95 protein-coding genes and 1 pseudogene (1 of these 96 running past the window's edge) are annotated in these 115,343 nt (G+C 66.9%); 46 read left to right on the top strand and 50 right to left on the bottom strand.

All coding sequences use genetic code 11. From position 1 onward, the window contains the following. From cas8c to moaA, 14 genes and pseudogenes are all read right to left on the bottom strand, one after another. Positions 1-1,727: the 5' portion of a type I-C CRISPR-associated protein Cas8c/Csd1 gene (cas8c, locus tag EV672_RS08950; protein ID WP_243738599.1), read on the bottom strand. The gene continues 28 nt to the left of window position 1, outside the view; only the first 1,727 of its 1,755 coding nucleotides appear in the window; the start codon lies at positions 1,725-1,727; its stop codon lies off the left edge, out of view. 14 nt (positions 1,728-1,741) lie between these two features. Beyond that, positions 1,742-2,428 carry a type I-C CRISPR-associated protein Cas5c gene (gene cas5c, locus EV672_RS08945; RefSeq protein ID WP_133608422.1) on the bottom strand — a complete coding sequence of 229 codons (687 nt, stop codon included), beginning with the start codon at positions 2,426-2,428 and terminating at the stop codon, positions 1,742-1,744. Positions 2,429-2,483: 55 nt separating this feature from the next. Next, positions 2,484-4,865 (bottom strand): CRISPR-associated endonuclease Cas3'', encoded by a 2,382-nt coding sequence (locus EV672_RS08940; protein WP_133608420.1) that lies wholly within the window; start codon positions 4,863-4,865, stop codon positions 2,484-2,486. A 43-nt stretch (positions 4,866-4,908) separates the two neighbouring features. Further along, on the bottom strand, positions 4,909-5,904 hold the full coding sequence (locus EV672_RS08935) for a helix-turn-helix transcriptional regulator (protein WP_133608418.1): 996 nt from the start codon (positions 5,902-5,904) through the stop codon (positions 4,909-4,911). A gap of 371 nt (positions 5,905-6,275) precedes the next feature. Beyond that, positions 6,276-6,749 (bottom strand): hypothetical protein, encoded by a 474-nt coding sequence (locus tag EV672_RS08930; RefSeq protein WP_133608416.1) that lies wholly within the window; start codon positions 6,747-6,749, stop codon positions 6,276-6,278. Positions 6,750-6,875: 126 nt separating this feature from the next. Further along, the gene (gene clpB / locus EV672_RS08925) at positions 6,876-9,479 is read right to left on the bottom strand and encodes an ATP-dependent chaperone ClpB (protein WP_133608414.1); all 2,604 of its coding nucleotides are present in this window, start codon (positions 9,477-9,479) and stop codon (positions 6,876-6,878) included. A gap of 180 nt (positions 9,480-9,659) precedes the next feature. Next, on the bottom strand, positions 9,660-10,853 hold the full coding sequence (locus tag EV672_RS08920; protein WP_133608412.1) for a GGDEF domain-containing protein: 1,194 nt from the start codon (positions 10,851-10,853) through the stop codon (positions 9,660-9,662). Between the two features lie 91 nt (positions 10,854-10,944). Further along, positions 10,945-11,325, bottom strand: a complete 381-nt coding sequence (crcB, locus tag EV672_RS08915) for a fluoride efflux transporter CrcB (RefSeq protein WP_133608410.1) — start codon at positions 11,323-11,325, stop codon at positions 10,945-10,947. Continuing rightward, complete coding sequence (locus EV672_RS08910) at positions 11,322-11,879, bottom strand: molybdenum cofactor biosynthesis protein MoaE (protein WP_133608408.1); 558 nt, start codon at positions 11,877-11,879, stop codon at positions 11,322-11,324. The genes crcB and EV672_RS08910 overlap by 4 nt, the downstream gene beginning before the upstream one ends. 3 nt (positions 11,880-11,882) lie before the next feature. Further along, entirely contained in the window at positions 11,883-12,140 is a 258-nt protein-coding gene (gene moaD / locus EV672_RS08905) for a molybdopterin converting factor subunit 1 (protein WP_133608406.1), read from the bottom strand. 26 nt (positions 12,141-12,166) lie between these two features. Next, positions 12,167-13,465 (bottom strand): molybdopterin molybdotransferase MoeA, encoded by a 1,299-nt coding sequence (locus tag EV672_RS08900; RefSeq protein WP_133608404.1) that lies wholly within the window; start codon positions 13,463-13,465, stop codon positions 12,167-12,169. Positions 13,466-13,479: 14 nt separating this feature from the next. Further along, positions 13,480-14,610, bottom strand: coding sequence for a sensor histidine kinase (locus EV672_RS19310; protein WP_341770466.1), 1,131 nt, complete (start codon positions 14,608-14,610; stop codon positions 13,480-13,482). Between the two features lie 196 nt (positions 14,611-14,806). Continuing rightward, positions 14,807-15,295, bottom strand: a pseudogene (locus EV672_RS19305) (type IV pili methyl-accepting chemotaxis transducer N-terminal domain-containing protein); the annotation flags it as partial. 249 nt (positions 15,296-15,544) lie between these two features. After that, positions 15,545-16,555, bottom strand: a complete 1,011-nt coding sequence (gene moaA, locus EV672_RS08890; protein ID WP_133608402.1) for a GTP 3',8-cyclase MoaA — start codon at positions 16,553-16,555, stop codon at positions 15,545-15,547. A gap of 111 nt (positions 16,556-16,666) precedes the next feature. Between moaA and EV672_RS08885 the strand changes: the two genes are divergently transcribed. After that, entirely contained in the window at positions 16,667-17,230 is a 564-nt protein-coding gene (locus tag EV672_RS08885; RefSeq protein WP_133608400.1) for a hemerythrin domain-containing protein, read from the top strand. Positions 17,231-17,232: 2 nt separating this feature from the next. Here the strand turns inward: EV672_RS08885 and EV672_RS08880 are convergent, their stop codons facing one another. Continuing rightward, entirely contained in the window at positions 17,233-18,453 is a 1,221-nt protein-coding gene (locus EV672_RS08880; protein ID WP_133608398.1) for an NAD(P)H-dependent flavin oxidoreductase, read from the bottom strand. 115 nt (positions 18,454-18,568) lie between these two features. Between EV672_RS08880 and EV672_RS08875 the strand changes: the two genes are divergently transcribed. From EV672_RS08875 to EV672_RS08835, 9 genes are all read left to right on the top strand, one after another. After that, positions 18,569-19,270: a response regulator gene (locus EV672_RS08875; RefSeq protein ID WP_133608396.1), complete on the top strand. Its 702-nt coding sequence runs from the start codon at positions 18,569-18,571 to the stop codon at positions 19,268-19,270. Positions 19,271-19,387: 117 nt separating this feature from the next. Further along, positions 19,388-20,671: an MFS transporter gene (locus EV672_RS08870; protein WP_133608394.1), complete on the top strand. Its 1,284-nt coding sequence runs from the start codon at positions 19,388-19,390 to the stop codon at positions 20,669-20,671. 36 nt (positions 20,672-20,707) lie between these two features. Next, positions 20,708-22,150 (top strand): NarK family nitrate/nitrite MFS transporter, encoded by a 1,443-nt coding sequence (locus EV672_RS08865; RefSeq protein WP_133608392.1) that lies wholly within the window; start codon positions 20,708-20,710, stop codon positions 22,148-22,150. A 27-nt stretch (positions 22,151-22,177) separates the two neighbouring features. Beyond that, positions 22,178-25,996 carry a nitrate reductase subunit alpha gene (locus EV672_RS08860; RefSeq protein ID WP_133608390.1) on the top strand — a complete coding sequence of 1,273 codons (3,819 nt, stop codon included), beginning with the start codon at positions 22,178-22,180 and terminating at the stop codon, positions 25,994-25,996. Positions 25,997-26,026: 30 nt separating this feature from the next. Next, positions 26,027-27,550, top strand: coding sequence for a nitrate reductase subunit beta (gene narH / locus EV672_RS08855; protein WP_133608388.1), 1,524 nt, complete (start codon positions 26,027-26,029; stop codon positions 27,548-27,550). 2 nt (positions 27,551-27,552) lie between these two features. After that, positions 27,553-28,281: a nitrate reductase molybdenum cofactor assembly chaperone gene (narJ, locus tag EV672_RS08850; RefSeq protein ID WP_133608386.1), complete on the top strand. Its 729-nt coding sequence runs from the start codon at positions 27,553-27,555 to the stop codon at positions 28,279-28,281. A 1-nt stretch (position 28,282) separates the two neighbouring features. Then, complete coding sequence (gene narI / locus EV672_RS08845) at positions 28,283-28,984, top strand: respiratory nitrate reductase subunit gamma (protein ID WP_133608384.1); 702 nt, start codon at positions 28,283-28,285, stop codon at positions 28,982-28,984. Positions 28,985-29,017: 33 nt separating this feature from the next. Further along, a complete protein-coding gene (locus EV672_RS08840; RefSeq protein WP_133608382.1) occupies positions 29,018-29,842 on the top strand; it encodes a peptidylprolyl isomerase in 825 nt (274 codons plus the stop codon). A gap of 16 nt (positions 29,843-29,858) precedes the next feature. Further along, complete coding sequence (locus tag EV672_RS08835; RefSeq protein ID WP_133608380.1) at positions 29,859-30,566, top strand: carbonic anhydrase; 708 nt, start codon at positions 29,859-29,861, stop codon at positions 30,564-30,566. A gap of 14 nt (positions 30,567-30,580) precedes the next feature. Here EV672_RS08835 and EV672_RS08830 read toward each other — a convergent pair whose 3' ends face one another. From EV672_RS08830 to norR, 4 genes are all read right to left on the bottom strand, one after another. Then, the gene (locus EV672_RS08830) at positions 30,581-31,291 is read right to left on the bottom strand and encodes an anaerobic ribonucleoside-triphosphate reductase activating protein (RefSeq protein ID WP_424923138.1); all 711 of its coding nucleotides are present in this window, start codon (positions 31,289-31,291) and stop codon (positions 30,581-30,583) included. After that, the gene (gene nrdD, locus EV672_RS08825) at positions 31,287-31,517 is read right to left on the bottom strand and encodes an anaerobic ribonucleoside-triphosphate reductase (protein ID WP_133608376.1); all 231 of its coding nucleotides are present in this window, start codon (positions 31,515-31,517) and stop codon (positions 31,287-31,289) included. Before nrdD ends, EV672_RS08830 begins: the two co-directional genes overlap by 5 nt. Positions 31,518-31,557: 40 nt before the next feature. Further along, positions 31,558-33,615: a ribonucleoside triphosphate reductase gene (locus EV672_RS08820; RefSeq protein WP_133608374.1), complete on the bottom strand. Its 2,058-nt coding sequence runs from the start codon at positions 33,613-33,615 to the stop codon at positions 31,558-31,560. 119 nt (positions 33,616-33,734) lie between these two features. Next, positions 33,735-35,297, bottom strand: coding sequence for a nitric oxide reductase transcriptional regulator NorR (gene norR / locus EV672_RS08815; RefSeq protein ID WP_133608372.1), 1,563 nt, complete (start codon positions 35,295-35,297; stop codon positions 33,735-33,737). Between the two features lie 141 nt (positions 35,298-35,438). On the opposite strand from norR, the gene ytfE reads away from it, so the two are divergent. Then, the gene (ytfE, locus tag EV672_RS08810; RefSeq protein WP_133608370.1) at positions 35,439-36,092 is read left to right on the top strand and encodes an iron-sulfur cluster repair protein YtfE; all 654 of its coding nucleotides are present in this window, start codon (positions 35,439-35,441) and stop codon (positions 36,090-36,092) included. 75 nt (positions 36,093-36,167) lie between these two features. Here the strand turns inward: ytfE and thrC are convergent, their stop codons facing one another. The 3 genes from thrC to EV672_RS08795 all read right to left on the bottom strand — a co-directional run bounded on the left by thrC (position 36,168) and on the right by EV672_RS08795 (position 40,218). Beyond that, complete coding sequence (gene thrC, locus EV672_RS08805) at positions 36,168-37,589, bottom strand: threonine synthase (RefSeq protein ID WP_133608368.1); 1,422 nt, start codon at positions 37,587-37,589, stop codon at positions 36,168-36,170. Further along, on the bottom strand, positions 37,586-38,908 hold the full coding sequence (locus EV672_RS08800) for a homoserine dehydrogenase (RefSeq protein ID WP_133608672.1): 1,323 nt from the start codon (positions 38,906-38,908) through the stop codon (positions 37,586-37,588). Before EV672_RS08800 ends, thrC begins: the two co-directional genes overlap by 4 nt. Before the next feature lie 86 nt (positions 38,909-38,994). After that, entirely contained in the window at positions 38,995-40,218 is a 1,224-nt protein-coding gene (locus tag EV672_RS08795) for a pyridoxal phosphate-dependent aminotransferase (protein WP_133608366.1), read from the bottom strand. 104 nt (positions 40,219-40,322) lie between these two features. Here EV672_RS08795 and EV672_RS08790 point away from each other — a divergent pair, with 104 nt between their 5' ends. From EV672_RS08790 to EV672_RS08775, 4 genes are all read left to right on the top strand, one after another. Then, on the top strand, positions 40,323-40,697 hold the full coding sequence (locus tag EV672_RS08790) for an Mth938-like domain-containing protein (RefSeq protein WP_133608364.1): 375 nt from the start codon (positions 40,323-40,325) through the stop codon (positions 40,695-40,697). A gap of 143 nt (positions 40,698-40,840) precedes the next feature. Next, positions 40,841-41,320: a peroxiredoxin gene (locus tag EV672_RS08785; protein WP_133608362.1), complete on the top strand. Its 480-nt coding sequence runs from the start codon at positions 40,841-40,843 to the stop codon at positions 41,318-41,320. Positions 41,321-41,660: 340 nt separating this feature from the next. After that, complete coding sequence (locus tag EV672_RS08780) at positions 41,661-43,448, top strand: PhoH family protein (RefSeq protein WP_133608360.1); 1,788 nt, start codon at positions 41,661-41,663, stop codon at positions 43,446-43,448. Between the two features lie 216 nt (positions 43,449-43,664). After that, positions 43,665-44,918 (top strand): diguanylate cyclase, encoded by a 1,254-nt coding sequence (locus tag EV672_RS08775; RefSeq protein WP_133608358.1) that lies wholly within the window; start codon positions 43,665-43,667, stop codon positions 44,916-44,918. Positions 44,919-44,966: 48 nt separating this feature from the next. Here the strand turns inward: EV672_RS08775 and rlmD are convergent, their stop codons facing one another. The 4 genes from rlmD to surE are packed head-to-tail and all read right to left on the bottom strand — an operon-like array spanning position 44,967 to position 49,124. Then, positions 44,967-46,433 (bottom strand): 23S rRNA (uracil(1939)-C(5))-methyltransferase RlmD, encoded by a 1,467-nt coding sequence (gene rlmD, locus EV672_RS08770; protein WP_133608356.1) that lies wholly within the window; start codon positions 46,431-46,433, stop codon positions 44,967-44,969. A gap of 51 nt (positions 46,434-46,484) precedes the next feature. Then, positions 46,485-47,414, bottom strand: a complete 930-nt coding sequence (locus EV672_RS08765) for a peptidoglycan DD-metalloendopeptidase family protein (protein ID WP_243738596.1) — start codon at positions 47,412-47,414, stop codon at positions 46,485-46,487. 52 nt (positions 47,415-47,466) lie between these two features. Further along, the gene (locus EV672_RS08760; protein WP_133608352.1) at positions 47,467-48,357 is read right to left on the bottom strand and encodes a protein-L-isoaspartate O-methyltransferase family protein; all 891 of its coding nucleotides are present in this window, start codon (positions 48,355-48,357) and stop codon (positions 47,467-47,469) included. Then, positions 48,354-49,124 (bottom strand): 5'/3'-nucleotidase SurE, encoded by a 771-nt coding sequence (gene surE, locus EV672_RS08755; RefSeq protein WP_133608350.1) that lies wholly within the window; start codon positions 49,122-49,124, stop codon positions 48,354-48,356. Before surE ends, EV672_RS08760 begins: the two co-directional genes overlap by 4 nt. Before the next feature lie 213 nt (positions 49,125-49,337). On the opposite strand from surE, the gene EV672_RS08750 reads away from it, so the two are divergent. Both EV672_RS08750 and EV672_RS08745 read left to right on the top strand, forming a co-directional pair. Next, on the top strand, positions 49,338-50,057 hold the full coding sequence (locus tag EV672_RS08750) for a LuxR C-terminal-related transcriptional regulator (RefSeq protein ID WP_133608349.1): 720 nt from the start codon (positions 49,338-49,340) through the stop codon (positions 50,055-50,057). A 58-nt stretch (positions 50,058-50,115) separates the two neighbouring features. Continuing rightward, the gene (locus tag EV672_RS08745; protein WP_133608347.1) at positions 50,116-52,482 is read left to right on the top strand and encodes a sensor histidine kinase; all 2,367 of its coding nucleotides are present in this window, start codon (positions 50,116-50,118) and stop codon (positions 52,480-52,482) included. Here the strand turns inward: EV672_RS08745 and tfpB are convergent. Then, the gene (gene tfpB, locus EV672_RS08740; protein ID WP_133608345.1) at positions 52,467-54,302 is read right to left on the bottom strand and encodes a type IV pilus assembly ATPase TfpB; all 1,836 of its coding nucleotides are present in this window, start codon (positions 54,300-54,302) and stop codon (positions 52,467-52,469) included. The two genes, EV672_RS08745 and tfpB, sit on opposite strands and share 16 nt — an antisense overlap. Then, positions 54,299-55,213, bottom strand: coding sequence for a spermine/spermidine synthase domain-containing protein (locus EV672_RS08735; protein ID WP_424923133.1), 915 nt, complete (start codon positions 55,211-55,213; stop codon positions 54,299-54,301). Before EV672_RS08735 ends, tfpB begins: the two co-directional genes overlap by 4 nt. A 36-nt stretch (positions 55,214-55,249) precedes the next feature. On the opposite strand from EV672_RS08735, the gene EV672_RS08730 reads away from it, so the two are divergent. The 3 genes from EV672_RS08730 to EV672_RS08720 are packed head-to-tail and all read left to right on the top strand — an operon-like array spanning position 55,250 to position 56,945. Further along, a complete protein-coding gene (locus EV672_RS08730) occupies positions 55,250-55,810 on the top strand; it encodes a DNA-deoxyinosine glycosylase (protein WP_133608343.1) in 561 nt (186 codons plus the stop codon). Beyond that, complete coding sequence (locus EV672_RS08725; protein ID WP_133608341.1) at positions 55,807-56,547, top strand: phosphatase PAP2 family protein; 741 nt, start codon at positions 55,807-55,809, stop codon at positions 56,545-56,547. Before EV672_RS08730 ends, EV672_RS08725 begins: the two co-directional genes overlap by 4 nt. Continuing rightward, a complete protein-coding gene (locus EV672_RS08720) occupies positions 56,544-56,945 on the top strand; it encodes a diacylglycerol kinase (protein WP_133608339.1) in 402 nt (133 codons plus the stop codon). Before EV672_RS08725 ends, EV672_RS08720 begins: the two co-directional genes overlap by 4 nt. Here the strand turns inward: EV672_RS08720 and EV672_RS08715 are convergent. Genes EV672_RS08715 through EV672_RS08695 form a run of 5 tightly spaced genes read right to left on the bottom strand, consistent with a single transcriptional unit; the run spans position 56,937 to position 60,776 of the window. Beyond that, positions 56,937-57,791, bottom strand: coding sequence for a TatD family hydrolase (locus EV672_RS08715; RefSeq protein ID WP_133608337.1), 855 nt, complete (start codon positions 57,789-57,791; stop codon positions 56,937-56,939). The two genes, EV672_RS08720 and EV672_RS08715, sit on opposite strands and share 9 nt — an antisense overlap. A gap of 12 nt (positions 57,792-57,803) precedes the next feature. Continuing rightward, entirely contained in the window at positions 57,804-58,505 is a 702-nt protein-coding gene (locus EV672_RS08710) for an ABC transporter ATP-binding protein (RefSeq protein ID WP_133608335.1), read from the bottom strand. A gap of 7 nt (positions 58,506-58,512) precedes the next feature. Further along, positions 58,513-58,722: a DUF2788 domain-containing protein gene (locus EV672_RS08705; protein ID WP_133608333.1), complete on the bottom strand. Its 210-nt coding sequence runs from the start codon at positions 58,720-58,722 to the stop codon at positions 58,513-58,515. Position 58,723: 1 nt separating this feature from the next. Continuing rightward, positions 58,724-59,518: a DUF2189 domain-containing protein gene (locus EV672_RS08700; protein ID WP_133608331.1), complete on the bottom strand. Its 795-nt coding sequence runs from the start codon at positions 59,516-59,518 to the stop codon at positions 58,724-58,726. Further along, positions 59,511-60,776 (bottom strand): lipoprotein-releasing ABC transporter permease subunit, encoded by a 1,266-nt coding sequence (locus tag EV672_RS08695; RefSeq protein WP_133608329.1) that lies wholly within the window; start codon positions 60,774-60,776, stop codon positions 59,511-59,513. Before EV672_RS08695 ends, EV672_RS08700 begins: the two co-directional genes overlap by 8 nt. Positions 60,777-60,827: 51 nt before the next feature. Between EV672_RS08695 and EV672_RS08690 the strand changes: the two genes are divergently transcribed. Both EV672_RS08690 and recJ read left to right on the top strand, forming a co-directional pair. After that, positions 60,828-61,925 carry a hypothetical protein gene (locus EV672_RS08690; RefSeq protein ID WP_133608327.1) on the top strand — a complete coding sequence of 366 codons (1,098 nt, stop codon included), beginning with the start codon at positions 60,828-60,830 and terminating at the stop codon, positions 61,923-61,925. Positions 61,926-61,967: 42 nt separating this feature from the next. Continuing rightward, positions 61,968-63,686, top strand: coding sequence for a single-stranded-DNA-specific exonuclease RecJ (gene recJ / locus EV672_RS08685; protein WP_133608325.1), 1,719 nt, complete (start codon positions 61,968-61,970; stop codon positions 63,684-63,686). A gap of 373 nt (positions 63,687-64,059) precedes the next feature. Here the strand turns inward: recJ and EV672_RS08680 are convergent, their stop codons facing one another. From EV672_RS08680 to flgA, 3 genes are all read right to left on the bottom strand, one after another. Then, positions 64,060-64,455, bottom strand: coding sequence for a hypothetical protein (locus EV672_RS08680; protein WP_133608323.1), 396 nt, complete (start codon positions 64,453-64,455; stop codon positions 64,060-64,062). A gap of 38 nt (positions 64,456-64,493) precedes the next feature. Next, complete coding sequence (gene flgM / locus EV672_RS08675) at positions 64,494-64,793, bottom strand: flagellar biosynthesis anti-sigma factor FlgM (protein WP_133608321.1); 300 nt, start codon at positions 64,791-64,793, stop codon at positions 64,494-64,496. Between the two features lie 130 nt (positions 64,794-64,923). Next, the gene (gene flgA / locus EV672_RS08670; RefSeq protein WP_243738595.1) at positions 64,924-65,664 is read right to left on the bottom strand and encodes a flagellar basal body P-ring formation chaperone FlgA; all 741 of its coding nucleotides are present in this window, start codon (positions 65,662-65,664) and stop codon (positions 64,924-64,926) included. A 195-nt stretch (positions 65,665-65,859) separates the two neighbouring features. On the opposite strand from flgA, the gene flgB reads away from it, so the two are divergent. Genes flgB through EV672_RS08605 form a run of 13 tightly spaced genes read left to right on the top strand, consistent with a single transcriptional unit; the run spans position 65,860 to position 78,601 of the window. Continuing rightward, positions 65,860-66,306, top strand: coding sequence for a flagellar basal body rod protein FlgB (gene flgB / locus EV672_RS08665; RefSeq protein ID WP_133608319.1), 447 nt, complete (start codon positions 65,860-65,862; stop codon positions 66,304-66,306). A 23-nt stretch (positions 66,307-66,329) separates the two neighbouring features. Next, on the top strand, positions 66,330-66,740 hold the full coding sequence (gene flgC / locus EV672_RS08660) for a flagellar basal body rod protein FlgC (protein ID WP_133608317.1): 411 nt from the start codon (positions 66,330-66,332) through the stop codon (positions 66,738-66,740). A 43-nt stretch (positions 66,741-66,783) separates the two neighbouring features. After that, entirely contained in the window at positions 66,784-67,440 is a 657-nt protein-coding gene (locus tag EV672_RS08655; RefSeq protein ID WP_133608315.1) for a flagellar hook assembly protein FlgD, read from the top strand. Between the two features lie 37 nt (positions 67,441-67,477). Continuing rightward, positions 67,478-68,773, top strand: coding sequence for a flagellar hook protein FlgE (flgE, locus tag EV672_RS08650; protein WP_133608313.1), 1,296 nt, complete (start codon positions 67,478-67,480; stop codon positions 68,771-68,773). A gap of 19 nt (positions 68,774-68,792) precedes the next feature. Further along, entirely contained in the window at positions 68,793-69,524 is a 732-nt protein-coding gene (gene flgF, locus EV672_RS08645) for a flagellar basal-body rod protein FlgF (protein WP_133608311.1), read from the top strand. A gap of 58 nt (positions 69,525-69,582) precedes the next feature. Next, positions 69,583-70,368, top strand: a complete 786-nt coding sequence (gene flgG, locus EV672_RS08640) for a flagellar basal-body rod protein FlgG (protein WP_133608309.1) — start codon at positions 69,583-69,585, stop codon at positions 70,366-70,368. Positions 70,369-70,373: 5 nt separating this feature from the next. Next, positions 70,374-71,057, top strand: coding sequence for a flagellar basal body L-ring protein FlgH (locus tag EV672_RS08635; RefSeq protein ID WP_133608307.1), 684 nt, complete (start codon positions 70,374-70,376; stop codon positions 71,055-71,057). A gap of 42 nt (positions 71,058-71,099) precedes the next feature. Continuing rightward, positions 71,100-72,230 carry a flagellar basal body P-ring protein FlgI gene (locus EV672_RS08630; RefSeq protein WP_133608305.1) on the top strand — a complete coding sequence of 377 codons (1,131 nt, stop codon included), beginning with the start codon at positions 71,100-71,102 and terminating at the stop codon, positions 72,228-72,230. Next, entirely contained in the window at positions 72,230-73,174 is a 945-nt protein-coding gene (gene flgJ, locus EV672_RS08625; protein WP_133608303.1) for a flagellar assembly peptidoglycan hydrolase FlgJ, read from the top strand. The genes EV672_RS08630 and flgJ overlap by 1 nt, the downstream gene beginning before the upstream one ends. A 23-nt stretch (positions 73,175-73,197) precedes the next feature. After that, positions 73,198-74,973 (top strand): flagellar hook-associated protein FlgK, encoded by a 1,776-nt coding sequence (gene flgK / locus EV672_RS08620; protein ID WP_133608301.1) that lies wholly within the window; start codon positions 73,198-73,200, stop codon positions 74,971-74,973. A gap of 11 nt (positions 74,974-74,984) precedes the next feature. Further along, complete coding sequence (gene flgL / locus EV672_RS08615) at positions 74,985-76,241, top strand: flagellar hook-associated protein FlgL (RefSeq protein WP_133608298.1); 1,257 nt, start codon at positions 74,985-74,987, stop codon at positions 76,239-76,241. Between the two features lie 33 nt (positions 76,242-76,274). After that, positions 76,275-77,507 (top strand): EAL and HDOD domain-containing protein, encoded by a 1,233-nt coding sequence (locus EV672_RS08610; protein WP_133608297.1) that lies wholly within the window; start codon positions 76,275-76,277, stop codon positions 77,505-77,507. A 50-nt stretch (positions 77,508-77,557) separates the two neighbouring features. Then, positions 77,558-78,601 (top strand): serine/threonine protein kinase, encoded by a 1,044-nt coding sequence (locus EV672_RS08605; protein ID WP_133608295.1) that lies wholly within the window; start codon positions 77,558-77,560, stop codon positions 78,599-78,601. Between the two features lie 51 nt (positions 78,602-78,652). Here EV672_RS08605 and EV672_RS08600 read toward each other — a convergent pair whose 3' ends face one another. Continuing rightward, the gene (locus EV672_RS08600; RefSeq protein ID WP_133608293.1) at positions 78,653-79,669 is read right to left on the bottom strand and encodes a catalase family peroxidase; all 1,017 of its coding nucleotides are present in this window, start codon (positions 79,667-79,669) and stop codon (positions 78,653-78,655) included. Between the two features lie 238 nt (positions 79,670-79,907). Between EV672_RS08600 and EV672_RS08595 the strand changes: the two genes are divergently transcribed. Continuing rightward, positions 79,908-82,742, top strand: a complete 2,835-nt coding sequence (locus EV672_RS08595) for an IPTL-CTERM sorting domain-containing protein (protein WP_133608291.1) — start codon at positions 79,908-79,910, stop codon at positions 82,740-82,742. A 10-nt stretch (positions 82,743-82,752) separates the two neighbouring features. Here EV672_RS08595 and EV672_RS08590 read toward each other — a convergent pair whose 3' ends face one another. Together EV672_RS08590 and EV672_RS08585 are read right to left on the bottom strand one after the other, a co-directional pair. After that, on the bottom strand, positions 82,753-83,394 hold the full coding sequence (locus tag EV672_RS08590; RefSeq protein ID WP_133608289.1) for a hypothetical protein: 642 nt from the start codon (positions 83,392-83,394) through the stop codon (positions 82,753-82,755). Continuing rightward, positions 83,384-83,953 (bottom strand): exosortase/archaeosortase family protein, encoded by a 570-nt coding sequence (locus EV672_RS08585; protein WP_133608287.1) that lies wholly within the window; start codon positions 83,951-83,953, stop codon positions 83,384-83,386. Before EV672_RS08585 ends, EV672_RS08590 begins: the two co-directional genes overlap by 11 nt. A gap of 131 nt (positions 83,954-84,084) precedes the next feature. On the opposite strand from EV672_RS08585, the gene EV672_RS08580 reads away from it, so the two are divergent. Together EV672_RS08580 and EV672_RS08575 are read left to right on the top strand one after the other, a co-directional pair. Next, the gene (locus EV672_RS08580) at positions 84,085-84,717 is read left to right on the top strand and encodes a glutathione S-transferase family protein (protein WP_133608285.1); all 633 of its coding nucleotides are present in this window, start codon (positions 84,085-84,087) and stop codon (positions 84,715-84,717) included. Positions 84,718-84,757: 40 nt separating this feature from the next. Continuing rightward, positions 84,758-85,450: a glutathione S-transferase family protein gene (locus EV672_RS08575; RefSeq protein ID WP_133608283.1), complete on the top strand. Its 693-nt coding sequence runs from the start codon at positions 84,758-84,760 to the stop codon at positions 85,448-85,450. Between the two features lie 2 nt (positions 85,451-85,452). Here EV672_RS08575 and EV672_RS08570 read toward each other — a convergent pair whose 3' ends face one another. Further along, positions 85,453-87,666: a putative bifunctional diguanylate cyclase/phosphodiesterase gene (locus EV672_RS08570; protein WP_133608282.1), complete on the bottom strand. Its 2,214-nt coding sequence runs from the start codon at positions 87,664-87,666 to the stop codon at positions 85,453-85,455. 227 nt (positions 87,667-87,893) lie between these two features. On the opposite strand from EV672_RS08570, the gene EV672_RS08565 reads away from it, so the two are divergent. Next, entirely contained in the window at positions 87,894-88,724 is an 831-nt protein-coding gene (locus EV672_RS08565; protein ID WP_133608280.1) for a M90 family metallopeptidase, read from the top strand. Between the two features lie 16 nt (positions 88,725-88,740). Here EV672_RS08565 and EV672_RS08560 read toward each other — a convergent pair whose 3' ends face one another. The 4 genes from EV672_RS08560 to EV672_RS08545 all read right to left on the bottom strand — a co-directional run bounded on the left by EV672_RS08560 (position 88,741) and on the right by EV672_RS08545 (position 94,427). Beyond that, entirely contained in the window at positions 88,741-90,288 is a 1,548-nt protein-coding gene (locus EV672_RS08560; RefSeq protein ID WP_133608278.1) for a methyl-accepting chemotaxis protein, read from the bottom strand. Between the two features lie 223 nt (positions 90,289-90,511). Further along, a complete protein-coding gene (locus EV672_RS08555) occupies positions 90,512-91,528 on the bottom strand; it encodes an XdhC family protein (protein WP_133608276.1) in 1,017 nt (338 codons plus the stop codon). Positions 91,529-91,546: 18 nt separating this feature from the next. Next, complete coding sequence (locus tag EV672_RS08550) at positions 91,547-92,005, bottom strand: (2Fe-2S)-binding protein (protein ID WP_133608274.1); 459 nt, start codon at positions 92,003-92,005, stop codon at positions 91,547-91,549. Positions 92,006-92,018: 13 nt separating this feature from the next. Next, complete coding sequence (locus EV672_RS08545; protein ID WP_243738594.1) at positions 92,019-94,427, bottom strand: molybdopterin cofactor-binding domain-containing protein; 2,409 nt, start codon at positions 94,425-94,427, stop codon at positions 92,019-92,021. An 848-nt stretch (positions 94,428-95,275) separates the two neighbouring features. Between EV672_RS08545 and EV672_RS08535 the strand changes: the two genes are divergently transcribed. From EV672_RS08535 to EV672_RS08525, 3 genes are read left to right on the top strand one after another with little or no spacing between them, the layout of a single operon-like run. Beyond that, positions 95,276-98,755, top strand: coding sequence for a TM0106 family RecB-like putative nuclease (locus EV672_RS08535; protein ID WP_133608272.1), 3,480 nt, complete (start codon positions 95,276-95,278; stop codon positions 98,753-98,755). A gap of 20 nt (positions 98,756-98,775) precedes the next feature. After that, a complete protein-coding gene (locus tag EV672_RS08530; RefSeq protein ID WP_133608271.1) occupies positions 98,776-99,759 on the top strand; it encodes a helix-turn-helix transcriptional regulator in 984 nt (327 codons plus the stop codon). A gap of 9 nt (positions 99,760-99,768) precedes the next feature. Further along, entirely contained in the window at positions 99,769-101,409 is a 1,641-nt protein-coding gene (locus EV672_RS08525; protein WP_133608269.1) for a nuclease-related domain-containing DEAD/DEAH box helicase, read from the top strand. 12 nt (positions 101,410-101,421) lie between these two features. Here EV672_RS08525 and EV672_RS08520 read toward each other — a convergent pair whose 3' ends face one another. The 4 genes from EV672_RS08520 to EV672_RS08505 all read right to left on the bottom strand — a co-directional run bounded on the left by EV672_RS08520 (position 101,422) and on the right by EV672_RS08505 (position 108,161). Beyond that, a complete protein-coding gene (locus tag EV672_RS08520) occupies positions 101,422-102,621 on the bottom strand; it encodes an ATP-binding protein (RefSeq protein WP_208110738.1) in 1,200 nt (399 codons plus the stop codon). Positions 102,622-102,869: 248 nt separating this feature from the next. After that, positions 102,870-105,602: an AAA family ATPase gene (locus tag EV672_RS08515; RefSeq protein WP_133608267.1), complete on the bottom strand. Its 2,733-nt coding sequence runs from the start codon at positions 105,600-105,602 to the stop codon at positions 102,870-102,872. Continuing rightward, entirely contained in the window at positions 105,599-106,732 is a 1,134-nt protein-coding gene (locus EV672_RS08510) for a metallophosphoesterase family protein (protein WP_133608265.1), read from the bottom strand. Before EV672_RS08510 ends, EV672_RS08515 begins: the two co-directional genes overlap by 4 nt. Before the next feature lie 124 nt (positions 106,733-106,856). After that, positions 106,857-108,161, bottom strand: coding sequence for a vWA domain-containing protein (locus EV672_RS08505; protein ID WP_166643512.1), 1,305 nt, complete (start codon positions 108,159-108,161; stop codon positions 106,857-106,859). Between the two features lie 467 nt (positions 108,162-108,628). On the opposite strand from EV672_RS08505, the gene EV672_RS08500 reads away from it, so the two are divergent. The 3 genes from EV672_RS08500 to EV672_RS08490 are packed head-to-tail and all read left to right on the top strand — an operon-like array spanning position 108,629 to position 113,087. Continuing rightward, positions 108,629-109,186, top strand: a complete 558-nt coding sequence (locus EV672_RS08500) for a hypothetical protein (RefSeq protein ID WP_133608261.1) — start codon at positions 108,629-108,631, stop codon at positions 109,184-109,186. Then, a complete protein-coding gene (locus tag EV672_RS08495; RefSeq protein WP_133608259.1) occupies positions 109,183-111,768 on the top strand; it encodes a DUF8426 domain-containing protein in 2,586 nt (861 codons plus the stop codon). The genes EV672_RS08500 and EV672_RS08495 overlap by 4 nt, the downstream gene beginning before the upstream one ends. Continuing rightward, the gene (locus EV672_RS08490; protein ID WP_133608257.1) at positions 111,765-113,087 is read left to right on the top strand and encodes an McrC family protein; all 1,323 of its coding nucleotides are present in this window, start codon (positions 111,765-111,767) and stop codon (positions 113,085-113,087) included. The genes EV672_RS08495 and EV672_RS08490 overlap by 4 nt, the downstream gene beginning before the upstream one ends. A gap of 134 nt (positions 113,088-113,221) precedes the next feature. On the opposite strand, the gene EV672_RS08485 is transcribed toward EV672_RS08490, so the two are convergent. Together EV672_RS08485 and EV672_RS08480 are read right to left on the bottom strand one after the other, a co-directional pair. Further along, positions 113,222-113,866 carry a hypothetical protein gene (locus EV672_RS08485; RefSeq protein WP_133608255.1) on the bottom strand — a complete coding sequence of 215 codons (645 nt, stop codon included), beginning with the start codon at positions 113,864-113,866 and terminating at the stop codon, positions 113,222-113,224. 48 nt (positions 113,867-113,914) lie between these two features. Further along, positions 113,915-114,268, bottom strand: a complete 354-nt coding sequence (locus tag EV672_RS08480; RefSeq protein ID WP_133608253.1) for a hypothetical protein — start codon at positions 114,266-114,268, stop codon at positions 113,915-113,917. A 428-nt stretch (positions 114,269-114,696) separates the two neighbouring features. On the opposite strand from EV672_RS08480, the gene EV672_RS08475 reads away from it, so the two are divergent. Continuing rightward, positions 114,697-115,343: IS5 family transposase (locus tag EV672_RS08475; protein ID WP_133608251.1), on the top strand; the 647-nt coding region annotated here is incomplete at its 3' end.

The raw sequence follows: 115,343 nt of genomic DNA, 5'->3' as shown, positions 1-115,343 counted from the left end.
GGATCGTTCTTGGTGAAAAAGGCTTGGCGCTGGTGGTAGTAGCCCAGGGCGAAGCGCCCTTGTTCTTGCAGCGGCATGTGGGGAGGGAAGTCGCCGATGCCATCCACGATCTCGCCCATCAGCTTCTCCAGATTCACCGCCCGCCCCTTGTTGCCGATCTTGGCGAGGTGGTGGTTCTTCAGCCGCAGCAGCGTGGTGAACACCGCCACCGGTGTGCTGGACGCTGCACCGTAGTAGCGGTCGCGGATGGTTGCGTTGAGCCCAGGACTGGCCTCTTCTTGTGTCCGCTCAAGCGCGGCAAACAGGCGGCCCAGCCTATAGCCAACGGACGGGTTGCTGGTGTCTAGCACTTCGGTGATCTCCTTCTCTGGGTTTGTCGATGTGCGGTTGGCATGGCGAATGGAACGGTTGATGCAGGCTTTCAGCACAGCCGCACGCAGGTAGGTGACGCGCTGCTCGGCGCGGCAACGCTGGACTGCGGCGAAAAAAAATGCCGTGGGGAGAGCACTGCCAGTCAGGGCAGCCCTCATCACGTCACCAACAAGGGCTGGTGGCAACTTATCTATATCGCCGTTGGGGCGCTCCTTCGTCGCAAGGCACACCGAGCCAAGAAGCGCCTTCAACGACGGGAACTCTCTGTCTTTTGGGCTGCGGTCAATTCTCAGATCGTCAAACCATTGGCTGGTTTGTTGCGCGATGTCAGCCAAAGTGGACACATGCCAAAACCGGATCGCGATACGGGCCGCATTGGGCGCCAGGCCCAGCACGAAAAACTTGTTCTCTCCGCGGGCGCCGTCGAAGCGCCCGGCCTTGATAGACTCGAACAAGGCCCGCACCTTCTCAGTGCGTGCATCTGGATCGTCGGCTTCACCGAACAAGTCGGTGAACCACGGCTCCACGTCGGCGTCTTCCTGCCTCTGCGCCCAGAACACCGCTGTCTCGTCTCCAACACGGATACGCTGCCTTGAGTTAGGTCGCAACAGATGGTTCAAAGCCGTTGAATAGCGAAACACAGCCGACTGCCCCACAGGGAAATTTTGTCCCTGATGCTTGCCAAACGACGAGAAGGCTGGATTCGATTGGTCATTGATAGCCGACAGCGGTGCAGGCTTTTCGCAAACCCCACCAATCGGAAAATGCAGCTGCTGAATTGGTTGGCTATCGCCAGATACCAAACACACGCCGACATGAGCATCGCCAGCAACAACACCCGAAGACGAAGCAAGTGACGTCAGTGTTGGGTCCTGCAGGACCAGATCAATCTCGCCTGCCAGTCGAAACGTCAGGTTGCAACCTGCGATCTTTATGCAATCTGGCCAGTTTGGATCCTGCAAAACTCGGCTGTATTCACCGCGCTCGTAAAACTGATTGATCGCGGCCAGGCCAACTGATGCTGGGTGCTGCAATGTCATGCTCTTCACTCTGGTCGTGAATGCCTCGAACTGCTTTCTTGCCGTTTCAATGTCCTTGTGCTCGTCGGTCTTCGCATGACCAAGCACAAATCCAAAGTGATCCCACAAAGCGTTTGGATGTTCATGAGCGCGAGTCCCGGATCGGATTTCAGCCTTTGGCACCAAAGACGCCGTCACGTCGGATGACTTCTTGCCCGTGCGCTGCGATGACAACTGGACAAAGCTGCCGTCTCTTTTGATCTCAACGATGTATGGAATACGTTTCCACTCCCAACCGTCAGGAGCCATTTCATCTGACCGGTCGTAGTAGTCCACAAGTGCTTGAAGAATCATCCCCGCACCTCCACGCCAGCCAGGTCCATGACGCCACGCTCAACGCGGGCCCGGAAAAACTGGGGCTTCGGGTCGGCGCGGTCGGCGTAGTCCAGGTCGTAGAGCATCCAACCCAGGTCGGCGCTCATTTCTTGCAAGGCAGCGGGCTCGGTGTCTGCCACGCCATAGGCACCGCGACCTGTTTCAAGCACCGGAACAGGCCGGAAGCTGGCCGCGAACTCGCGGCAACCCAAATAGGGTTGGTTCACACACTGCCCTGCGGCAGCACGGCGGGTGAACATGGCCGTGTACTTGGCCGGGTTACCGCGCGATTCGTCGGTCAGGAACTCCATCTCGGCATACAGCCGATAGGCCACGTCGCGCAAGAACAGGCCGGCGCGCTGCTGTCGGTCTTCTTCGATGTAGAGCGCCAGCTGCCCATGGCCTTCGTTCATGGCGGCAAGGGCATTGCGGTTGGACACCACCGACGACACCTCGTTGCGCCTGACGCTGATCCAGCGCACGGGCTTCAAGACTTCGATCTTGCGGATGCGCCACCGGATGGCAGGCTTCCACAAGATGGCGTCAAACACCGCGCGCGCGGCCGACGGGGTGATGAGGTCGTAGGACACCCGCTCCACCTTCATCTCTGGGCGGGTGAAGCAGGCGTAGTCGCCGGTGACCTCAAGGCAAAAGCGTCGCATGTTGGTCCTTCCTGACTGTTGATTTCGGTGTGTTGGTCAATTCATCGCTCCATGCTCACTCAGACACGACATACGAGGCCGGATCCCCCGGCGCCCCATCCACATTCGCGCCAAGCTGGGGGTGGTAAAACGCATCCCAGTCCTCAATCTGCACATACAAGCCCGGGCACATCGGCACCTCCCGGATGTCGCCCGCCTTGACCAGCTTGTCCAGCTGGTAGCGGTAAACCGTGACGCCGTAGCGCTGCAACTTGCGCATCAGCCACCGGCTCGGGCCGTCGCGTTCCAACATGCCGATCAAGGCGTTGATGTCTTCCTTGGCGCCTGGGCTGCGGTAGCGAACCAGCACAGTCGCGCCATCGGCGTCGTCAATCAGACGGAAGTTGTTGGATGCGTCTTTGAACCGCACGGCCAAGGCCCGCTCACGCTGATCAGCCTCCAACTGCACGGCCTCGCAGATGCCCTTGGCGTCCAGATCGGCATCGTGATAGAGCTTCTGGAAGTAACGCTCGAACAAGGGCAAGGCAAAGGGGTTGTCAGTGCCCTCGCTCCACAAGGTCTTACAAGTTTCACGGGCCTGGCGAAGCAATCCTGGCGGCGCCTTGGTGGGCGGCACAAACACATGCACTTCGCCCAGGCCGGGCAGCTTGCCCTCGCGGTTGCACCGGCCTGCAGCCTGCGCGATGGAGTCAAGGCCTGCCAATGCGCGATACACCACCGGGAAGTCCAGGTCCACACCCGCCTCCACCAGCTGCGTGCTGACCACCCTCACGGGCGAGGCATCCTGCCCAGCGCTCAATGCCGCGCGCCGCTGTACCAAGGCCGCTTTGATTTCGGCGATCACATCGCTGCGGTGCTGGGCGCACATCAAGGCTGACAGGTGCCAGCACCCATCCGGGTCGTTCTGGCGAACCAGATTGAACAGCAACTGGGCATCGGCACGCCGGCTAACGATGGTCAGCACCGCTTCGTGGCCGGCGATCTCGTCGGCCAACTCTGGCCAAGCACGAGCTTCGTTCAGGTCAGTCGGCACGTGCACGCGCACGCGCTCCAGCGCCGCATAGAGGCCTGGCACATCGTCGATGATTTCCGTGACCGCTGAGGCCTCGAAGCCCCGCTTGAGTCCACGGCGCGGGTCCTGGCTGACGCTGGCCGTGAGCACAGGTTGCGTGGCCGTGCACAGGACCAAGGTCACGCCAAAGTCACGCACCAGCATGCGCAGCACATCGACGATGGGCTGCAGAAACTCCACAGGCAACAACTGGGCTTCGTCCAGCACGATCACGCTGTGGGCCAGGTTGTGCAGCTTGCGGCAGCGCGAAGTGCGGCGGGCGAAGAGGCTCTCGAACAGCTGCACATTGGTGGTCACCACCAGGGGCGCATCCCAGTTCTCGCAGGCCAAGCGCGATCGACTGGTTTCCCGCTCTGGCTCCGCCTCGGCATTGCTGTGGTGCTCGATCACGGCGTCCTCGCCCAGATCAGTGAACACCTTGCGGAAGATGTCGGCCGTCTGCTCGATGATGCTGGTGTACGGAATGGCGTACACCACGCGGCTCTTGCCGCGCAAAGCCGCGTGATCCAGGGCAAAGGCCAGACTGGAGAGCGTCTTGCCACCGCCGGTTGGTACGGTGAGCGTGAACACACCGGCATCCCTCAACGCCTTGTTGCGGCATTGGGCAAGGATGCTTTGGCGCACGCGGTTGACAGGCGTGTCGGCGGCCGAGCTGGCCAACGATGTCAGGTGGTTGTTGAGCGCCGATTGCAACGCCTGGATGCTGGGCGCACCACGGCGCGCTACGCCCTTGCCCGCGTCCATGAAAGCCTCGGTGTCCAGGAAGTCTGCGTCCACCAATGCGGAGAACAGCATGCGCAACCAGAGAGCGAACCGGCCAGGGGTGTCGCCTTTTTCCTGGCCGCGCGGCAAGTCCTTCAATGACAAACCAGCCAAGTCGGGCCGCAACACGCTCAGCGGCGGATCGGCCGCAAGCGCGTCGGCCAATTCACGCTGGGCATCGTCAGATGCCAGACGGGCCGCCAAGCCATCGTCCCAGTTGTCCAACCCCGCGTGGTGCCCTGCGATCACATACTGAAGCACCCTCGCCATCATCTGGCCCCGAGGGCCAAACTCATCAGCGAGCAACTTCTCCGCCCACAACGCCCCTGCCGCAGAGTGCGTCTTGTCGCTGTCTTTCACCCGACCTTCGATGTGCGCATCCAGGCCATTGGCTTGACGGATGTAGCGCTGAAAGCCGGAGCGGTGTTTGCCCAAGTCATGGAGCAGTCCGGCCAGCCGGGCCCAGTCCTCACCAAAACCGGAGGCAAAGCGCGCCGCCAAGCCAGCCACTTTGCCCAGGTGATCCACCAGCAAATGCGGCACCACCTCCCCCGTCACTGCATCCACCCGGATGTGCGCCCAGTTGTCGCTGCCCACCTTCATCCCCTTGATTTGCTTCAGGCGTACATGTTGGCAAACCGCAAGCTCATGGCGTGAGCCCGCCCACAATCTTTGCGCACCCAGCCCGCAGCCTTTGCGCCACCGCATCCTGCAGGTCTGGCGGCCCGAGCACGTCCACATCCGGCACGTGCCGCATGACGTCCATCACCAGCTCGCGCGGGTCTGCGTAGGGCAGGTCCAGCAGGTAGCTGCCATTGGCGTCGAAGCGCCCTTTTTGCTGGGGATGCCATGTCTCTGCGGCCACCCAGCGCGCACGCTCGGACGAAAAGCGCAGGCTGGCCCACTGCACTTGCCGCCCCGCAAAGATGCCGTAGCCCGCCCCCAGCACCGCGTCCAGCTCAGCCTCTGGCACGTCGATGGCGCTTCGGGCTTCCACCTGCACATGGCCGATGGCATCGACGCTGAAACTGCGCAGGCCTTGCCGCAAGTGGCACCAGGCGTCGAGGTACCAGTTGTCGCGGTAATGGATCAGTCGCTGGGGCGACACCTCTCGCTCGCTGGCCTGGTCCGTGGTGCGGGCGTGGTAGCTGATGCGCAGGCGGTGGCGCCGCAACAGCGCCGAGCCGACCGCCTGGAAGTGCGGCAGGTGCACGGGCCGTGCGCCCACCGTCTGTACCTTGATGCGTTGGGACAGTTCGACGCTGGAATGCTTGCCGGCGTCCATGACCTTGCCCAAGCGCTTCATCAACGGCGCGATGTGGGGGCCGAGCAGGCCCCCCGCATCCAGGTTGGCCAGCAGGTGCTGCATGGTCAGCAAGGCATGGATTTCCTCGGCGCTGAACCACAGCCCCGGCAGTTCGTACTGGGTGCCCAGCGCCTGCTGGGACGGGTCCAGGCGGTAGCCGCCCTCCTGACGGTCAAACACCACCGGGGCGTTCATCCGGTCACGCAGGTGGTCGATGTCGCGTTTGAGGGTGGCAAATGAGACGCCACCCAGCGCCTCCATCAACTGCGCTTTGCCGAGGCAACGGCCCGAGTCGAGCAAATGCTTGAGCCTGTACAGACGCTCTGTTTGAGACACGGCTTTCCCTGAATGTTTGTCATGCCAACCGTGACGCTTGCTCACAGTCGGATACAAACAGCATAAAACAGCCACAAGACAGATTTGCTGCAAACCAGGTTGCCTGGCGCATGCAGCCCCCTGTCCGGCTCGCCGAGCTCCGAACCTCACCCACGCACCTCTGCGCTGCATGCACCGAGCTCTGAGCTCGGCGTGCGGAGCTCGGAGCTCGGCTCACGCACCTAATAGGTGCACGCACGGAGCAAAAAGCTCGGCGCGTGCAGCTGTGCAGCTCGGTGCGCCGAGCTCCAAGCTCGGGCCGCGCAGCAAAAAGGTGCGTGTACCGAGCTTTTGGCTCGGGCCGCCGAGCTCGGAACTGCGCTCACGCACCATCAAGCTGCGTCGGTGGGGCTTTTCGCTCGGGAGGCGCGGCGGCCGAAGCGGGCGCCGATGTCCTGGCGCAGGGTTTCGAGGCCGGAACCCTTGCCCATGAGCTTCAACAGGGCGTAGCCCTCCAGCGCTGCCCGCATGACGTCGCTGCCCAGTGCGATCTCCGAGTCTTCCGCTCGGCCGACCAGCTGGCGCAGGCGGTTGGTGCGGCTGCGCAGCACGTCCAGGTGGGCCAGGTCACGGCGCGCCTCGTCCAGACCCAGGCCGGGCGGCACGAGCTGGGGGTTCTGCGCGAGCAGGTTGAGGGTCTGGCGGCAAAACGCCTCGGACTTGTCGCCCATCTTGGGCAAGGAGCGGCGCTGCTCCGCGTCGAGGTCGATCAGCCCGCCGAGCTGGTCCTCCAGCGTGCTCAAGGCCGCGTCGATGGCGGCGAGTTCGGCCTCGTTCAGGTCGAGTGAAATCAGGTTCTGGCCCATGGTGTTCCCTGTTGAGTGGTGGTTGGAGCCAGCACCATAGACAAGCGCCCCCCGTGCGGCCATCCCCCTGAAGGGTGGACCACACGGGGGGCGCCGTGGGGAATGGCAACTGGGCGTGTCAGCGCCTCAGTGCACCGTCCGCCCGAACTGGAAGTGGCCTTCCGCGTCCACCTGCACCGGCACCACGTCCTTCGGGCCGAACTTGCCCTGCAGGATGAGCTTGGCCACCGGGTTCTCGATGCGCTGCTGGATGGCACGCTTCAAAGGTCGGGCACCGAAGACCGGGTCGAAGCCGACCTTGGCCAGCTCGGCCAGCGCCTCCGGGCTCACGTCAAGCTTCATGTCCATCTGGGCCAGGCGCCCTTCCAGGCCCTTGAGCTGGATCTTCGCGATGGCGGCGATGTTGGCCTGGTCGAGCGCATGGAAGACCACCACCTCGTCGATGCGGTTGAGGAACTCAGGGCGGAAGTGCTGCTTGACGTCCACCCAGACGGCGTCCTTGATGTCCTCGTAGGGCTCACCGGCCATCTGCATGATGTTGTGGGAGCCGAGGTTGGAGGTCATCACGATGACGGTGTTCTTGAAGTCCACGGTGCGGCCCTGGCCGTCGGTCAGGCGGCCATCGTCGAGCACCTGCAGCAGCACGTTGAACACATCGGGGTGGGCCTTTTCGACCTCGTCGAGCAGCACGACGCTGTAGGGCTTGCGGCGCACGGCCTCGGTCAGCGCCCCACCCTCCTCGTAGCCCACATAGCCCGGGGGCGCGCCGATCATGCGGCTGACCGAGTGCTTCTCCATGAACTCGCTCATGTCGATGCGGATGAGGTGGTCTTCGCTGTCGAACAGGAAGCCGGCCAGGGCCTTGCACAGCTCGGTCTTGCCCACGCCGGTGGGGCCCAGGAAGAGGAAGGAGCCATACGGCCGGTTCGGGTCGGACAGCCCAGCGCGCGAGCGGCGGATGGCGTCCGACACGGCCACGATGGCCTCTTGCTGGCCGACCACGCGCTCGTGCAGCTTGTCTTCCATGGCCAGCAGCTTGTCGCGCTCGCCCTGCATCAGCTTGGACACGGGGATGCCGGTGGCACGCGCCACGACTTCTGCGATTTCCTCGGCGCCAACTTGCGTGCGCAGCAGCGTCGGGCGGCCCTCGGCCTGGCCCTTGGCGTTGCGGGCGTTTTCCTTGTCTTGCGCGGCCTTGAGCTTCTTTTCCAGCTCGGGCAGCTTGCCGTACTGCAGCTCGGCCACCTTGTTGAAGTCGCCCTTGCGCTTGAGTTCCTCGATCTGGAAGCGCATCTTGTCGATCTCTTCCTTCACCGTGGCCGAGCCCTGGGCCTGGGCCTTCTCGGCCTTCCAGATTTCTTCCAGGTCGGCGTATTCCTTGGCCAGCTTGGCGATTTCCTCTTCGATCAGCTCGAAGCGCTTTTGCGAGGCCTCGTCGCGCTCGCGGCGCACGGCCTCGCGCTCGATCTTGAGCTGGATGAGGCGGCGGTCCAAGCGGTCCAGGGCCTCGGGCTTGGAGTCGATCTCGATCTTGACCTTGGCCGCGGCCTCGTCGATCAGGTCGATGGCCTTGTCCGGCAGGAAGCGGTCGGTGATGTAGCGGTTGGAGAGCTCGGCCGCGGCCACGATGGCCGGGTCGGTGATCTCGACGCCATGGTGAACCTCGTACTTCTCCTGCAGGCCGCGCAGGATGGCGATGGTGGCCTCCACGGTGGGCTCGCCCACGAGGATTTTCTGGAAGCGGCGCTCCAGGGCGGCGTCTTTTTCAATGTACTTGCGGTACTCGTCCAGCGTGGTCGCGCCGATGCAATGCAGCTCGCCACGGGCCAGCGCGGGCTTGAGCATGTTGCCGGCGTCCATGGCGCCATCGGCCTTGCCCGCACCGACCATGGTGTGGATCTCGTCGATGAACATGATGGTCTGGCCTTCGTCCTTGGCCACTTCCTTGAGCACGTTCTTGAGGCGCTCTTCGAAGTCGCCGCGGTACTTGGCGCCGGCCAGCAGCAGGGCCATGTCGAGCACCAGCACGCGCTTGTTCTTGAGGCTGTCGGGCACTTCGCCGGCCACGATGCGCTGGGCCAGGCCCTCGACGATGGCGGTCTTGCCCACCCCAGGTTCACCGATGAGCACGGGGTTGTTCTTGGAGCGGCGCTGCAGCACCTGGATGGCGCGGCGGATTTCCTCGTCGCGGCCAATGACCGGGTCGAGCTTGCCCTGGCGGGCGCGCTCGGTGAGGTCGAGCGTGTACTTCTTGAGGGATTCGCGCTGGCCTTCGGCCTCGGGGCTGTCCACCTTCTGGTCGCCCCGGACGGCCTTGATGGCCGCTTCGAGCGCCTTGCGGGTCAGGCCGAAGTCGCGGCCCAGGATGGCGGTCTCGCCCTTGTGGTCGCACAGGGCGAGCAGGAACATCTCGGCGGCGATGTAGGCGTCACCGGCCTTGTGGGCTTCCTTCTCGGCGCCCTGCAGCAGGCTGACGGTGTCGCGGCCGGCTTGGACCTGCTCAGCGCCTTGCACCTGGGGCAGCTTGTCGATTTGCTTTTCCAAGGCCGCGGCCAGCGGCGCGATCTTGACCCCGGCCTTGTCCAGCAAGGCCTTCGGCCCATCGTCCTGGCGCAGCATGGCCAGCAGGATGTGGGCAGGTTCGATGTAGGGGTTGTCGCGCGTGACGGCCAGGCTCTGGGCCTCGGTCAGCGCTTCCTGGAAGGTGGAGGTGAGTTTGTCGAGTCGCATCGGGCGCTCCTGGGCAGGTGGAGGGGGCGAGCCTCGTGCCCGGTGGCACAGGGTTCGTCCGGTTGCTGCGCAGATGGTGCGGCACCGCGGCATTTCAAGGGCAAAGCCCCTGCGCCGGGGTGGGTCGGGGCGCTGGCGTGGCCCCGGCTTGCGCCAGATCAAATGGCCGTCAGGCCAGGGTCAGGCGGCCAGCGGCTCACAGATCACCCGGTTGCGGCCGGCCTGCTTGGCCTCGTACAGGCGGGTGTCGGCGCGCGAGAGCACCTCGTCGAGCGAGTGGGCCGTCTGGTGGAAGGCCACGCCGATGCTGACGGTCACGCGGATGCGGCCCACGCGGGAATCGCAGGGCTGGGCCTCGATGGCCTGGCGCAGGCGCTCGGCCACGGTTTCGGCGTCGTGGCGGCTGCGCACGGGCAACAGCACGGTGAATTCCTCGCCGCCGTAGCGGGCCAGCAAGGCGTCGTCGCGCAGGTGTTCGGTCATCACCCCGCTCAGGTGGCGCAGCACCTCGTCGCCCACCTGGTGACCGTGGCGGTCGTTGATGGCCTTGAAGTGGTCCACGTCCATCATCAGCGCGGCGATGCCGGTGTCACGGCGCACGGCCGAAGGGCCAGCCAACTGCCCGGCCAGCATGCGTTCGCCGTGCTCGCGCAGGCCGCGCCGCGACAGGGTGCCGGTGAGGTCGTCGCGCAGCGCGCGCTCGCGCAATTGCTGGTTCAGGCGGTCGTTGACGATGGCGAACACCACCGAGGCCACCGACAGCGGCAGCAGGCCCACCCCGACCGCGGAAGCCGGCAGCAGCCAGTCGGGCGCGAAGAGGAGGTGGTCGGGGTAAGGCCCGACCCAGTGCAGGGTGTGCCACAGGATGAGCACCCAGTCCAGCGAGAACAGCCCGGCCACCAGCAGCAGGGCGAGCTCACCGCCCCGGCGCACGGTGGCGCGCCGCAACAGCACCCCCTGGTCAATCAGCGTGCCCACGGCGATGAAGCTCATGACGGAGGCCTCCACCACCGCGAAGGTCGCGTCCGAGGTGGCCGCACCCGCCCACCACAAAACGCTGCCCAGGCCGAGCGTCAGCGCAACGCCCAGCACTGGCGGTGTGCGCTGCCCGTTGAGCTGGCGAAAGCCCCAGGCGAGCAAGGACGCGCCGATGGCGGCGACCCCGATCATGGCGTGCATGCCCTGCGCGCGCTGCGCAACCGGCAAGGTGCCCACCCAGAGGAAACCGGCCAGGCACAGGAAGGCCAGGCGGTAGAGCCACAGTGCGCGGCGCACGCGCGGGCTCTCCGCGCGCACCAGGGAGATCAGGCCCAGGCCGAACAGCGAGCCAGCGCCCGCGAGGGTGTAACAGGTGAAGACGTCGATGGAGGCCATGCCCAACTTCGGGACGGATGTGATCGGTTATCGGCGTTCATGGCCTCCAACTTGACCCGCCCAGGGCTCAGAGGGGCAGTTCAGATGCAGTTCAGGCCAGCCAGGCCCGCATCAAACGGGCCCCGAGGGCCGCGCAGGCCAGCGCACCGACGACGTGGGCCGAGGTGTGGGCCAGCGCCAGCTCGAAACGCCCGCGCTCCAGCAGGGCCAGCGATTCCGCCGAAAACGCCGAAAACGTGGTGAAGCCGCCCAGGCCGCCAGTGACCAGCAGCAAGCGCAACCCGTCTGAAGGACAGCGGTCCAGCCAGGCGAAGGCCAGCCCGATCAACAGGCCACCCAGCGCATTGACAAACAGCGTGCCCAGGGGGAAGCCTGCCCAGACGGGGTTGAACCAGACGCCAGCCTGCCAGCGCGCCAGGGCACCGACGGCCGAGCCCGCGGCCACGGCCAGGGCGGAGGTGAGCGGGCTCATGGCTGGCCTCCCGGTGCGTGCCAGCGCGCGGCGGCGTCGGCGTCGCTGTCGCGCGAGGCGACCCAGCGGGCCTCGCCCTGGGCTTCCTCGCGCTTCCAGAACGGCGCCTGGGTTTTGAGCCAGTCCATCAGGAACTCGGCGCAGTGGAAGGCCTCGTGGCGGTGCGCCGAGGTGACGGCCACCAGCACGATCTGGTCGGTGACGGCCAGCGGCCCGACGCGGTGGACGATGCGCACGCCGCGCACGTCAAAGCGCTGGCGGGCGCGCACGATGAGCTCGGCCAGGCTGCGCTCGGTCATGCCGGGGTAGTGCTCCAGCGTCATCACCGCGGCGGGGTCGGGGCTCCATTCGCGCACGGTGCCCACGAAGCTGACGACGGCGCCGACCTGGGCGTCACCGGCGCGCAGGGCCGCGACTTCGGCGCCGAGGTCGAAATCCTCCGGGGAGACGCGCACGCAGGCCAGGGCCTGCTGAAGCGGACTGGCCAGGGCCTGCTGAAGCGGACTGGCCAGGGCCTGCTGGAGGGCTGGCTGCACGGCTGGGGCGTCGCTCATCTCTCAGCCTCCGGTGACGGGTGGGAAGAAAGCGATTTCGTCGCCCTCGGCCAGGGCCTGGTCGGCGTCGCACAGGGCCTGGTTGCAGGCGGTGCGCAGGCCGCGGTCGGGGTCCAGCGCCTCGGCGTGCTGGGGCGAGCGCGTCAGCAGCCAGGCGTGCAAGTCGCCCACGGTGCGGGCTGGCGTGTCGGCCAGAGACACGGTTTCCTGGGCGCCCAGGCGTTCGCGGATGGCGGCGAAGTAGCGGATGGTCAGGGGCATGGGAGGGGGTGCGTGAGAGGTGGTGATCAAGGCTGACATCCCGGCTGACATGCCGCTGCCGCCGGGTGCAGCAGCTCGGCCGCGGAGGTCCAGCGCACCACGTCGCCGGGCTGGACGGTGGTTTGCGGCGGCAGGTCCACCACGCCATCGGCCCAGGACGCCGAGGTCAGCACGCCCGAGCTCTGGTTGGGGAAGAGCTCGGCGTGGCCGGCCTCGTTGAGGCGCACGCGCAGGAACTCGCGGCGCTTGTCTGGCTTGGGCCAGGCGAAGGCGGCGGGCACCGGCAGCGAGCGCGGCAGCTGCCAGCCTTGGCCCGCCAGCAGGCCGATGACGGGGCGCACGAGCATCAGGAAGGTCAGCCAGCTGGCCACCGGGTTGCCCGGCAGGCCCATGTAGATGGCGCGGCTGCCATCGGCCCGGGTGAGCCAGCCGAACACGAAGGGCTTGCCCGGCTTGATGGCCAGGGCCCAGAAGTCCAGCCCGCCTTCGGCCTGCACGGCCTGGCGCAGGTGGTCTTCCTCGCCCACGGAGACGCCACCGCTGCTGATGACGAGGTCGTGCTGCTCGGCGGCGGCGCGCAGGGCGGCGCGGGTGGCGGCCAGCTGGTCGGGCACGGTGCCCAGGTCGCGGGCGGTGGCACCGGCCGCCTGGGCCAGGCCCAGCAGGGTGTGGCGGTTGCTGTTGTAGATGGCACCGGGCGGCAGGGGCTGGCCGGGCAACACCAGCTCGTCGCCGGTGGTCAGCACGGCCACGCGGGGGGGCGCGAACACGGGCAGCGTGGCACGGCCCACCGAGGCGGCCACGCCCAGGGCGGCGGGGCTCAGGCGCGTGCCGGCGCGCAGCACGGTCTGGCCGATGGCGATGTCCTCGCCGGCACGGCGGATGTTTTGCTGCGCGTGCACCGGCTGGGTGAAGCGCACCTGGCCTTCGGTGGCGGCGGGCTCGGTGTGCTCCTGCATGACGACGGCGTCGGCACCGGCCGGCACGGGCGCACCGGTGAAGATGCGCGCGCAACTGCCCGGCTGCAGGATGGCGCCGGTCTGGCCGGCAGCGATGCGCTGCGACACCGGCAGGCTGGGGCCTGGCTCAGCCGCGCTGGCGAGGTCGGCCAAATCAGCCACCCGCAGGGCATAGCCGTCCATGGCGCTGTTGTCGTGCGGCGGCACGGCCACGGTCGAGACCACGTCCTGCGCCAGCACGCGGCCCAGCGTGTCTTCGGTGGCGCGCTGCTCGGTGGCCGGCGCGTGGGGGTGCTCGGTGAGCGCCTGGCGCAGGCGGGACCAGGCTTCGTCCAGGGGGATCAGGGCTTGCGGGGCAGCTGCCACGGTGTGTTCCTTGTTCAATCGGTGTCGCTTGCGCTGTGGGTCGGTGCGCTGTGGGTCGGCGGATTGTGGGTCGGCGGGTTGGCCGGCAGGCTCAGGCAGACCTCCGTGCCTTGCGGGCCCGAGTTCACGGCCACGGTGGCGCCGATGCGCTCGGCGCGTTCGCGCATGATGCTCAGGCCCACGTGGGTGGCGTCGGCAGGGCCGGCCTCGGGCGCGAAACCCTGGCCGTCGTCGCGCACGCGGATCACCCAGGCCGGGTGGGCCTGCACATCGACCCAGACCTGGCGCGCCCTGGCGTGCTTGCGGACGTTGGAGAGCGCCTCCTGCACGATGTGCAGCACCTGGATCTGCACGTCGGCCGGCATGGGCACGCCGTCGTCCTTGCAGCTCAGGTGCCCGCTCAGGCCGGATTGCAGCTCGAACTTGGAGAGGGTTTCGCGCAGGGCCAGGTCCAGGCGGCCGCTTTCGGTGCGCACGCGGAAATGCAGCAGCAGTTCGCGGACGTCGTTGTAGCTCTCGCGCACGCCCGTGTCGAGTTCGGCCATCGCGGCCTGCACGCCCGCCTGGTCGCCCTGCGCCTGGGCCGAGCGCAGCAGCCCCATCTGGATCTTCAGGAAGGCCAGGGACTGGGCGATGGAGTCGTGCAGCTCCTGCGCCAGCAGCTTGCGCTCGCTGGCCACGGCCGATTGCCGCGCCAGGGCGGCCATGCGCAGGCTCTCCATGGCGCCGGCGAGGTGGCTGGCGAGGGCCTCGAAGAGGTTGCGCTCCCCGTCGGAGAAGGTGATGTCGCCGCGGTAGAACAGCTCGACCTCCCCCAGCAGGCGCTGCTGCAGCAGCAGGGGCAGCGTGACCAGGGTGGTGTAGCCCTCGACCTCGCAGCGGCGTTGGAGCTGACGCTGGCGCTGGGGGTGGGGGTGGGCGCCTTCACCCGCGGCGGGCGAGGCTTGTGCGATGGGGATGACGCGCATGCGGGCCGGCACGCCGTCGCGCAGGCGGTCGCCGCAGAAGCAGTCGCCGGTGAGCACGCACTGCTCTTCGCGCGCCAGGATGTGCGGCAGGCTGTCGCTGGCCAGCAGCATGTAGCGGTCGTTGGCCTCGTCGGACCAGCGCACGGCCACCGCGTCGGCCCGGGCGATGCTGCGCAAAGCCCTGCCCTAGCTCGGACAGGTTGTCGGCCGAGGCCACGAAGGTGGAGACCTCGTAGAGCGCGCGCAGGCGGGCCTGTTCGCGCTCCAGGCCCAGCGTCTTCTCGCGCACCTTGGCTTCGAGGTCGCCGTACAGCGCCTGCAGGCGCTCGGTCATGCGGTTGAAGCCTTCGGCCAGCTCGCCGAGTTCGTCGTCGGCACCGGGGCGCACGCGGGCCTGGAAATCGCCCTCTTCGACGCGGCGCAGGGCGTTGCGCAAGCGGGCCACGGGGTCCAGCACCATGACGTGGCTGGCGTAGAGGATGGCCAGCGCGCTGAGCACGGCCAGCACCATCATGACCATCTGGAAGGTGTGCAGGGCGACGGTGCGGGCCTCCAGGCGCTGCTCGATTTCCGAGACGAGCTGATCGACCTGCTGGACAAAGGGTTCGATGCTGAGCCTGACGGGCGCGCCTGGGTGGGCCAGCACCTCGGCCCGCAGGGCCTGCCAGCCCTGCTGAACCGCCTGCAGCCGCGCCTGCACCGGCGCGCTGCCCGGCACGCTCAAGGGCCGCTGCGGGTCACCGGATGTCAGCAGGGCCAGGCTGTCATCGAGCTCGGTCAGCCGCGTCCGCAGGGGGCCTGCGACCCCGCTTGCCCGCGCCGGTTGCTCACGGACCTGCAAGGCCAGTTGGTAGGCGCGCATGCGCATGCGCCCCGCCTCGTTGATGGCGGCGGCGCCCCCTTCCAGCTGCCAAGTCACCCACATCGACAGGCCCACCGTGGCCAGCGCCACGGCCAGGAACACGCAGCCCACCGCCGCCAGCTTGCGCGCCAGCGTCAGTCGGGAGGTGCGCGACCAGGAGGTCGCATCTTGCCGGGGCTGCGCTGGGGCAGTGCCGGCCGGGGTGAGGGCCATGCGGGACTCCACGAAGGGCCTGACCCAGGCGGGGCGTCAACCGCCGGTCTGGGCCATGAAGCGCACGATCTTCTCACGGCGCTCGTTGAATTCGTGCCGCGCGGGTTTGGCCGCGATGCCCGCCAGGATGGCTTCCCGCAGGGTGGCGTCGCTGGCGCCCTGGCGCAGCAGTGCGCCCAGCGGCACCTGCTGGTCCTGCCCGAGGCAAAGGTAGAGCGTGCCATCGACACCCAGGCGCACGCGGTTGCAGGTCTCGCAGAAGTGCTGGCTCATGGGGGTGATGACGCCCAGGCTCATGCCGCCGACGGGGTCCTGCCAGTAGCGCGCCGGCCCGGCACCGCGCCCCAGCACCTGGGGCAGCAGGCCCAGGCGCGCGGCCAGGGCCTCGGTGAAGCTGCTCAGGTCACAGCGGGGCGTGGCGCGGCCGGTGTCGCCCATGGGCATGGGCTCGATCAGGCGCAGCACCAGCGCATGGCGCAGGGCGAAATCGACCATGGCCTCGACCTCGTGGTCGTTGACGCCAGGCTGCACCACCATGTTGAGCTTGATCGGCGAGAAACCGGCCGCGCGGGCCGCCTCGATGCCGCGCAGCACGTCGGCCAGGCAGTCGCGCCCGGTGATGCGGGCCATGCAGTCGGCATCCAGGCTGTCGAGGCTGATGTTCAGGCGCTGCACGCCGGCCTCGCGCAGGGTGAGGGCCAGGCGGTCCAGGCGGGTGCCGTTGGTGGAGAGCGACAGGTCGCGCAAGCCGGGCAAGGCGGCGATGTGCCTGACCACGTCCGGCAGGGCGCGGCGGGTCAGGGGCTCGCCGCCGGTCAGGCGCACGTGGCGGGTGCCCATGGCCACGAACAGCCCGACCAGGCGGCCCATCTCCTGGTGGCTGAGCCAGTTGGCCGGCTCCTCGAAGCCCTTGAAGGCCTCGGGCAGGCAGTAGGTGCAGCGCAGGTCGCAGCGGTCGGTGACGGACACGCGCAGGTAGTCGATCGTGCGGCCAAAGGCATCGACCAGGGCGGGGGTGGAGGACGTGGGGAACGGTGAGATCGCCATGGCGCTGAGTCTAGGCAGTCAGGGCTGCACGGCCCATCCTTCTGAAGCACTACTCCCTGACGGTGGGGCGGAGAAGGTGTCGGCCGGCGCCTACCGGCGGGACAATGGCGCATGCCCAGCCCCCTGCCCTTGCCCGCGCGCACGGCGCGCCCCCAACCGGTGTCGCCCCGCATCGACGACCCCATCGCCTTGCTGCGCGCCTGCCACGAAAAGGTGGTGCGCTTCACCCAGCTGGCGCAGCGCCTGCAGGCCCATGTGGCCGAGCATGGCGCGGACGCCCAGGCCCGCGAGGCCGCCACCGCCGTGCTGCGCTACTTCACGCTGGCCGCGCCGCTGCACCACGCCGACGAGGACGAGAACCTGTTCGTCGCGCTGCGGGCGCTGGGCCACGCCGATGTGAACGCGCGCATCGACGCGCTCCAGCAGGAGCACGACACGCTGGGCGCCCTGTGGCTGCCGGTGCGCGCCTGGCTGGCGCACATCGCCGAGGGGCAGACGCCCCCGCACGGCAGCCCGGACGGCAGCCCGGACGTGGACGGCTTTGCCACGCGCTACCGGGCCCACGTCGCGCAGGAAGAAGCCTCGGTGTACCCCCACGCGGCCGAGCTGCCTGCGCCGGTGCTGCGCGCCCTGGCCGACGCCATGGTGGCCCGGCGCAGCCCCCCACAGGACTGAGTTCAGACGCCGGCGGGTGCCGCCTGGCCGGGCTGGGCATCGCCCTCCAGCAAGCGCTCCAGCAACTCGCGCACGCTGCGGATCTGGTCACCGAAGGGCAAGGCCCCTGCGCCGCGGAAGAACAGGCCCTTCTTGACGTCGCCGCGCAAGGCCGCGGCCAGCTGGTTGTCGATGCAGAACTGCCCCCAGGTGGCCAGGCCATCGCGCAGGCCGCATTGCGCCAGGCAATCGAAGGCCTTGGTGCAGCGCGACTTGGCATGGGCCACGGCCTGCAGCCGGGGCTCGGCCTTCAGGTAGCTGGCCAGCCAGGGCGTGCGCACGGCCCGCGCCGGCAGGCCGGCCACGCTGACGAACTCGGCCATGTCCTCGTCGCGGGCCTCGGCCAGCACGCGCTTGAACTCGGGGTGGGCGTCACCCTCGGTGGTCACGGCAAAGGGGGTGCCCAGTTGCACGCCGGCGGCGCCCAGGTCCTGCAGGCGCTGGATGTCGGCCAGGCTGCGGATGCCGCCCGCGGCGATCAAGGGGATCTCGCGTTCGATGCCGGCCGCGCGGAAAAAGGCCAGGCATTCGGGGATGACGCGGTCGAAGTCAAAGCGCGGGTCGTTCAGGTCGGCCACCTTGGCCGCACCCAGGTGGCCGCCGGCCAGGCGCGGGTGCTCGATGACGATGGCGTCGGGCAGGCGCTGCTTGCGCTCCCATTTCTTGACGATGAGCTGCACGCCGCGGGCGTCCGACAGGATGGGGATGAGCAGGGTGTCGGGGTGCTCGCGGGCCAGATCGGGCAAGTCCAGCGGCAGGCCGGCGCCCACCACGATGGCGTCGATGCCAGAGGCCAGCGCCTGCCGCACCGAGGCGGCGTAGTCGGCCACGGCGCGCATGACATTGATGGCGAGCAGGCCACGGCCCTCGCTGATTGCGCGCGCGGCGCGGACCTCGCGGTCGATGGCTTCGAGGTTGGCCGCGTTGATGGCCAGCTTGGCGCGGTCGTCTTGCGGCAGGCCGGTGGTGCGGGCCATGAGGTCCGGGTGGTGGCGGCGCAGGTCCACCGAGGACAGCGTGCCCACGCCGCCCCAACGCGCCACGGTGCCCGCGAGCTGGTGGCCCGACACCCCCACGCCCATGCCGCCCTGGACGATGGGCAGCAACTGGCGCCCGCCCAGGCGCAAGGGGCGCACAGAGCTGCGCGCCAGCAGGTCAAACAGGTCTTGGGGGATGGCGTTCATGGCAGACAATCGCAGCAGCAAGGGGTCGGCGCAGGGTAAGTGCCTCGCCACCCCGGCCGGCTTGCCCTGCGTCAAAGATTGGCGCGATCACCCGCTCCCTCCCCCCTGACACGCCATGCCCATCCGCCTGCTCGTGGTCGATGACCACACCCTCTTTCGCCGCGGCCTGATGGCCTTGCTGGCCCGCGACGAGCGCGTCACCGTGGTGGCCGAGGCCGCCGATGCGGGCGAAGCGCTGCGCCATGCCGCCCAGCACCAGCCCGATGTCGTGTTGCTGGACAACCACCTGCCCGGCGTGCATGGCATCGACGCCCTGCCGCAGCTGCTGGCCCTGCAACCCGCGCCCAAGGTGCTGATGCTGACCGTCAGCGAAGACGCCGACGACCTGGCCCTGGCCCTGTCGCGCGGGGCCAGCGGCTACCTGCTCAAGACGGTGGAGGGCCAGGACCTGATCGACGCCATCGAGGCGGTGCACCGTGGCGAGTCGGCCGTGTCGCCCGAGATGACGAGCAAGCTGGTGGCGGCCTACCGCCATGCGATCGGGGGCGCGGCGGTCGGCGCACCGCCCTTGCCGGTCGAGCCTGAGCCGGTCACCGCCGCGGCACCGGCCATGCCGCACCCACTGTCGCGCCTGTCACCGCGCGAGCGCGACATCCTGCGCGAGATCGCCCGCGGCGCCAGCAACAAGGAAATCGCCCGCGCCCTGGACATCGCCGAGACGACGGTGAAGATCCACGTGCAGCACATCCTGCGCAAGCTGAACCTGAGCTCGCGCGTGCAGGCCGCCGTGATGGCCTCCGGCGACACCACCATCTGACCCAGATCAAACCCGGCGCCAGGGAGTAGTTCTTCCGAACGACCCGGCACGCCCAACGGAGGATACCCACGCAGCGCTGATCTTCTGACACTGCCCGACATGGCAAAGGAACAGACCATGTCGATCAAGCAAAACAGAAGCAAAGCCCTCAGCGTCCTCGTCGTCAGCACACTGGCCTTCACGGTGTGCTTCATGGTGTGGATGATGTTCGGGGTCATCGGGATCCCGCTCAAGAAACAACTCGGCCTGACGGCCACGCAGTTCGGTCTGCTGACGGCCACGCCCGTGCTGACCGGCTCGCTGGTGCGCGTGCCCCTGGGCATCTGGACCGACCGCTTCGGCGGCCGCATCGTGCTGTTCATCACCATGCTGTTGTGCGTGGTGCCGATCTGGCTGATGAGCTACGCCACCGCCTACTGGCACTTCCTGGTGCTGGGCCTGTTCGTGGGCCTGGCCGGCGGCTCGTTCTCGGTGGGCACGCCCTACGTGGCGCGCTGGTTCCCCCGCGAGAAGCAGGGCTTCGCCATGGGCGTGTTCGGCGCGGGCAACTCGGGCGCCGCGGTGAACAAGTTCCTGGCGCCGGCCCTGGTCGTGGCTTTTGGCTGGGCCATGGTGCCGCAGGTCTATGCGGCCGTCATGCTGGGCACGGCCATCGTGTTCTGGCTGGGCAGCGCGAGCGATCCGGCCCACCTGGTGCCCGCAGCCAAGGGCGGCTTCGCGGCCCAGCTCAAGGCGCTGAAGGACCCGCGGGTGATCAAGTACTGCCAGTACTACAGCATCGTCTTCGGCGGCTACGTGGCCCTGAGCCTGTGGATGGTGCAGTACTACGCCGGTGAGTTCGGCCTGGACATCCGCGTGGCCGCGCTGCTGGCCGCCTGCTTCTCCCTGCCCGGCGGTGTGCTGCGCGCCATCGGCGGCTGGCTGTCCGACAAGCACGGCGCGCACCAGGTGACCTGGTGGGTGCTGTGGGTGAGCTGGATCTGCCTGTTCCTGCTGAGCTACCCGCAAACCGACTTCACCATCCTGACGGTCAATGGCCCGCAGACCTTCCACATCGGCCTGAACGTTTACACCTTCACCGCGCTGATGGCCGTGCTGGGCGTGGCTTTCGCCTTCGGCAAGGCCAGCGTCTTCAAGTACATCAGCGACGACTACCCGGACAACATCGGCACCATCTCCGGCATCGTCGGCCTGGCCGGCGGCATGGGGGGCTTCGTGCTGCCCATCATGTTCGGCTACCTGCTCGACCTCACCGGCGTGCGCTCCAGCGCTTTCATGCTGCTGTACGGCGTGGTCTGGGTCTCGCTGATCTGGATGTACTTCACCGAGGTTCGCACCCGCGATGTCATCCGCGGCGAATCGCCCTCCGCATCGACTTCCCCCTCGGGCGCACGCGCCTGATCCCCCGCACCTCCACCTTCTCCGAAGGAGAACCCCATGAGCACCCCCCACGCAAGCGCCCGATCCGATCGGACGCTGACGGTCTGGACCCCGGAAGACAAAGCCTTCTGGGAAACCGAGGGTCAGGCCGTCGCCAAACTCAACCTCTGGATCTCGGTGCCCGCGCTGTTCCTGGCCTTCGCGGTCTGGCAGCTCTGGAGCGTCGTCGCCGTGAACCTGCCCATGATGGGCTTCAAGTACTCGACCAACCAGCTGTTCTGGCTGGCCGCAGCACCGGCCCTGTCGGGCGCCACGCTGCGCATCTTCTACTCCTTCATGGTGCCGGTGTTCGGCGGGCGGCGCTGGACGGCCATCTCGACGGCTTCGCTGCTGATCCCCGCCATCGGCATCGGCTTCGCGGTGCAGGACCCGACCACGCCCTACCCGACCATGCTGGTGCTGGCGCTGCTGTGCGGCCTGGGCGGCGGCAACTTCTCCTCGTCGATGTCCAACATCAGCTTCTTCTTCCCGAAGGAGCGCAAGGGCTCGGCCCTCGGCGTGAACGCCGGCCTGGGCAACCTGGGCGTGTCGGTGGTGCAGTTCCTGAGCCCCATCATCATCTCGGTGGGCGTCTTCGGTGTCTTCGGCGGTGAGTCGCAGACCATCGTCAACAAGGCCGGCCAGCAGGTCGAGGTCTGGGCACAGAACGCGGCTTTCGTGTGGGTGCCCTGGATCGTCATTGCCACGGTAGCCGCCTGGTTCTTCATGAACGACATCGCCGACGCCAAGGCCTCGTTCGCCGCGCAAGCTGCCATCTTCCGCAACAAGCACAACTGGCTGATGTGCCTGCTCTACCTGGGCACCTTCGGCTCCTTCATCGGCTACGCCGCGGGCTTCCCGCTGCTGATCAAGTCGCAGTTCAAGGACGTCAACCCGCTGGCCTATGCCTGGATCGGGCCGCTGGTGGGCGCGCTGATCCGGCCGGTGGGCGGCTGGCTGGCGGACAAGCTGGGCGGTGCGCGCGTGACCTTCTGGAACTTCGTGGTGATGGCTGCGGCCGTGGTGGGCGTGCTGTTCTTCCTGCCCAAGACCACGGGCAGCATGTGGGCCCTGCCGTTCGGCCCGCACGAAGGCAGCTTCACGGGCTTCTTCCTGATGTTCCTGGTGCTGTTCCTGACCACTGGCATCGGCAACGGCTCGACCTTCCGGATGATCCCCGTGATCTTCCTGAACCTGAAGACGCAAAGCGCGCCCCGCAACGACGAGCTGGCGCAGGCCGTCGCCGTCAAGGAGGCCAACACCGAAGCGGCCGCCGTGCTGGGCTTCACCGCGGCTTTCGCGGCCTATGGCGGCTTCTTCATCCCCAAGAGCTACGGCTCGGCGATCGCGGCCACCGGCGGCCCCGAGCTGGCCTTGCTCACCTTCATCGGCTTCTACGTGGTCTGCATCGTGACGACCTGGTGGTTCTACGCCCGCCGCGATGCCGAGCAACCCTGCTGATCACCCTTCCCCACGGAGTCACACAACATGAGCCACTTCCTGGACCGACTGACCTTCTTCGCACAAGCGAAGGAAGGCTTTTCTGACGGCCACGGCGTCACCACGGGCGAAGACCGCACCTGGGAAGACGCCTACCGCAGCCGCTGGCAGCACGACAAGATCGTGCGCTCCACCCACGGCACCAACTGCACGGGTTCGTGCTCGTGGAAGATCTACGTCAAGGGCGGCATCGTCACCTGGGAAACCCAGCAGACGGACTACCCGCGCACCCGCCCCGACCTGCCCAACCACGAACCGCGCGGCTGCGCCCGCGGCGCCTCGTACAGCTGGTACCTCTACAGCGCCAACCGGGTCAAGCACCCGATGGTGCGCGGCGAGCTGCTCAAGCACTGGCGCGCGGCGCGGGCTGTGGCCAAGTCGCCGGTCGATGCCTGGTCGGCCCTGATGGCCAGCGACGACATCCGCCGCAGCTGGCAAAAGCAGCGCGGCCTCGGCGGCTTCGTGCGCACCACCTGGGACGAGGTCAACGAGATCATCGCCTCGGCCAATGTGCACACCATCAAGCAGCACGGGCCTGATCGCATCATCGGCTTCTCGCCCATCCCGGCGATGTCGATGGTGTCCTACGCCGCGGGCAGCCGCTACCTGAGCCTGATCGGCGGCGTGTGCATGTCGTTTTACGACTGGTACTGCGACCTGCCGCCAGCCAGCCCGCAGGTCTGGGGCGAGCAGACCGACGTGCCCGAATCGGCCGACTGGTACAACTCGAACTTCATCATCGCCTGGGGCTCGAACGTGCCCCAGACCCGCACGCCGGACGCCCACTTCTTCACCGAGGTGCGCTACAAGGGCGCCAAGACGGTGGCCGTCACGCCCGACTATTCGGAAGTCGCCAAGCTGACCGACATCTGGATGCACCCCAAGCAGGGCACCGACGCAGCCGTGGCCATGGCCATGGGCCACACCATCCTGCGCGAGTTCTACATCGACAAGCGCAGCAGCTATTTCGACGACTACGCCCGCCGCTACACCGACCTGCCCATGCTGGTGATGCTGCAGGAGCAGGACACGCCGATGGGCAAGGCCCTCGTGCCGCAACGCTACCTGCGCGCCAGCGACCTGGACGGCGACGCCAGCAGCAACGCCGAATGGAAGACCCTGGCCTGGGACGGCGAAGACCGCATCGTGGTGCCGCAGGGCTCGATCGGCTTCCGCTGGGGCGCCGATGGCCGGCCCGACCAGGGCAAGTGGAACCTCGAAGCCAAGGAGGCCACCGAGGGCCGCGAGGTCAAGCTCAAGCTGTCCACCCTGGAAGACGCGCAGCACGCCGAGACGCGCCGGGCCGACGTGCAGGCTGTGGCCTTCCCCTACTTCGGCGGCATCGACTCGCCGGGCTTCGACTCGAACAAGCAAGGCTCGGTGCTATTGCGCCACGTGCCCATGCAGCGCGTCACCGTGCAGGGTCAGGGCAAAGATGCGGGCCAGGCGCGTGAGGTGTGGGTGGCCACGGTCTTTGACCTGCAGCTGGCCAGCTACGGCGTCTTCCGCGGCCTGACCGACCGCGATGGCGTGCTGGTGGACAACGGCGCGCGCAGCCTCGACGACAACGTCGCCTACACCCCCGCCTGGCAAGAGCAGATCACCGGCGTGCCGCGCGACCAACTCATCACCGTGGCCCGCCAGTTCGCCGACAACGCCGACAAGACCCGAGGCAAGTCCATGGTCATCATCGGCGCGGCCATGAACCACTGGTACCACTGCGACATGAACTACCGCGGCATCATCAACATGCTGATGATGTGCGGCTGCATCGGGCAAAGCGGTGGCGGCTGGGCGCACTACGTGGGCCAGGAAAAGCTGCGCCCGCAAACCGGCTGGACGGCCCTGGCCTTCGCACTGGACTGGTCGCGCCCGCCGCGCCAGCAGAACTCGACCAGCTTCTTCTACGCCCACACCGACCAGTGGCGTTACGAGAAGCTCGGCGTGGACGAGATCCTCTCGCCGCTGGCCGACAAGGCCAAGTTCGGCGGCAGCATGATCGACTACAACGTGCGCGCCGAACGCATGGGCTGGCTGCCCTCGGCCCCGCAGCTGCAGACCAACCCACTGAAGGTGGTGCACGAGGCCGCAGCCAAGGGCCTGGACCCGAAGGACCACGTGGTGGCATCGCTCAAGGACGGCTCGCTCAAGCTGTCCTGCACCGACCCCGACCACCCCGACAACTGGCCGCGCAACCTCTTCGTGTGGCGCTCCAACCTGCTGGGCTCGTCCGGCAAGGGCCACGAGTACTTCCTCAAGCACCTGCTGGGCACCACCCACGGCGTGCAGGGAAAAGATTTGGGACACGATGACGCCAAGCCCGAAGAAGTCGTCTGGCACGACAAGGCCCCGGAAGGCAAGCTCGACCTGCTGGTCACGCTCGACTTCCGCATGAGCACCACCTGCCTGTACTCGGACATCGTGCTGCCCACCGCCACCTGGTACGAGAAGAACGACCTCAACACCAGCGACATGCACCCCTTCATCCACCCGCTGTCCACGGCGGTGGACCCGGCCTGGGAAGCCCGCTCCGACTGGGACATCTACAAGGGCTTCGCCAAGAAGTTCAGCGAGGTCTGCGTGGGCCACCTGGGCGTCGAGAAGGAAGTCGTGCTGACCCCGCTGATGCACGACACGCCCGCCGAGATGGCCCAACCCTTCGGCGTGCAGGACTGGCTCAAGGGCGAGATCGAGCTCATCCCCGGCAAGACCGCACCGCAGGTCACCGTGGTCGAGCGCGACTACCCCAACACCTTCAAGCGCTTCACGTCCCTCGGCCCGCTGATGAACAAGCTGGGCAATGGCGGCAAGGGCATCGGCTGGAACACGCAGGACGAGGTGCGCCAACTGGGCGAGCTCAACGGCGTCGTGCGCGAAGAAGGCGTGTCGCAAGGCATGCCGAAGATCGAGACCGACATCGACGCCGCCGAGGTGGTGATGATGCTGGCGCCCGAGACCAACGGCCACGTCGCCGTCAAGGCCTGGGAGGCCTTGAGCAAACAGACCGGCCGCGAGCACGCCCACCTGGCGCTGCACCGCGAAGACGAGAAGATCCGCTTCCGCGACATCCAGGCGCAGCCGCGCAAGATCATCTCTTCGCCGACCTGGTCGGGGCTGGAGAGCGAGAAGGTCTCGTACAACGCCGGCTACACCAACGTGCACGAGCTGATCCCATGGCGCACCCTCACCGGCCGCCAGCAGTTCTACCAGGACCACCCCTGGATGCAGGCCTTCGGCGAAGGCTTCGTGTGCTACCGCCCGCCGGTGGACTTGAAGACGCTGGACGACATCGCCGGTCGCAAGCCCAACGGCCACCAGGAGATCGCGCTCAACTTCATCACCCCGCACCAGAAGTGGGGCATCCACTCGACCTACACCGACAACCTGATGATGCTCACGCTCAACCGCGGTGGGCCCGTCATCTGGCTGAGCGAGGACGACGCCAAGCGCGCCGGCATCGTGGACAACGACTGGGTGGAGCTGTTCAACACCAACGGGGCGATTGCGGCCCGCGCGGTGGTGAGCCAGCGCGTCAAACCCGGCATGGTGATGATGTACCACGCCCAGGAAAAGATCATCAACACGCCGGGCTCGGAGATCACCGGCACACGCGGTGGCATCCACAACTCGGTCACGCGCATCGTGCTCAAGCCCACCCACATGATCGGCGGCTACGCCCAGCTGAGCTACGGCTTCAACTACTACGGGACCATCGGCACCAACCGCGACGAGTTCGTGCTGGTGCGCAAGATGAACAAGGTGGACTGGCTGGATGGCGAAGCCACGGCTTCCCCCGCCCACGCCTGATTCCCAAGCTGGTCTCAAGGAGAACACAACATGAAAGTCCGCGCACAGATCGGCATGGTCCTCAACCTGGACAAGTGCATCGGTTGCCACACCTGCTCGGTGACCTGCAAGAACGTCTGGACCAACCGCCCCGGCGTCGAGTACGCCTGGTTCAACAACGTCGAGACCAAGCCCGGCATCGGCTACCCCAAGGAATGGGAGAACCAGGAAAAGTGGAAAGGCGGCTGGGTTCGCAAGCCCGACGGGTCGATCCAGCCCCGCCAGGGCGGCAAGCTCAGCTTGCTGATGAAGATCTTCGCCAACCCCAACCTGCCGCAGATCGACGACTACTACGAGCCCTTCACCTTCGACTACGAGCACCTGCAGTCGGCTCCGAAAAGCAAGGCCGCCCCCACCGCCCGCCCGCGCAGCCTGATCACCGGCAAGCGCATGGAGAAGATCGAGTGGGGCCCGAACTGGGAAGAGATCCTGGGCGGCGAGTTCAGCAAGCGCAGCAAGGACGCGAACTTCGAAGATGTGCAAAAGGACATCTACGGCCAGTTCGAGAACACCTTCATGATGTACCTGCCGCGCCTGTGTGAGCACTGCCTCAACCCGGCGTGCGTGGCGTCCTGCCCCTCGGGCTCGATCTACAAGCGCGAGGAAGACGGCATCGTGCTGATCGACCAGGACAAGTGCCGCGGCTGGCGCATGTGCGTGAGCGGCTGCCCCTACAAGAAGATCTACTACAACTGGCAAAGCGGCAAGGCCGAGAAGTGCATCTTCTGCTACCCGCGCATCGAGGCCGGCCAGCCCACGGTGTGCTCTGAGACCTGCGTGGGCCGCATCCGCTACCTGGGTGTGCTGCTCTATGACGCCGACCGCATCGAGCAGGCCGCCAGCACCGAGCACGACCGCGACCTCTACCAGGCGCAACTCGACATCTTCCTGGACCCGCACGACCCCAAGGTGATCGAGCAGGCCCGCGCCGACGGCATCCCCGAAGCCTGGCTGACCGCCGCCCGCAACAGCCCCGTCTACAAGATGGCCGTGGACTGGAAGGTCGCCCTGCCCCTGCACCCCGAGTACCGCACCCTGCCCATGGTCTGGTACGTGCCGCCGCTCTCGCCCATCCAGGCCGCGGCCAACGCCGGCCACGTCGGCACCAATGGCGAGATCCCGGATGTGAACCAGTTGCGCATCCCGCTGAAGTACCTGGCCAACCTGATGACGGCGGGCGATGTGGCGCCGGTGTCGCGCGCGCTGGAACGCATGCTGGCCATGCGCGCCTACATGCGCGGCAAGCACGTCGATGGCGCGGCCAACGTCAAGGCCATCGAACAGGTGGGCCTGACGCCTGCGCTGGTCGAGGACATGTACCAGATCATGGGCATCGCCAACTACGAAGACCGCTTCGTCATCCCCACCGCCCACCGCGAGTACGCCGAAGACGCCTTCGACCTGCGCGGTGGCTGCGGCTTCTCCTTCGGCAACGGCTGCTCCGACGGGCAGACCGAGACCAGCCTGTTCGGCGCCAAGAAGAAACGCACCATCCCCATCAAGTCGGAGGTCTGAGCATGAGCAGCCTGTTGAACCACTTCAAGACCCCCGCTCCGACCCCGGCGCGCAGCCTGCGGGCCCTGGCACGCCTGCTGGCCTACCCCGATGCCGAACTGCGCGCGCACCTCGGTGAGTTGCTGGACGCGCTGCACGCCGAACCAGGCCTGAGCGAGGCTCGGCTGGCCGGCCTGCAGCGGCTGGTGTCGCAACTGTCAGCGAGCGACGCCTACGAGGTCGAGTCCGACTACGTCGAGCTGTTCGACCGCGGCCGCGCCACCTCGCTGCACCTGTTCGAGCACGTGCACGGCGACTCGCGCGAGCGGGGCCAGGCCATGGTGGACCTCGTGCAGACCTACGAGCAGGCCGGCCTGCGGCTCAAGCCCGACAACGGCGGCGAGCTGCCCGACCACCTGCCCCTGGTCATGGAGTTCGCCTCCACGCTGGACGCCAGCGCAGCACAGGGCTTCACGGGCGAGTTCGCCCACATCCTCAACGCGCTGTACGCGGCGCTGCTCAAACGCCGCAGCCTGTACGCACACGTCCCGGCGGCCGTGCTGGAGCTGATGGGCCACGCCATCGCGCCCACCGAGGTGCCCGAAGACGAGGCCCTCGATGACGCCTGGGCGGAGCCCGCCGCCTTCGATGGCTGCGCCAGCCGCGGCCAGCAACGCGCCGACCAGCCGCAACCCATCCACATCGTGCGCACGCCGCGCGCATCCGCCTCCACCCCTCAACGAGGAGCATGAGATGAGCCTCACCCACCAATTCTTCTTCGGCATCTACCCCTACATCGCCATGGTCGTCTTCCTGCTGGGCAGCTTGGTGCGCTTTGACCGCGACCAGTACACCTGGCGCAGCGAGTCGAGCCAGATGCTGTCCACCGGCATGTTGCGCGCGGGCTCCAACCTCTTCCACCTGGGCATCATCGGCCTGTTCTTCGGGCACTTCTTCGGCATGCTGACACCGGCCAACCTGGTGCACGCACTGGGCATCAGCGCCGGGCAAAAGCAGATGCTGGCCGTGGTGGCCGGCGGCATCCTGGGCGTTGTGGGCCTGGTCGGCCTGCTGCTGCTGATCGCCCGCCGCCTGGGCAACGAGCGCGTGCGCGCCACCAGCAAGCCGCGCGACTTCCTCGTGCTGTTCTGGATCCTGGGCACGTTGTTGCTGGGCCTGTCCACCGTGCCCCTGTCGCTGGCGCACCGCGACGGCGAGACCATGCTCAAGCTGATGGCCTGGGCGCAGCACATCGTCACCTTCCGTGGCGACGCGGCCAGCCTGATCGCCGATGTCTCGCTGGTCTTCAAGGTGCACATGGTGGCCGGCATGACGCTGTTCATCATCTTCCCCTTCACCCGCCTGGTGCATGTCTGGAGCGGCTTTGCCTCGGTGGGCTATGTGGCACGCCCTTGGCAGTTGGTGCGCAGCCGCCGCACTGGCCTGCCGCGCTGAACAGCCCCCACGGACCTCACCCGGGAGACCCCCATGCACACCGCCCCCCTGAGCACCTCCTCCGACGCCTCCGCCGAAGCCGCCCGCGCCCTGCGCGTGGGCGACGACGTTCTGCACCCGCAGCCAGATCAGCTGACCGAAGCCGAGCGGCGCCAGCTGGCCAGCCTGGCCCTGCTGCGCCTGGCCGCCATCGAAGATGGCCTGCTGTCTGCCGATGACCCGCCGCCCAGCGATGGCGTCATCAGCGAAGCCGCGGCCGACGCCATCGACCGCTGGCTGGACCAGGCCATCCAGGTGCCGGAGCCCGATGAGGCCGCCAGCCGGCGCTTCCACGCCGCTCACCCGGCCCGCTATGCCCAAGGCGAGCGCGTGCAGGCCCGCCACATCCTGTTCGCCGTGACGCCCGGCGTGGACGTCCAGGCCCTGCGCCAACGCGCCGAACAGGTACTGGTGGCGGTGCGTGCGGCCCCCGAGACCTTCGCAGACACGGCCCGCACCGTGTCCAACTGCCCCTCGGGTGAACTGGGTGGCGCACTGGGTGACGAACGCGGCTGGCTGAAGGCCACCGACTGCGCCCCCGAGTTCGCCCGCGAACTCTTCGGCCAGGACGAAGCCCAGGCCCACATCGGCGTGCTGCCCCGCCTGGTGCACAGCCGCTTCGGCCTGCACGTGGTCGAGGTGCAAGCGCGCGAGGCCGGTGTGCAGCCCGCTTTTGAGCAGGTGCAGGACGCCGTGGCGCAGTCGCTGCGCCAGCAGGCCTTCGCCACCGCGCTCAAGCAAGCCTGTGCCGTGCTGGCCGGACGCCACGGGGTCGCAGGCGCCGACCTGGACGCCGCCACCTCGCCCCTGCTGCAGTGACGCGGGAGCACGGCCCATGGACGACCTGCTGCAACGCCTGAGGCACTTCCACACCGACTTCTTCCCGCAGCACCAGTCGCGCTTCCAGAGCCTGGTGACGGACGGGCAGCACCCGACCACGCTGTTCATCGGCTGCTCGGACTCGCGCCTGGTGCCCTACCTGCTGACCGGCGCGGGCCCGGGCGAGCTCTTCATCGTGCGCAACGTGGGTGCGCTGGTGCCGCCCTACGACGGCCTGCATGGCCTGCACGGCACGGCAGCTGCCATCGAATTCGCGATGCTCAACCTGAAGGTGTCGCGCATCGTGGTCTGTGGACACTCGCATTGCGGTGCGATGAAGGCTTTGTACGAAGAGGTGCCCGCAGAGGCCAAGAACTTGCGCGCCTGGCTGGACCTGGCGCGCGAAGCCGCCCTGCCCGTGCAGGTGACGCCCGAGGCCTTGTGCCGCACCGAGCAACGCGCCGTGGTGCTGCAGCTCGAACGCCTGATGGACTACCCCATGGTGCGCGAGCGCGTCGAGAAGCGCGAGGTGACGCTGCACGGCTGGCACTACGTCATCGAAGACGGCGAAGTGCATGTCTTCGATGTGCAGACCGGCCAGTTCCTGCCGGCATCGCAATCGGAGCACAGCGGCACCGGGCCTTACCAGGATGCGCCTCAGGACGCCCCGCCCGACGAGCAATCCATCTTCAACGAGATCGATGCCCGTTGGGGCGGTCGCTGATCACCCGGCACAGCTCACCGGACGCTGAGCGCCGGCCCGATGTGGCGCAGCTTCGCCACCAGCGCATCGGGCGGCGTGCGCTCGACCGAACCCAGCGTGGCCTCGGTCACCGGCGTGGCCCGGTAGCCTTGCAGCACCCAGTGCTGCGCGCCCGCGGACTTGAGCATGCGCGCCATGCGCATCAAAGCGGCCTCAGAGATCAAATCGGGGTGCCAGGTCGTGCGCAGCTCGTGCGCCTTGCCGCTGGCCAGCACCAGGGCCAGGCTTTCGCGCACCGGTTCACCGCTGCGCGGTACCGAGGTGATCGCCTTGTAGTCCTCGAACTCGGTCTTGATGTCCAGGGCCACCCAGTCCAGCAGGGGAAGGAGCGTCGCCAGCCGCTGCGGGTACAGGCCCGCCGTGTGCAGGCCCACCATGAAGCCGAGCTCGCGCACCTCGCGCATGGCCGGCGCCAGCGCCGCATCCAGCGTGGGCTCGCCGCCGCTGAACACCACGCCATCGAGCAGGCCCTGGCGTTGCTTCAAGGTGTCCAGCACCTTGCCCCAGGCAAGGGCGTCGCGCCCGCACTCCGACTGGCGCGGTTGCAGCGAGGAATTGTGGCAATAGTGGCAACGCCAGGGGCAGCCCTGCACGAACACCACCGCGGCCAGTTGGCCCGGCCAGTCGGTGGTGCTCAGGGGCGTGAAGCCCCCGACGTCCAGCGGTGGGATCAGGCGGGGCTCAATCGGCGCAAACCTGAGCGTGACTTTCGATTCGGTCACCGGCGTCGCCAGCCGATCGGCCGGGCTCGGCGAAATACTGTCGTTCATGGAACTCCCCCTTCTTGCCCACGTTGAACGAGGCCATGGGTCGGTGATAGCCCATCACCCGGGTCCAGACCTCGCATCGCTGGCGCTCGTGTTCGGCCAGCAGCGGGTGGGGGGCGTCAAGGGTGCGTGCGGTGCAGGTCATGGGGCCTCCTTCGGGCGGTGTAGGAACAGTGCGGGGGGCATCACGCCGGGTTGGGCGAAGTGGCGTTGCCCGAAGCCTGGCGCCGCGCCAAAGCTTCTTCGTCGCAACGCGGGCAGAAGGCGTGCTCGCCCGCCAAGTAGCCGTGCGTCGGGCAAATCGAGAAGGTCGGCGTGATGGTGATGTAGGGCAAGCGGAAGCGTGACAACGCACGCCGCACCAGGTTCTTGCAGGCCTGCGCCGACGACACCCGCTCGCCCAGGTACAGGTGCAGCACCGTGCCGCCGGTGTACTTGCGTTGCAGGGCCTCTTGCCGCGCCAGGGCCTCGAAGGGGTCGTCGCAAAAGCCCACCGGCAACTGCGACGAGTTCGTGTAGTAAGGCTCGTCCACCGTGCCAGCCTGCAGGATGCCGGGGAAGCGCACGCGGTCCTCCTTGGCGAAGCGGTAGGTCGTGCCCTCGGCCGGCGTGGCCTCCAGGTTGTAGAGGTGGCCCGTGGCTTCCTGCATGGCCGTGATGCGCTCGCGGATGTGGTCGAGGTAGCGCAGCGCGAAGGCCTCGCCCCAAGGCGTGGTGATGTCTTCCAGGTCACCCGTGAAGTTGCGCACCATCTCGTTGATGCCGTTCACGCCGATGGTGGCGAAGTGGTTGCGCAGCGTGCCCAGATAGCGCTTGGTGTACGGGAACAGGCCCGCGTCCATGTGCCCTTGAATGACCTTGCGCTTGATCTCCAGGCTCTGGCTGGCGAGCTGCAGCAGGTGGTCGGTGCGGGTCAGCAGGCCGGCCTCGTCGCCCGTGTGCAGGAAGCCCAGCCGGGCGCAATTCAGCGTCACCACGCCCAGCGACCCGGTCTGCTCGGCCGAGCCAAACAGGCCGTTGCCGCGCTTGAGCAGTTCGCGCAAGTCAAGCTGCAATCGGCAGCACATCGAGCGGATCATGTGCGGCTGCAGCTCCGAGTTCACGAAGTTCTGGAAGTAAGGCAGGCCGTACTTGGCCGTCATCTCGAACAGAGCATCGGTGTTGGGGTGGTCCCAGTCGAAGTCCTTCGTGATGTTGTAGGTCGGGATCGGAAAGGTGAAGGCCCGCCCGCGCGCATCGCCCGCCATCATCACGTCGATGTAGGCGCGGTTGACCATGTCCATCTCGGCCTGCAGGTCGCCATAGGCAAATGGCATCTCCACACCGCCGATCACGGGCACCTGCTCGCGCAGGTCCTCAGGGCAGACCCAGTCAAACGTCAGGTTGGTGAACGGTGTTTGCGTGCCCCAGCGCGAAGGCACGTTGAGGTTGTAGACGAGCTCTTGCAGGCACTGGCGCACCTGCTCGTAGGCCAGGCCATCTTTGCGGATGTAGGGCGCCAGGTAGGTGTCGAAGGAGCTGAAGGCCTGCGCCCCAGCCCACTCGTTCTGCAGCGTGCCCAGGAAGTTGACGATCTGCCCCACAGCCGACGACAGGTGCTGGGGCGGCCCCGCCTCCACCTTGCCCGGCACGCCGTTCAGGCCCTCGTGCAGCAGCGTGCGCAGCGACCAGCCCGCGCAGTAGCCCGAGAGCATGTCGAGGTCGTGGATGTGGAAGTCGGCGTCGCGGTGCGCTTGTCCGACCTGCGGCGGGTAAACGTGGCTGAGCCAGTAGTTGGCGATCACCTTGCCCGACACATTGAGGATGAGCCCGCCCAGCGAATAGCCCTGGTTGGCGTTGGCGTGGATGCGCCAGTCCTGCCGGTGCAGGTACTCGTTGACCGAGCGCTCGACATCGACCGCGGTGCGGCGGTCTTCGCGCAAGGCGCGGTGCTGCTCGCGGTAAACGATGTAGGCCCGCGCGGCCTGCGTGTGGCCGGCGTCGATCAGCACCTGCTCGACCTCGTCCTGGACCTGCTCGACCGTGGGCACGCGCACGCCCAGGCGCTGGATGACGGCGTCGGTCAGGCGCCAGGCTTCATCGACATCGAAGGCCTGCGTGGCCTCCCCCGCCGCAGCGATGGCCCGCGCGATGCGTTCGGGCTGAAAGCCGGCCGTGCCCCCATTGCGTTTGAAGACGGCCACGGGCGTGGCGCGGGGGGCCTCGGCGTTTTTCTCGGCGGGCTGGCTGGCGCTGGTCGGCATGCTGTCTCCACGCATTCAGTGGCTGACACAGGCGCCAGCCACCAGAGGCAGTGTTTCGACATGCTGCGGGAAGGGTTTTGACGGCGCTCAACCCCATCGCCTCCCCTCGGCCTCGCGCTTCATTTCACCCCCAAGCGCCTCGCCAGCTTGTGCAGGTTGCTCGCATCAATGCCCAGCCGCCGCGCCGCCTCGGCCCAGTTGCCCTTGGACGCCTGCAGAGCCTGCTGCACCAGCTGCTGCTCCAGTTGCGCCACCTGGGCGCGCAAGCCGCGGTGGATGGGGTCGGCCGCCTCTTCAGCAGGCAGGACCGGGGCTGGACGCAAAGATGTCAGCGGCCCAGCCTCCAGGTCCAGCAGGTCCTCGGTCAGGGTCACGATGTCGCGCCGGTTCACGCCCCGGCTCAGCAGCTTGAGCGCCGCCCGTCCCATGACGTGCTCCAGCTCGCGCACATTGCCGGGCCAGCTGTAGCGCAGCAGCGCGGCCTCTGCCGCCGCGTCCAGTCGCAGGCTGCGCATGCCCAGCCGCGCCCGGTTGACCTCCAGGAAGTGCCCCGCCAGCAGCAGCACGTCGTCACCGCGCTCGCGCAGCGGTGGCACGTGGATGGGGTAAACCGACAGCCGATGGTACAGGTCGGCGCGGAAAACGCCCTGGCTCACCGCGTCCTTCAAGACCCGGTTGGTGGCGGCCACCGCGCGCACGTCCACCTTCACGGGCTTGTCGGCGCCCAGGCGCTGCACCTCGCCGTTCTGCAGGGTGCGCAGCAGCTTGGCCTGGATGCTCAGCGGCAGCTCGCCCACCTCGTCGAGGAAGATGGTGCCGCCGCGCGCCGCCTCGAAGCGCCCGGCCCGGTCGGTGGTCGCGCCCGAGAACGCGCCCCGCACGTGGCCGAAGAGTTCGCTCTCGGCCAGGGACTCCGGCAGCGCCGCGCAGTTGACGTGCACCATCGGCCCCTTGGCCCGAGCCGAGCGTTCGTGCACGCGCTGCGCGAACAGCTCCTTGCCCGTGCCCGTCTCGCCCATCAGCAACACCGGCAGGTCGGACTGCGCCACCACGTCCACCTCGTGCAGCACCTGCTGCAAGGCCGTGCTGTGGCCGATGATGCCCGTGCGCGTGCCAGGCGTGGGGGCGTCCACCCCGACTGATGCCGTCACGCGGGCTTGCCGCAGCACCTGCACCTCTTGCTCCAGCAGGCTGACGCGCACCGCCGCGGCCACCAGCGGCAGGCAAGCCTTCAAAGCCTCTCGCGCCGACGTGCCAAACGCGCCCGTCTGCAGGGCGTCCAGCGTCAGGACACCCCAGCGCCGCCCGTCGATGTGCACGCTCGCACCCATGCAGTCGTGCACGGGCAGCGGGTGCCCGGCCATGCCTTCGACCAAGCCGTCGTAGGGGTCGGGCAAGGTGCTGGCGTGCTCGAAGTGCACCACGTCGCGGCTGAGCAAGATCGTTGACAGGCGCGGGTGCTGCGCCACCTCGAAGGCCCGCCCCAAGGCCTCGCGGTTGAGCCCCTCGGCGGCCACCGGGCGCAAGGCCCCGTCTTCTTCCTGCAGCAGCACGACGGCATCGCACGCGAACTGCGCCTTGAGCTGCCCGACCAGCCGCTGCCAGCGCACCGCGCGCGGCAGGTTCACCGCCAGGTCGGCCAGGCCCATGTGCTCGATCAGGGTGTTTTCAACCTCAATCATGGTCACTCATACCCACTCAATTCAGGTTTATTTTACCCACCCATTTGCCAAGTGCTTGATTTTCAAGGGGCCACGGGCTGGCCTGCGGCTTGCGTTGTGAAGGGCACAACCCTTGTCACCCACCCCGAAACGGAGCCCACCATGAGCCACGCCGAACAATCCCTGGGCCTGCTGGCGCGCACCATCCCTGGTGCTACCCGCGTCTTCCACGCCCACCACCTCGACTTCTGCTGCGGCGGCAAGCAAACGCTGCAGACCGCCGCCGACAAGGCCGGCCTGAACGCCACGCAGATCGCCGCCCAGCTCGATGCCCTGCAAGACGGTGCCGATGAGCTGGTGGACTGGACCGAGGCCGACACGCCGGACCTGGTCGCGCACATCCTGGCGCGCTACCACGCCCGCCACCGCGAGCAACTGCCCGAGCTGATCCGCCTGGCGCGCCGCGTCGAGCACGTCCACGGCGACCGCCCCGAGTGCCCACTGGGCCTGGCCGACCACCTCGAGACCATGCAGCAGGAGCTGGAGAGCCACATGCAGAAGGAGGAAACCGTGCTCTTCCCCATGTACCTGCGCGGCATGGGCCATCCCAGCCTGCCGCCGGTCCAGATGATGCGCATGGAGCACGACCACCACGGTGAAGAACTCGCCAAACTCGAAGCGCTCACGAACGGCATCACCCTGCCCCGCGGCGCCTGCAACACCTGGCGTGCGCTCTACCTGGGCCTGCAAACCCTGCGCGAGGACCTCATGGCCCACATCCACCTGGAGAACAACGTGCTGTTCGAGCGCGGCTGAACGGCCAGGTGAGCACCATGAAAAAAGCCCGCTCGCTGGAGCAGGCTTTTTGCGCTGGGTCGCGGCCGCGTCAGGTCAGTCCTGGCAGTGCTGGACCACGTAGTCCTTGACCCACTGCGTGTCTTTCGGGCAGACCACGAAGCGCTTGGGCAGGTCTTCCAGGCCATCCAGGCCGGAGATCCAGTAGGGGCGCGCCGGGCGCTGGCCCGTGGCCTCGACGATGGTCTCTTCGAACTTGCACGGCAGGGCCGTCTCCAGCACGATCATCGTCACGCCAGGCCTCAGGTGCTCTCGCGCCACCTTCAGGCCGTCGGCCGTGTGGGTGTCGATGAGGGTGCCATCGCGCTCGAAGGCGTCTCGGATGGTGGCCAGGCGGTCCGTGTGGTTGCTGGTGCCGGACTCGAAACCGTAAGCCTTGACCTGGGCAAACGTCTCGGCTGGCAGCGTGAAGCCACCCTGCGTTTCCACGGCGTCCTTGAACAAGGCCCGGGCGGCGGCGCCATCGCGGCCCAGCAGGTCGAAGACGAAGCGCTCGAAGTTCGAGGCCTTGGAGATGTCCATCGAGGGCGACGAGGTCTCGTAGGTCTCGGCCGAGCCGCGCACGCGGTAGGTGCCGGTGCGGAAGAACTCGTCGAGCACGTTGTTCTCGTTGGTGGCCACCACCAGCTTGTCCACCGGCAGGCCCATCATGCGGGCGACGTGACCGGCGCAGACGTTGCCGAAGTTGCCCGAAGGCACCGTGAAGGACACCTTCTCGCTGTTGGACCTCGTGGCCTGGAAGTAACCAGCGAAGTAGTACACCACCTGGGCCAGCAGGCGCGCCCAGTTGATCGAGTTCACCGTGCCGATTTTGTACTGGCGCTTGAAGGCCAGGTCGTTGGAGACGGCCTTGACGATGTCCTGGCAATCGTCGAACACGCCTTCGACGGCGATGTTGTGGATGTTGGGGTCCTGCAGGCTGAACATCTGGGCCTGCTGGAAAGCGCTCATGCGGCCATGCGGGCTGAGCATGAACACGCGCACGCCCTGCTTGCCACGCATGGCGTACTCGGCCGCGCTGCCGGTGTCGCCCGAGGTGGCGCCCAGGATGTTGAGCTGCTCGCCGCGACGCGCCAGTTCGTACTCGAACAGGTTGCCCAGCAGCTGCATGGCCATGTCCTTGAAGGCCAGCGTGGGGCCGTTGGACAGGGCCTGCAGGCACAGGCCCGGCTCGATGTGCTTGAGCGGCGTGATTTCCTCAAAGCCGTACACCGCCTTGGTGTAGGTCTTGGCCGTCAGCGCCTTCAGGTCGGCCGCGGGGATGTCGTCGATGTAGAGCGACAGGATCTCGAACGCCAGCTCCGCATACGGCAGGTGGCGCCACTTCGTCAGCGTGGCGTCGTCGATCTTGGGGTAGCTCAGCGGCAGGTACAGGCCGCCATCGGGGGCCAGGCCTTCGAGCAGGATCTCGGAGAAGCCGCGCTCGGTGCGGTCACCGCGGGTGGAGATGTATTTCATGCCAGCTCCTCCTTGCGCACGCGCACGATGGGCGCCAGCACGGTCGGCAGGGCCTGCATCGCTGCCAGAGCCTTGTTCATGCCGCCCTCAGAAGTATCGTGCGTCAGGATGATCAGGTCGGTCTGGTTGCCGCCTTCACCACTGACCTCGTCGGCCTCGCGCTGGATGACGGCGTCGATGCTGATGCCCTGCTCGGCCAGGATGCCGGTGATCTTGGCCAGCACGCCGGCCTTGTCGGCCACGCGCAGGCGCAGGTAGAAGGACGTGATGACCTCGTCCAGCGGCAGGATGGGCAGCGTGGACATCTCATCGGGCTGGAAGGCCAGGTAAGGCACGCGGGCCGCGGGGGCGGCGTCCAGCAGGCGGGCGATGTCCACCAGGTCGGCCACCACGGCCGAGGCGGTGGGCTCGGAGCCGGCGCCCTTGCCGTAGTACATGGTCGTGCCCACGGCGTCGCCCTGCACCAGCACGGCGTTCATGGCGCCTTCGACGTTGGCGATCAGGCGGCGCATCGGCACCAGCGTGGGGTGGGTGCGCAGCTCCACGCCGTTGTCACGGCGGCGCGCGATGCCCAGCAGCTTGATGCGGTAGCCCAGTTGCTCGGCGTACTTGATGTCGGTGGCCGACAGCTGGGTGATGCCCTCCACGTGGGCCTTGTCGAACTGCACCGGGATGCCAAACGCAATCGCGCTCAACAGCGTGGCCTTGTGCGCGGCGTCCACGCCTTCGATGTCGAAGGTCGGGTCGGCTTCGGCATAGCCCAGGCGTTGCGCTTCTTTGAGCACCACATCGAAGTCCAAGCCCTTGTCGCGCATCTCGGACAGGATGAAGTTGGTGGTGCCGTTGATGATGCCCGCGACCCACTGGATCTGGTTGGCCGTCAGGCCTTCGCGCAGCGCCTTGATGATGGGGATGCCACCGGCCACGGCCGCCTCGAAGGCCACGATCACACCCTTGGCGCGGGCGGCGGCGAAGATCTCGGTGCCGTGCACGGCGAGCAGGGCCTTGTTGGCCGTGACCACGTGCTTGCCAGCCGCGATGGCTTCCAGCACCAAGGCCTTGGCGATGCCATAGCCGCCGATCAGCTCGACCACCACATCCACGTCCGGGTTGGCGATCACGGCGCGGGCGTCCGACACGATCTGGGCGGCATCGCCCACCACCTGCTGGGCCAGCGCGGTGTTGAGGTCGGCGACCATGGTGACTTCGATGCCACGGCCCGCGCGGCGGCGGATCTCTTCCTGGTTGCGCTTGAGCACGGTGAAGGTGCCGCCACCGACGGTGCCGATGCCCAGCAGGCCGACGCGCACAGGGCGCAGTTGTTCTTGGCTCATGGTGTGTTCTCGTTGGGTCTTCTGCACGCCAGCCCGTGGGCGGCGCGCGGGGTCAAATCAATGTGGGGGATTCAGGCGTGGCGCTTGCGGTAGCCGTCCAGGAAGCGCGCGATGCGGCCGATGGCGTCCGTCAGGTCGTCGCTGTTGGGCAGGAAGACCAGGCGGAAGTGGTCCGGCGTGGGCCAGTTGAAGCCGGTGCCCTGCACGATCAGCACCTTCTCTTCGGCCAGCAGCTCGTAGGCGAATTGCTGGTCATCGGCGATGGGGTACATCTTCGGGTCCAGGCGCGGGAACATGTAGAGCGCGCCTTTCGGCTTGACCACGCTCACGCCGGGGATCTGGTTGAGCAGTTCGTAGGCCAGGTCGCGCTGCTTGCACAGGCGCCCGCCCGGCTGCACCAGGTCCTTGATGCTCTGGTAGCCACCCAAAGCGGTCTGGATGGCCAGCTGGCCCGGCGTGTTGGCACACAGGCGCATCGAGGCCAGCATGTTCAGGCCCTCGATGTAGTCCTTGGCATGGCGCTTTTCGCCCGACACCACCATCCAGCCGGCGCGGTAGCCGCAGGAGCGGTAGTTCTTGCTCAGGCCATTGAAGGTCAAAAACAGCACATCATCGGCCAGCGAGGCGATCGAGCTGTGCGTGTGGCCGTCGTACAGCGTCTTGTCGTAGATCTCGTCGGCCATCACGATGAGCTGGTGCTCGCGCGCGACTTCGACGATCTCCTTCAGCAGGCTCTCAGGGTAGAGCGCGCCCGTCGGGTTGTTCGGGTTGATGACGACGATGGCCCGGGTGCGCGGCGTGATCTTGGCGCGGATGTCGGCGATGTCGGGGAACCAGTCGGACTGCTCGTCGCAGACGTAGTGCACCGGACGACCACCCGAGAGCGCCACCGCCGCCGTGTAGAGCGGGTAGTCGGGCGCGGGCAGCAGCACCTCGTCGTCTTCGTTGCACAGCGCATTGATGGCCATCACGATGAGCTCGGACGCGCCGTTGCCCAGGTACACGTCATCGACCGTGACGCCCTTGATGCCTTTTTCCTGGCAGTAGTGCACCACGGACTTGCGCGGCGCGAACAGGCCTTTGGAATCGGTGTAACCCGCGGCGCCAGACAGGTTGCGGATCATGTCCTGCACGATCTCGTCGGGCGGCTCCAGCCCGAACACCGCCAGATTGCCGATGTTGAGCTTGATGATCTTGTGGCCGTCTTCCTCCATCTGCCGCGCCTTCTCCAGCACGGGCCCACGGATGTCGTAACAGACATTGGCGAGTTTGCTGGACTTGGCGATGGGTTTCAAGGTGTTCTCCGGGCCGCAGGCATGATGGGACAAAGATAGAATTTTCCCACAGCTTGGCCTCGCCCTGGGGCCGCCTCCGTTCGCAGACCGACCGATCCCGTCCCATGAAACTGCATGCAGACAACGCCGAAGGCGTCAACCTGATCCACGCCTACACCCGCACCAGCGTGTCGGTGAACGGCGAGGCCCACACCCGCAGCATCCTGGTGCCACCCACGGGCGCCGTCATCGAGTGGCCGGTGCGCGCCCTGGAAGACCTGAGCGAAGCCCATTTCGAGGCCGTGATCGAGGCCCGGCCCGAGGTGCTCATCCTGGGCACCGGCCCCACGCTGCGCTTCGCCCACCCGGGCCTGCTGCGCCGCTTGATGGCCGTGCGCATCGGCGTGGAAACGATGGACACCGCGGCCGCTTGCCGCACCTTCAACATCCTCGTCGCCGAAGGCCGCCAGGTCATGGCGGCGCTGCTGATCAGCCCCTGAAACACGCAAAACCACGTCGACCCTGCGGCCATCGCCGCCTGCCAGCATGCAGGCGCTGAGGGCTTTACGGCCCGACACCAGAAGTGTGCGAAGAAGCACTTTATAATTAGAGGTTATTCACGCAGGCTGCTGATCCGTACCTCATGACTCCCGCTCTCAACAAATCGTTGCCGGACTTTGAAGCGATCGCCACCGGTGGCGTGAAATTCACGCCGCAGGCTTTCGTCGGCCAGACCGTGGTGCTGTACTTCTATCCCAAGGACCACACCCCGGGTTGCACCACCGAAGCGATGCAGTTCCGCGACACGCACAAGGAATTCCTCAATGCGGGTGCCGTGGTGTTCGGTGTGTCTCGCGACAACCTGGCATCCCACGACAAGTTCAAGGAAAACCTCGACCTGCCCTTCGAGCTGATCGCCGACACCGAAGAGAAGCTCTGCCACATGTTCGGCGTGGTCAAGAACAAGATCATGTACGGCAAGAAGGTCAAGGGCATCGAGCGCTCCACCTTCCTGATCGGCCCTGACGGCGTGCTGCGCGAGGAATGGCGCGGCATCAAGGTCGCCGGCCACGTGGAAGACGTCCTCAAGGCGGTGCAAGGCCTCAAGCGCGAAGCCGCCTGAGCCACTGGAAGCCCACCGGCGCCACCTGCGGGTGGCGTTGTCGTTTTCGCACCCCAGGATGTCGGTTGTGGCGCCTCGGGCACAGTGTCCGCGCTCCCGCGCGATGGCGCTCAGCGGTGCACGGACTGTGCATAATGGGCTCATGCACCTGAGCTTTGTCTGCCTCAGTCCCGGATGTGACGAGCACGTTGGCCCGCCCCGGGCGCATGCCGCCGACGCCCTCGCTCATGCACATCACGCACCTCACGAACATCACGCAAGGCCGCACACTCTCCTGTGCGGCCTTTTTGTTTGCCCGGACAAGCCGTCCGTTCCCTTTCGCCACCCTGCCTGATCCACCATGCCACTGCCCAAGCCGCCCACCAAACGCGCTGACATGCTGACCGCCGACGCCTACATGTCGCAAGCCAAGGCAGCGCGCCCAGCGATCGCCAAGACGCCTGGGGCCAAATCGACCAAAGCCGCGGCCACCCCCGCCAACAACCCGATGCTGGAGCTGGTGCGCTCGCCTGTGCCCATCGCGCCGGCCTCGCCAGTCGTTTCCGCCGTGACGCCGGTCGCGAAGGTTGCCGAAGTTGCCGCCCCCGCGACCACGCCGAAGCGCCGCACCCAGCCCACCGTGGCCGACAAGGCTGGCGCAGACGCGCCCCGCGCCACCAGCGCGCCATCGGCCTCGGCCAAACCCGCCGCAGGCAGCAGCACCCGCCGCCGTCGCCCGGTGAGCGATGGCCCGGCCAAGCTCTTCGTGCTGGACACCAACGTGCTGCTGCACGATCCGATGTCGCTGTTCCGCTTCGACGAGCACGACGTCTTCCTGCCCATGATCACGCTGGAGGAACTCGACGGCCACAAGAAGGGCATGACCGAGGTGGCGCGCAACGCCCGCCAGGTCAGCCGTGACCTCGATGGCCTGGCCGCCGACATGAACAACCGCCAGCAGATCGACCCGGCCTCGGGCATCTCGCTGGCCAAGACCGGGCACACCGAAGCGGCCGGCAAGCTCTATTTCCAGACCTCGGGCATGGACTTCGAGCTGCCCATGGGCCTGCCCCCCGGCAAGGCCGACAACCAGATCCTGGGCGTGGTGCAAGCCTTGCGCAAGGCCCACCCCGAACGCGAGGTGGTGCTGGTGTCCAAGGACATCAACATGCGCATCAAGGCCCGCGCGCTGGGCCTGCCTGCCGAAGACTATTTCAACGACAAGACCCTGGACGACGGCGACCTGCTCTACACCGGCGTGCTGCCCCTGCCGGCCGACTTCTGGGAGCGTCACGCCAAGGGCATGGAGAGCTGGCAGCAAGGCGGCATCACCTACTACCGCGTCAGCGGGCCGATGGTGCCGGCGCTGATGGTCAACCAGTTCATCTACCTGGAAAGCCCGGGCGCCACGCCCTGGTACGGCAAGGTCGCCGAGATCACGGGCAAGAGCGCTGTGCTGCGCACACTCAAGGACTTCGCGCACCAGAAGCACGCCGTCTGGGGCGTCACGGCGCGCAACCGCGAGCAGAACTTCGCCCTCAACCTGCTGATGGACCCGGAATGCGACTTCGTGACGCTGACCGGCTCGGCCGGCACGGGCAAAACGCTGATGACACTGGCCGCGGCGCTGTCGCAGGTGCTCGATGAGCGCCGCTACACCGAGATCATCGTCACCCGCGTGACCGTGCCCGTGGGCGAAGACATCGGCTTCCTGCCTGGCACCGAGGAGGAAAAGATGTCGCCCTGGATGGGCGCGCTGGACGACAACCTCGAAGTGCTGGCCCGTGGCGACACGTCTGCCGGCGAATGGGGGCGCGCGGCCACCAACGAGTTGGTGCGCAGCAAGATCAAGATCAAGTCCATGAACTTCATGCGGGGGCGCACCTTCCTCAACAAGTTCCTGATCATCGACGAGGCGCAGAACCTGACGCCCAAGCAGATGAAGACGCTGATCACCCGCGCCGGCCCGGGCACCAAGATCATCTGCCTGGGCAACCTGGCCCAGATCGACACGCCCTACCTGACCGAGGGCTCGTCGGGCCTGACCTTCGCGGTGGACAAGTTCAAGGGCTGGCCGCACAGCGGGCACGTCACCCTGGCGCGCGGCGAACGCTCGCGCCTGGCGGATTTCGCCTCCGAGGTGCTCTGAGTCAGCGGCGCCTGAACCCGCCACAAGGGCTGCACAAGCCGCGCTCTGCAAAGGGCGCCCAGGAACCGAGGCATTGCCTCGGTTTTTTCATGTCTTGGAAAATGCCATGGGGCCCGCGAATGCGGGGGGTCCAGCTGGCAGGAATTGGCACCAGCTGTGCCCCCTTCTTGCGCCCAGGCCCTGTGCACGCGCGGCGCAGCCCCGGACAATCGGGGCATGGACTCTCCTCTGCAATCCGTGCAGTTGCTGATGCTGCTGGGGCTGGTGGCCTCGGTCATGACCATCGCCACCACGCGCCTGATGCGGCTGAACCCGCCGTGGCTGCCCGGCTGGCTGCGCTTTGCCTGGTTGAGCGACCTGGTGCTGTCGGCCGACCCTCGGCAAAAGGCCCTGGGGCGCCGATTCATGGTCGGCGTGGCCAACTGCCTGGCCGGCGTTCTCGCATTGAACGTCGGCGTGGTGCATGGCCTGATCGATGCCACGGCCTGCCTGTACCTCACCAGCGCGGCCTTGGTGACCCTCGCGGTGTTCTACGCCCTGATGCGCAGCGGCCTGAACCAGCGGCTGGCAGATCCGTCCATGGTCGAGCCCCAGACCTGGGTCATCATCGGTTTCCTGGCCTGGGGCTACCTGATCGGCGGGCCGGGCAGACCTGTGGCGCTCCTGCTGCTGGTGGCGATCTTGACCTTCACCATGTCCACCACCACTTTCCCCCAACTGGTGCGTGAGAGTTCGCTGGCCGCGGCGCTCTTCGGCGCGGTGATGTGGCGGGTGGCCGCTCTGGAGGGCGGCTCTGCCTCTGCCGACGTGATGCAGTGGGTGTTCTTCTGCGTGCTGCTGCTGGTGCTGGTCACGCTGTGCCTGCTGGTGGCGCAGATGTCGCGCTTGCGCGGCGAAGCGCAGTGCCACCAGGCCGAGCTCAACGACGCTCTGGGTCGCATCCGCGAGCTGGCCACGCACGACGACCTCACCGGCCTGTTCAACCGCCGCCACATGCTGGAGCGGCTGAACAACGAAAAGCACCGCACCATCCGTTCCGGCCGCAGTTTTTGCCTGGCCATGATCGACATCGACCACTTCAAGCGGGTCAACGACCAGTTTGGCCACGGCACGGGCGACCAGGTGCTGGGCAACGTGGCCAACACCATCTCGGCCGGCCTGCGCGAAACCGACGTGGTGGCGCGCTGGGGTGGCGAGGAATTCCTCGTGATGTTCACCGACACCGACTTGCTCACGGCCGAGCGGGTGCTGGTGCGCATCCAGCAGGCGCTGGCACAGACCACGGTGGCCGAGCTGGCACCGCAGCTGCGCGTGACTTTCTCAGCCGGTGTGACCGACTACCAGCCCGACGAAATGCTGACGCGCACCATCGACCGGGCCGACCGCGCCTTGTACGCGGCCAAAGCGGCGGGCCGCGCCTGCGTGCTGCGGGACCCGTCCGACCTGCGGGCATCGTCCCAGGCGGCCTGAGCCAGCCGGGTGCAGGAGGCTGGGTGCGAAGCCCAGGCCCTTCGCCCTTCAGTCGCGCTCGAACACCGCCATGCTCTCGACGTGGGCCGTGTGCGGGAACATGTTGACCGCGCCCGCCATCACGCAGCGGTAGCCACCCTGGTGCACCAGCAAGCCTGCATCTCGCGCCAGCGTGGCCGGGTTGCAGCTCACATAGACGATGCGCTTGGGCGGCACCCAATCGGGCGCCAGCGACGGGTCCTGGCGCAGGTCGGCGACGGCCTTGGCCAGGGCGAAAGCACCTTCGCGCGGTGGGTCCACCAGCCACTTGTCGGCAGGGCCGTAGCTGGCCAGCTCCTGGGGCGTGATCTCGAACAGGTTGCGCGCCACGAAGGACGTGCGCTCGGCCACGCCGTTGATGCGGGCGTTTTCCAGCGAGCGGGCCACCAGCGTTTCGCTGCCTTCGATGCCCAGCACCTCGCGGGCCTGGGTGGCCAGCGGCAGGGTGAAATTGCCCAGGCCGCAGAACCAGTCGATGACGCGCTCATCGCGCTGGACGTCGAGCAGGCGCAAGGCCCGGCCCACCAGCACCTGGTTGATGGCGTGGTTGACCTGGGTGAAGTCGGTCGGTTTGAACGGCATGGTGATGCCGAACTCAGGCAAGGTGTAGTCGAGCTTGGGCAGGGCCTCGTCCAGTGGGTGGACGGTGTCTGGCCCCTTGGGCTGCAACCACCACGACAGGGTCTGCTGACCGCTGCCCACCGGGCCGTGCGCCTGGGCGAAGTCGCGCAGGTGCTGGGCGTCGGAGGCGCTCAGGGGCTCCAGGTGGCGCAGCACCAGCACCGTGACCTCGGCGCCCACGGCGACCTCGATCTGCGGCAGGCGGTCGCGCGCTGCCATGCGGCCGATGAGGTCACGCAGCGGCATCAGCAAGGCGCTGACGTGGGGCGGCAGCACCTCGCACACGCCCATGTCGGCCACGTAGCGGGATTTGCGCTCGTGGAAGCCCACCAGCACCGTGCCCTTCTTGACGACGTGGCGCACCGACAGGCGGGCGCGGTAGCGGTAGCCCCAGGTCGGGCCTTCGATGGGGCGCAGCAGCATCTCGGGTTTGACCTTGCCCAGGTGCCAGAGGTTGTCTTCCAGCACGCGCTGCTTGACGGCCACCTGCGCGCTGGGGTGGAAGTGCTGCATCTTGCAGCCACCGCACAGGCCGAAATGCACGCACTTGGGCGCCACGCGCTGCGAGCTTTCGGTGCGGCGCTCGGCCATCGTCGCCTGCTCCCAGTTGTTCTTGCGGCGGCTGACGTTGACGCGCACCTCCTCGCCGGGCAGCGCGTCTTCGATGAACACCACCTTGCCATTGGCGCGGTGGGCCACGCCCTGCGCTTCAAGGTCGAGCGACTCGACCTTCAGCCACTCCAGGTGGGGCGGCACGGGGGGCTCAGCGGGCTCGGCAGGCGCAGCCAGGGCCGCGGCAGGCACTGGGGAAACGGGAGAGGCGGAAAGCAAATCGGGGGATGCGTCGGTCGTCATCCCCCGATTGTCTCAGGACTGGGCAGCGCTGCGCAGGGCAGCGCGGGCAGATCAGCGGCTGGGCAGCTGCTTGGCCGGATCCACCGGCTTGCCGCCCTTGCGGATTTCGAAGTGCAGCTGCACGCGGTCGGCGTCGGTGGAGCCCATCTCAGCGATTTTCTGACCCTTGCGCACGACCTGATCTTCCTTGACGAGCAAGGTCTGGTTGTGGGCGTAGGCGGTGAGGAAGTCGCTGCTGTGCTTGAGGATGACGAGGTTGCCATAGCCACGCAGGCCCGATCCGGCATAGACCACGCGGCCATCGGCCGAAGCCTGGACGGGATCACCCGCTTTGCCAGAGAAGGTCAGGCCCTTGTGCTTGCCTTCCTCGAAGCCACCGATGACGGGGCCACTGGCCGGCCAGCCCCAGTTGGGCTCGTCCACGTCCTTGGCTTCTGACGTGCTGGCCGCGGGCGGTGCGGCGCTGGGCGGTGCCGCGGTTGCGCCAGAGGCTGCGCCCGACGCCGCACCCGAAGGTGCACCGCCCACTGCGGATGCGGTGGTGGCGGGAGCGCCCTTGCCGGCTGGCGTTTTGTTGTCGAGCCCGCGGGCTTCGATCTTGGGGCTGGTCACGGGCTTGGTGGACACGCCGCTGGCCGTGGTCTCGCCCACCGGCGGTGCCACGCGCAGCACCTGACCGACTTCGATCAGGTTGGGGTTGTCCAGGCCGTTCCAGGCAGCGACGTCACGCCAGGTCTTGCCCGCCTCCAGGGCGATGCGGATCAGCGTGTCGCCCGGCTTGACGGTGTAATAGCCGGGCTTGCCGGCGTTTTCGGCACCAGGCAGCACCTTGGCCGGTGCCTGACCAGAAGCGCTGCTGGCCCCGGTCACGGGCGCGGGCTTGGCGCGGTCTTCCACGGGGGCGCGGCGGTTGGAGGAAGCGCAGCCCGCGAGGACGAGCAAGGCGGCTGCGGCGGCAGCCAGGCGGAAAGATGAACTCATGTGCATGCGGATACTCGACGAGGTGCTGGACGCGGCCAGCACCTTCCAGGGATCACGTGGTGCCTGATTTTAGGGGGACGAACAAAACAGCACCCGCACGGCTGTGCTGCAGGCTGCCATCGGGCAATCGGTCCACGATGCTCAGCACCTGCTGACCACCGCGGGCATCTTCGACAGGCGCCACCAGGCGCCCCCCCGGCGCCAGCTGGTCCAACCAGGCCTGGGGCAAGGCGGCACCGCCGGCCGCGGCGATGATGGTGTCGTAGGGTGCTTGCGGCGCGTGACCAACCATGCCATCACCATACACCAATCGCACGTCAGGCCAACCGGGCAGGCTTTGACGCAACTGGTCAAGCTGCGCTCGGGCCTTGAGGTGCAGGTCGCGCAGGCGCTCGATGGAAACGACCTGGCGCGCCAGGTGCGCCAGCAGCGCGGCCTGGTAGCCGCAGCCCGTACCGATTTCCAGGCAGGCGCCCAAGGGGCGGGCCTCGCTGCCCGGGCGGGCGGCGTGGAACACGGGCAGGCCCGGGCGTGCGCAGAGCATCTGGATCATGGCCGCCACCACCGAGGGTTTGGAGATGGTCTGGCCCAGGCCGATGGGCAGGCTGGTGTCTTCGTAGGCCTGGTTGACCAGGGCCGAATCGACGAACTGGTGGCGCGGCACCTGGCCAAAGGCGTGCAAAAGCCCGGGGTGGGAGATGCCCTCGGCCGCCAGGCGCTCGACCATGCGTGCGCGCACCCGCAGCGAATCCAGACCGACGCCCTGGGGCGTCGTGTGGCGCAGGCGCTCCTGGGCGGCGTGCTGCAGCGGCGCTTGCGGGCGCAGAACCTCACGGCCATCGCGCGACAGGCGCGCCGCGCCACCGGCCACCGGCGCGGCCGAGACGCGGTCGAGCTGCAGCGGGAAGCGCCGGGGCTTGCGCTCGGGGTGGCCCTCGCTCATCGGCGGCCCACCCAGTCCTGCCAGGCGGGCAGGCGCGCGTGGTCGGTCATGTCCACCTGCAGGGGCGTGATCGAGACGCGGCCCTCGCGCACGGCGTGGAAATCGGTGCCGGCGGCGTCGTCCAGGGCCTCACCGGCGGGACCGATCCAGTAGAAGGTGTCGCCACGGGGGTTGAGCTGTGCAACCGCCGGAAAACTGGCGTGGCGGCGGCCCAGGCGGGTGACCTCCCAGGCGGCCAGGTCGGCATCGGCCCGGGCGGGGATGTTCACGTTCAGCAGCCAGGGTCGTGCGCCCTGCCCGGCCGCGGTCTGGGCGGCCTGCTGCGCCAGCGCGTGCTCGATGACGCGACGGGCCACGCGGGTGGCCACGTCCAGGTGCTGCCAGCCTTTCTCGGCCAGGGAAAACGCGATGGCCGGGACGCCGAACAGATGGCCTTCGGTGGCAGCGGCGACGGTGCCGGAATACAGTGTGTCGTCGCCCATGTTGGCGCCGTTGTTGATGCCAGAGAGCACCAGATCGGGGCGCGGGATCAGCCCGGAGGTCAAGGCCAGGTGGACGCTGTCGGACGGCGTGCCGCTGACGAAGCGGTAGCCGTTGCCGGCCGTGTGCAGGCTGAGCGGCTGGTGCAGCGTCAGGGCGTTGGAGGTGCCGCTGGCGTTGCGCTCGGGCGCAAAGACGTCCACCGTGCCCAGGCCCTCGCAGGCTTCGACCAGGGCAGAGATGCCCGGCGCCAGGTAACCGTCATCGTTGGCAATGAGAATTCGCATCCGGGGATTGTAGAAGCGCAACGCCTCCCACCGCACTTTCCTTCAAGCAGGGGGCCTCGGTGGTGACGAGGGGGCCCAGTCGCGCAGATAATGCAACGATGTCAATTGTCCGAAAGGACGACGGCAAATCACAAATCCGGCAGGGCTCCACCCCAGGGGCGTCGGCAACAAGACAACCCAGGCGACCTGCGACGGCGGCCTCGGGAGGACTCCATGGCTGTCAAGGTACTGATTCTCGAAGACAACCCGGTGGCCCGGGGCTTTCTCTGCCGCGTGGTGCGGGAGAGCTTCAGCGACATCCACAGCATCACCGAGGTGAGCGACCTGGATGCCGCGCGGCGTTTGCTGGGCCATCCCCCTGGTGGGCGGGCGGCACCGGGCATCGACCCGTTCCAGTTGATCATGGTGGACTTGGAGTTGCCCGATGGCAGCGGCCTGGAGCTCCTGACCGAGCTGGCCAACTACCCGGCCACGCGCATCGTCACGACGCTGTACTCCGACGACGAGCACCTCTTCCCGGCCTTGCAGTGCGGCGCCGACGGTTACCTGCTCAAGGAAGACCGCTTCGAGGTGCTGGTCGAGGAGTTGCAGAAAATCGTGCGCGGCCAGCCACCGCTGTCGCCTGCCATTGCACGCCGCCTGCTGACGCATTTCCGCTCGGGTGACAGCGTGGCGCCGCTGTCGGTGGCGTCGCCGCCCTCGGCCGCCGCCCCCGCCACCGTGATGATGACGGCCGACCACGAGCGCCTGACCCCGCGCGAGAGCGAGGTGCTGACCTACCTCAGCAAGGGCTTCACGATCAAGGAGATCGCTGCGCTCATGGGCATCAAGTGGTTCACCGTGAACGACCACATCAAGTCCATTTACAAGAAACTCAACGTGTCCAGCCGGGCGGAAGCGGCCGTTCTGGCCAGCAAGCAAGGCCTGGTCTGACCGCCGCCTGACGGCTGTCAGACGGCGGTCCGAAGACAACAAGGCGGGCCCCCTCCCCATGCAGGCATCCAACCCGTCCGCCCTCGGCAAGCCCCCCGCCAGTGGCATGCAGCCGGTTGCCTGGCCATCGATCGAATCCATTCTGCAGCGCCCGCTGAACCCGCCGCGGTGGCTGGGTTGGCGTCTGCGCGCGATGGTCCTCATCGTCGTGGCGGGCCTGGCGGGCGTGCTGCTGGTGGCGCACTGGCTGGCCGCGCAGCCCAAGTTCCCCTTGGCCCTGCAGGCCACACCCCATGGCGAAGTGCGCCTGGGCACCGCCGACTACCCCACGCTGCAACGCCTGGAAGGCCTGACCTTGCTGAGCATCGCCGTGGAATCGCCCGACGCCAATGGCCGCCTGCACACCCAGGTTGCGCCCGTCAACAGCGCCCTGCTGCAGCCCTCGGGCCGCTGGATCATGGCCCCCCAGATGCGCCAGGATTTCGACCGGCTTCACCAGCGCATGGGCGAGCTGCTGGGGCACTGGTCGTCCATCGGCCTGGTGGTGCAACTGCATTTTCAGAACGCGCCGGCCGAGACGGTGCTGATCGCGCCGCGCGGCTGGTCGGGCCTGAGCCCCTTGTTCTGGCTGACCAGCGGCCTGGCCCTGCTGGTGCTGGCACTGGGCAGTTCGGTGCTGCTGGTCGGACCGCACTGGCGCAATGCAGGCTTCGTGGTGCTGGCGCTGTGCCAGTGCGTGCAGCTCTTGCTGATGGGGGTGGAACTCAACCTGGAGGCCTTCACGCCGATGTGGCTGGTGTCGCTGGACGTCCGGCTGCGCATGGCCTGCGACCTGGCCAGCGCGGCCGCCCTGGTGCTCATGGCCGCGCAGCAGTTCACGCCCAGCCAGCGTGCGATGCGGGTGACCGCACTGGCCTGGCTGGCCGCGGCGGGCCTGTGGCTGCAGTGCCAGGACCTGTGCTCGCCAGCGCACTGGTGGCTGGTGCAATTGGGCTGTACCGCGCTCGCCGTGCTGGCGGTTCTCATGGCCGGGCAGGCGCAACGCCAGGCACCCCATCCCCTGACCCTGGTGATGCGGCGCATGCTGGTCATCAGCATCGTGACTTGGAGCCTGTTGACCCTGGCGCTGTGGCTGGGTGCCAGCCGCGCCGACCTGTCGCTGCAAGTGGCCACCTACGGCGTCATCACCTGGGAGGTCTTCGTGACCTCGCTGGTGCTGATCTCGCCTTACCTGTCGCGCTCGCGGCACGTCTTGCAGGAGTTCTCGCTGCTGGCCGCCTCGGGCACCATCGCGGCCTCGCTGGACCTGCTTTTCGTGGCGCTGTTCTCGCTGGGGCAGTTCACCTCGATGACGCTGTCGCTGTTCCTGTCGCTGGGGCTGTACCTGAGCTTTCGCCGCTGGTTGCTGACCCGCCTGCCCCGCCCGGACGAGGTCACGATGGAGCAGGTCTTCCAGCAGATGTTCCGCATCGCGCGGCAGGTCGAGCGCCAGCCTGACGCCATGCACGACGCCCTGGTGCGCCTGCTGCGCGACCTGTTCGACCCGCTGGAAATCCACGTGGCTTGCGGCCAGGTCACCGAGGCCACCCTGCGTGGCAATGGCGCCATCCTGCTGGTGCCGGTGCCCTGCCGCGCACGTGGCGGCCGAGACGGCCACACCGCGCTGGTGCTCAAGCACGCACGCCGGGGCCAGAACCTGTTCACCGCCGAAGATGCCCGCCTGGCGCACCGCATCATGGAGCAGCTGCACCGCGCCCTGACCTTCGACGAGGCCGTGGAGCAAGGCCGCAGCGAAGAACGCCTGCGCATCGCCCAGGACCTGCACGACGACATCGGCGCGCGCCTGCTGACGCTGATGTACCAGGCCCCATCGCCCGAGATGGAGGACTACATCCGCCACACCATCCAGGACCTCAAGACGCTGACGCGCGGCCTGGCGGCGCAGTCGCACGTGCTCAGCGAGGCCGCGGGCGAATGGAAGCGCGACATCGACCACCGCCTGAGCGTGGCGCGCTGCGAGCTGGTCTGGCGCATGCAGTCCGATGTGGACGTCCACCTGACGATGGTGCAGTGGTCGGCGCTGACCCGCATCCTGCGCGAGCTGGTGAGCAACGCCATCAGCCACGCCCGGGCGCGCACGGTCGAGGTCAGCCTGACCCTGGCCGATGACTGCCTGACCCTGTCGGTGAGCGACGATGGCCAGGGCACCGACCCGTCGGTCTGGGCGCATGGCCTGGGCCTGGGCGGTGTGCGCAAGCGGGTCAAGCAGCTGGGCGGCTCGGTGCGCTGGCTGCAGCACGGTCCTCAGGGCATCCGCTGCGAGGTGATCGTGCCCAGCTTCGTGGGCGCCGGCTCAGGCCACGCGGGCACGGGCGCCGGGGCCTCGGGCTTCGGAGCGGACAGCCCGGGTCAGTTCTCCCACTGAGGCGTGTTGCGCAGGACCTCGTCCAGCGTCGTCACCCCTTCGGCCACTTTCATCACGCCCGACAGGCGCAGCGGCCGCAGGCCTTCTTTCGCGGCGGTGCGGCGCAGGGCGGCCATGTCCACCGTCGGGTGCATGGCGCCGCGGACGTGCTCCGACACGGGCAGCAGCTCGTACAGGCCCACGCGGCCCTTGAAGCCGGTCATGCGGCAGTCCAGGCAGCCCACGGGCTTGTAGGCGTTGACCTTGCCGTTCATGCGCCAGGGCTTGATGGCGTCGGCCAGCGTGCCCTCGTCCAGCGTGGTGTCCGGCTGCTTGCAATGCGGGCACAGGGTGCGCACCAGGCGCTGGGCCAGCACGCCGATCACGGTGGCGCTGATGAGGTAGCTGGGCACGCCCAGGTCGGTGAGGCGCGTGATGGCCGAAGCCGCGTCGTTGGTGTGCAGCGTGGAGAACACCAGGTGGCCCGTGAGAGACGACTGGATCGCCATCTCGGCCGTTTCGAGGTCGCGGATTTCGCCGACCATGATGATGTCCGGGTCCTGGCGCATGAGCGCACGCACGCCTTCGGCAAACCCCAGGTCGATGGCCGGTTGCACCTGCGTCTGGTTGAACGCTGCCTCGATCATTTCGATCGGGTCCTCGATGGTGCAGACGTTGACCTCGTCGGTGGCCACGCGCTTGAGCGTGGAGTACAGCGTCGTCGTCTTGCCCGAGCCGGTGGGCCCGGTGACCAGGATGATGCCGTGCGGTCGGCCCACCAGCTGCTCCCAGATCTTGGTCTCGGACGGCGCGAAGCCCAGCGCCTCGAAGGACTTGACCGTGTTGTCCGGGTCGAAGATGCGCATCACCAGCTTCTCGCCGAAGGCGGTGGGCATGGTGGACAGGCGCATTTCGACCTCGTCGCCGCCGGGGTTGCGCGTCTTGATGCGGCCATCCAGCGGGCGGCGTTTCTCGACCACGTCCATGCGGCCCAGCAGCTTGATGCGCGCGGTCATGGCCTGCATCACGGCCAGCGGCACCTGGTAAACCGTGTGCAGCACGCCGTCGATGCGGAAGCGGATGGCGCCCATCTCGCGGCGGGGCTCGAGGTGGATGTCAGAGGCGCGCTGGTCGAAGGCGTACTGCCACAGCCAGTCCACCACCTGGATGATGCCCTGGTCGTTGGCGTCGAGCTGGCGGTTGCTTTTGCCCAGCTCGACGAGCTGCTCGAAGTTGTGCGCGACGCTGTCGCCCGTCTTCTTGTTGGCGTCCCGCACGGACTTGGCCAGGGTGTAGAACTCGGTGCGGTAGCGCTGCAGATCGAGCGGGCTGGCCACGACGAGCTTGATCGTCTTCTTCGTGTGCGCCAGGATTTCCTCCACCCAGCCCACGTCCAGCGGCTCACTCGTCGCGATGGTGATCTCGCTGAGGCTGACCTGCACCGGCAGGGCCTTGCGGCGCTCGGCGTAGTTGATGGACATGACCTCGGCCACACGGGCCACATCGACCTTGAGCGGGTCGATGCGCAGGTAGGGCAGGCCGACCCGGCGGGCCAGCCACTCGGTCAGGGGCTCCAGCTCCAGCACGGCGCCGGTGTCGGCGCGCTTGAGGCCCAGGCCGGAGATGCGCACCAGCGGGTGCTGGGCGCTGTCGCCCGCGGCAAAACGCTGGGCGGCCAGCTCGGCATCGGCCGGGCTGAGCAGGCGGTCGGCGCTCAGCCAGTCCAGCAGCAGGCGCCAGGCCAGCGGGCCTTTGGGCGTGGCGTGCGCATCCGCCGCAGGGGTGGCCGCGCCAGCGGGGGCACGGGATGCCGTGGTGCGGGAGGCAGAGGTGGGGCTCATGGCGAGGCGGCCTTCTTTCTTGCGGATTTGGCAGCGGCTTGGGGTTCGGCTTGGGGTTCGGCTTCGGCGGCAGGCCTTGCGGCAGGTTTGACCGACTTCTCAGGCGCCCAGGCCGACAGCAGCTTGACCCATTTTCGCGCCGGCAAGGGCCAGCGGGTCGCCAGAGTTTCGGCCCTCTGGACCAGCACTTCGCGCTCCGGCAAGGCAAAGCCCTTCCAGGCCAGCACGATGGTGTTGCCATCCGACGTCGGTTTGAACACCGCCACGTGCGCATCGCCGAAGGCCGCGGCGATGCGCTGGGCGCTGCGCTCGAAGCTGGCGTCGCGCCCGAACAGGTTCACCGTCATCACGCCGCCGTCGTCCAGCACCTGCCAGCAGGCGCGGTAGAAGGCCTCGTCGTCCAGCGCGGGGCTGGCGGCTTCGTGGTCGTAGAGGTCCACGCACAGGGCGTCGGCGCTGCCGATGTGGGCCTCGTCGCGCACGTAGCGGTCGGCATCGCCTTCGATGACGCGCAGGCGCTCGTCGTCGTCCGGCAGGTGGAACCAGGCATGGCAGATGCGGATGACCTGCGGGTTGAGCTCGACCACCGTGGTCGGCAGGCGCAGGGTGCTGTGGCAGAACTTGGTCAGGGCCGCCGCGCCCAGGCCGAGGTGCAGGGTGCGGGTGCCGGCGAGCTGCTCGGGGTCGCGCAGCAGCAGCCAGGCCATCATGCGCTGGATGTATTCGAGCTCCAGCTTGTGCGGCTGGCGGATGCGCATGGCGCCCTGGATCCAGGGCGTGTCCAGGTGCAGGTAACGCACACCGGCCATTTCGGAAACGGTGGCGTCGGGCAAGGGCCCGGCCTTGGAGGCACGGGCACGGGGACTGGCGGGCGAGCGGGCGGGGGTACGGGCTGATTTGGCGGCGGTCATCGCGGGCGAGTTTGGCACATGTGGCACAGTGACCGCATGAGCCTGGCGACGCATCCACCCTGCAGCACCGCACGCCTGTCGGGGCTGGCGCCCGTGGTCGCGCCGGGTGCGCGCCTGCTGGTGCTGGGCAGCTTCCCCAGCGCCGCTTCCCTGAAGGCACAGCAGTACTACGCCCACCCTCGCAACCACTTCTGGCCGATTGTGTCGGCGCTGTGGGGCCTGTCGGGTGACGCGGCCTTGCAGCACCGGCCTTATGCCGAGCGACTGCCGTTGGCCCACGCCCACGGCCTGGCCATCTGGGACGTCTATGCCGGCTGCGAGCGCGAGGGCAGCCTAGACAGCGCCATCCGCGAGGCGGAGCTCAACGACCTGCCCGGCCTCGTGCGCCAGCTGCCCACGCTGCGTGCCATCGCCCACAACGGCGGGGAGTCCGCACGGCACAGGCGCATCACCCAGGCCCTGGGCCTGCCCGTGGCCCAGTTGCCATCGACCAGCCCGGCGAATGCGTCTTGGTCGTTCGAGCGCAAGCTGGCGGCGTGGCGGGCGGTGTTCGAGCAGGCGGGTGTGATGCGGCCCATCGAGGGGCACGCTGCATGAAGCCCAGCACGCTGGCCACACTCTGGCGATCGCAGGAGATCCGCTTGCTGGCGCCCATCGTGGCGCTCGGCATCGCGGTGTGGAGCTTCATGAAGATCGCCAGCGAGGTGCTCGAAGGCGAGGCGCATGCCCTGGACCTGCGCATCCTGAGCTGGTGCCGCGTGGACGCCCTGCCCGACCAACCCTGGGGCCCGCTGTGGTTCCAGGAGGGCATGCGCGACCTCACCGCGCTGGGCAGTCCGGCCGTGCTGGCCTTCACCGTGGTGGCCGTGTGGGGCGGGCTGATGTTGGCGCGCCAGCGCGGCATGGCCTGGCTGGCGCTGGGCTCGGCCGTGGGCGGGCAGGCCCTGGCGCTGGGGCTCAAGGCGGTGTTTTCGCGCGACCGGCCCGACGCCGTCTTCCACGCCACCGTGGCCGCGGGCCACAGCTTCCCGAGCAGCCACGCGATGATGTCGGCCGTGGTCTTCCTGACCCTGGCCGCGCTCGTGGCCAGGCTGACGCCCCGCACCACCTTGCGCGCCTACGCGCTGGGCATGGCCGCGCTGCTCAGTGGCGCGGTGGGCGTGTCGCGGGTGTATCTGGGCGTGCACTGGGCCTCGGACGTGGTCGCCGGCTGGGCCGGTGGCGCGGCTTGGGCGCTGGCGTGCTGGTTGCTGGCGCGCCGGCTGGGCCTGGGTCAAGGCCTGGGCGCAGCCTCGGGCCCGGTCGCTCACACACAGGCAGGCACACGCTCATGACACCCCCCAACGAACCGGACGCGTTCAAAGGCCAAGGTTTCACCGCACGCCTGGGCCATGCCCTGGACGGCTTGCGCGCCGCCTGGCGGCTCGAAGCCAGCGTGCGCACCCATGCCCTGGCCACGGTGGCCGTGGCGGTGCTGCTGGCGCTCAGCCACGCGCCCGCCCTGTGGTGGGCGGTGATGGCCCTGACGGTGGGCGCGGTGGTCAGCGCCGAGCTGCTGAACACGGCCATCGAAGCCCTGGCCGACCACCTGCACCCCGGGCGCCACCCCGCCATTGGCCTGTGCAAGGACGTGGCCGCGGGCGCGGTGCTGGTCAGTACCCTGGCGGCCCTGGCCGTGGGCGCGGCCTTCCTGGTCGGGCATGTGCTGCCCTGGCTGGGCTGGCTAGGCTGAAGCCTGCAGCGCGGCCAGCCTGGGCAAAGCGGCCAGTGCATTGCGCGTGGTGAGCTCGCGCAGCGCGTCCAGCGACAGGCCGCGCAGCCCGGCCAGGGTCTGGGCGATGCGCGGCAGCTCGCTCGGTTCGTTGCGGCTGCGCTCTCCGCGGGCGCGGGCCTCGGCCGTCACGTAGAGCCAGTGCGGTGGGATGTCCGGTGCATCGGTTTCCAGCACCAGGGCTTCGGGCGACAGCTCGGCGGCCAGGCGGCGGATCTGCAAGGCGCGTTCGAAGGTCATGGCGCCGCCAAAGCCCAGCTTGAAGCCCAGCTCAACGAAGGTTTGGGCCTGCTGCGCGCTGCCGTTGAAGGCGTGCGCGATGCCGCCGGCCACGGGGCGACCCACATCGCGCAGGCGGCGCAGGTGCTTGAGCAGGCCATCGGCGCTGCGCCGCACGTGCAGGATGACGGGCAGGCCATGCGCCACGGCCAGGTCGAGCTGCGCGGCGTAGAAGCGCTCCTGCAAGGCGCGGCTGGCCTCGTCCTGCAGCTCGGGCACGAAGTGGTCCAGGCCGATCTCGCCCACCGCCACCAGGCGCGGGTCCTCGCGCCAACGCTGCAGGGCGGCGTCCAGCAAGGCCAGGGCGTCGTCGGGCACCTGGCGAACGAACAGCGGGTGGATGCCCAGGGCGTAGGCGCCGCCGAAACGGTGGGCCGCATCCCGGGCCGGTGCGAAGGTCTGCGGCGACACCGCGGGGATGACGATCAGGCCGACACCGGCCTCGCGGGCGCGTTGCACCACGGCCTCGCGGTCGGCGTCGAACTCGGGCGCGTCGAGGTGGCAGTGGGTGTCGGTCCAGACCGCCATGCCGCGCCTGCGTCAGTCGGTGAAGCGGCCACCCACCAGGCGGCGGCGCTGGGCGCAGCGCTGGGCCAGCTCGCCATCGTGGGTGACGATGACCAGGGCCGTGCCCTGCTGCGCAGCCAAGTCGAGCATCAGCGCGAACACGGTGTCGGCGGTCTGGCGGTCGAGGTTGCCGGTGGGCTCGTCGGCCAGCACGCAGGCAGGCTGTGTGACCAGGGCGCGGGCCACGGCCACGCGCTGGCGCTCGCCACCGGACAGCTCGGCCGGGCGGTGGCCCACGCGGTTGCGCAGGCCGACGCGGTCCAGCCAGGCCTCGGCCTGGGCTCGCGCCTGGTCGATGGGCATGCGCCGGATCATCAGCGGCATGGCCACGTTGTCCAGCGCCGTGAACTCGGGCAGCAGGTGGTGGAACTGGTAGATGAAGCCCAGGTGCTGGTTGCGCCAGGCGCCCTGCTCCGCGGCCGACAGCTGCGCCAGGTCGCGCCCCATCAGGCGCACCGAGCCGCGCGTGGGCGCGTCCAGGCCGCCCAGCAGGTGCAGCAGCGTGCTCTTGCCCGAGCCGGAGGTGCCGACCACGGCCAGGGTGTCGCCCCGGGCCACGCTGAGGTCCACGCCGTCGAGCACGGTCACATCCAGCGGGCCTTCGTGGAAGCGCCGCACCAGGCCGCGCGCATCGAGGATCAGGTCTGCAGACAAATTTCGGGATGAATCGGCCATGCCTGCCTCAGATGTTCAACAGCCAGGCGATGACGTTCTTGGCCACGAAGCCCAGCAAGCCAAAACCCAGCACGAGGAAAAGCACGAAGGTGCCGAACTTGCCGGCCTTGGACTCGCGCGCCAGCTGGAAAATGATGAACACCATGTACAGGATGAAGCCGCCCACGCCAACGGTCAGCCCCAACTGCGCAATCTGTTCTTCTGTGAAACCACCCATGTCAATCCGCTTCACCCGGATCCCGCACCACCAGATCGCGGTAGGCATGCCAGGTGGCATGGCCCAGGATCGGCATCACGAGGATCAAACCAAACATCAGGGTGCCCAGGCCGAGCAGGCTCAGCGACATCACGATCGCGGCCCACAGGCTCAGGCAAATGGGGTTGGCCATCACGGCTTTCCAGCTCGTGAGCACGGCCTTCTGGACCGACACGCGGCGGTCCAGCAGCAAGGGGATGGCGACGACGCTGGAGGCGAACACCGGCGCGGCCATCAGCCCGCCGACGATCAACCAGATCTCGAACAAGCCACCATCGGGCGCCAGCACCACGCGCATCAGGAAATCGTTGGGCGTGGTCACGGGCGGCTTGACGCCCAGGGTGATGAGGGCGGCGGATGACACCACCCAGCCCGTGCCCAGGGCGGTGAGCAGCACGCCGAACCTGACCAGGCGGCCATCCAGCGAGGCCCACACCTGCCAGACGGTGGCCAAGCCGGCGTCTTCGCCGCGCAGCAGCGCCCGGCTCACCGCGTACAGCCCGGTGGACAGGATGGGCGCGACCATCAGGAAAGCCGACAGCGCACCGGCCAGCACCCAGAAGCGGTCCCAGGCCAGGAACATGATCAGGCCACCGAAGGCGCCCATCGCGATGCCATGCAGCAGGCCGACCAGGGGCGCGTCCATGAAGTCGCTCCAGCCGCGCGCCAGCCACAGGAAGGTGCGCAGGGAGTGCACCTTGCGCACGCGCAGGGGGCGCTCGGTCGGCAGGCGGACGTGGCTTCGGGCATCACTCATATCGCAGGGCCTCGGCAGGTTGCACACGGCTGGCACGCCAACTCGGGTAGAGCGTGGCCAGCAAGGAGAGCAGCAGCGAAATCACGGCAATGGGCACGACGTCGGCGGACTGCGGGTCCGAGGGCATCTTGCTGATCAGGTAGATGCTGCCAGGCAGGAAGTTCACGCCCAGCAAGCGCTCGATGAAGGGCACGATGACGTCGATGTTGCAGGCCACCAGCAGGCCCAGGCCCAGGCCGCCCAGCGTGCCCATCACGCCCGAGAGCGAGCCCTGCACCATGAAGATGCCCATGATGGAGCGCGGGCTGGCGCCCAGGGTGCGCAGGATGGCGATGTCGGCCTGCTTGTCGGTCACGGTCATCACCAGGGTGGAGACCAGGTTGAACGCGGCCACCGCCACGATGAGCGTGAGGATGATGAACATCATGCGCTTTTCCACCTGCACGGCGTCGAACCAGTTGCGGTTGGTGCGCGTCCAGTCGCGCACGACGACGTCGCCGCCGAGGCGGTCAGAGAGTTCGGTGGCCACGAAGCGGGCGTCTTGCGGGTCTTTGAGCTTGAGCTGCAAGCCACTCGGCCCGCCGGTGCGGAACAGCTTGGCCGCATCGTCGATGTGCATCATCACCAGGCCGTTGTCGTACTCGTAGTGGCCGGCGCTGAAGGTGCCCACCACCGTGACCTGCTTGACGCGGGGCACCACGCCCGCCGGCGTGACCTGGCCGCTGGGCGCCACCAGGGTGAGCGAATCGCCTTCCATCACGCCCAGCGAGCGCGCCATCTCCTGGCCGATGACCACGCCCCAGCCGCCCGGGGTCAGGCGCGCGAAGGTGTCTTTCATCGTGGCGGCCAGCGGCGTGACCGTCGCTTCGGCCTCGGGCAGGATGCCGCGCACCACGCTGCCGCGCATGTCCTCGCCCCGGGCGATCAGGGCCTGGGCAGGCACGAAGGGCGCCGCGCCAACGACGGCCGGGTGCTTTTTCGCCTCGGCGGCCAGCACCTGCCAGTCGCGCAGGCCGATGCCCGAGGTGTCGAGGATCTCGACGTGTGCGATGACCGACAGCATGCGGTCGCGCACTTCCTTTTGGAAGCCGTTCATCACCGACAGCACGATGATCAGGGCCGCGACCCCCAGGGCGATGCCCAGCACCGACACCCCGGAAATGAAAGAAATGAAGCCATTGCGGCGGGCCGAGCGGGCTGCGCGTGTGTAACGCCAGCCCACGCGCCACTCGTAGGGCAAATCGAAAGGCAAGTTCATGTTGGGGGGAGTGTACCCACTCGATAATCGGGGACCACGCCACCGCCCGCCATGCCGTCCACAGATTCCACACCCCGCCTGCCCTCCCAGGACGCCACGCCGCACTGGCTCATCCCGTTCGCGGCCAGCCTCTCCGAGCCCTGCCAGCACGCCCTGCCCCACCTGGACGCCGAAGGCCGCCTGCCAAACCTGCGCGCGCTGGCCTCGCGCCTGGGCGTGGTCGCCCGCAGCGATGGCGACGAGTACGCCCTGTCGATGCCGCACGAGCGGGTGCTGGCCGCCGCGCTGGGCTGGCCCGTGGGCCCCGACACCGACGGCCGCCTGCCCTGGGCGCACTGGTGGGCCGCGCAAGACGGCCTGCAGCTCGACGCCAACGCCTGCTGGGCCTTGCTCAGCCCCGGCCACTGGCTGATGGGCCGCGAACACCTCACCCTGCTCGACCCGAACGCGCTGGGCCTGGACGCCGCCACCTCGCAAGCCCTGCTCGAAGCCCTGCGCCCGCTGTTCGAAGACGACGGCTGGCAGCTGCGCTGGGGTGCGCCCACCCGCTGGTACGCCAGCCACCCCCTGCTGGACGGCCTGCCCACGGCCTCGCTGGACCGCGTCGTGGGCCGCAACCCCGACCTGTGGCTGAGCGCCGATGCTGCAAGAAAAACTGCCAGCGACGCCACACGCGCCCTGCGCCGCCTGCAGGCCGAGGTGCAGATGTCGCTCTACCAGCACCCGCTGAACGCCCGGCGCGAGGCCGAGGGCCGAGACACCGTCAACTCCTTCTGGGTGAGCGGCTGCGGCCGGTTGCCCAGTGGTGGGCTGCCCGACCTGCCGGTGTGGCCCGCAGGCCTGACCCTGTGCGACGACCTGCGCGCCGGCTTGCTCTCCGACGACATGCCCGTCTGGGTGGACGCCTGGCAGCAGCTCGACGCCACCGTGCTGGCCGCGCTGGTGCGGCGCCTGGACGCCGGCCAGCCCCTGCGCCTGACCCTGTGCGGCGAGCGCCACGCGGTCACGCTGGGCACCGGCACCGCCGATGGTGGCGGCTTCATGGGTGGCTTCATGGGCACCCTCCAGCGATCACTCCAACGGCCACTCCAGGCCCTGCGCCCCCGCCGCGCCGCGCCCCTGCCCTCGGCCATCCTGGCCCCGCTCTGACGCTCCCCAGCCTCATCCCGAAGCTCCCCACACCGGCCCCGCATGAAACTCATCCCCCGCGACGTCCCGCCCCGCAGCGCCTGGAGCCTGGAGCAAGCCGGCGTGCCGCCCCTGCTGGCCCGCCTCTTCGCCGCCCGCGGCATCCGCTCGGCAGACGAACTCGACGACGCCCCCGCCCGCCTGCTGCCGCCCGAATCGCTCAAGGGCTGCACCGAGGCGGCCGTGCTGCTCGCCGACGCCATCCAGCAGGGCCAGCGCATCTGCATCGTCGCCGACTACGACTGCGATGGCGCCACCGCCTGCGCCACCGGCCTGCGCGGCCTGCGCATGCTGGGCGCACAGCCTGAGCACATCGGCTACGTCGTGCCCGACCGCGCCGTGCACGGCTACGGCCTGACGCCGCCCATCGTCGAGATGGTCCGCGCCCGCGGCGCCGATGTGCTGGTCACCGTGGACAACGGCATGGCCAGCCACGAGGCCGTCAACATCGCACGCGGCCTGGGCATGAAGGTGCTCATCACCGACCACCACCTCCCCGTCATCGACGCGCAGGCCCGAGTCAGCCTGCCCGAGGCCGACGTCATCGTGAACCCCAACCAGCCGGGCTGCCCTTGCCCCAGCAAGGCCATGGTCGGCGTGGGCGTGATGTTCTATGTGCTGCTGGCCTTGCGCGCCGAACTGCGCCGCCGCGGTGCTTTCGAGGCCGCGCAACAGCCGCGCATCGACGCCCTGCTCGACCTGGTGGCCCTGGGCACCATCGCCGACGTGGGCCGCCTGGACGACAACAACCGCCGCCTTGTCAGCCTGGGCCTCAAGCGCATCCGCGCCGGGCGCATGCAGCCGGGCATTGCCGCGCTGTTCGCCGCCGCCAACCGCGACCCGGCCAAGGCCACCAGCCAGGACTTCGGCTTCGCCTTGGGCCCGCGCATCAATGCCGCCGGGCGCCTGGCCGAAATGGGCTTGGGCATCGAGTGCCTGCTGACAGACGATGCGGCCCGCGCCCAGGCCCTGGCCCGCCAGCTCGACGCCATCAACCGCGAAAGGCGCGACATGGAGTCGGGCATGCGCGAGCAGGCCGAGCTGATGCTCGAAGCGCTCATGCCCCAGGACGAGCCCCCCGCCGCGCTGGCCCTCTTCGACCCCGACTTCCACGAAGGCGTGGTCGGCATCGTCGCCTCGCGCCTCAAAGACCGCCTGCACCGCCCGGCCTTCGTGTTCGCGCGCGGCCAAGACGGCCTGCTCAAGGGCTCGGGCCGCTCGATTCCTGGATTTCACCTGCGCGACGCGCTCGACCTCATCGGCAAGCGCCACCCCGGCCTGCTGCTGAAATTCGGCGGCCACGCCATGGCCGCGGGCTGCACCATCGAAGCCAGCAGCTTCGACACCTTCCGCGACGAGCTGCAGCGCGTGGCCGAGGCCGGCATCGAACCCGCCCTGCTGGCCCGCCAGCTCAGCACCGACGGCCCGCTGGCGCCCGAATGCTTCACCGCCGAGGCCGTGGCCCAGATGGACGCCGCCGTATGGGGCCCGGGCTTCGATGCGCCCGTGTTCAGCGAAGAGGTGGAGGTGCTGGGCCAGCGCCTGGTCGGCGAGCGCCACCTCAAGCTCAGCCTGCGCGTGCAAGGCACCGTGCGCGACGGCATCTGGTTCGGCCGCACCGAGCCCCTGCCCGACCGCGCGCAGCTGGCTTACCGCGTCAGCCTGGACGAATTCCAGGGGCGGCAGCGGGTGCAGGTGGTGGTGGAGGGCATGGCGGACTGAGGCCGCAAGCGGTTTTCACCCGCCCGTCGCCCGATTTGCCTGGCGCGCAAGGCCCGGTGCCTTGCACGCAAGCCAGAAAGGCTTGCGCGCGAAGATCAAAGGGCGGCCCGCGACTGGTTTTGGCTTGTGGGCGAAGTGTGAGGGCCTTGCGCGCAAGGCAAAACGCGTCGCGCGCGAAGAACTTTGGCTTGCGGCCCGCACGCAGCGCCTTGCGCGCAAGGCTTTTCCAGTTGCGGACGACACTTTTCGGCTTGCGGGCAAGGCTTTTTGCCTTGCGGCCAAGGTTTTTCGGCTTGCAGCCCGAGCTCGGCGCCTTGCGAGAGGCGCTCAGAGAGCGACAGCCCAGCCTGGCAGCTCAGCCGCCGGCCCAGGCTCAGCGGTAAGCGCTCATCGCCCGGGCGCCCGCGCCCTGCCCCGGCACGCCGTAGGTGGCGCCTTGGGCGCCGTCCTGGCTGGGGAAAAGCACGCCCAGCGTGCGGCCCAGCGAGGCCGAGGCCAGTTGCACGGACTGCTGTTGCTGCAGGCAACGCGTTCGTGCCAGCACCAGGCGTTGGTGCAGGTCGGCGGGCAAGGCGGCGCCCGATGTGGCGGCCTGCCGGAAGGCGGCCAGCCCTTGGGCCAAGCCCAATTGCAAAATCTGCGACTGCTGCTCGATGCGGTCGGCGTCGCCCGAGGCCAGCGCGGCGTCCAGCGCACCCAGGTGAGATTCGATCTCACCCAGGTGGGTCTGGACGGCATCTGTCATGGCGACAGCAGACAGGTTCGGCATGGTGGCGCTCAGTGCTGATCGGTGCTGATCGGTGCTGGTCAGCGCTGACGGCCTTGCAGCAGCTCTTTGGCGTTGGCGATCAGCTTGTCAGCGATCACCTCGGGCTTGACTTTGTAGCTGCCGTCGTCGATGGCCTGCTTGACGCGGGACACCTTGGCCGCGTCCACCACGCCGTCGTTGCCCGCCATGAAGCTGGAGGCCGAAGACAGCGTGACTTTGGCGCTTTGGCCCACCGCCGCATCCGTGGAAGATGCTTTGTTGGCGGTGTTGGTGGTCGAGGCAGGTTCCGTTCGCGGACTGACGCCAAGCGCCTTGTCCAGGGGGTTGCCGATTTTCATGATGCACTCCTTGATCCCGGCAAATGCCGAGTGGTCACATCCGCGATATCGACGCGGCCTGGGGCGACTTTAGTCTGAAATGCCCAAACCCCCTGGTACAGGGGGGTGGAAGCGGTAAAAAAGTGTGCCGTCACAGGGTGACCTCCACCAGGCGCTCACCCACGGGCTGGCCGCACAGCACCCGGCCATTGTCCATGCGCACACGGACGCAGCGCCCCTCGTCGCCCGGGCTGAGCGCCACGCCCTCGGACGCCACCAGGAAGCCTTCGCCGCGCACGTTCAGCCTGACCGGGTCGCCGATGGCGAACCAGCGGCGGGATTTGACGTCGTCCTGGCGCACGCTTTGGCCGGCTTCCAGGGGGCGAACCACGGTGCGGCCCACGATGTCGGCCACGCGCACCAGCGCCGGCGAGCCCGAGGCTGCCAAATCGACCTCGCCCACCACCACGTCGGCTTGCGCCACGGTGTTGCCGGGGCGCAGTGGCACGGCAGCGACCAGGGCCTTGCCCCAGACCTTCACCGTGACCGGCCAGTACACATTCCAGCGCACCGGCCCTTGCTCGCAGCGCAGGCCCACGCGGGTTTTGCCCCAGAGCTGGGCGTTGTCGGGCAGGTAAGCCTTGACCTTGTCACAGGGCGCGAGCTTGAGGCGCGGGTCCAGCTGCCCGAGTGTGACTTCCACACGCCAGGGCTGCCGCTGGTTGCCATCGCCTGCGCTGGCCTGCGGCAGGTTCTGTTGTTTCAGGAGGCCCTCCACCTGGGACTGCAGCGCGTCGGCGCCAGAGGCCGCAGCTTGCGCACCGGCGGCCATGGGCGCCAGGCCGAGCAGCAGGGCCAGCATCAGCGGGTGGGGTGAGTCGAGCGTGTCCATGCGTTGCAATGTACGCAAGGCAGCCGACGCGCAAGGGCGAGAAATGCGCGGGCTTTGCCGCTTTATTCCGGCTCATGTTTTGGGGCCCAAAGGCACACCATCGGACCCATGCTGACTGAACCTGCATCCCGTTGGGAATCGCTGGCTCGGCCAGCCACCAGGCGGCAGATGTCGTGACCGCCGGAGGGCCTGAAGATGCTGAACCAACTGACCGACTCGCTGAACTTCCACGCCACCGCGCTGACGCTGCGGTCGGAGCGCCAGCGCCTCATCGCCAGCAACATCGCCAACGCCGACACCCCCGGCTACACGGCCCGCGACTTCAATTTTTCAGATGCGCTGAGCCGGGCCACAGGCCGCACCTCCAGCGCACAGACCCCTCTGGCCAGCGGCACACGCCTCGCCATGGCGACCAGCCGCAGCGGTCACCTCGGCCTCAATGGCGTGAGTGGCCAGGGCGCAGGCGCCGCCAACCCCGAGTTGAACTACGCCAGCGCAGCCCAGACCAACCTGGACAACAACACGGTGGACATGGACCGCGAGCGCGCCAGCTTCGCCGACAACACCCTGCGCTACGAGGCCACGTTGCGCTTCATCAACGGCCAGGTTCGCACGCTGAACACGGCCATGACCGGCCAGTGACGGGCGGCTGACAGGAGCACACCATGTCGATGTTCAAGATCTTCAACGTTTCTGGCAGCGCGGTCAGCGCGCAGACGCAGCGCCTCAACGTCGTGGCCTCCAACTTGGCCAACGCCGACACGGTGGCGGGCCCCGACCGCCAGGCCTACAAAGCCCGCCAGGTGGTGTTCAGCACCACACCCATGGGCGATGTGGGCACGGCCGGCGTGAACGTGTCGCAGATCACGGAAGACAACGCGCCTGGCCGCCGTGTACACGACCCGAAACACCCTCAGGCCGATGCCGAGGGCTATGTGACCTACAGCAACGTGAACGCGGTGGAGGAGATGGTCAACATGATCTCGGCCTCGCGTTCTTACCAAAACAACATCGAGGTCATGAACACGGCCAAGACGCTGCTGAGCAAAACCCTGCAGATGGGCCAAAGCGGCTGACGCCGCCTGCGCCGACACATTGGCCTGACACGAAGGACACACCATGACCACCGCCGTCAACAGCACCAACGCCGCCACCTCGGCCACATCGACCACCAAGACGGTCAGCCAGCAGGCCTCCGAGGCGTCTGACCGCTTTCTCAAGCTCTTGGTCACGCAGATGCAGAACCAGGACCCGCTGAACCCGATGGACAACGCCCAGGTGACCAGCCAGATGGCGCAGATCAACACGGTCACAGGGATCGACAAGCTCAACACCACCATGGGCGCGATGAACGCCGGCATGGCGCAGATGCAGATGCTGCAGGGCGCCTCCCTGGTGGGCCGCCAGGTGCTGCTGGACGGCAACCAGCTGGCATTCGACAGCACAGGCAAGGTCGCCACGGGCGCCTACAGCCTGGACGGCGCCGCCAGCAGCGTGCGCATCGACATCATCAACGCAGCGGGCGTCACCATCGACTCCGTCAACCAGACGGGCGTGCCCTCGGGCCAACAGGGCTTCCAGTGGACGCCGCCCGACGGCACCGGCACGGCAGGGCTGACGTTCAAGGTCACGGCCAGCAGCGGCAACACCACCATCAACGCCAGCACGCTGATGACCGACACCGTCGACGCCATCAACACCTCCAGCGGCACGCTCACCCTGGAGCTGCGCAACAGCGGCTCCACCGCCTACAGCAAGGTCAAGGCCGTCGCCTGACCCCTGATTTTCCTGCAGTCACCGAAAGGACATCACCATGGGCTTCCAGCAAGGACTCTCCGGCCTGAACACCTCCAGCAAGAGCCTGGAAGTGATTGGCAACAACGTGGCCAACGCCAACACCTATGGTGCGAAATCTTCGCGGGCCGAGTTTGCCGACATGTACGCGGCCTCGCTGGGTGGTGGCGGCAGCAACGGCATCGGCATCGGTGCGCGCATTGGCGCGGTGGCCCAGCAGTTCACGCAGGGCAACATCACCACCACCTCGAACAACCTCGACCTGGCCATCAACGGCCGCGGCTTCTTCGCCATGCAAACGGCACAGGGCGAAACGGTCTACACCCGCAACGGCCAGTTCAAGCGCGACGCCTCGGGCTTCATCGTCAACAACGAAAAGCACCAACTGCTGGGCCAGGCCTTGGACGATACCGGCGCCCCTTCCGGCCCGGCCGGCTCGCCTGTGCGCCTCAGCAACGACGGCTCCGCGCCGCAGAAGGCCAGCGCCATCACCCTGACGGCCAACATGGATGCCAAAGCGACCATCCCGGCCGTTGCGGTGGACTTCGCGAACTCGAAGAGCTACAACTTCGTGACCTCGCAGACGGCCTACGGTGACAACGGTGCGCCCGTGGCCCTGAACTACTATTTCCGCAAAGTGACCGACGCTGTTGCGGCCAACCCGAGTGCCACGCCACCCGTCGCGGCGGCCGGCAGCCAGTGGGCTGTGTACCTGAGCGCCGACGGCAACACCAACGCGGCCTCGGTGAACAGCACGGCCGGCGTGCCCACCCCCATCGCCACGTTCACCTACAACCCCGATGGCACCCTGCCCGCGGGCACGGTGTTCACCGTTCCCAGCATTCCCGGCGGCAAGAACGGCCAGCCGCTGACGGGCGTGACGCTGGACATGTCCAAGTCCACCGAGTACGCCGGCAACTACGCCGTGACGGAGCTGTCCGGCGGCGGCTACGCGCAAGGCAACCTGTCGGACTTCCTGATCGAAACCGACGGCACCGTCAAGGCGCGCTACACCAACGGCCAATCGAAAGCGATTGCCCGCGTGCAACTGGCCGACTTCAAGAACCTCAACGGCCTGCAGCCCATCGGGGGCAACGAGTGGAAAGCCACCAACGCCTCGGGTGAGCCCTTGCCACTGGGTGCGCCCGGCAGCGGCGTGTATGGCTTGCTGCAGTCGGGTGCGCTGGAAGAGTCCAACGTGGACCTCACCGGCGAACTGGTCAGCATGATCGTGGCGCAGCGGGCCTACCAGGCCAATGCCCAGACCATCAAGACAGAAGACCAGGTCCTGCAGACCCTGGTGAACCTGCGCTGATGCGCTTTAGGAGCACGCCATGGACCGCATGATCTACCTCAGCATGGCCGGCGCCAAGACCAACATGGCGCAGCAGGATGTGCTTTCCAACAACCTGGCCAACGTCAACACCACGGGCTTTCGGGCGCAGCTGCACGCGGTGCGCGCAGTTCCGGTGCGTGGCGACGGCGCCTCCACCCGCGTGTACTCGCTGGAGACCACGGTGGGTTACGACGCCAAGCCCGGCCCGCTGACCGTCACAGGGCGGTCGCTGGACGTGGCGGCGCAAGGCAATGCTTGGTTGAGCGTGCAGGCCCTGGATGGCACCGAGGCCTACACCCGCTTCGGCGCCTTCATGGTCGATGCCCAGGGCACGCTGGTGACAGCCAACGGGCGCCAGGTCATGGGCGACGGCGGCCCGATCACGGTGCCGACGGACAGCGAGGTCAGCATCGGCAGCGACGGCACGGTCAGCGCCAAGGGCGTCAACGGCCGCAGCACGGCGGTGGGCAGGCTCAAGCTGGTCATTCCGGAAGGGCCCCTGACCCGTGGCGATGACGGCCTGTTCCGCGCACCCGATGGCGCCGACTTGCCCGCCAGTGCCGTGGCCCGCGTGCAAGAAGGCGCGCTGGAAGGCTCCAACGTCAACCCGATCGAGACCATGGTGCAAATGATCGCGGCGTCGCGACAGTACGAGACCCAGACCAAGATGATGCAGACGGCAGATCAAAACGAGAAGACCGCGGCCCAGCTGCTGTCGGCCGGCGCCTGACAACCGCTCCCGCTCAAGCCACCCTGATTGACTGGCGCCACGCCAAAGGAGTCCCAACATGATGCGTTCCCTGTGGGTATCGAAGTCCGGCATGGAAGCCCAGCAAACCCAGCTGGACCACATTTCCAACAACCTGGCCAACGCCTCGACCAACGGCTACAAGCAATCGCACGCCGTTTTCGAAGACCTGATGTACCAGAACCTGCGCCAAAGCGGCGCCAACACCACCGACCAGACCACACTGCCGACCGGCCTGCAAGCCGGCCTGGGTGTGCGCGCCGTGGCCACCTCGCGCCAGTTCACGCAGGGCAGCCTGCAGCAGACGTCGAACAACCTCGACGTGGCCATCCAGGGCAAGGGCTTCTTCGAGGTCGAGTTGCCGGACGGCACCATTGGCTACACGCGTGATGGCTCTTTCCAGATCGACAACCAGGGCCGCATCGTCACCAACACCGGCTACCCGGTGAACACGGGTGGCGCGACCATCCCGGCAACGGCCACCAACCTGACCATCGGCAGCGATGGCGTCATCACGGCCAGCCTGCCGGGCACGACCACGCCTGCGCGGATCGGCCAGTTCCAGCTCTCGAACTTCATCAACGCCGCCGGCCTCGACCCGAAGGGCCAGAACCTGTTCTCCGAGACGGCCTCCTCCGGCCCGCCGCAACAGGGCACGCCCACATCGACCAACCTGGGCAGCCTGTCGCAAGGCTTCGTGGAGACGTCCAACGTCAACGTCGTGCAGGAACTCGTGACGATGATCCAGACGCAGCGCGCCTACGAGCTCAACTCCAAGGCCATCCAGACCTCGGACCAGATGCTGCAAAAGCTGGGGCAGCTGTGATGAACATGCTGCACCGCCTCCTCCCCTTGCGCGCCCTCGCCCTGTGCGCAGCCGCACTGGCGCTGAGCGGTTGCGAGACCCTCAGGCCCCGGGTCGATGTGGCCCAGCCCACCGCGGTGCGGCCTTCCGCTGCCACCTACGCGCCCATTTCGAACGGCTCGCTGTTCCAGAGCGCTGCGTACCGGCCGCTGTACGAAAGCCACCGCGCGCGCATGGTGGGCGACATCATCACCATCACCATCTCGGAAAAAATCACGGCCAAAACCGAGACGTCCAGCACCCTGGAAAAGAAGGGCTCTGTGAGCAGCGAGATCACGGCGGTGCCGCTGGCCAACGTGGCGCAATTGGCCAAGCTGGGTGCCGCGGGCAGCAGCAACAACAAGTTCGATGGCAGAGGCACCACCTCGGCCAACAACAACTTCACGGGCTCCATCACGGCCACCGTCATCGAGGTGCTGCCCAATGGGCACCTCATCGTGTCGGGCGAAAAGCAGATCGGGCTGGCCAAGAGCGTGGACGTGCTGCGCTTTTCGGGCCAGATCGACCCCTACTCCATCCAGCCGGGCAACACGGTGGCCTCCACCGAGGTGGCGAACGTGCGCATCGAGCAGATGGGCCGAGGCGCCAACCAGGATGCCCAGCAAATAGGCTGGCTTGCGCACTTCTTTTTGAGCATTTCGCCGTTCTAAAGGTTCGGACAATGGAGCCGAACCCCCAAGGAAGTCGGCGCCATGAACACCACTGACCGTTTGCTCAAACTGCTGATCGCCCTGGCCTTGCTGGCCGCGTCGGCAGCGCTGTGGTGGCCCATCAATGCGCAGGCGGTTCGCCTCAAGGAAATCGCCGCCATCCAGGGCGTCCGGTCCAACCAATTGATGGGCTATGGCCTGATCGTGGGCCTGGACGGCACCGGCGACCAGACCGCCCAAACGCCCTTCACTTCGCAAAGCATCAACGCGATGCTGCAGCAGTTGGGCATCACGGTGCCAGCCGGTGCGCCCATGCAGCTCAAGAACGTGGCCGCGGTGCTGGTCACGGCTTCCCTGCCCCCCTTCGCCCAGCCGGGCCAGCCCCTGGACGTGAACGTGTCTTCCTTGGGCAATGCCAAGTCGCTGCGCGGCGGCACGCTGATCGCCACGCCGCTCAAGGGCGCCGATGGCCAGATCTACGCGATGGCGCAGGGCAACCTGATCATCGCCGGGGCCGGTGCCTCGGCCGGTGGCGCCAAGGTGCAGATCAACCAGCTCAGCGCCGGTCGCATTCCCGCGGGTGCCACGGTCGAGCGTGCGGTGCCCACGCCTTGGGCGCAAGGCAGCGTGGTGCAGTACGACCTGCAGTCCGACGACTTCAACACGGCCCGCGATGTGGCCGATGCCATCAACAAGGCCAAGGGCGCAGGCACCGCGGAGGCCTTGAGCGGCCGCAGCATCGCGGTGCGACTGCCCACCGCCTCTGGCGAGCGCGTGGCCTTCATGGCCGACCTGGAGAACCTCTCGGTGGACCGCGCCACGCCAGCCGCGCGCATCGTCATCAACGCCCGCACGGGCTCGGTCGTGATCAACCAGGCCGTGACCCTGGGCCCCTGCGCGGTGGCCCACGGCAACCTGTCGGTGACGATCAGCTCCACCCCCTCGGTCAGCCAGCCCGGTGCCTTCTCCAATGGCCAGACCGTGGTGACCGAGAAGAACGACATCCAGATCAACCAGGCGCCTGGCGCCCTGATCCAGCTGCCGGCGGGCAGCAAGCTGACCGATGTGGTCAAGGCGCTCAACACCCTGGGCGCCAACCCGCAGGACCTGCTGGCCATCCTGCAAGCCATGAAGGCGGCCGGCGCACTCCAAGCCGAGCTGGAGGTGATCTGATGAGCCTGAATTCCCCCAGCGGCCAGATCCCTGGCACCAACGCCGGCCTGACGATGGACGTGCGCTCCCTGGAGCGCCTGAAGTCGAGCTCCAGCGCCAGCCCCCAATCCGCCATCCGCGAGACGGCCAAGCAGCTCGAAAGCCTGTTCATGCAGGAGCTGATGAAGAGCATGCGCGCCTCCACCATGAGCACAGGCATGCTGGACAACCAGGCCACCGAGATGGGCACCAGCATGCTGGACACCCAGTTCGCCGGCCAGATGACGGGCCGCCCCGGGGGCCTGAGCGACCTGATCGTGCGACAGCTGGAACGCCAGATGGGCCTCAAGAACGGCGCGGCCAGCAGCGACGCCAGTGGCAACGCCGCCCCGCTGAACGGCCTGAGCATGAGCACCGACCTCGGTCAACGCCGTGCAGCCGCACCTGCCGCCGCATCCGCAGGCGCACCGGCCAGTGGCGACAAGCGCCTGAGCGCCTCCGAACAGTTCATCCGCAAGCACCAGGCCGCCGCGCAGGAAGCCCAGGCGGCCACCGGCATGGCGGCCGGTCACATCTTGGGCCAGGCGGCGCTGGAGTCTGGCTGGGGCAAGCACGAGATCAAGATGAAGGACGGTTCGTCCAGCCACAACCTGTTCGGCATCAAGGCCACACCGGGCTGGACAGGCAAGGTCGCCGAGGTCACCACGACGGAATACGTTGGCGGGGTTGCGCACAAAGTCACGGCCAAATTCCGCGCGTATGACTCCTACGCCGACGCCTTCAAGGACCACGCCCGCCTGCTCAGCCAGAGCCCGCGCTACAGTCAGACGGTCGCGCAGGCGGACACGGCCAGCGGCTTCGCCAGGGGCCTGCAGAAGGCCGGCTACGCCACCGACCCCGCCTATGCGGACAAGCTCACCAAAGTGATCAACACGGCCCTGCGCGTTCAGCGCAGCCTGGCCTGAGTCGCTGAGCACAGGAGCACCCCATGGGCACCGGCATCTTCTCCCTCGGCGCGCGCGCCATGCTGGCCAACCAGGCCATGCTGGACACCACCAGCAACAACATCAGCAACGTCAACACGCCGGGCTATTCGCGCCAGCAGGTTGAGCTGCAGACCGAGGGCGGGCTGTTCACCGGGGCGGGCTTTTATGGTCGGGGTGTGAAGGTCGCCACCGTCACGCGCAACACCAATGAATTCCTGATCCGCGAGAACAACGTCAACGTTGCCACCTCGTCGGCCGACCAAGCGCGCCTGGACAAGCTGAACCAGCTGGAGAAGGTCCTGCCCACCGGAAAGAACGGCCTGGGCTATGCCGCCCAGCAAGTGCTCAATGCCTTTGTCGATGTGGCCAACCAGCCGCAGGACATGTCCGCCCGCCAGGTCGTGCTGGCGCGCGCCCAGGACTGGGTCAGCCGCGTCAACACCGCCGGCAAGCAGCTCGACGACCTGCAGGCCGGCACCGTGTCCGACATGCAGACCACGGTCAGCCGCATCAATTCCCTGACCCAGCAGATCGCCACGGCCAACCAGGCCATCGCGAGCTACACGGGCATCGGCCACGAGCCCAACGACCTGCTCGACCAGCGCGACCAGCTCGTCAAGCAGCTCAACGAGCTGGTGCAAGTCAACACCGTCGAGGCCGATGACGGCTCGCTGAGCGTCTTCATGGGTGGCGGCCAGCTGCTGGTGCTGAGCAACTCGGCACAAACGCTCAGCGTGGTGCGCGACCCGCTGGACAGCACCCTGGGGCGCGTGGCCTTGCGCACGGGCAACACCGACCGCATCCTGGATTCCGACCAGATGACGGGTGGCGCCATCAAAGGACTGCTGCAGTTCCAGGACAAAGACATCGCGGACACCCGCGCAGGCCTCAACGCTTTCGTGTCGCAGTTCGCCTCGGCCCTCAACCAGCAGCAGTCGCTGGGTGTCGATGCCACCGGCGCCCTGCAGACCACGTTCACCGCCGCCGGCACCCCCGTGGGCACGCCGCTGTTCCTGAACACCGCCAGCGCCACCAGCATCGGCATGAACCTGGTGCAACCCAAGGGACTGGCTGCGGCGTCGCCCCTGGTGGCATCGGTCCAGGCAGGCAACACCGGCACGGCCAGCATCGATTCGCTGACCATGGCACGGGCCCTGCCGCAGGCCAATGCGCCCGACTTCGCCACCTCACTGCCCACCACGGCCAACGGCCTGACCGTGGTGTTCGAGACCAGCGCCTCCGACCCCACCCAGCTGACCTACCGCTTCACCGACAGCGCGGGCACGCCCTACAAAGACACCACGCCCAAGCGCACCTGGACGCCCGGCACACCGCTGAACGACGCCGACCCGGCGTCCACCCCGAGCAGCCAGCTCTTCAACCTGAGCATCTCGGGCGTACCACGTGCAGGTGACAAGATCAGCATCGCGCGCACCACCTACCCAGCCAGCAACAACGGCAATGCCCAGGCCTTCCTGGCCCTGCGCGACAAGGCCATGGTGACGCTGGACGGTGCCTCGTACGCGACCGTCACCGACGCCTACTCGCAAATGATCGGCAACCTCGGCGTGGCCGTGCAAGGGGGCAAGACCGCCGCCAGCATCTCCAGCACCCTGGCCAAGACCTCGGAGCAGACCCTCTCGAGCACCACCGGCGTCAACCTCGACGAGGAAGCCGCCCGGCTGATCCAGTTCCAGCAAAGCTACCAGGCGGCCGCCAAGGTGCTGCAGATCGCCCAGTCCCTGTTCGACACCCTGCTGCAGACCGCCCGAGGCTGAGGAGATTGACCATGCGCATTGCCACCGCCCACGCCTACGACGCCTCGATCCAGAACCTGCAGAAACGCCAGCAGGACCTGGCCGAATCGCAGATGCAGCTGACCTCCGGCAAGCGGGTGAACTCGGCCAGCGACGACCCCACGGCCGCCGCCCGCGCAGAGCGCGCCCTGGCCAGCATCGCCCGCAGCGACGCCAACAAGCGCTCGCTGGACGCCAGCCGCAACGTCATGAACATCACCGAATCCGCCCTGGGCGACACGGTGGAGCTGATGCAGACCGCCCGCGAGACCCTGGTGGCCGCCGGCAATGGCACCTACAGCGATGGCGAGCGCAAGGCCCTGGCCACCAAGCTGCGCGAGATCCGCAACCAGTTGCTGTCCGTGGCCAACCGCCCCGATGGCGGTGGCGGCTTCGTGTTCGGCGGCCAAGGCTCGGCCACCCCGCCCTTCGTGGACGGCAACACCGGCGTGACCTTCGTGGGCCAGGGCGGCGAAACCCTGGCTTCGTCCAGCGAGAAGCTCAACCTCACCGTCGATGGCGACCAGGTCTGGCTGAAAGCGCGCGGCGGCAACGGCGTGTTCACCACCGCGCAGGGCACGAATGCCAACACCAGCGGCCCCAACAGCGGCACCGGCTGGATCACCTCCGGCACGGTCACCGCACCGTCGCAGCTGCCCTACCCCACCCCCTCCGGCGGCAGCTCGCCCAGCTACAGCGTGCGCTTCAATGTGAGCGGCGGCACCACCACCTACGACGTGCTCGACAACTCGACCGCACCGGCCACCACGCTGAGCACGGGCCAGCCCTACAACAGCGGCAAGACCATCGACATCACCGGCAAGGGCATGTCGGTGTCCATCGCCGGCGCCCCGGCCGACGGCGACCGCTTCACCATCGGCGAAGCCACCAACAACCTCAACATGTTCAGCAGCCTGGACAAGACGATCGCCGCCCTGAGCCAGACGAACGCCTCCAGCAGCAGCATCCAGCAGGCCGTCAACACGGGCATGACCGAGATCGACAGCGTTCTGGGCAATGTGCAGGCGGCGCGCTCGGCGGTCGGCGAATCACTCAACCGCATGGACGGCATCGAAAGCCGCATCGAGACGCTGAAGCTGGCCGCGGCCACCGAGAAGTCCAACGCAGAAGACCTGGACATGACCGCCGCCATCTCGAACTTCCAGAACCGCCAGACGGGCTACCAGGCCGCGCTGCAAAGCTATGCCTCGGTGCAAAAGCTCTCGCTGTTCCAGTACATCAACGGCTGACGCACCCCCACACACCCACAGAAAAACAAACGCATGGACCACGCCATCCTGGGGCAGACCGCCCTCGCCTACAGCCCCGTCATCGACCGCAACCGCAGTGTCGCGGCGACCCGCCTGACCGTGTGGCCGCTGCAGCAAAGCGCGCAACTCGACGCCAGCCTGCTGCTGCAAGCCCTGGCCGAGGCCTGGCCCGTGGGCGGCCAGGCGCTGTGGTTGAACGTGGCCAGCGAAGGTCTGCTGCAAGACCTGATGCGCGCCCAGCCCGGCAGCCACATCCTGCTGGAAATCCCCGCCTTCATGGCTTGCGACGAAGCCAACGTCGATGCCCTGTGCACCCTGCACGCCAACGGCAACACCCTGCTGCTCAAGGACCGCCCCCTGCAGGCGCTGCCCCGCGCCGTGCTGCCCTGCTTCAAACAGTCCATCATCGACTACGCCGATGACCGCCGCAACGATCCCCACCAGGAGGCGCACAGCGCCCCGCCAGGCGCCGTGTCCGGTGCCGTGTCAGGTGCCGGCAACACACGCAGCATCACCAGCATCCAGGCCGGCGTGCGCACCATCGGCGAGATGGAAAACGCCTTCCGCAGCGGCGCCACCGCCGTGCTGGGCTGGCCCATCGACGACGTCATCCAGGAGTCCGGCAAGCCCGCCGACCAGCCCGCGCTGCAGGTCATCGTGATGCTCATTGACCAGGTGCACCGCCAGGAAGACATCGAGGTGCTGGAGCACACCCTCAAGCGCGATCCGCCGCTGGCCTACAAGCTGATGCGCTACATCAACTCGCCGGCCTTCGGACTGTCGGTGGAGATCAGCTCCTTCCGCCACGCCATCATGATCCTGGGCTACCAGCGCCTCAAGCGCTGGCTGGCCCTGCTGCTGGCCACCGCCTCCAAAGACCCGAACATGAAGCCGGTGATGTTCGCCGCCGTGCGCCGTGGCATGTTCATGGAAGAGCTGGCCCGCGTCAGCGGTGACGACGACATGCGCAACGAGCTGTTCATCTGCGGGGTGTTCTCGCTGCTCGACCGCATGTTCCGCCAGCCCTTCAGCGAGCTGCTGAAAACCATCCCTGTGCCCGAGCGCGTCTTCCAGGCCCTGGCCGAACGCACCGGCCCCTACGAGCCCTACTTCAAGCTCGTGCAGGCCATGGAGGGCAGCGACCGCTTCGAGATCCAGGAAGCGGCCGAAGGCCTGATGATGGGCTTCGACGACATCAACGCGGCCCTGCTCAAGGCCATGCAGTCCGCCGCGCAGCTGGACTGACGGCGCCCGGGGCAGGTCGCCCCAAGCCCCAGCGGGTCGTAAGATGCCGCATGCACCCTGACCTGCCCAGCCAGCCCTACGGCGACCTCACCCCCGACCTCACGCTCGACGCCCTGGAGGCGCTCGGGCAAGGGGTGGACGGCCGCCTGCTGACCCTCAATTCCTACGAGAACCGCGTCTTCCAGGTCGGCCTGCAGGATGGCGGCTTCGTCGTCGCCAAGTTTTACCGGCCCGGCCGCTGGAGCGACGCGCAAATCCTCGAAGAGCACGCCTTCGCGCAAGAGCTGGCCGATGCAGAAGTGCCCGCCGTGCCGCCCATCACGCTGACGGTGGATGCAGCCCTGGCCCGCGGCACGGCCTCGGTCTGCGGCACCCCACCCACCCTGGGCCACTTTGGCGGCCACCGTCTCTCGGTCAGCCCGCGCCGCGGTGGGCGCTCGCCCGAACTCGACGACCCCGAAGTGCTGCGCTGGCTGGGCCGCTTCCTGGCCCGGCTGCACGCGGTCGGCGCGCGCCGACCGTTCGTGCACCGTGCGCGCCTGGACGTCACCCAGATGGGCCGTGCCGCGCGGCAGTGGCTGTCAGACAACGAGGCCATCCCGCTGGACCAGCGCTCGACCTGGCTGTCCACGGCCGACCAGGCCCTCGATCTGGCGCAAGCGGCGTTCGACCGCATCGACGGCCTGCGCTGGCGCCGCACCCATGGCGACTGCCACCCCGGCAACGTGCTGTGGACGCCCGAAGGCCCGCACTTCGTGGACCTGGACGACGCCTGCATGGCGCCGGCCGTGCAAGACCTGTGGATGCTGGTCAGCGGTGACCCGCAGGAGCGCCAGGTGCAGCTGGGCGCGCTGATGGACGGCTACGAGTCCGTGGCCGATTTCGACTGGCGCGAGCTGGCCCTCATCGAGCCCCTGCGCACCTTGCGCCTGGTGCACCACAGCGCCTGGCTGGCGCGCCGCTGGTCGGACCCGGCCTTCCCGGCCGCCTTCCCCTGGTTCGAATCGGGCAGCTACTGGGGCCAGCAAACCGGCCTGCTGCGCCAGCAGATCGACCTGCTGCAAAGCGGTGATGCGCACGGTGGCGACCGCTGAGCAGCAGGCCCTGCTGCTGCGCTCAGATCAAGTCACCGCTCGCTTTGCGACTCACTTGGCAGCTTCACCCAGGCGGCGGCCCAGCGACACACCGTAGGACGCAGGACGTGCGCCCAGGATGGGGTCGGCCGAGGCCTTGATGCCCTTGGGCAGCACCAGCGGGTTGAAGGTGATCTTGTCGCAGGCACCGCCCATGTCCGCTTCGACCTTGTCGATCACCAGCGTGCCAGCGGGCACCACGGTGCGGCTCTCGGGCCAGACCTGGGTCGGGTCCACCAGGGTGTCACCGGCCTGGGCCAGTTGCAGCTTGAAGTCGAAGGACACCGGCGCCTCGGCCACGCGCTTGCGCAGCTCGTCGAACAGGAACTGGTCGGGCAGGGTCTTGAGCTGCTCTTCGCTCAGGCCCACCACACCGGCCGAAGGCACGAACTGCCAACGCACGAACTGGCTCTGGCCCTTGGCATTGACGAGTTCAAAAGCGTTCACGCCCCAGTACTGCGCGCTGGCATAGCTGGCCGGCACGGCCGCCTTGGCCAGGAAAGCACCCTGGCGCAGGCTCTCGGGGTGGGCGTCGTTGTAGGCCTTCAGCTTGACCGGGTCAGGCTTGCCGGTGGCCGGGTCGTTGACGCGGGCCTGCACGAAGGGCACGAAGTCCTCCAGGCGGGCCACGAAGAACACCGGCGCCGAAATGTTGGCCATCATCCACTGCTCGCCCTTGGGCAGCATGAACTGCAGCGCCAGGCCGCGCGCTGTCTTGCCTTTGTCGCTGGCCTTGGGGTTGCCGCCACCGACCGAGAAGCGCGCCACCACCGGCACCTTCGCGCCCGAGAACACCGATGCGCTGGACAGCGCGCGGCCCACGGCATTGCCCGTGAAGTGGCCACTGGCGCAAATGCCCTTGGCGCCTGAGCGCCGCATGCCAGGCTGCTTGCCGGCCAGCGCCTCCAGGGCGTCAACCTGCTCGGCAGGGGTGCTCATTTGTGCATGGGCGGCCGACATGGGCAGCCAAGCGACGACGGCAGCGGTCACAGCGCCGCTCAACAGAGACAAGGACAGGTATTGCGTCATGGGCATCCTTTTTGTAGTGGGTGTGTCCTTGTAAGCGACATGGGCTCCGAACGGGGGACGAAGCCCTTGCCCACGCAGGGGCTTAACGGCAGGCCTTCCATGCCCCCCGGATCCGGTTGATCGGATCGGATCAGGCCCGCTCACCAGACGTACTTGCCCACTCGCTAAGGTCTCTGGTTGGCGTGACGCGTGGTGCGTGAAGCGCACGCCCCATCCCCTTGACCGACCACCGCCCACCATGCCCCACACGTCTCACCCCGAAGCGCCCCTGACCCGCCAGCAAGCACGCCGCGGTCTCACCTGGCTGAGCTGGGGCCTGCTCATCGTGGCCGTGGGTGGCACCGGGCTGGCACGCGCCGCCGAAAACAGCATGCTGGCCATGCCGCGCGTGCTGCGCGAGGTGCGCAACGACGAACGCATCACCGTGCCGGGCAGCGCCCACCCGCGCGCCCGCGCCCAGGACGACCGTGGTGCGGTGGACGACACCCTGCGCCTGGAACAGATGGTGCTGGTGCTGCAGGCCAGCGCGGCACAGGAACAGGCCCTCGCGGCCCTGCAGCAGGCCCAGCAGGATCCGAACTCGCCCGATCACCGTCAGTGGCTGAGCCCGCAGGCCTTCGCTGAGCGTTTCGGCGTGGCCCAGGCCGACATCGACGCCATCACCGCGTGGCTGACCCAGCAGGGCTTCCGCGTTGACGAGGTCAGCGCTGGTCGGCGCAGCATCGTGTTCAGCGGCAACGCCCGGCAGGTGCGGGAGGCTTTCGGCGTCAAGCTGCGCTACTACGAGCGCGGCGATCGCCAACGCCACATCGCCCACGCCGACCCGGTGCAGCTGCCCGCGGCGCTGGCCGAAGTCGTCGCGGGCATCGCCTCGCTGCACGACTTCCGCAGCGAGCCGCAGCACCTGGCCACGCCGCTGGCCACCTACGGCAATGCGCACTACCTCGCCGCCGGCGACTTCCACACCATCTACAACCTCAAGTCGGTGCTGGCGCAAGGCCTCAACGGCAGCGGCCGCACCATCGCGGTCATCGGACGCAGCAACATCGCCCTGAGCGATGTCACCCAGTTCCGCAACAGCATGGCCCTGCCCAGCAACCCGCCGCAAATCGTCAACGGCGGCACGGCACCGGGTTTCGTGACGGGCGACGAACTCGAATCCAACCTGGACGTGGAGTGGGCCGGCGCGGTCGCCACCCAAGCCACGGTGAAATTCGTCACCACGGCCAGCACCACCACGAGCGACGGCATCACGCTGTCGGCCCAGTACGCGGTCAACAACAACATCGGTGACGTCATCACCGTCAGCTACGGCCTGTGCGAAGCCCTCATGGGCGTCAGCAGCGTCAATTTCTTCAACAACCTCTGGCAGCAGGCCGCGGCCCAAGGCCAGACGGTGGTCGTGTCTTCGGGCGACAGCGGTGCGGCCGGCTGCGACCTCGCCAACGCCACCACGGCCACGCGGGGCCTGGGCGTCAACGGCATGTGCACCTCGCAGCACAGCACCTGCGTGGGCGGCACCCAGTTCAACGACACGGCCAGCCCCTCGACGTGGTGGTCGGGCAGCAACGATGCGGGCGGCGCCTCGGCCCTCTCTTACATCCCGGAAGTAGCGTGGAACGAAAGCGGCACCAACGGCGGCTCGGGCCTGTGGTCGTCGGGGGGCGGCGCCAGCACGCGCTTCACCAAACCCAGCTGGCAGAACACGGTGGGCGTGCCCGCCGATGGCAGGCGCGACGTGCCCGATGTGTCGCTGAACGCATCGAGCCGCGTGGGCTACCTCGTCACTTCCAGCGACAACGCCAGCCGCACGCCCACCACCTATGTCGTGGGCGGCACCTCGGCCTCGGCGCCCGCCCTGGCCGGCATCCTGGCACTGGTCGGGCAAAAAACCGGCTACCGCCTGGGCAACATCAACCCGACGCTTTACGGCCTGGCCAACCTGCAGGCCAGCACCGGCAAGGCCTACTACAACCTCATCACCTCGGGCAACAACAGCGTGCCCGGCGTGACGGGCTTCTCGGCCAGCACCAGCGCGCCGCGCTACAACCAGGTCACGGGCCTGGGCAGCGTCAACGGGGCGGTCTTCGTCAACAGCTACACCGACACCCTGCCCGCCACCAGCACGGCCTTGAGCGCCTCGGCCAGCAGCCTGAGCGTCGGCCAGAGCTTGACCCTCACCGCCACCGTGACGGGTGCGGGCGCCACAGGCACCGTGCAGTTCACCGACAATGGCAGCAACCTCGGCACGGCCGTGGCCCTGAGCAACGGCACGGCCACCTTGAGCACCACCGACCTGGGCGTCGGCAGCCACAGCCTGGCGGCCGTGTATTCGGGCGACAAGACCCACCAGCCCAGCAGCTCGCCGGCCTCGACCGTGTCGGTGCTGATGGTCAGCACCTCCAGCCTGAGCGCCACGCCCACCCTCGCCACCGTGGGCCAGGCCGTGACGCTGACGGCCAGCGTGGCTGGCAACGCCCCCACGGGCACCGTGCAGTTCATGGATGGCGCCACCAACCTGGGCGCACCGGTGGCGGTCGGCAATGGCGTGGCCACGCTCAGCACCAACCAGCTCGCCGTGGGCTCGCACAGCATCAGCGCGGCCTACTCGGGCGATGCGGGCAACGCGCCCAGCACTTCGTCCAGCACCCCGGTGGGCGTCAACGCCAGCAGCACGAGCACGGCGCTGAGCGTGTCACCCACCCAGACCACGGCCGGTCAGGCGGTGACGCTGACGGTCACGGTGGCCGGCTTCCAGCCCGGCGGCAGCGTGACCTTCCTGGACGGCAGCACCCCCCTGGGCAGCGCAACCCTGAGCAACGGCACGGCCAGCCTGACCATCAGCACCCTGGCGGCAGGCAACCACAGCCTGAGTGCCAGCTACGCGGGCGATGCCAACAACCTGGCGAGCAACTCCAGCACGGTGCCCGCCACCGTTGTCAGCGCCGCCGCTGAGCCCTCTGACGGCGATGTGCCCACCCTGCCGGAATGGGCCGCACTGCTCTTGTCGGTGTTGCTGGGCGCGCAGGCGTGGTGGCAACGCCAAGGCAAAGACAAAGGTCAGGGTCGCTGATCGGCGGGTGTCAGCCGCCCACGCCACGGCGCACCTGGCCACGCCCGGCCAGGGCGCGGGCCAGCGCCAACACCGCCGCGGCGCAGACCAGGCCCAGGGCCATGCGCCCGCCGCTTTGCACGAAGTCCAGCCAGAGCAGCAGGGGCGAGAACAAGCCCGGCGCGAAGGCCTCAACGTGCAGCTGCCAGAGCGAGGCCCACAGCACCATGGGCACATCGAGCGCCAGCAGCAGCAGCAACCCCACCAGCAAGAGCGGCAAACGCAACAAGGCTTCTCGCCACGAGGCAGGCGGCCAGGCCAGCACGGCGGCCACAGCCAAGGCCGGCGGCAGGGTGAGGTGACCCAACAAGGTTGTGGCCTGGGCCTGGGCGCGCGGGTCCGCGCAGTGCGCGCTATCGGGCAGGACCACGCAGCGCGCCAGCGTCACGACGATGCGGATGAGTTCCTCGCCACCACGCTGAACCACTTCGAGCGACACGATGCGGTAGGTGTTGTCCAGCAGGTTGATCTCGGCGGCGATGAGCGGCAGCAGGGCCTCGGCCAGCGCCTGCCCCCAGCGCAGCGTGGCCGCCAGCACCAGCCCCAGGCACAGGGCGAAGCGCCAGGCGAAGGTCACCACCACCGAGGCCGCCGCCGTCGGCTCAGGCCGCATCCAAGCCCCCTGCCCCACCGGGCATCGCCAGGCGCTGCGACGCGTCGTGCCGGCGGTACACCCAGGCCACGAACAGCAGCGTGGCCGCCACCAGCAGCCCCGGTGCCACCAGGCCGTGCAGCAGGTTGAACAGGGGCCGGTCATCGCGGTAGCTGTAAAACAGGGCCAGCAGGCGCAATTGGTTGAGCGCAAACACCCACAGCGCCCCCAGCAAGGCGCCCTGCAGGCGCCAGCGCCACGACAGCGGTGCCGCCAGCAGCGCCGCCCACAGCAGGAACAGCACCTCGGTGCCCTCACAGCCATTGAGCACGTTGATGCCGCCACCCGCCGCCTGGATGCGCGAGCCCTTGGCCTGCGCGGCCACCTCGGGCGTGAGTCGGTTGACCAGGGCCACGGCCGTGCCCACGGTGGCCTGGTCGATCACGGCGCGCTCGGCCGCCGAGCCCCGCAAGGCCGACCAGCCCCCCTGCAGCGCCGCCAGGGCCAGCAGGAACACCAGGGCCACGCGCCAGATGGGCGCACGCGGGGGCTGCGCCTGAGAAAGTGCTTCGTCCGTCATGGGTGAGCCTTATGGCCCACGCGCTTGACCCGGTGATGACAAGCCGCGTTCACCCCAGGGCAGGCCCGGAGGCGATGACCGCGGCCTTCGTGCAAGATGCGCCGACCCCCTGCCCTTGAAGGACGCCCCGCATGCCCACGCTCTACGACTTCACCATGGCCCCCAGCCCACGCCGCGCCCGCATCCTGCTGGCGGAAAAAGGCATCGCGTGCCAGAACGTGCAGGTCAACCTGATGACGGGTGAGCACCTGGGCGATGCCTTCCGCGCGCTCAACCCGCAGTGCACCGTGCCCGCGCTGCAGCTCGACGATGACACCGTGCTGCCCGACAACGCCGCGATCGCCGCCTGGGCCGAAGCCGCCCACCCCGAACCCGCGCTGATGGGCCGCACGCCGCTGGAAAAAGCGGAGATCGCCAGCTGGAACAGCCGCACCGAATTCGAAGGCCTGCTGGCCATCGCCGAAGCCTTGCGCAACAGCGCCCCGGCCATGAAGGGCCGTGCACTGACCGGCCCCGCCGCGGTGGACCAGATCCCCGAACTGGCGCAACGCGGCCTGGCGCGCGCCCAACGCTTCTTCGACGTGCTCGACGCCCACCTGGCCGAGCGCGACTTCATCGCCACCGAGCGTTTCAGCATCGCCGACATCACCGCCGTCGTCATGGTGGACTTCGCCCGCGTGGTGCGCCTCAAGCCCGTCGAAACGCACCCGAACATCCGCCGCTGGCGCGAGGCCCTCGCCAGCCGCCCCAGCATTGCCGCATGATGGCAGCCACATCGCCACGGCCCGCCGACAAGGACACCCCATGATCGACCTCTACACCGCCGCCACGCCCAATGGCTGGAAGGCCTCCGTCGCCCTCGAAGAGCTGGGCCTGCCCTACACGGTGCACCCCATCGACCTGGGCCAAAACGAGCAGAAGCAGCCGTGGTACCTGGCGCTCAACCCGAATGGCCGCATCCCGACCATCGTGGACCGCGAGGCCGATGACTTCGCCGTGTTCGAGTCCGGCGCCATCCTCATCTACCTCGCCGAGAAAACCGGCCGGCTGATGCCTTCTGATGCCAAGGGCCGCTCGCGCGTCATCCAGTGGCTGATGTTCCAGATGGGTGGCGTGGGCCCGATGATGGGCCAGGCCAATGTGTTCTACCGCTACTTCCCCGAGAAGATCCAGCCCGCCATCGACCGCTACCAGAACGAGTCGCGCCGGCTCTTCGAGGTGCTGGACGGGCAACTGGCCAAGGAAGAATGGCTGGCCGGCGACTACTCCATCGCCGACATCGCCCACTGGTGCTGGGTGCGCACGCACCGCTGGTCGGGCGTGTCGGTGGAGGGGCTGACGCACCTGCAGCGCTGGCTGGACGCCATGAAGGCGCGCCCGGCCTGCCGCAAGGGCGTGGAAGTGCCCATGAAGGTGGACAGCCTCGTGGACAACGCCGACAAGCGCGAAGACACCGAGGCCTTCATCCGCCAGGCACAGAAGATGGTGCAGCGCTGAGCTCAGCCCTGGCGCGCCAGCCAGGCCGCCAGCGGTTCGGGGCGCCCATAGAAATAGCCCTGCAGGCAGTCGCAGCCGCGGCTGCGCAGGAAGTCGGCCTGCTCGGCCGTCTCCACACCCTCGGCCACCACGCGCAGACCCAGGTGCTTGGACACCGACAAAATCGCCTCGACGATGGCCGTGTCGTTGGGGTCGTCGGGCGTGTCACGCACGAAGGTGCGGTCGATCTTCAGCTCATAGAGCGGCAGCTTCTTCAGATAAGCCAGGCTGGAATAGCCCGTGCCAAAATCGTCAATAGAAAAGCGCAGGCCCAGGGCCACCAGCTCGTCCATGCGCGAGACGGTGTCGGCCCAGTTGTCGATCAACAGCCCTTCGGTGACCTCCAGGATCAGGCCCTCGGCCCGCGCACCGGCGCGCGTCAGGGCCTCGCGCACGCGGTCCACGAAATCGGCGCGGCGGAACTGGCGCGGGCTGACGTTGACCGACAGGTCCAGGCGCAAGCCCTGGCGCTGCAACTGGGCCAGGGCCTCGCAGGCGCGCTGCAGCACGAGGTCGCCCAGGCGCAGGATCAGCGCGGACTCCTCGGCCAGCGGGATGAACTGGTTGGGCGGCACGGCGCCGCGCACCGGGTGGGTCCAGCGCATCAGCAGCTCGCCACCCACGACCGCGCCACTGGCATCGACCTGGGGCTGGATGTGCAGGTCGAACTGGCCGCGCTCGATGCCGTCCTGCATGTCGTGCTCGATGGCCAGGCGCTCCTCGACCTCGGTCTGCATGCCCGCCTCGAAAAACTCGATGCGGTTGCGCCCGCCCGCCTTGGCGCGGTACATGGCCGTGTCGGCCTCGCGCAGCAGGTCGTCCACGCCCTCGTGGCCGCGCGGGAACAGGGTGATGCCGATGCTGCCCGAGCTGTTGTAGGAGAAGCCGTCGATGTCGTAGCGGCTCTCCAGCACCTCGCGCACCTTCTCGGCCACGGCAAGGGCCTGGCGGGCAGCGCCTTCGGTGTCGGTGCCCAGGTTGCCGATCTGCACGACGAACTCGTCGCCGCCCAGCCGGGCCACCGTGTCGTCGTGGCGCAGCAGGCCGCCCAGGCGCAGGGCCACCTGCTGCAGCAGCGCGTCACCGACCGAGTGGCCGCGGGCGTCGTTGATGTGCTTGAAGTTGTCCAGGTCGATGAAAAACAGCGCGCCCTTCTGGCCTGAGCGCTGCTGGCTGCCCAGGGCGTGCTCCAGCCGGTCGATCAGCAGGCGGCGGTTGGGCAGGCCGGTGAGCGCATCGAAATAGGCCAGGCGGTGGGTGACGTCCTCGATGCGCTTGCGCTCGGTGATGTCGGTGATGAAGCCGTGCCACAGCACGCTGCCATCGGCCAGGCGCTCGGGCTGGGCATTGCCCTGGCGCCAACGCTCGCCCTGCTGCGGCAAGACGACGCGGTACTCGTGCCGCCAGGGCTGCAGCGTCAAGGCCGAGGCCTGGATGGACAGCGCCACGCCCTCGCGGTCCTGCGGGTGCAGCCGTTGGTACACCAGGCCCGCATCGGTGGCAACCTCGTCGAGCCGAACCTCGTAGATGTCCCACAGCCCCTGGCTGGCGTAGGGGAAGCAGGAGCGCCCGTCGGGGAAGAGCCGGTACTGGTAGATGACGCCCGGCACGTGGCGCGAGAGGTTGTCGAGCAGCTGGGTGTGGCGCTGCAGGCTGTCGAGCGCCACCGACAAGGCGGCATGGCGCTTGCGCAGCTCCAGCTGGGCCATGACCTGGCGCGACAGCATGGCCAGGGTGGCGCGCTGGTGTTCACCGAACTCACGGGGCTGGCGGTCGATGATGCACAGCGTGCCCAAGGCCTCGCCGTCGGGGTTGAGCAAAGGTGCGCCGGCGTAGAAGCGGATGCGCGGGTCGCCGGTGACGAGGGGGTTGTCGGCAAAGCGCGGGTCCAGCGTCGCGTCGGGCACGACCATGACGCCGTGGCCGCGGATGGCATGGTCGCAAAACGCCTGGGAGCGCGGCGTCTCACAGACGTCCAGCCCGACCCTGGACTTGAACCACTGGCGGTCGCTGTCGATCAGGCTGACCAACGCGATCGGCACGCCCAGCACCTGCGCGGCCAGGGCGGTGAGGTCGTCGTAGGCTTGTTCGGCACCGGTGTCCAGCACGGCATAGCTTTGCAGCGCGCGCAGGCGCTGGGCTTCATCGTCCTCGGGGACGGGCTGGACAACGGACATGAGATCGGCCTCGGAATGCGTGATGCATTCAACGGTGAAGGAACATCCGGCGAATTTTAGGGGCGGGCCGCCGACAGAATGCGCCGAATTGGCGCGTCTTGGCCCGGGTGCTTGCCCGCACCAGCAGGTGGCAGCGCCCCTGCCCCTTGGCGCGGCCTTGAAATCCACCGCCCCGGCCCACAATTGCGCCCAAGTCGCACTGCACTGGCCGAACAGGCCGCGTCACCTTGCCCATCCTCATCGTCACCCTCCTCGCCCTGCTGCTGGTGGCCTGGTTCATCGGCCAGCCGCGCTGGGTGGCCTGGCGGCGCGGGAAGGCCCAGGCCGATGCCTTCCCGCCCGAGTGGCGGCGCATCCTGCGCCGGCGCGTGCCCGGCGTCGCCCTGCTGCCGGCCGACCTGCAGCTGCAGCTCAAGAAACACATCCAGGTCTTCCTGGCCGAAAAGGCCTTCATCGGTTGCAAGGGCCAGGCCATCACCGACGAGGTGCGCGTCACCATCGCCGCGCAAGCCTGCCTGCTGCTGCTGAACCGCCCGGGCGATTACTACCCCGCGCTGCGGCAAATCCTCGTTTACCCCAGCGCCTTCCTCGTCGCACACGAGCAGGTGGACGGCGCGGGCGTGGTGCAGTCGCGGCGCGACCTGCGCTCGGGTGAATCGTGGAGCCAAGGCCAGGTCATCCTCGCCTGGGACGACACCTTGCGTGGCGCGGCCGATCCGCACGATGGCTGGAACGTCGTCATCCACGAATTCGCGCACCAGCTGGACTCGCAAACCGGCCTGACGAACGGCGCGCCCGACCTGGGCCAGGCCGAGCGCTACGCGGCGTGGTCGGAGGTGATGCAGTCGGCTTACGACGACCTCTGTGATGCCACCGACGCCATGGACGCGGGTGGCCCCGCGCCCTTCCTCGACCCCTATGGCGCCACCGACCCGGCGGAATTCTTCGCCGTCGTCACCGAGGTGTTTTTCGAGCGGCCACGGGCGCTGTCGGTCGAGCACCCCGCGCTGTACCGGGAGCTCAGCCGTTTTTACCGGCTGCACCCGGCGAGCTGGTGAGGTGGTGGGCCGGCCTTCAAGCCGTCAAACGGAAGCGTTCGATCACCGCCGTGAGCGCCTGGGCCTGCTGGCGCAGCGAGGCCGCGGCCGCCGAGGACTCTTCGACCAGGGCGGCGTTCTCCTGGGTCCAGGCGTCCAGCTCCTGGATGGCCTCGGCGATGCGCGAAATCTCCTCGGACTGCACGCCGATGCGCTCGCTCATGCCCGACATCTTGTCGGCCACCTGATCGACCGAGCTGAGCACGTCCTGCATCTCGGCGCGCGCGGCCTGCACCAGCGTGCTGCCCTGCGCGACCTGCTGGGTGGAGGTGCGGATGACCTGGGAGATCTCGCGGGCCGCTTCGGCCGAAGTCTGCGCCAGTTGGCGCACTTCGGCGGCCACGACGGCAAAGCCCTTGCCCTGCTCGCCGGCCCGCGCGGCCTCGACCGCGGCATTGAGCGCCAGCAGGTTGGTCTGGAAGGCCACCTGGTCGATCAGGCCCACGGCCTGCGCGATCTGGCGCGAACCGCCCTCGATCTCGCCCATGTGGGTGACCACCTGGTGGACGATCTGGTCGCCCTGGCGGGCCGAGCTCAGCGTCTGCGAGCCCAGGCGCGACACTTCCTGGGACTCGGTGCGCGAGGCCTGCACGATGGTGGCCAGCTCCTGCATGCCCGAGGCGGTGCGCTGCAGCTCGGCCGCGGCCCGCTCGGTGCGGTTGGAGAGGTCGAGGCTGCCGTGGGCCACCTCGCTGCTGGCCGCCAGGATGGCATCGCCCGCCGATTTCACGCGGGTCACGACGTCGCGCAAATTGGCCTGCATGCTGGCCAGCGAGCGCATCAGGGCGGCGACCTCGTCTGAGCCCTGGACCTCGATGCGCTGCGACAGGTCACCCGCCGCGATGCCATCGGCCAGCGCCACGGCATGCCCGATCGGCCGGGTGATGGACAGCGCCGTCCACCAGGTGGCCGGCACGAACATCAGCAAAGTCGCCCCCGCCACGCCCAGGATCACCCACAGCAAGGTGGCGGCCATGTCGCCCACCTGTTGCGCCCGCGTGGTGGCATCGTCTTGCAAATCCTTGGCCAGGACCTCGACCAGCGGGTCGGCCTGGCGCATCACCTCTTTGGCCGGTGCCATCAGCTGGTTGGCCTCGGTCGCAGTGACGATCTGCCCATTGATGCTGCGCTGGAGGATGTCGCCCCCGCGCGCTTCGTAGTCCTTGAGCAGCGCGAGGATGCGCACCGCTTCGTCGGCGTGTTGCGTGGTGCCCAGCCCACCCAGGACCTCGCGCGCGCCTTGCATGGCCGTGCCCCACCTGAGCTGGTAGGACTTGGCCGCATCGACCTCGTCGATGCTGAGCAGCACGTCTTTTTCGTAGCGGCGGATGTTGCCCAGGTGCTGGCGCAACTGCACGAGCTGGCCTTGCTGGGCGAATTCCTTGTCGCGGAAATCGGTGAACTGCTGGGCGAGGTGGCGCAGGCTGTAGGCGCTGACCGCCCCCACGACCACCAGGGCCAGCACCACCAGGGTGCCCAGCACGCCCAGGCGGGCACGCAAAGACAAGGATTGCGCGAATGGCATCGGATCGGTCTCTTCCCTGCCTGACGGCAAGCTTCAGCGCGATCACACCCCCTGAGGGTTCTCACGGCCTCCTCGAGCGCACCGCGCCGCACACCTCGGGAGGGATGCCTGCTGCATGGCGCCGGCACACCTCAGTTAAAACAGGCCAGATGACATCCACGTGACAGGCCGATGACCTGCTCAAAAGGCATCACTGGGCGTGTGAGAAATGCACGCCCTCGCGTCAACCCGCTTGACACACCGGCGTGCGCGAGGCCGGCCAAGCGACCTGGGCGGCCGGCGCGTTCGCGCGCGCGCCGTGTCGGACCGCCACCATCTGGGCCGCGATGGCCACGGCGATTTCAGGCGGCGTGCGGCTGCCAATCGGCAGGCCGATGGGCCCGTGGAGGCGGTCCACCTCGGCCTTGGTGAGCTCGAAGTGCTCGCACAAGCGGGCGCGGCGCACCTCGTTGTTGGCCACCGACCCCAAAGCACCCACGTAGTAAGCGGGAGAGCGCAGGGCCTCGATCAGGGCCAGGTCGTCGAGCTTGGGGTCGTGGGTGAGCGCCACCACCGCGGTGTGCGGGTCCGGCCGCATGGCCAGCACCACGTCGTCGGGCATGCCCGGCAGCCAGGGGGCGTCGGGCACATCCCACTCGGAGTGGTACTCCGGGCGCGGGTCGCACACGCTCACGGCAAATCCCAGCGATTGCGCGATGGGCACCAGGAAACGTGCGGTCTGCGCCGCCCCGATGACGAGCAAACGCCAGCGCGGCCCGTGGGTGGTGCTCAGCACTTCGCCATCCCACTGCACCTCGGGCCTGGCATCGGCGTCAACCACCGTGACCGAGCCGCCGCGCAGGTCCACGCGCCGTCGCATGAGCCGCCCGGCCAGGATGCCCTGCTGCAATTGCTGCAAGGACGCGAGATCGGGTTCGGGCTCCACCACCAGCGCGAGCGTGCCGCCACAGGGCAGGCCGTAACGGCGGGCAGCTTCGCGCGTGCCGCCGTAGGTCACCAAGGTGGGCGCGGCACCGGCCGCACGCAAAGTGCCTGAGCGCATGCGCTCGATGAGGTCGTCTTCGATGCAGCCACCCGACACCGAGCCCTGCACGCGCCCGTCGTCGCACAAGGCCAGCCAAGCCCCGGGCTGGCGCGGCGCCGACCCCCAGGTCTGGGCCACGGTCACCAGCGCAAAGCGATGTCCTTGTGCATGCCAACGCCCCATGGCGTCCAGCACCTGTTGGTCGAGACTTTCCATGGGCGTTGACCTCGCGGTTCAGGGCATGCGCGATGCGGCGAGCTTGATGGCCGCGCGGATGCGGCCATAGGTGCCGCAGCGGCAGACGTTGTCGATGGCGTCGATGTCGGCATCGGTCGGGGTCTTGGTGCGGTTGAGCAAGGCCACGGCTGCCATGATCTGGCCCGGCTGACAGTAGCCGCACTGGGCCACGTCCAGCTCCAGCCAGGCTTGTTGCACCGGGTGCAGCGTGCCGTCGGCGGCCAGGCCTTCGATGGTGGTGATGTTCTTGCCGCTGACGGCCGAGACCGGGGTCGAGCACGGCGTGAAGGCCTTGCCGTTGACGTTGCAAGTGCAGGCCTTGCACACGTTGATGCCGCAGCCGTACTTGGGGCCGGTGATGCCCAACTTGTCGCGCAGCACCCACAGCAGGGCCATGTCATTGGGGGCGTCCACCGAGACGGGCTTGCCGTTGACGCTGAAATTCTGGGTGGTCATGGGGTCAATCTCCTCAGGCGGGCAGGGGCAACATCAGGCGGGTGGGCAGCTTGCCCGGCGGGAAGGGCGTGAAGTCCACCGGGAAGAACAGCGGGAACTTGCGCGGCTTGATCCCCGTGGCGCGGCCGTAAGCGTTCGCGATCGCGGCACTCGACGCCGACAGACCGACCTCGCCCAGACCACCGATGGCCTCGCCGTTGGGCGGCATGATGATGACCTTCACGTCCTTCGGATAGTGGCGATTGCGGCTGAAGTGGTACTGCGAATAACTGCCTTCCAGCGGCAGGCCGTTCTGCACGTGCAGGCCCGAGCTCAGCACGATCGAGATGGACTCGGCCAACGCGCCTTGCACCTGGGCATCGATGCCACTGAGGTTGATGGGCTTGCCCACGTCGATGGCGATGACCGCCTTGGTGACCAACGCCGGGCCCGTGCCAGCGATGGCCGGGCGCGCGTCAATCTCCACCAGGCAGGCGGTGTAGGAGCGCGTCTCCTGGTGCACCGCGATGCCCTGCGCGAAGCCCTTGGGCATGACCTTGCCCCACTGTCCGGTGGCGGCCACGGCCTTCAGGCAGGCGATGGCGCGCGGCGAGCGCAGGAACTCCAGGCGGAAAGCCACGGGGTCCTTGCCCAGGGCCTTGGCCAGCTCGTCCACCATGATCTCCTCGCACAGCCGTGTCGGCTGGATGTGCACCGAGCGGTACGAGGCCGTGTTCATGATGATCGGCACCGGCAACAGCAGCTTGTTGCTCACGCCGAAGTTGTAGGGCGACGACACCATGGTCTTGAAGAGGAACTCTTCCACGCCCAGGTTGCCGGGAGTCTGCTGGAAAACGGCGGGCACAGCACCCACCGCTGCTGTCACGAGGTCGCCGAAGCCGTGTCGGCCGTCCAGACGCGGACTGGCGATGCGGTGGTCGAACAGCGCAACCTGGCCCAGCGCCGTGGTGGCGCGCACCCGGTGGTACTGCGGCGGACGCATGCGGCCATGGCGCATGTCGTCGGCGCGGTGGTACATCAGCTTGCACGGATAACCCAAGGCCTTGGACACCTGGGCCGCTTGCTGGACCGGGTCCCAGAACAGGCGGCGCCCGAAAGAGCCCCCCGACGTGATCACGTGCGCCTTGACGGCCGTGGGCGGCAGGCCCAAGTCGATGGCGACCGACTGCGCAGCCGCGATGGGCGTCTGCATGCCGGCCCAGATCTCGCAGAACACCGGGTTGCCGCTGGCATCGCGCTTGACGTCCACGATGGCGCAATCCGTTTCCAGCGGCGCATGCGACAGCGGCGCCATTTCGAACTCGGCATCGATGGTCACCGAGCCCAGCAGGGGGATGCTCACGGGCGGCACACCCAGCGCAGGCAACGAGGCCTTGAGCTTGGCGGTGATGGACGCGTTGCTTTCACCGTCGATGGTGCCGGCACCCCAGGTGACATCGAGCGCATTGACGGCATCCCAGGCCTGGCCAAAGGTCTCGGCCATCACGGCCACGCCCGGCGGGATGGGCACGATGGCGCCCCCGCGCGGCAGCACGCACACGCCGATCACCCCCGGCATGGCCTTCACCGTGCCCAGGTTATTGACGCGCACCACCGTGCCCAGGATGGTGGGCGGACGGCGCACCATGGTGGGCTTGGCGTTGGGCACAGGGATGTCCAACGTGAACTGCTTGCGCCCGGTGACGATGTCGAGGGCGTCGATGCGACCGGCGGCCTTGCCCACCACACGGTACTGGCCAGCGGACTTCGGCGCCACGTTCAAAGGCGCCGGGATGAGCGATGCGGCCAGGGTCAGCGTGGCGTAGGCGGCCTTGCGCCCATCCGAGGCCAGCACGTGGCCATTCGCGGTGTTCAACGAACTGGCCGACAAACCCCACTGGCGGGCAGCGGCTTCCAGCAAACGCGCGCGCGCCTGTGCGGCCATCAAGGGCAACACGCCGGCAAAGCTGCGGATCGTGGTCGAGCCACCCGTCAGCTGGTTGACCAGGAGCTCAGGCCGCGCATCGGACAGCGTGACATCCACCATGTTCAATGGCACGTCCAACTCTTCGGCGATCATCATCGCCAAGGCGGTGGAGATGCCCTGGCCCGACTCGGCACGCGGCAGCTCGAAAGCCACCCGGCCGTTCTTGCCCACCGACAGGCGCACCAGGGGCATGGTGGGCAGCGAGGTCAGCGTCACCGCGTCGCCCAGGTCGAAGAAATCGACCGTGTCGGGTGGGGTGAGCGGCAGGGCAGCTTCGGCATCGCGCGGTGCGGCGAAACCAGCCGCGACCGTCAGCACCGGCGCAGACAGCGCGTAGGTCAGCAAGCCGCGGCGGCTGATGCCTGCCGGCGCTTCGGCGTCAGGGGTGTGGAAGGGGGCGTGGGCCTCGCCGGGCAGGGCGCCAGCTTCGGGCGCAACAGGGGGTACAGCTTTCACGGGCGTCTCCATCGGATGGGCGTGCAAACCGGGCACGCATCGCGAGGTCAGAGAGGCTGGAGATGCAGCCCGCTGCCGATGCGATGACGGAAATTGTGTCCAGTTCAGCCGCCATCAGCGCCGTCACTTTCCCTTGGGTAATTCCGCCTAAGGAAGGTGAGGTGATGGGACGGGAGGAGGTGGTAGGCCGTGTTGGACTTGAACCAACGACCAAAGGATTATGAGTCCCATGGCTGGTGTCTCACTCCGCCCACACCCCCGATCAGCAAAGGCTTCTCGCCCCGCTGTTGCACACGGGTCGTGTGCACATGCGCCCAAAAGTGCATTTCTCGTGCACATGAGTTTGCCAGACCCGGGCTCGACTCGTCGAGTCGCCTTGGCACCGGCCATCAGGCTCACCCCATGAGCCTGTCGAACACCACACTCGGACGCGGCGATGCAATCTCGCGCTGCGGTCACCGCAAGTGAGCAGGCATCTAGCCAACCACAAGCAAACAAGACGGATCAGGCGTTTTCACACACCTTCTCAGGAAGCTCTTGATCTTCACAACCCTTGACTTCTCATCCGCTGCGCACGGTCCAGCGTTCGTGCTGACTTCTTTGCTTGCCGCTGAGCGCGATCGGTGCAGGTGCTCCCAGCGATGCCCATAGGCGACAACGGACGCCGCGCACCCGCGTCGGGCACAACATCAAGGGTCGCCGATCGGCCTTTGGGGGGATGAATCGTTCAGCCGTTCAGCCGTTCAGCTGTACAGCCGTTCAGCCACTCAGCTGTTTGGCCGATGCATGGCGTCCACAGCTGATCACGGTCGCACCGCAAAATCCATCAACGCGCTTTAAGCCCCTCCATGCAACGCACGCCCAACGCACTGCTGATTTCCGCCTCCGACTTGGTCTCCTTCGTCGCGTGCGAACACCTCACATCGCTGGACTGGCAAGCCACCACCGATGCGGCATTGCGTACACAGCGCGATGAAATGGATACGTCGGGCGCATTGATCACCAGCCGAGGCAACCAGCACGAACAACAACACCTCGCACGGCTGCGCGCCAGTGGCCTGCAGGTGGTGGACATCAACGAGGAGACCAATGAGTCATCCTCCAAGGATGAGCGCGTGGCACGCACCCTGGATGCTTTGCGCTCGGGTGTGGATGTCATCTACCAAGCGACCTTGCGTGACGGCGACCTCATTGGCCACGCCGACTTCCTGATGCGGGTCGATGGCCAGCCCTCCGCACTGGGCACATGGCGTTACGAAGTGGCAGACACCAAGTTGGCCCGCACGCCCCAGGCGAAATTCCTCATCCAGCTGGCGTTTTACAGCCGCTTGCTCACCCTTGCCCAAGGCGCTGCGCCCGAGCTCATGCACGTGGTCCTGGGCGACAACACCCAAAGAAGCTTTCGCTTCGCTGACCATGGGCACTACCTCGACACCCTGATTGGCCGCTTTCGAGAGCGCATGCGCAGCCTGGAGATGGGAGCAAGCGACAGCTACCCAGAGCCCGTGGCCGCTTGTGACACCTGCCATTGGCGCAGCCTCTGCGCAGAACGCCGCCTGGCCGACGATCACCTCTGCCAGGTCGCCGGTATCCAGCGCAGTCAGTGGCTCAAGCTTCAAGCTGCAGGCATCTCCACGCTGGAAGCGCTTGCTCAAGCCCCCGTCGACCTGCAGATACCCAAAATCCAGCCTCAGACAATCGTCCGCTTGCAGGCACAAGCCTCTCTGCAGCATCGAGGCCGCACCACGGGCCAGCGCCACTTGGAACTGATCGACTTGGACGCCGAAGGCCTGCGCGGCTTTCATCGTCTGCCCCAACCGGACGATGGCGACCTGTTCTTCGACATGGAGGGCAACCCGCTGGAGCCCGGCGGCCTGGAGTACCTGTTCGGCCTGTGGCACCGCCACCCCGATTTGCCAGGCGAGTGGGAATTCCGCACCTTCTGGGCTCACGACCGAGCGCAAGAACGCGAGGCATTCGAGGCTTTCATGGACTTTGTGATGGCTTGGTTGCACCGCCATCCACAAGCGCACATCTACCACTACGCCGCGTATGAGGAAACCGCGCTCAAGCGGCTGGCCAGTCAGCACGCCACCCGCGAGGTGGAGGTGGACCAACTCCTGCGCCGACGTGCACTGGTTGACCTCTACAAGGTGGTGCGCGAAGGCCTGCGGATCTCTGAGCCCAGCTACTCGATCAAATACGTCGAGCACTTCTACCGTCCACCGCGCGCGGGCGACGTCCAAAACGCAGGGGCCAGCATCGTTTTCTACGAGCACTGGCGCGAAACCCAGGACCCTCAGCTGCTCAAAGACATCGCCAATTACAACCGCGACGATGTCGAGTCCACCCAGCAGTTGCGCGACTGGCTCTTGACCCTGAGGCCGCCCGCCCTGCCCTGGTTCTCCGCAGACGCTGCGCATCAGAATGAGCAGGTCAAGGACGACACACCTCGTGCCACGGCCGTCCAGGAAGCTGAGGCGCGCCTGCGTGCTTACCAGCAGGTGCTCATCCGTCCATTGCCCGACGATCGGCGCGAGTGGACAGACGCGCATCACCAACAGGAACTGATCTTCCAGCTGCTGGACTTCCACCGCCGCGCACAAAAACCGGAGTGGTGGGCCATGTTCAGCCGCATGGAGCAAGACACCGAGGCGTTGCTGGAGGATGCTGAATGCCTGGCAGGCTTGACGCTGGACCCGCATCATCCGCCCCGCAGCGTCAAGAAGTCCATCGAGTACACCTACTGCGTGCCCGAGCAACAGAGCAAGCTCATGGACGGCGACTCCTGCACGCTGGCATCCACCGGAGAAAACCTGGGCAAGCTGCGTCTGTCTGAAGATGGTCGCACCGCCGTGCTCAAGCGTGGCGCCAACCGCCCTATGCCCACCATGCTGGCCCTGGGGCCCGGAAAGCCCATTGACCCGCAGCGGATGGTCAACGCCCTCTTCCGCTTTGCAGACAGCTGGCTTGCCGCAGGGCAGGTCCACAACACGCCACACCCAACACACAAGGCGCTGCACGACCTGCTCGCGCGGCGTCCTCCTGATCTGGAAGGATTGCAAAGCGGCCAACCCATCGTGCCCGAGGGCAAGACGCCGCTGGACGCAGCCATCCGAGCGGTGCAGGCCATGCGTGAGACCTGCTTGTACGTGCAGGGCCCTCCGGGGTCTGGCAAGACCTATACCGGCTCCCGCATGATCGCCACGCTGCTGCGTGAGGGCCACCGCGTGGGCGTCATGTCCAACAGCCACAAGGCCATCCATCACCTGACAGCCAAGGCACTGGACGTGGCCACGGAATGGGGTTTGCGCGTCCACACGGTCAAGAAGGCAACGGCTGATCGCCCCGACACAGAGCTGTCGCACCCACACCAGTACGTGGTCAATGAGCGCCTGAACGAAGAGGTAGCAGACTCTGGCGCGCAACTCGTGGCAGGCACCGTTTGGCTGTTCGCCGACGAGGCCATGAACCAGGCGCTGGACTACCTCTTCGTGGATGAAGCAGGTCAAGTCTCTCTGGCCAACCTGATCGCAGCGGGCACGTGTGCGCGCAACATCGTGCTGCTGGGCGACCAGATGCAACTGAGCCAACCCGTACAAGGCGTGCACCCTGGCCGCTCGGGCGACTCGGCCCTGGACCACCTGCTCGATGGACGCGCCACCATCCCGCCTGAGCGAGGCATCTTCCTGGCCACCAGCTACCGCATGCACCCCGATGTGTGCCGGTTCATTTCTGATGCGGTGTATGACGGGCGGCTGCAGCCCGAGGCAAGCAACGTTCAGCGCACCTTGGTGTTGCAAAGCAATGCACACCCTTGGCTGCGTCCAGCGGGCCTGGTGCATGCGCCCACCTCACACACGGGCTGTTCGCAAGGCAGCGAGGAGGAAGCGCAAGCCGTGCTGGCGCTTTACCAAAGCGCCTTGAAGCAGCACTACACCGATGAGCATGGCCACCGGCACGCCATGACGCCCGACAACATCCTGGTTGTCGCGCCCTACAACGTGCAGGTCAACCTGTTGCAGCGCACCTTGCCCGCAGATGCTCGCGTGGGCACCGTGGACAAGTTCCAGGGGCAGGAGGCCGAGCTGGTCATCGTCTCCATGACCACGTCTGGCCCAGACGATCTGCCACGCGACATCGAATTCCTCTTTAGCAAGAACCGGCTGAACGTGGCCATCTCGCGGGCCAAGTGCCTGGCCGTGGTGCTGGCCAACCCACGTCTGCTCAGCGTGCGATGCCAGACGCCGGAGCAAATGGCGCTGGTGAACTTGCTGTGCTGGGTGGCCGCTGATGGCAAGCTGCCAGACCGCGCGACAATGCCCTGAAGACCAATCCAAGCAAATCCATGGGCGCCCAAACCGACCGCATCGTCAAGATCGAAAGCCTGCTGCGCCGCCATCGGCTGGTGAACTTCCAGACCCTGCTGCATGAGCTGGAAGTCTCGCCCGCAACCGTCAAGCGCGACCTGGCCTATCTGCGCGACCGTCTGGGCTGCCCCATCGTCTACGACCGCGCAGAAGACACCTACCGCCTGGACACCTCCGCTCAGGTTGGCGAACGCCATGAAATCCCGGGGTTGTGGTTCAGCGCCAAGGAGCTGCACGCACTGCTGACAGCCCACCAGTTGCTCAGTGGCCTGGACCCCAACGGCGCGCTCAACCGCCACGTCGGCCCACTGCTGGAGCGCATCCACCAGTTGGTGGGGCAGAGTGAGCGCGACAAAATCGACGTCATGCAGCGCATCCGGGTGGTCCATGCCGGGCGCCGTCCGGTGGAAGCGCCCTGCTTCGAAGCCGCGTGCAGTGCCCTGCTGGGGCGCAACAAGCTGTCCTTCCGGTACTTCACGCGCTCGCGCCAAACTGAGTCGCGCAGGCAAGCGTCACCGCAACGGCTGATCCATTACCGCAACACCTGGTACATGGACGCCTGGTGCCACAAGAACAACGACCTGCGCCGCTTTGCACTCGATGCCATGGCCGAAGTCCAGGTGAGCGACGAGAAAGCCAAGGAAGTCGCGCTCAGCACAGTGGCCAAGACGCTGGACGGCGGGTATGGCATCTACGCTGGCAACAAGGTGCAATGGGCGCGATTGCGGTTCAGTGCGCTCGCTGCCCAATGGGTGGCGCGTGAGCAATGGCACCCCGATCAGCAGCTGCACACACTGGAAGACGGCCGCATCGAATTGAAGCTCCCGTTTGTGGACATGGTCGAGTTGAGCATGGACATCTTGCGGCACGGGCCAGAGGTCGAGGTGCTGGAGCCCACGGCCCTGCGCGACGAGGTCCACAAGCAGCTCCGCCTGGCCTTGGCAACCTACGCAGACCAGTGAGGTCGGGCCATGGCCAAACTGATCCCTGACCTGGCGACCTTCCGCCCGATGACGGCCGGCGAACACACCGAGCGCGACATCCTTCAGCAACTCGACCGGGGCTTGTCTGACGACTACACCATCTTCCACCACCTGCACTGGGCCAACGCACGACCGCAGGGCGACCAGCACGGTGAGCTCGACATGGTGGTGATGAACCGCGCAGGCGACCTCGCCATCCTCGAAGTCAAAGCTGGCGAGCTGGACATGGGGCCTGAGGGGCTGTTCAAGCGCTATGGCACGAAGGTCAAAGACGTCGGTCACCAACTCCAGCGCCAGTTCAACAAGCTGCAAGAGCGCATCCGCGAGCGGAACTGGACGATCAGGCTGCAGCATTTCTTGGTGCTGCCCCACAAGCGTGTGAGCGACGAGGACGCCACGATCGGCTTTCCGCGCGAGCGGGTCATCGATGCGAATGACTGCGAGGACTTGGCCGGCGTCATCCGCAGACAGCTCAGCATGGGCGTGGACGACGAGGGCATGCGCCAACAAGTCTTGCGCTTCATGCTGGACCAGCTGGGTTTACAGCTCGACGTGACCGCCTTGTCAGGCCGGCTTGAATGCCAGGTGCGCGCGCTTTCGGGCGGCTTGGCCACCTGGGTGCCGCGCATCAGCGCGCCCTCTGGCATCGTTCGCGTGCAAGCCACCGCGGGCTCAGGCAAAACCCAGTTGGCCTTGGGCATGTTGCGCCAAGCAGCCGAACAAGGTTGGCGCGCGGAGTACGTTTGTTTCAACAGGCCCTTGGCAGACCACCTCCGCCAGATTGCCCCGGCAGCGCAAGAAGGTGTGCAGGTCCGAACGTTCCACCAGCTGTGCTGGGAACACGCAGGCAAGCCCTACGGGGACGCCATCGACCTGGCCGCGATGACGGAGACTTACCTGGCAGGAGCGCCGCAGCAGACGGCCTCCCTGGACCTGTTGATCATCGATGAAATGCAAGACATGCCGGTGGAGTGGGTGCAGGCCCTGTTGCCCAAGCTAAAGGCCTCAGGGCGCTTGTGCGTGATGGACGACCCCGACCAGTGCCTGTACCCGGACCGAGAGCCCATCGACCTTCCCGAGGCAGTGGTGGTAACGAGCCATGAGAACCACCGAAGCCCGCGCAAGCTCGTGGAGCTGGTGAACCTGCTGCAACTGACGAACGAACCCGTGCAAGCCTGCGGCCCTTTGGCCGGACAGCTGCCAGGCCTGCAGACATACCAGCCCGGGGACCGCAGCCTGCTGAAGGCGACCGTGGCAGCAGTGGAGCGGTGCCTGGGCCAAGGTTTTGCGCTCGAAGACATCGTGGTGCTGACCTGGCGTGGACGCGAGCGCAGTGAGCTGCACAGCGAGACCTTGGGGCCCTGGTCAACCAGACGTTTCGACGGCAGCTATGACGCCCAAGGCAGGCCTTGCTGGACCGACGGAGTGTTGAGCATCGACACGGTGAGGCGGTTCAAAGGACAGGCGGCCAAGGCCTTGATCCTCACCGAATGTCATTTCGAGGCACTCACCCCAGAAGTGAAGGCCTTGTTGTTCGTGGCCCTGACACGGGCACGCATGCACGTGGAGTGGATCCTCACTGAAGCGGCTGAGCAGGCGCTTTCCTTGGCGATGCAGGATGTGCCCTGACCGGCAGCGGGGTCAAGACCCGGACGATTGGGTGAACCCCTTACTGTCTATCTGCTTGCGCTCTGCCCAGGCATCGCTGACAAACGGGTCCGTGACCACATAGCGCCCGCGCTCGCTGCGCATCGCCAGGTTCTCAGCCAACAAGTCGTTCACGACACGCTGCACCTCGTCGGTGGGCACCTCGCGACCCAGTGTCTGCCGGTAGCTGCTGAGTGCATCTGCACTGAAGAGTCCTTTGCCCTCGTCCACACCTGAGGCGATGCGATCGAACAGCACCGTCGCCAGGACACCCATGTCTTCGATTTTGCGGAACTCGATCTCGGCGGCTTCCAGCCTCAAGGTGCGCGCGACGATGGGCAGCACGGCATCGGGTGCTTGAGGCGCATCCTGCATGGAGAGGTACATGGCGCGCAAAGCCTTGCGCAGCTCCTCGGGCCGATGGCCAACCGTGGCAAATGCCTGGGACGCAACCGCCAGAGACGGGAGCGGCGCCTGGTTGCTTTCTTGCCGGATGCGCGCCAGCAAGTGCTCCACATAGTCCTCGCTCAGCACGGGGTAAGCCAGGGATGTGGCGCCTTCAAACGCGTGTGAGCGGCGCGTGGTGAGCTCCGCTACCATCGCACGGTGCGATCCGGTCCCGATCATGATGAAGTGGCCTGGCGTGTGGGGCCTGGGGTTGATCGCGTCTCGCGCTGACTTGAGGCCTTCGAGCATGCGACGGCCATCTTCGGTGGTGATGGCGTGCTGGACCTCGTCCACGATGAGGACCACGTCGCGCTGGCCCTGGTCCACCACCTGCTGGAGCACCTCAGACAGCGTAGGGCCATCTTCCTTACCCAAGGTGTCCAGCTTGAAGCCGAACTTGAAGGAGAGGATGCCCACGTCGATCCCTGCCACCCTCTTGAGCCTTTCCATGAGCCGGGAAGCCGGGTTCTGGAGTTCGCCCAAAGTCGCGCGGATTTTGTCGAGCACCAGGAACTCCGGGCTCACCTTGGTGTTGCTCCACAGGTCCACGTAGATGACGATGGCGCCATGTTGCTCCAGCGCAGGGATCAGGTCGTTGAGCAGGAAGGTCGTTTTGCCCTGGCGGCGCAGGCCTGAGATGAACAGGCCCGAGCGCAGGCCCTCGTCCAACACGCCAGGCTGGAGCAAACGCTGCGCCATCGCCTGGGCAAGTTCGGGCCTTTGGAAGATGTCTGTATTGGGCGGCATGATTAACCTCAATTACCTGATCCAAATAATTATGGCATTTTAATAATTCAAAGGAAAAGTCCGGAGTGAAGATGATGGCGATGGGAGCCAATTCGCGCGTGCTCCTCAGCGCTGCGCATCGTCCAATCGGTCAACACTCTTGAGGTCCCCTGAGCTCAAGGTCACTCGTGGTCAGTAACCCAATGTGGTGAGGGGCTGGCCGGTGACCTGTTGCCTGAAGGAGCACCCTGTGGACCGCCTTACCGAGATCAGCCATCGAGCTCCCGAGGCGCCTCTCCCATGTCCCGCCAGCTCTCAGGGTGGCAACTGAACAGCAGGATCTGGTGGCGCTGAGAGGCGTCAAACACCACCCGCTTCATCAGGGCCAGGCGCGCGGCATCGCTGTGCACCAGGGCATCGTCCAGGATGATGAGCGTGGGGCGCCCCGCCTCCCTCAACAGATCGGCATAAGCGAATCGGCTGACCAGCGAGAGCTGCTCGCGGGCGCCAAAGCTCAGCGCCTCAAACGCACCCACTTCCTGGCCGCCTGAAGGGTTGCGACGGGTCAGCTCGGTGGGCACCAAGGTGTCGCTCACGGCCACACTGGCCCCTGGAAACAGCAGACTGAGGTAGCGCTGCAAGTGTTGCTGCAGTGGCGCCTGCAGACGGTCGAGCGCCGCCTGGCGCTTGGCCTCCAGCTGGCTACGCAGCAGCTCCAAAGCGTTGGCGCGCAGTTGAAGCTCGGCCTGACGGCGCTGGGCCCGTACCAACTCTCCGCGGCTGAGGGCCAGCGCCTCCTCTGACCCCTGGGCGCCCTGCAAAGCCAGCCCCTGCTCCAAGACGGTGATTTGCGTCGCGCGATCGTGCTGGCGTTGGCGACTCTGCGCCAGGCTGCGCTCGAAGCGTTCCACGTCCTGCGCCAGGATGTCTGGGCGCACCTGTGCAAGCTGCGCGTCAAGTTGTTCGACCCGCAACCGCTGTGCTTCTTGTTGGCTTTGGACGCTCTCAAGCTGGGCCTGGATGTCTTCCTTCTGGCGCGCGCGATCTGCCGACCCCAGCTGCTGCTGGATGATCGAGCACTCACGCTCTGCACCTTCCGCTTGGGCGCTGGCTGTGGCGCGCAGGCTCTGCGCCGCACCCAAGGCCTCACTGGCCTGGGCCTGGGCGAACTCGGCGCTCTTGTACGCACTTTCAGCCAAAGCCAGGCTCGGCACTTCTTCGGGTTCATCTGTTGGGCCATCGGTCGATGCCCCTGGCTCTTGCTCACTGCTGACGTTCCCCCCGTTGGCAACACCCTGCAGGCGCAACAAAGCCTGGGCTGACCGCTGCAATTCGGCCTGCATCTGCTCAAGCTGAGCTTCGAGCGCCGACAGACCGAGAGGCGCGATCAGCACCAACGCTTGTTCTGCCAGTTGGAGATGCTGTGCGTGCTGAGCCTGCTGGACAGCGCGCTGCTCGGCGGCAACCAAGTCAGGCACATTCAAGGCTTGAAGGGCTGAGCGCAAGGCGGCCTGCGCAGAGTGCAGCTGGAGCGACAACTCGCTCAGATCCTCCCCACCTGGCAGGATGGTCAACTCACCCAGGCCAGGCAGTGTCAGTGTGGTGGCACCCGGCAGGAGGAGCTCACCCTCACCCGCGACTGTCTGCGCCTGCCCCTGGGCGCACACCGTGATGGCCTGTCCAGGCATCAGCTGAAACTGGATGCGCGTGGCCAAGTCCTGCATGCGCAGGTCAGCCTGGTGGGCCTTGGCTTCCAACTGGCGCAGGCGCTGCATGTCAGCGGCGCTCAGGCTGGCACCTTGCACTTGCTGACGCAAAGCCTGCAGCCGGCCTTCGGCCGCCTTGGCCTGCAACAAAGTCGCTTGGATTTGATCGAGGCTCTGCTGCTGCAGTTCGTGCTGCCTCCTCAACTGCTGGCGTTGTGACGCTTGCTCAGCGATACGCAGTTGGGTCTGGGCTACCGTCAGCGCGCCTTGGGCCTGCTGGGCTTGTTGCTGGGCCTGCGCCAGCTGAGCCTGTGCGTCTTGCAGTCGAGTGCGCGCTGATTCAGCATCGTTTTGCCGCTGGACGCCGTCGCGCTCAAGCTGTGCGAAGTTGTTGCGCTGCTGGACCAGCAAGTCTTTTTGATTCTGGAAATTCACCAGCAACCGGCGGGCATCGCTCAGTTGCTGGTCAGCCTGCTCGGCGGCCTGCAAGGCTTCACGGGCCTGTGTGAGTTGGGCCTGAAGCCTGTCCCAGGGGCGATCAGCCTCGTCGCGCTGCTGTTCTGTGCGCAAGCGGGAGAGATCATCCACTTGCTGCTGGTAGGTCAGCACCTTGTCTTCCAGCTCCTGGCAGCGCTCGCGCAAAGCATCCACACGGGCAATGGCCTCCGCATAGGGGCCTCGCGGACGCCCAGTGCTGGTCAGCAACTGGTCGCGCTGTTCGTTGACAGCGGCCAGCACGGCATCGCCCCCTGTGGCCGTGAGTGCCGAGGCATGGCTGTCTCTGAGGTGGCTCTCCAGCGCCTGGTGAAGGTGGCCATAGGCGTGATCGGCAGCCTCTTTGAGCTCCTGACCGCTGCCCTGTTCCACCCACAGCAGCCCCGGGATGCCCCAATGCTCGGACTTGCTGGCACCCTTGCCCGCGTAGGCAAAGCCCAGCATTTGCGCGAGGTACTCTTCGGCATCGGCGCCCGTCCATGTCTGACCGCCGATGCGCAGGTCGCAGCGCGCCTTGTTGCCCAGGAACGATTTGCTCAACAAGCCCGCCTGGCCGTCCAGCTCGAACCCGATCTCGACGCTGGGCGTGGCACCACTGTCGCCCCAGGGACGCAGGTCATCCACGGACTTGGATCGGTAGCGCTCGAAAAACGCCGCACGGATGGCGCGTACCAGGGTGCTCTTGCCAGCCTCGTTGGGCGCGGTGAAGAGGTTCAATCCTGGTTGAAGCTGGGCCAGCTCGAAGGGCTGGCGAAAACGCCGCAGTTGTTCGACCTTGAGGTGGGTGAGGCGCAAGCTCATGCGGCAACCCCCTGTTGCTGGGCCAACAGGCCGGCCAGGATGGACAGGGCTTCGCGGTGCACGCGCTGCTGCGCGTCATCAGCCCCCTCCACTGCCTGGGCGTCGCGCAATTCACAGACCAACTCGGCCAAGTAACCGTCGGCGTGCAGGCCGGCGATGTCATCGTCGGTGGGTGCGAGCTGCAAGTCAGACCCGTCCACATTGAGATGGCGGGCGCGGGCTTCCAACTCACCAAGCGCGGCTTGCAGGCGTTGCTGCCCCGTCAGATCCAGCTTGCCCACCAGCGTGAGGCTCAACACCACCTGCGCCGGCAAACCCTGCAACAAGGCAATCAGCTCATCCAGATCGGTGTCCACATCCAGTCGGTGCGTCAGAGACTGCCACGGATGACATCCGGTGAGCATCTTCGTGACCGTGGGCAAGGCACCATGCTCATCCACCTGGACGAGCAAAGCGTGACCCGCCTCATTGGATTTAAAGCGGTCGGGCTCAGGCGTGCCGCTGTACCACGTGCGCGCATCGATCTGCTTGCACCCATGCCAGTCGCCCAATGCCAGGTAGTCCAGGCGCGCCTGAGTGGCCCGGTCCTGCGCGATCGGGTTAGGTGAATCGATGTCCTCCGCAAGCAGGCCCTGTACGCTGCCATGGGCCAGACCTACGCGCACCCAACCCTCTGGGGTCTCAGCCAGGTTGAACCATGCGGTGGTGTCATCGAAGGTGTGGCGCTGCGTGAGCGGCGCGGGCAGCACGACAAGTTTTGCCGCGTCCAGATGCACCGGCTCGGGCTTGAGCGCCAGCTGCACATTGGCAGGCACCAGCCCCAAGCGCACGATGCGGGACCAGACGCTCTCAGCCAAGACCGCATCGTGGTTGCCTGAGATCAGCACCCAGGGCCCGGCATAGCCCTTCATCGCGTTGAACATCTGGCGAACGACGCGCTCGGATACCGTTTGCATGTCAAAGACGTCGCCCGCCACCAGCACAGCATCCACCTGGTGGTCCTGGGCCAACTGAGCGATTCTTTCAACGACCGCCAAACGGGCTTGCGCCAGAGGCACAGCGTCGTCCTCTGGGAAGGTGGCGTACTGGCGTCCAATTTGCCAGTCTGCAGTGTGGATGAAGCGAGGCAATGGATCTCCCTTGACGCACCCTGCACGGCACGCTCTGGTCGTTGGTCTGAAGGTCAGGGGCGATGGTAGCGGAGCACCATACGCTCGCAGGCACAAGCGCTCCGCATGAGCTGACAGATGCGACTCAACCCTTGGTGGTGCCTTGCATGTCGTCACGGCGCAAGAAGGATGGCGCCGCAGCCTCCATCGCTTGATTGACCTGGAAGCCTTCATGACGGGCACGCAATTTGGACTTGAGCGAGCGGGACGAGTACAGCAACTCCTTGCTCATGAAGCGGATGCCCTCAGGGTCACTCGCGAGGCGCTCCATGGCGTCCAAGATGGCCCGAACCCAGTCACTGCCGGCAAATTCCTTGCGGGCAGCACGCAGCAACTCTTGAACGGCTTTGACGTCCCCACGTTGCGCCGCCGCGCGCATGTTCTCCAGGGCTTGGGCTGCCGCGACCTCGATCACCCGGCGCTGAACCAGCTCATTGGCAGGCAGTTGGTGCCATTCGCCAGAACTCACCTCCGGCATGTCCAGCTTCGCCAACTCCAGCAGCACGGACTCACCATCCATGCCACGGCCAGAGACGGTGACCTGCAGCAATGGCTTACCCTGCTGCACCCCAGACAAGGCTGTTGCCGAGACGGTCAAACGCAGCAAAGCCCAGGCTTCTGCACCGTGGGCGAGGTCAGACAGCGTGTAGACGCCATCCACCACCGCCAGATCGTTGAGTACCTCGAACGTAACGCCAGGCGCGGCCTTGAGAGACATGCGCACATCGGTCAGACACAGCTGATTGATGAGCGCCAACTCGCGCTCAAAGGGCCCGATCAGATCCTCCGCTGTCCGGCCGAAGTACTGCCCGCCGCCGCCTGAGCGGGCCATCGCGACCATCAACTCCTCATTGAAACCATTGCCCAAGCCATAAGTGCTGGTGGTGATGCCACGGCCCTGCCAATCAGCGCACTGCTGTGAAATGACCCCGGGGTTGGTTTCCCCCTCGTTGGCTTCGCCATCGGACAGCAAGATGACCCGACGCAAACCTGTGATCGAGCACGCTTGCAAAGCCAACGCGCCTTGAAGCCATCCCCCATGCAACGCCGTGCAGCCACCCGACTCGATGGTTTGGATGGCGTGCTTCACGGCTTGCCCATCCCCCACCGGGACCGCAGGCCAAAGCAGGCGAGCTGCTTGGTCAAACTGCACCACGGCCACCTGATCTTCCGGGCGCAAGCGGGACACCACCAGTTCTGCGCAACGCTTGGCTTGGTCCAACGGGCGGCCTTGCATGGAGCCTGATGAGTCGATCACCAACGCCAGGGCCCGTGCTTCAGGCGTTTTTTCGGCCAGGCCAGCAGGTGCATCGGCACCCTGCAAACGCACCAGCAGCTCGAAGACGTTGGTGTGACCGGCCTGCAGCGCGGCGCGGATGGGTGCCAGCATGATGCTGGCAAACGAGGCTTGAGGGGCTGAGGTCATCGGGCGCTCCTTGCAGAAGAATGAGCGCCAACTGTGGCATCCGTGAAGCTCACTGCGTGAGCCTAGAAACAGCGTCCAGCATCGAAGCTGACGTGCATCACGGCACGTGGCACAGCCGCTGAATAAGCTTTTGGCTGAGCAGGGACGACTTTCTCGCTGGGCACAATAACCGCGCTCATCCCATGAGCCAGTCAGGTGTCATGCTCCAACTGGGATCGCCCGCACATGCTGTGTCGTCTGCATGTGCGGGCCATCACCACAAGCAGTAAAGAGTAACAACGTCCGTCCGCGTAAGTTCACGGCCTCACTTCGAGGACCTGCAGGAATGTGCCTGTCTGAACCGATTTATCCTGCGCCTCAATCTAAGATAACCAGACTCAGCACGCGCATTGCTCCCGCGACATAAACAACAAATCCAGCCATCGCGCGCCATGCTTGACTACATCAAGATGACACTCTGGGCCACCACCGACAAGCTGCAAGCCAACATGGATGCCGCCGAGAAAAAGATCGCCACGTGCGGTCTCAATTTTATCCAGTGCTTCTCAAACACCTTCGCCGCTAGGATTGCCGATCAGACCCCACGCCTCCGTGACTCGGACTGCAAACACTTCCGGGGTAATGCTCGCGGCCAAGATGTCGCCGACGCGACTCAAGCACGCGACTGTCACACATCCGCCAAGGCACTTTGGATGCCCGAAAGCGCCCAACATGAGGCCATCCGACCAGCCGCAAAGCAGGACCTCAACGGAAATCTGATCGACGTAAACCCAACAACCGGCGCTGGTGTCAATGACAAAGCGGACTCCCTTGTCACGTTTGCTTCGCTGGAAAGACCAATCTTCGCTCGAGCGCACGCCGCACAGATCTGCGAATTGGCTCAATCACGCGACACTCGCCTCCCCCTTCTGATCTCTCTCCACCGTCTCGTCTCGGACAACCTCTGCCTGCCCGAGGCACAGGCCCAACTTGGTGCACATCTGTCATGAGCCTGTCCATCGTTGAAAGAGAAAAGCTGTGGGACGACTTTCTCGCCGTATGGCCAGCTGAGCGCCTGGCCAACATGACTTTGGACGACTACACCAAGGCCAAAGATAAGGACTGCTTCACTTTCTGGTTGGAAGAGCGCACCGAAGCCCTGGGGTCCATCTGGGGGGGCTCGGCGTTCAAGTTCGGCATTTACGCCAGAAAGAACCTGACTGAGAAGTCGGGCGACGCGTACACCCGCTATGGCGCTACACACGCTTGGTCAGCAAAGTATGGCGCCACCGAGGCCGAGGCCTTTGAAAATGTCCGCAAGGCCATCATGCAGGTGGCCCTTGCCGCAAGCCTCGGCGACCTGCAAGGGGTGGAGAACGCAGACCTTGGGCCGGTGATCAAGTGGAAGATCGCCTTCTTGTACCAAGACCGCAAGCATCAAGCCCTGCTGGGCGTACTGAATGCACGAGACCTGTGTGCCGCACTGGGTCGTTTTGGCACCAGCAAAGACGCCATGCCAGCCTTGCAGGCCGAGGCGCGCCTGCGCTTCAACCAACCGAGCACACTGGAGGCGAGTGAGGCTTGCTGGGACGCACGCACAGCATGGCTACAGCAGCACACGCTGGCAGCTCAGATACAGACGGAGATCGACGCAGATCCGCTTCGCTTTGAGTTCCGTCACCAAACCATGAAGATGGTGGGCGCCCGAATCAAAGAAAGCGCTCGGCCCTTCGCCTTCAGCCGCGACGACAAAACCGTGACGCTGTTCGCACCTGCCGGCGCGTGGGTATCCGCCTGCCCGCAATTGGTCCGACGGGAATACAAGGCGCATGACACCCGCAGCTCCAACCTTGGCACCTGCTGTCCTGAGGCCAATCAGGGCCACGAGGCGGTGGCTTTGAAGTTAAACAGCATGCAGGACTTTGAGCACTTTCTGGCCGCCTACAACGGTCAGGCGGAGACCAATATCAACGTTCGTGGGAACGGGGACCTCACAGAAATGGATATGCCAATTCGCACCTTACCCCGCAATCAGATACTGTTTGGTCCCCCGGGCACAGGCAAAACACACGGCCTGATTGAGGAGGCCCTGCACATCTTGGACCCACAAGTTTTTGCGAGCGTCGCTTCGCTTGGGGCCAGGGAGACCCGGGCAAAACTCAAGGCACGGTTTGACCAGCTTAAAGAGGACGGGCGGATCGCGTTTGTCACCTTCCACCAGAGTTTCAGCTATGAAGACTTCGTGGAAGGCATCCGCGCAGTCCCGCCGGAAGCCAGTAAGGCCTCCCTGGGAGGCGTCCAGTACAAGGTCGAAGACGGTGTGTTCCTGACCCTGTGCGACAACGCCAGGCGCAATCGAACGCTCGATGAGCAGGCGCAGATCCGACAAGACGCTGTGGTGTGGAAGATGTCCATCGGAGAGTCCAACGGGGAGATGGACACACGGCAGCATTGCTTTGACCATGACGAGGCCCGGATCGGGTGGCCGCAAGCAGGCGACTTGTCAGTTCCTGGCCTGAACTTTGCCGACGCTGCGCACAACCTTGGGCCCAAGGAACAGGCCTCGCTTGAGAATTTCAGCCGAAACATGGAGCCTGGCGATGTCGTGGTTTGCTTGGCCACCAAGCGAAGCATCTCGGCTGTTGGTGTGGTGATTGGCCCCTATGAGCACACGCCCACTGTTCCTGGCAAGGTGCGCCCTGACTACGTTCACCGCTTGCCTGTGAAATGGCTTTGGAAGGGCATTGACTTCGACATCGTCAACCTCAACGCCGGCAAGCAACTGACGTTACAGACGGTTTATGAGCTCAGCCGCATCCGCTGGCCCGATCTGTACGACGCACTGACCAAGGCAGGGTTGAAGCCCAAGGTTGAAGTCGCGAAGGCAGCACAAGCACCACTGCCGCACGTGCTCATCATCGATGAAATCAACCGGGGCAATGTGTCGCGTATCTTTGGTGAGCTCATCACCTTGATCGAAGACTCCAAGCGCGATGGCCAGCCAGAATCCCTTTCGACCACCTTGCCTTACTCACGCCGACCTTTCAGCGTGCCGGACAACGTCTACCTGCTGGGCACCATGAACACGGCAGATCGCTCTTTGGCCAGCATGGATGTGGCGTTGAGGCGTCGCTTCAGTTTCAAAGCCATGACGCCGCGACCTGACCACTTGGCCGGTGTGCTCGTTGAAGGTCAGGTCCCCGTGGAACACCTGCTGTCCAAGATCAACTTGCGCATTGAAGCACTGCTGGGGCCAGATTACTTGCTGGGCCACGCATGGTTCATGCCCCTGAAAGAGGACAAGAGCCTGGCACGACTCTCTGAGATCTTCCGCAGGCAGGTGCTGCCCCAGTTGCAGGAGTATTTCTTTGACGACTGGACGCGCATCCGCTGGGTGCTCAATGACCATCGCAAGACAGGGCGAGATGAGTACTGTTTCATCCGCTCGCGCGGTGTCGACGCCAGCGATTTGTTTGGTTCCGATGTGCAGGTGTCTCCGCGCCCGCTGTGGGAGGTCAATGCCGAAGCCTTCAAACATGTCGGCACCTATCTCGCCACCATCGACATGAGCGCGCTGGAGCCTGACGCATGAACCAAGTGACCGTCTGCGAGTACGCCTCGCTGACGACACATCCAGTGAAGACTCCGTCACTGGCGTTGGCTCAGGTTTCACCGTCTGCATTCGATCACCTGTGTACCTTGAGCGAGCAGTTCAGGCGTGGCGGCGCAAGCCTGGTTCGAATCGATGGTCGTACGCGCCTGCGACTCGACGGCTTTGTGGGCGTCATCCAGACCCCATGTGGCACCACGGTTGAGATTCTGCCCAAACACACGGAGGGCACGGGCGAGCGTGACAAGGAGGCCAGCAGGGCACTGCTGCGCAAACTTATCCAGTCCATGTTTGACATGAAGGCCCGTGAGGTCGGTGTGGCCTCGTTGGAAACCTTCAATGCTCCGCTGACTGAATGGGTGATGGCCCGATTCTTGGATGAACTGGACCACATCGTTCAGCGTGGGCTTCGGTTCAACTACCAACGGGTGGAGGAGGAGCAGCCCTACCTGCGCGGGCAACTCAACGTCATGGCCCAGCTACGGCAGCCGCCGGGGCGCGAGCATCGTTTCCAGATTCGTCATGACGTGTTCACACCCGACCGGGCGGAGAACCGTTTGCTTCGATCCACGCTGAATTTGGTGTGCAAGCAGACCACCTCGACGGACAACTGGCGTTTGGCGCACGAGCTGAGCGTGCGACTTGCAGAGTTACCCGATAGCCGAGACATCCAGGCTGACTTCAGGGCGTGGGGAACAGACAGGCTGATGGCCCACTACCAATCAGTGCGCCCTTGGTGCGAGATCATCTTGTTGAAAGCGATGCCGCTGGCTCTTCAAGGCCAAACCAAAGGGCTGAGCTTGCTGTTCCCAATGGATCGCTTGTTTGAACAGCATGTGGCCGCATGCCTTCGCCGACGCCTAGACAACACATACCGCATACGGACTCCTGCGGCGAGCCAGTACCTTTGCCAACAAGGCGGCAAAGACATTTTCCGCCTAGAGCCAGACATCTTCGTTGAGCACGGGCCGACGAACAAGTGGGTGCTGGACGCCAAGTGGAAGCTGCTGGATGAAACCAACCACAAAGAAAAGTTCGATCTTTCGCAAGCTGACTTTTATCAGCTGTACGCGTATGGACAGAAGTACATGGGTGGGGTCGGCAACATGGCCTTGATTTACCCGATGTCCGCCAAGTTCAGCAGGCCACTAGCCCCATTCGACTTCTCAAATCAGCTGCGGCTGCATGTACTGCCGTTTGACTTGACGTCGGAGCGGATCATCGGCCTCGGGGCAATGCAGCTGCCGGCACTCATTCCAGCTGTGGCCAGCAACCAGCTCAACCGCGCGCATGCGGCATAAGTCATGACAACACACATCCATGTGGTCCGTACTTAAGTCCATGGTCTGACAGGCCGTGGTCAAAAAACTGCACTTGCCACTGGGCCTGTATGCAGGCCCTGACGCTGGCTGAGTGCAGTCTGCAGCGCCCGACCTCACCAAGGTTTCTCAACCTTGCGATTGGAGATCACCGCCCCGAACCTCTCCATTGAGTTGCACCGATCCCACTCGATCACCTTGCTGCTCCACTTACCCCACTCATCCCACAACAGAAGAGACTCAGGACGAGTGCGTTCTAAGGGCGGCCGGTTGCCGAATCCCGACTCATCGTTGGTGTAAGTGGCTGCACCTGACGGGGTGACATTGTCCTTGCACCATTCCCGAAAGACATTGAACATGTCGGCCTCTGTGACGATGAGCGGAGCAAAGGTGGAATAAATCATCCGATGGTCCACCTTGGGAAGCTGCATGAGGGCCTGCCGGGCATCTCGCAAACGCTGGTATTCGGGATCGGTTTGGATGTGTGAGACGAAGAACTCAGCCAGTTCGGCATCAAAGTTGTACTCACCGCGAGGCAGGTGACAGCGCTCTAGGCTCAGCTCGTATTTGCCCATGCGAATCGCCAATACGTCCCAGTGCTGACGGGCCAAGTCCCGAACATGAGGGATCATTTCCATTGAAAGATCTTGTACCTGACCCCGGATGCGCCAGTGATAGATCGATTTCCAGATGCTCATGAAAATGGCCACATAAAACATGCAGCCAATGACGAACCAAATCAGTATTCCGAGTACAGCCATGGAATGCTCCTGAGTACAGCCTAGCCTGGCTGTTCGGTTGAAAATCTGTCATCGGGTCAAAGCCGTCAACCGCGCTGGCGCCGACTCACCAAGGCTTCTCAACCTGAAAACGTCGAACATGTCCGCCTCCTTGACGATCCGTACAGAAAAGGTGGGGTACAGCATCTGGGGTTCAACCTTGGGGTTGTCCATGATGGCCTTGCGCGCATCACGCAACCGCCGGTATTCAGCGTCCGTCTGAATACGGGCCACGAGGAATTCGGCAGGCTCAAAGTCGAAGTTGTCGTTGACGATCACCGGCTGAAGACGGTGAACCAAGCTCAACCGGTACTTCACCAGTCGCATCGCCAGGTCGTGCGAATACTGACCGACCAACCGGTGCACAACAGAGATCATCTGCATCGACAGATCTCACATCTGGGCCTTGACGCGCAGGTGGTGGATGTTCTGCCAAAACACGGCGAAGTTGAAGGAGTAGCCAACGACCATGAAGACCAGAGATCCGAGCACTACCACAAAGCGCCTCCTTGTCCAGTTCAACCTAGACGTTGTCAACATGATCAACAAAAACAAGCTCACAGGCTGAGCTTCTGTTCTGTCTGTGTCACCACACCCATCAAAAATGTCTCAGTGCTCGAGCGGCACCAAAAGCCGTGACCTCCAGCCACCGCGCCCGGCTCTTAGCTGCAGTCACGTGTTCGAAGCCGCGCGGCGAGCCTGCGATGACCCAAAACGTCGATTCAATATGGCGAATGGCCTTAGGGAAGGTCTGCATAAATCGCCCGGACACGTGCTTGGCGCCGACCTGATTGCCTGAGACCATTGAGCCCATGAAGCAGAGCAGCCTTGGATTGGGAACCTCGACGAAGCGCACCCGCCGCCGGGAGTTCCTCGACGAGATGGACCGGGTGGTGCCGTGGTCCGACCTGGTGGTGCAGATCGCGCCGTTCATGCCCGAGGGCAAACGCGGCCGCCCGCCGTTCCCGGTGGAGTCGCTGCTGCGCATTCACTTCATGCAGCAGTGGTTCACGCTGAGCGACCCGGCGATGGAAGAAGCGCTGCACGACGTGCCGCTGTTCCGCGACTTCGCCGGCCTGGGTGGCTGGGATGACCGACTGCCTGACGAGAGCACCATCTTGCGCTTCCGCCATGTGCTGGAGAAGCACAAGCTGGCCGAGCGGATCCTGGCGACCGTCAACCTGCTGCTGGGCGCCAAGGGCCTGATGCTGCGCAGCGGCACGGTGGTCGACGCCACGCTGATCTCGGCACCGAGCTCGACCAAGAACGCCAGCGGTGAGCGCGACCCGGAGATGCACCAGAGCAAGAAGGGCCAGCAGTGGTTCTTTGGCATGAAGGCGCACATCGGCGTGGACGCTGACTCCGGCCTGGTGCACACCGTGCGTGGCACATCGGGCAACGTCAACGATGTGGTCGAAGCCAACAGCTTGCTGCATGGGCAAGAGACGGATGTCTTCGC

The sequence above is a fragment of the Aquabacterium commune genome (assembly GCF_004362855.1).
GTDB classification, from domain to species: domain Bacteria; phylum Pseudomonadota; class Gammaproteobacteria; order Burkholderiales; family Burkholderiaceae_C; genus Aquabacterium; species Aquabacterium commune.
This window is presented reverse-complemented; position numbering and strand designations above follow the sequence as displayed.

Bases quoted from the DNA above. Each gene is read 5' to 3' on its own strand.
- cas5c (WP_133608422.1), bottom strand. From the start codon at position 2,428: ATGCGACGCTTTTGCCTTGAGGTCACCGGCGACTACGCCTGCTTCACC.
- EV672_RS08940 (WP_133608420.1), bottom strand. From the start codon at position 4,865: ATGAAGGTGGGCAGCGACAACTGGGCGCACATCCGGGTGGATGCAGTG.
- EV672_RS08930 (WP_133608416.1), bottom strand. From the start codon at position 6,749: ATGGGCCAGAACCTGATTTCACTCGACCTGAACGAGGCCGAACTCGCC.
- clpB (WP_133608414.1), bottom strand. From the start codon at position 9,479: ATGCGACTCGACAAACTCACCTCCACCTTCCAGGAAGCGCTGACCGAG.
- EV672_RS08920 (WP_133608412.1), bottom strand. From the start codon at position 10,853: ATGGCCTCCATCGACGTCTTCACCTGTTACACCCTCGCGGGCGCTGGC.
- crcB (WP_133608410.1), bottom strand. From the start codon at position 11,325: ATGAGCCCGCTCACCTCCGCCCTGGCCGTGGCCGCGGGCTCGGCCGTC.
- EV672_RS08910 (WP_133608408.1), bottom strand. From the start codon at position 11,879: ATGAGCGACGCCCCAGCCGTGCAGCCAGCCCTCCAGCAGGCCCTGGCC.
- moaD (WP_133608406.1), bottom strand. From the start codon at position 12,140: ATGCCCCTGACCATCCGCTACTTCGCCGCCATCCGCGAACGCCTGGGC.
- moaA (WP_133608402.1), bottom strand. From the start codon at position 16,555: ATGGCGATCTCACCGTTCCCCACGTCCTCCACCCCCGCCCTGGTCGAT.
- EV672_RS08885 (WP_133608400.1), top strand. From the start codon at position 16,667: ATGCCCAGCCCCCTGCCCTTGCCCGCGCGCACGGCGCGCCCCCAACCG.
- EV672_RS08880 (WP_133608398.1), bottom strand. From the start codon at position 18,453: ATGAACGCCATCCCCCAAGACCTGTTTGACCTGCTGGCGCGCAGCTCT.
- EV672_RS08875 (WP_133608396.1), top strand. From the start codon at position 18,569: ATGCCCATCCGCCTGCTCGTGGTCGATGACCACACCCTCTTTCGCCGC.
- EV672_RS08870 (WP_133608394.1), top strand. From the start codon at position 19,388: ATGTCGATCAAGCAAAACAGAAGCAAAGCCCTCAGCGTCCTCGTCGTC.
- EV672_RS08865 (WP_133608392.1), top strand. From the start codon at position 20,708: ATGAGCACCCCCCACGCAAGCGCCCGATCCGATCGGACGCTGACGGTC.
- EV672_RS08860 (WP_133608390.1), top strand. From the start codon at position 22,178: ATGAGCCACTTCCTGGACCGACTGACCTTCTTCGCACAAGCGAAGGAA.
- narH (WP_133608388.1), top strand. From the start codon at position 26,027: ATGAAAGTCCGCGCACAGATCGGCATGGTCCTCAACCTGGACAAGTGC.
- narJ (WP_133608386.1), top strand. From the start codon at position 27,553: ATGAGCAGCCTGTTGAACCACTTCAAGACCCCCGCTCCGACCCCGGCG.
- narI (WP_133608384.1), top strand. From the start codon at position 28,283: ATGAGCCTCACCCACCAATTCTTCTTCGGCATCTACCCCTACATCGCC.
- EV672_RS08840 (WP_133608382.1), top strand. From the start codon at position 29,018: ATGCACACCGCCCCCCTGAGCACCTCCTCCGACGCCTCCGCCGAAGCC.
- EV672_RS08835 (WP_133608380.1), top strand. From the start codon at position 29,859: ATGGACGACCTGCTGCAACGCCTGAGGCACTTCCACACCGACTTCTTC.
- nrdD (WP_133608376.1), bottom strand. From the start codon at position 31,517: ATGACCTGCACCGCACGCACCCTTGACGCCCCCCACCCGCTGCTGGCC.
- EV672_RS08820 (WP_133608374.1), bottom strand. From the start codon at position 33,615: ATGCCGACCAGCGCCAGCCAGCCCGCCGAGAAAAACGCCGAGGCCCCC.
- norR (WP_133608372.1), bottom strand. From the start codon at position 35,297: ATGATTGAGGTTGAAAACACCCTGATCGAGCACATGGGCCTGGCCGAC.
- ytfE (WP_133608370.1), top strand. From the start codon at position 35,439: ATGAGCCACGCCGAACAATCCCTGGGCCTGCTGGCGCGCACCATCCCT.
- thrC (WP_133608368.1), bottom strand. From the start codon at position 37,589: ATGAAATACATCTCCACCCGCGGTGACCGCACCGAGCGCGGCTTCTCC.
- EV672_RS08790 (WP_133608364.1), top strand. From the start codon at position 40,323: ATGAAACTGCATGCAGACAACGCCGAAGGCGTCAACCTGATCCACGCC.
- EV672_RS08785 (WP_133608362.1), top strand. From the start codon at position 40,841: ATGACTCCCGCTCTCAACAAATCGTTGCCGGACTTTGAAGCGATCGCC.
- EV672_RS08780 (WP_133608360.1), top strand. From the start codon at position 41,661: ATGCCACTGCCCAAGCCGCCCACCAAACGCGCTGACATGCTGACCGCC.
- EV672_RS08775 (WP_133608358.1), top strand. From the start codon at position 43,665: ATGGACTCTCCTCTGCAATCCGTGCAGTTGCTGATGCTGCTGGGGCTG.
- rlmD (WP_133608356.1), bottom strand. From the start codon at position 46,433: ATGACGACCGACGCATCCCCCGATTTGCTTTCCGCCTCTCCCGTTTCC.
- EV672_RS08765 (WP_243738596.1), bottom strand. From the start codon at position 47,414: ATGAGTTCATCTTTCCGCCTGGCTGCCGCCGCAGCCGCCTTGCTCGTC.
- EV672_RS08760 (WP_133608352.1), bottom strand. From the start codon at position 48,357: ATGAGCGAGGGCCACCCCGAGCGCAAGCCCCGGCGCTTCCCGCTGCAG.
- surE (WP_133608350.1), bottom strand. From the start codon at position 49,124: ATGCGAATTCTCATTGCCAACGATGACGGTTACCTGGCGCCGGGCATC.
- EV672_RS08750 (WP_133608349.1), top strand. From the start codon at position 49,338: ATGGCTGTCAAGGTACTGATTCTCGAAGACAACCCGGTGGCCCGGGGC.
- EV672_RS08745 (WP_133608347.1), top strand. From the start codon at position 50,116: ATGCAGGCATCCAACCCGTCCGCCCTCGGCAAGCCCCCCGCCAGTGGC.
- tfpB (WP_133608345.1), bottom strand. From the start codon at position 54,302: ATGAGCCCCACCTCTGCCTCCCGCACCACGGCATCCCGTGCCCCCGCT.
- EV672_RS08735 (WP_424923133.1), bottom strand. From the start codon at position 55,213: ATGACCGCCGCCAAATCAGCCCGTACCCCCGCCCGCTCGCCCGCCAGT.
- EV672_RS08730 (WP_133608343.1), top strand. From the start codon at position 55,250: ATGAGCCTGGCGACGCATCCACCCTGCAGCACCGCACGCCTGTCGGGG.
- EV672_RS08725 (WP_133608341.1), top strand. From the start codon at position 55,807: ATGAAGCCCAGCACGCTGGCCACACTCTGGCGATCGCAGGAGATCCGC.
- EV672_RS08720 (WP_133608339.1), top strand. From the start codon at position 56,544: ATGACACCCCCCAACGAACCGGACGCGTTCAAAGGCCAAGGTTTCACC.
- EV672_RS08715 (WP_133608337.1), bottom strand. From the start codon at position 57,791: ATGGCGGTCTGGACCGACACCCACTGCCACCTCGACGCGCCCGAGTTC.
- EV672_RS08710 (WP_133608335.1), bottom strand. From the start codon at position 58,505: ATGGCCGATTCATCCCGAAATTTGTCTGCAGACCTGATCCTCGATGCG.
- EV672_RS08705 (WP_133608333.1), bottom strand. From the start codon at position 58,722: ATGGGTGGTTTCACAGAAGAACAGATTGCGCAGTTGGGGCTGACCGTT.
- EV672_RS08700 (WP_133608331.1), bottom strand. From the start codon at position 59,518: ATGAGTGATGCCCGAAGCCACGTCCGCCTGCCGACCGAGCGCCCCCTG.
- EV672_RS08695 (WP_133608329.1), bottom strand. From the start codon at position 60,776: ATGAACTTGCCTTTCGATTTGCCCTACGAGTGGCGCGTGGGCTGGCGT.
- EV672_RS08690 (WP_133608327.1), top strand. From the start codon at position 60,828: ATGCCGTCCACAGATTCCACACCCCGCCTGCCCTCCCAGGACGCCACG.
- recJ (WP_133608325.1), top strand. From the start codon at position 61,968: ATGAAACTCATCCCCCGCGACGTCCCGCCCCGCAGCGCCTGGAGCCTG.
- EV672_RS08680 (WP_133608323.1), bottom strand. From the start codon at position 64,455: ATGCCGAACCTGTCTGCTGTCGCCATGACAGATGCCGTCCAGACCCAC.
- flgM (WP_133608321.1), bottom strand. From the start codon at position 64,793: ATGAAAATCGGCAACCCCCTGGACAAGGCGCTTGGCGTCAGTCCGCGA.
- flgA (WP_243738595.1), bottom strand. From the start codon at position 65,664: ATGGACACGCTCGACTCACCCCACCCGCTGATGCTGGCCCTGCTGCTC.
- flgB (WP_133608319.1), top strand. From the start codon at position 65,860: ATGCTGAACCAACTGACCGACTCGCTGAACTTCCACGCCACCGCGCTG.
- flgC (WP_133608317.1), top strand. From the start codon at position 66,330: ATGTCGATGTTCAAGATCTTCAACGTTTCTGGCAGCGCGGTCAGCGCG.
- EV672_RS08655 (WP_133608315.1), top strand. From the start codon at position 66,784: ATGACCACCGCCGTCAACAGCACCAACGCCGCCACCTCGGCCACATCG.
- flgE (WP_133608313.1), top strand. From the start codon at position 67,478: ATGGGCTTCCAGCAAGGACTCTCCGGCCTGAACACCTCCAGCAAGAGC.
- flgF (WP_133608311.1), top strand. From the start codon at position 68,793: ATGGACCGCATGATCTACCTCAGCATGGCCGGCGCCAAGACCAACATG.
- flgG (WP_133608309.1), top strand. From the start codon at position 69,583: ATGATGCGTTCCCTGTGGGTATCGAAGTCCGGCATGGAAGCCCAGCAA.
- EV672_RS08635 (WP_133608307.1), top strand. From the start codon at position 70,374: ATGCTGCACCGCCTCCTCCCCTTGCGCGCCCTCGCCCTGTGCGCAGCC.
- EV672_RS08630 (WP_133608305.1), top strand. From the start codon at position 71,100: ATGAACACCACTGACCGTTTGCTCAAACTGCTGATCGCCCTGGCCTTG.
- flgJ (WP_133608303.1), top strand. From the start codon at position 72,230: ATGAGCCTGAATTCCCCCAGCGGCCAGATCCCTGGCACCAACGCCGGC.
- flgK (WP_133608301.1), top strand. From the start codon at position 73,198: ATGGGCACCGGCATCTTCTCCCTCGGCGCGCGCGCCATGCTGGCCAAC.
- flgL (WP_133608298.1), top strand. From the start codon at position 74,985: ATGCGCATTGCCACCGCCCACGCCTACGACGCCTCGATCCAGAACCTG.
- EV672_RS08610 (WP_133608297.1), top strand. From the start codon at position 76,275: ATGGACCACGCCATCCTGGGGCAGACCGCCCTCGCCTACAGCCCCGTC.
- EV672_RS08605 (WP_133608295.1), top strand. From the start codon at position 77,558: ATGCACCCTGACCTGCCCAGCCAGCCCTACGGCGACCTCACCCCCGAC.
- EV672_RS08600 (WP_133608293.1), bottom strand. From the start codon at position 79,669: ATGACGCAATACCTGTCCTTGTCTCTGTTGAGCGGCGCTGTGACCGCT.
- EV672_RS08595 (WP_133608291.1), top strand. From the start codon at position 79,908: ATGCCCCACACGTCTCACCCCGAAGCGCCCCTGACCCGCCAGCAAGCA.
- EV672_RS08590 (WP_133608289.1), bottom strand. From the start codon at position 83,394: ATGCGGCCTGAGCCGACGGCGGCGGCCTCGGTGGTGGTGACCTTCGCC.
- EV672_RS08585 (WP_133608287.1), bottom strand. From the start codon at position 83,953: ATGACGGACGAAGCACTTTCTCAGGCGCAGCCCCCGCGTGCGCCCATC.
- EV672_RS08580 (WP_133608285.1), top strand. From the start codon at position 84,085: ATGCCCACGCTCTACGACTTCACCATGGCCCCCAGCCCACGCCGCGCC.
- EV672_RS08575 (WP_133608283.1), top strand. From the start codon at position 84,758: ATGATCGACCTCTACACCGCCGCCACGCCCAATGGCTGGAAGGCCTCC.
- EV672_RS08570 (WP_133608282.1), bottom strand. From the start codon at position 87,666: ATGTCCGTTGTCCAGCCCGTCCCCGAGGACGATGAAGCCCAGCGCCTG.
- EV672_RS08560 (WP_133608278.1), bottom strand. From the start codon at position 90,288: ATGCCATTCGCGCAATCCTTGTCTTTGCGTGCCCGCCTGGGCGTGCTG.
- EV672_RS08555 (WP_133608276.1), bottom strand. From the start codon at position 91,528: ATGGAAAGTCTCGACCAACAGGTGCTGGACGCCATGGGGCGTTGGCAT.
- EV672_RS08550 (WP_133608274.1), bottom strand. From the start codon at position 92,005: ATGACCACCCAGAATTTCAGCGTCAACGGCAAGCCCGTCTCGGTGGAC.
- EV672_RS08535 (WP_133608272.1), top strand. From the start codon at position 95,276: ATGCAACGCACGCCCAACGCACTGCTGATTTCCGCCTCCGACTTGGTC.
- EV672_RS08530 (WP_133608271.1), top strand. From the start codon at position 98,776: ATGGGCGCCCAAACCGACCGCATCGTCAAGATCGAAAGCCTGCTGCGC.
- EV672_RS08525 (WP_133608269.1), top strand. From the start codon at position 99,769: ATGGCCAAACTGATCCCTGACCTGGCGACCTTCCGCCCGATGACGGCC.
- EV672_RS08520 (WP_208110738.1), bottom strand. From the start codon at position 102,621: ATGCCGCCCAATACAGACATCTTCCAAAGGCCCGAACTTGCCCAGGCG.
- EV672_RS08515 (WP_133608267.1), bottom strand. From the start codon at position 105,602: ATGAGCTTGCGCCTCACCCACCTCAAGGTCGAACAACTGCGGCGTTTT.
- EV672_RS08505 (WP_166643512.1), bottom strand. From the start codon at position 108,161: ATGCTGGCACCCATCCGCGCCGCGCTGCAGGCCGGTCACACCAACGTC.
- EV672_RS08500 (WP_133608261.1), top strand. From the start codon at position 108,629: ATGCTTGACTACATCAAGATGACACTCTGGGCCACCACCGACAAGCTG.
- EV672_RS08495 (WP_133608259.1), top strand. From the start codon at position 109,183: ATGAGCCTGTCCATCGTTGAAAGAGAAAAGCTGTGGGACGACTTTCTC.
- EV672_RS08490 (WP_133608257.1), top strand. From the start codon at position 111,765: ATGAACCAAGTGACCGTCTGCGAGTACGCCTCGCTGACGACACATCCA.
- EV672_RS08485 (WP_133608255.1), bottom strand. From the start codon at position 113,866: ATGGCTGTACTCGGAATACTGATTTGGTTCGTCATTGGCTGCATGTTT.
- EV672_RS08480 (WP_133608253.1), bottom strand. From the start codon at position 114,268: ATGCAGATGATCTCTGTTGTGCACCGGTTGGTCGGTCAGTATTCGCAC.